General features: G+C 66.2%; 117 protein-coding genes (2 of these 117 cut by a window edge). 78 read left to right on the forward strand and 39 right to left on the reverse strand.

The genetic code is table 11. The annotated features are described in order from the left end of the window. On the forward strand, positions 1-106 hold the 3' portion of the coding sequence (locus tag LZ585_RS02250) for a ribonuclease HII (protein ID WP_234854838.1). It extends 527 nt beyond the left edge of the window; 106 of the gene's 633 nt are visible here — the last part of the coding sequence; its start codon lies off the left edge, out of view; its stop codon occupies positions 104-106. A gap of 115 nt (positions 107-221) precedes the next feature. Beyond that, positions 222-1,328, forward strand: a complete 1,107-nt coding sequence (locus LZ585_RS02255) for a site-specific DNA-methyltransferase (RefSeq protein ID WP_234854839.1) — start codon at positions 222-224, stop codon at positions 1,326-1,328. Positions 1,329-1,417: 89 nt separating this feature from the next. Here the strand turns inward: LZ585_RS02255 and leuD are convergent, their stop codons facing one another. Further along, positions 1,418-2,023: a 3-isopropylmalate dehydratase small subunit gene (gene leuD, locus LZ585_RS02260; protein WP_234854840.1), complete on the reverse strand. Its 606-nt coding sequence runs from the start codon at positions 2,021-2,023 to the stop codon at positions 1,418-1,420. 101 nt (positions 2,024-2,124) lie between these two features. On the opposite strand from leuD, the gene LZ585_RS02265 reads away from it, so the two are divergent. Next, positions 2,125-2,697, forward strand: a complete 573-nt coding sequence (locus LZ585_RS02265; RefSeq protein ID WP_234854841.1) for a hypothetical protein — start codon at positions 2,125-2,127, stop codon at positions 2,695-2,697. A 40-nt stretch (positions 2,698-2,737) separates the two neighbouring features. Here LZ585_RS02265 and leuC read toward each other — a convergent pair whose 3' ends face one another. Continuing rightward, the gene (leuC, locus tag LZ585_RS02270) at positions 2,738-4,174 is read right to left on the reverse strand and encodes a 3-isopropylmalate dehydratase large subunit (RefSeq protein WP_234854842.1); all 1,437 of its coding nucleotides are present in this window, start codon (positions 4,172-4,174) and stop codon (positions 2,738-2,740) included. 219 nt (positions 4,175-4,393) lie between these two features. Here leuC and LZ585_RS02275 point away from each other — a divergent pair, with 219 nt between their 5' ends. The 7 genes from LZ585_RS02275 (at position 4,394) to LZ585_RS02305 (ending at position 11,555) form a co-directional block, all read left to right on the forward strand. Then, positions 4,394-5,749 (forward strand): mechanosensitive ion channel family protein, encoded by a 1,356-nt coding sequence (locus tag LZ585_RS02275; protein ID WP_234854843.1) that lies wholly within the window; start codon positions 4,394-4,396, stop codon positions 5,747-5,749. Between the two features lie 134 nt (positions 5,750-5,883). Next, complete coding sequence (gene rsfS, locus LZ585_RS02280; protein ID WP_373568649.1) at positions 5,884-6,249, forward strand: ribosome silencing factor; 366 nt, start codon at positions 5,884-5,886, stop codon at positions 6,247-6,249. A gap of 15 nt (positions 6,250-6,264) precedes the next feature. Next, positions 6,265-6,732, forward strand: coding sequence for a 23S rRNA (pseudouridine(1915)-N(3))-methyltransferase RlmH (gene rlmH, locus LZ585_RS02285; RefSeq protein WP_234854844.1), 468 nt, complete (start codon positions 6,265-6,267; stop codon positions 6,730-6,732). A 198-nt stretch (positions 6,733-6,930) separates the two neighbouring features. Beyond that, positions 6,931-8,448, forward strand: a complete 1,518-nt coding sequence (gpmI, locus tag LZ585_RS02290) for a 2,3-bisphosphoglycerate-independent phosphoglycerate mutase (protein WP_234854845.1) — start codon at positions 6,931-6,933, stop codon at positions 8,446-8,448. Next, positions 8,445-9,623, forward strand: coding sequence for a murein hydrolase activator EnvC family protein (locus LZ585_RS02295; protein ID WP_234854846.1), 1,179 nt, complete (start codon positions 8,445-8,447; stop codon positions 9,621-9,623). The genes gpmI and LZ585_RS02295 overlap by 4 nt, the downstream gene beginning before the upstream one ends. A gap of 17 nt (positions 9,624-9,640) precedes the next feature. After that, positions 9,641-11,071: a S41 family peptidase gene (locus tag LZ585_RS02300; RefSeq protein ID WP_234854847.1), complete on the forward strand. Its 1,431-nt coding sequence runs from the start codon at positions 9,641-9,643 to the stop codon at positions 11,069-11,071. Then, complete coding sequence (locus LZ585_RS02305) at positions 11,064-11,555, forward strand: RNA pyrophosphohydrolase (RefSeq protein ID WP_234854848.1); 492 nt, start codon at positions 11,064-11,066, stop codon at positions 11,553-11,555. The genes LZ585_RS02300 and LZ585_RS02305 overlap by 8 nt, the downstream gene beginning before the upstream one ends. Before the next feature lie 165 nt (positions 11,556-11,720). Here LZ585_RS02305 and LZ585_RS02310 read toward each other — a convergent pair whose 3' ends face one another. From LZ585_RS02310 to LZ585_RS02320, 3 genes are all read right to left on the reverse strand, one after another. After that, positions 11,721-12,200, reverse strand: a complete 480-nt coding sequence (locus LZ585_RS02310) for a hypothetical protein (RefSeq protein ID WP_234854849.1) — start codon at positions 12,198-12,200, stop codon at positions 11,721-11,723. Positions 12,201-12,391: 191 nt separating this feature from the next. Beyond that, the gene (locus LZ585_RS02315; protein ID WP_234854850.1) at positions 12,392-13,648 is read right to left on the reverse strand and encodes a lytic murein transglycosylase; all 1,257 of its coding nucleotides are present in this window, start codon (positions 13,646-13,648) and stop codon (positions 12,392-12,394) included. A gap of 85 nt (positions 13,649-13,733) precedes the next feature. Next, positions 13,734-14,072, reverse strand: coding sequence for a hypothetical protein (locus tag LZ585_RS02320; RefSeq protein WP_234854851.1), 339 nt, complete (start codon positions 14,070-14,072; stop codon positions 13,734-13,736). A gap of 76 nt (positions 14,073-14,148) precedes the next feature. Between LZ585_RS02320 and LZ585_RS02325 the strand changes: the two genes are divergently transcribed. Next, a complete protein-coding gene (locus tag LZ585_RS02325) occupies positions 14,149-14,619 on the forward strand; it encodes a YbaK/EbsC family protein (protein WP_234854852.1) in 471 nt (156 codons plus the stop codon). Here the strand turns inward: LZ585_RS02325 and LZ585_RS02330 are convergent. Beyond that, positions 14,609-15,403: an alpha/beta hydrolase gene (locus LZ585_RS02330; RefSeq protein WP_234854853.1), complete on the reverse strand. Its 795-nt coding sequence runs from the start codon at positions 15,401-15,403 to the stop codon at positions 14,609-14,611. The genes LZ585_RS02325 and LZ585_RS02330 overlap by 11 nt on opposite strands. A 61-nt stretch (positions 15,404-15,464) precedes the next feature. Here LZ585_RS02330 and kynU point away from each other — a divergent pair, with 61 nt between their 5' ends. The 4 genes from kynU to LZ585_RS02350 all read left to right on the forward strand — a co-directional run bounded on the left by kynU (position 15,465) and on the right by LZ585_RS02350 (position 21,911). Beyond that, the gene (gene kynU / locus LZ585_RS02335; protein WP_234854854.1) at positions 15,465-16,652 is read left to right on the forward strand and encodes a kynureninase; all 1,188 of its coding nucleotides are present in this window, start codon (positions 15,465-15,467) and stop codon (positions 16,650-16,652) included. Positions 16,653-16,717: 65 nt separating this feature from the next. Beyond that, on the forward strand, positions 16,718-17,779 hold the full coding sequence (locus LZ585_RS02340) for an efflux RND transporter periplasmic adaptor subunit (RefSeq protein WP_234854855.1): 1,062 nt from the start codon (positions 16,718-16,720) through the stop codon (positions 17,777-17,779). Further along, a complete protein-coding gene (locus tag LZ585_RS02345) occupies positions 17,776-18,873 on the forward strand; it encodes an efflux RND transporter periplasmic adaptor subunit (protein WP_234854856.1) in 1,098 nt (365 codons plus the stop codon). The genes LZ585_RS02340 and LZ585_RS02345 overlap by 4 nt, the downstream gene beginning before the upstream one ends. Further along, entirely contained in the window at positions 18,870-21,911 is a 3,042-nt protein-coding gene (locus LZ585_RS02350; protein WP_234854857.1) for an efflux RND transporter permease subunit, read from the forward strand. Before LZ585_RS02345 ends, LZ585_RS02350 begins: the two co-directional genes overlap by 4 nt. Here the strand turns inward: LZ585_RS02350 and map are convergent, their stop codons facing one another. Beyond that, positions 21,912-22,709 carry a type I methionyl aminopeptidase gene (gene map, locus LZ585_RS02355; RefSeq protein ID WP_234854858.1) on the reverse strand — a complete coding sequence of 266 codons (798 nt, stop codon included), beginning with the start codon at positions 22,707-22,709 and terminating at the stop codon, positions 21,912-21,914. It abuts the gene before it with no gap. Positions 22,710-22,815: 106 nt separating this feature from the next. On the opposite strand from map, the gene LZ585_RS02360 reads away from it, so the two are divergent. Together LZ585_RS02360 and LZ585_RS02365 are read left to right on the forward strand one after the other, a co-directional pair. After that, on the forward strand, positions 22,816-23,556 hold the full coding sequence (locus tag LZ585_RS02360) for a competence/damage-inducible protein A (protein WP_234854859.1): 741 nt from the start codon (positions 22,816-22,818) through the stop codon (positions 23,554-23,556). Then, complete coding sequence (locus LZ585_RS02365; protein ID WP_234854860.1) at positions 23,556-24,269, forward strand: GNAT family N-acetyltransferase; 714 nt, start codon at positions 23,556-23,558, stop codon at positions 24,267-24,269. The genes LZ585_RS02360 and LZ585_RS02365 overlap by 1 nt, the downstream gene beginning before the upstream one ends. Here LZ585_RS02365 and LZ585_RS02370 read toward each other — a convergent pair. Together LZ585_RS02370 and LZ585_RS02375 are read right to left on the reverse strand one after the other, a co-directional pair. Beyond that, positions 24,264-24,944, reverse strand: a complete 681-nt coding sequence (locus LZ585_RS02370; RefSeq protein WP_234854861.1) for a sirohydrochlorin chelatase — start codon at positions 24,942-24,944, stop codon at positions 24,264-24,266. The two genes, LZ585_RS02365 and LZ585_RS02370, sit on opposite strands and share 6 nt — an antisense overlap. After that, the gene (locus tag LZ585_RS02375) at positions 24,941-25,504 is read right to left on the reverse strand and encodes a DUF4202 domain-containing protein (protein WP_234854862.1); all 564 of its coding nucleotides are present in this window, start codon (positions 25,502-25,504) and stop codon (positions 24,941-24,943) included. Before LZ585_RS02375 ends, LZ585_RS02370 begins: the two co-directional genes overlap by 4 nt. 67 nt (positions 25,505-25,571) lie before the next feature. Between LZ585_RS02375 and LZ585_RS02380 the strand changes: the two genes are divergently transcribed. Beyond that, positions 25,572-26,093: an NnrU family protein gene (locus LZ585_RS02380; RefSeq protein ID WP_234854863.1), complete on the forward strand. Its 522-nt coding sequence runs from the start codon at positions 25,572-25,574 to the stop codon at positions 26,091-26,093. 57 nt (positions 26,094-26,150) lie between these two features. On the opposite strand, the gene LZ585_RS02385 is transcribed toward LZ585_RS02380, so the two are convergent. Then, complete coding sequence (locus LZ585_RS02385; RefSeq protein WP_234854864.1) at positions 26,151-27,209, reverse strand: NAD(P)/FAD-dependent oxidoreductase; 1,059 nt, start codon at positions 27,207-27,209, stop codon at positions 26,151-26,153. Here LZ585_RS02385 and mnmD point away from each other — a divergent pair. After that, on the forward strand, positions 27,208-27,879 hold the full coding sequence (mnmD, locus tag LZ585_RS02390; RefSeq protein ID WP_234854865.1) for a tRNA (5-methylaminomethyl-2-thiouridine)(34)-methyltransferase MnmD: 672 nt from the start codon (positions 27,208-27,210) through the stop codon (positions 27,877-27,879). The genes LZ585_RS02385 and mnmD overlap by 2 nt on opposite strands. On the opposite strand, the gene LZ585_RS02395 is transcribed toward mnmD, so the two are convergent. Both LZ585_RS02395 and LZ585_RS02400 read right to left on the reverse strand, forming a co-directional pair. Further along, positions 27,876-28,601 (reverse strand): rhomboid family intramembrane serine protease, encoded by a 726-nt coding sequence (locus tag LZ585_RS02395; protein WP_234854866.1) that lies wholly within the window; start codon positions 28,599-28,601, stop codon positions 27,876-27,878. The genes mnmD and LZ585_RS02395 overlap by 4 nt on opposite strands. 4 nt (positions 28,602-28,605) lie before the next feature. Then, positions 28,606-29,028 carry an META domain-containing protein gene (locus tag LZ585_RS02400; protein ID WP_234854867.1) on the reverse strand — a complete coding sequence of 141 codons (423 nt, stop codon included), beginning with the start codon at positions 29,026-29,028 and terminating at the stop codon, positions 28,606-28,608. A gap of 121 nt (positions 29,029-29,149) precedes the next feature. On the opposite strand from LZ585_RS02400, the gene LZ585_RS02405 reads away from it, so the two are divergent. The 12 genes from LZ585_RS02405 to ettA all read left to right on the forward strand — a co-directional run bounded on the left by LZ585_RS02405 (position 29,150) and on the right by ettA (position 40,209). Further along, positions 29,150-30,442, forward strand: a complete 1,293-nt coding sequence (locus LZ585_RS02405; RefSeq protein WP_234854868.1) for a 4-aminobutyrate--2-oxoglutarate transaminase — start codon at positions 29,150-29,152, stop codon at positions 30,440-30,442. Continuing rightward, entirely contained in the window at positions 30,439-30,774 is a 336-nt protein-coding gene (locus LZ585_RS02410) for a hypothetical protein (RefSeq protein WP_234854869.1), read from the forward strand. Before LZ585_RS02405 ends, LZ585_RS02410 begins: the two co-directional genes overlap by 4 nt. Before the next feature lie 197 nt (positions 30,775-30,971). Beyond that, the gene (locus LZ585_RS02415) at positions 30,972-31,556 is read left to right on the forward strand and encodes an NADPH-dependent FMN reductase (RefSeq protein WP_234854870.1); all 585 of its coding nucleotides are present in this window, start codon (positions 30,972-30,974) and stop codon (positions 31,554-31,556) included. Further along, entirely contained in the window at positions 31,556-32,752 is a 1,197-nt protein-coding gene (locus tag LZ585_RS02420) for an MFS transporter (protein ID WP_234854871.1), read from the forward strand. Before LZ585_RS02415 ends, LZ585_RS02420 begins: the two co-directional genes overlap by 1 nt. After that, positions 32,749-33,690, forward strand: coding sequence for an ABC transporter ATP-binding protein (locus LZ585_RS02425; protein WP_234854872.1), 942 nt, complete (start codon positions 32,749-32,751; stop codon positions 33,688-33,690). Before LZ585_RS02420 ends, LZ585_RS02425 begins: the two co-directional genes overlap by 4 nt. Next, complete coding sequence (locus tag LZ585_RS02430; protein ID WP_234854873.1) at positions 33,687-34,457, forward strand: ABC transporter permease; 771 nt, start codon at positions 33,687-33,689, stop codon at positions 34,455-34,457. The genes LZ585_RS02425 and LZ585_RS02430 overlap by 4 nt, the downstream gene beginning before the upstream one ends. A gap of 273 nt (positions 34,458-34,730) precedes the next feature. Then, on the forward strand, positions 34,731-35,036 hold the full coding sequence (locus tag LZ585_RS02435) for a hypothetical protein (protein WP_234854874.1): 306 nt from the start codon (positions 34,731-34,733) through the stop codon (positions 35,034-35,036). Then, positions 35,027-36,403 (forward strand): 30S ribosomal protein S12 methylthiotransferase RimO, encoded by a 1,377-nt coding sequence (gene rimO / locus LZ585_RS02440; protein WP_234854875.1) that lies wholly within the window; start codon positions 35,027-35,029, stop codon positions 36,401-36,403. Before LZ585_RS02435 ends, rimO begins: the two co-directional genes overlap by 10 nt. Continuing rightward, positions 36,400-37,014, forward strand: a complete 615-nt coding sequence (locus tag LZ585_RS02445; RefSeq protein ID WP_234854876.1) for a BglII/BstYI family type II restriction endonuclease — start codon at positions 36,400-36,402, stop codon at positions 37,012-37,014. The genes rimO and LZ585_RS02445 overlap by 4 nt, the downstream gene beginning before the upstream one ends. Then, entirely contained in the window at positions 36,998-37,633 is a 636-nt protein-coding gene (locus LZ585_RS02450) for an MT-A70 family methyltransferase (protein WP_234854877.1), read from the forward strand. The genes LZ585_RS02445 and LZ585_RS02450 overlap by 17 nt, the downstream gene beginning before the upstream one ends. Next, on the forward strand, positions 37,630-38,496 hold the full coding sequence (locus tag LZ585_RS02455; protein WP_234854878.1) for a sulfotransferase family protein: 867 nt from the start codon (positions 37,630-37,632) through the stop codon (positions 38,494-38,496). Before LZ585_RS02450 ends, LZ585_RS02455 begins: the two co-directional genes overlap by 4 nt. Positions 38,497-38,553: 57 nt before the next feature. Next, complete coding sequence (ettA, locus tag LZ585_RS02460) at positions 38,554-40,209, forward strand: energy-dependent translational throttle protein EttA (RefSeq protein ID WP_234854879.1); 1,656 nt, start codon at positions 38,554-38,556, stop codon at positions 40,207-40,209. Between the two features lie 70 nt (positions 40,210-40,279). On the opposite strand, the gene LZ585_RS02465 is transcribed toward ettA, so the two are convergent. The 6 genes from LZ585_RS02465 to lysM all read right to left on the reverse strand — a co-directional run bounded on the left by LZ585_RS02465 (position 40,280) and on the right by lysM (position 45,378). Then, positions 40,280-40,432: a hypothetical protein gene (locus LZ585_RS02465; protein ID WP_234854880.1), complete on the reverse strand. Its 153-nt coding sequence runs from the start codon at positions 40,430-40,432 to the stop codon at positions 40,280-40,282. A 71-nt stretch (positions 40,433-40,503) separates the two neighbouring features. Next, entirely contained in the window at positions 40,504-40,779 is a 276-nt protein-coding gene (locus LZ585_RS02470) for an HNH endonuclease (protein ID WP_234854881.1), read from the reverse strand. Between the two features lie 11 nt (positions 40,780-40,790). Continuing rightward, complete coding sequence (locus tag LZ585_RS02475) at positions 40,791-41,639, reverse strand: glycosyltransferase (RefSeq protein ID WP_234854882.1); 849 nt, start codon at positions 41,637-41,639, stop codon at positions 40,791-40,793. A 25-nt stretch (positions 41,640-41,664) separates the two neighbouring features. After that, complete coding sequence (locus tag LZ585_RS02480; RefSeq protein ID WP_234854883.1) at positions 41,665-42,639, reverse strand: glycosyltransferase family 61 protein; 975 nt, start codon at positions 42,637-42,639, stop codon at positions 41,665-41,667. Positions 42,640-42,844: 205 nt separating this feature from the next. After that, positions 42,845-44,728: an acyl-CoA synthetase gene (locus tag LZ585_RS02485; RefSeq protein ID WP_256445639.1), complete on the reverse strand. Its 1,884-nt coding sequence runs from the start codon at positions 44,726-44,728 to the stop codon at positions 42,845-42,847. Between the two features lie 143 nt (positions 44,729-44,871). Then, positions 44,872-45,378, reverse strand: coding sequence for a peptidoglycan-binding protein LysM (gene lysM, locus LZ585_RS02490; RefSeq protein ID WP_234854884.1), 507 nt, complete (start codon positions 45,376-45,378; stop codon positions 44,872-44,874). A 166-nt stretch (positions 45,379-45,544) separates the two neighbouring features. On the opposite strand from lysM, the gene LZ585_RS02495 reads away from it, so the two are divergent. Then, positions 45,545-46,087 (forward strand): CAP domain-containing protein, encoded by a 543-nt coding sequence (locus LZ585_RS02495; protein ID WP_234854885.1) that lies wholly within the window; start codon positions 45,545-45,547, stop codon positions 46,085-46,087. 13 nt (positions 46,088-46,100) lie between these two features. On the opposite strand, the gene LZ585_RS02500 is transcribed toward LZ585_RS02495, so the two are convergent. Then, positions 46,101-47,897, reverse strand: a complete 1,797-nt coding sequence (locus LZ585_RS02500; RefSeq protein WP_234854886.1) for an ABC transporter transmembrane domain-containing protein — start codon at positions 47,895-47,897, stop codon at positions 46,101-46,103. Positions 47,898-47,947: 50 nt separating this feature from the next. After that, the gene (locus LZ585_RS02505) at positions 47,948-48,595 is read right to left on the reverse strand and encodes a 5'-methylthioadenosine/S-adenosylhomocysteine nucleosidase (RefSeq protein ID WP_234854887.1); all 648 of its coding nucleotides are present in this window, start codon (positions 48,593-48,595) and stop codon (positions 47,948-47,950) included. A gap of 100 nt (positions 48,596-48,695) precedes the next feature. Here LZ585_RS02505 and zapE point away from each other — a divergent pair, with 100 nt between their 5' ends. Further along, positions 48,696-49,796 (forward strand): cell division protein ZapE, encoded by a 1,101-nt coding sequence (gene zapE / locus LZ585_RS02510; RefSeq protein WP_234854888.1) that lies wholly within the window; start codon positions 48,696-48,698, stop codon positions 49,794-49,796. On the opposite strand, the gene LZ585_RS02515 is transcribed toward zapE, so the two are convergent. Further along, the gene (locus LZ585_RS02515; protein ID WP_234854889.1) at positions 49,797-51,068 is read right to left on the reverse strand and encodes a bifunctional folylpolyglutamate synthase/dihydrofolate synthase; all 1,272 of its coding nucleotides are present in this window, start codon (positions 51,066-51,068) and stop codon (positions 49,797-49,799) included. A gap of 59 nt (positions 51,069-51,127) precedes the next feature. Beyond that, the gene (accD, locus tag LZ585_RS02520) at positions 51,128-52,048 is read right to left on the reverse strand and encodes an acetyl-CoA carboxylase, carboxyltransferase subunit beta (protein ID WP_234854890.1); all 921 of its coding nucleotides are present in this window, start codon (positions 52,046-52,048) and stop codon (positions 51,128-51,130) included. A 79-nt stretch (positions 52,049-52,127) separates the two neighbouring features. Here accD and cls point away from each other — a divergent pair, with 79 nt between their 5' ends. The 8 genes from cls to LZ585_RS02560 all read left to right on the forward strand — a co-directional run bounded on the left by cls (position 52,128) and on the right by LZ585_RS02560 (position 61,113). Then, positions 52,128-53,567 (forward strand): cardiolipin synthase, encoded by a 1,440-nt coding sequence (gene cls, locus LZ585_RS02525; protein WP_234854891.1) that lies wholly within the window; start codon positions 52,128-52,130, stop codon positions 53,565-53,567. Between the two features lie 7 nt (positions 53,568-53,574). After that, a complete protein-coding gene (locus tag LZ585_RS02530) occupies positions 53,575-53,853 on the forward strand; it encodes a 4a-hydroxytetrahydrobiopterin dehydratase (protein ID WP_234854892.1) in 279 nt (92 codons plus the stop codon). 57 nt (positions 53,854-53,910) lie between these two features. After that, complete coding sequence (locus LZ585_RS02535) at positions 53,911-54,684, forward strand: DUF6478 family protein (RefSeq protein WP_234854893.1); 774 nt, start codon at positions 53,911-53,913, stop codon at positions 54,682-54,684. A gap of 11 nt (positions 54,685-54,695) precedes the next feature. Continuing rightward, entirely contained in the window at positions 54,696-55,061 is a 366-nt protein-coding gene (locus tag LZ585_RS02540) for a hypothetical protein (RefSeq protein ID WP_234854894.1), read from the forward strand. Positions 55,062-55,149: 88 nt separating this feature from the next. Continuing rightward, a complete protein-coding gene (gene nspC, locus LZ585_RS02545) occupies positions 55,150-56,250 on the forward strand; it encodes a carboxynorspermidine decarboxylase (RefSeq protein ID WP_234854895.1) in 1,101 nt (366 codons plus the stop codon). A gap of 34 nt (positions 56,251-56,284) precedes the next feature. After that, positions 56,285-57,511, forward strand: coding sequence for a saccharopine dehydrogenase family protein (locus LZ585_RS02550; RefSeq protein ID WP_234854896.1), 1,227 nt, complete (start codon positions 56,285-56,287; stop codon positions 57,509-57,511). A gap of 84 nt (positions 57,512-57,595) precedes the next feature. Beyond that, complete coding sequence (locus LZ585_RS02555) at positions 57,596-58,825, forward strand: AI-2E family transporter (protein WP_234854897.1); 1,230 nt, start codon at positions 57,596-57,598, stop codon at positions 58,823-58,825. A gap of 134 nt (positions 58,826-58,959) precedes the next feature. Beyond that, positions 58,960-61,113, forward strand: a complete 2,154-nt coding sequence (locus LZ585_RS02560) for a malate synthase G (protein ID WP_234855725.1) — start codon at positions 58,960-58,962, stop codon at positions 61,111-61,113. A gap of 9 nt (positions 61,114-61,122) precedes the next feature. On the opposite strand, the gene LZ585_RS02565 is transcribed toward LZ585_RS02560, so the two are convergent. Together LZ585_RS02565 and LZ585_RS02570 are read right to left on the reverse strand one after the other, a co-directional pair. Next, a complete protein-coding gene (locus LZ585_RS02565; protein WP_234854898.1) occupies positions 61,123-61,959 on the reverse strand; it encodes an alpha/beta fold hydrolase in 837 nt (278 codons plus the stop codon). Between the two features lie 94 nt (positions 61,960-62,053). After that, the gene (locus LZ585_RS02570) at positions 62,054-63,373 is read right to left on the reverse strand and encodes an MFS transporter (RefSeq protein ID WP_234854899.1); all 1,320 of its coding nucleotides are present in this window, start codon (positions 63,371-63,373) and stop codon (positions 62,054-62,056) included. Positions 63,374-63,599: 226 nt separating this feature from the next. Here LZ585_RS02570 and cyoA point away from each other — a divergent pair, with 226 nt between their 5' ends. From cyoA to LZ585_RS02685, 23 genes are all read left to right on the forward strand, one after another. Further along, positions 63,600-64,784 carry a ubiquinol oxidase subunit II gene (gene cyoA / locus LZ585_RS02575; RefSeq protein ID WP_234854900.1) on the forward strand — a complete coding sequence of 395 codons (1,185 nt, stop codon included), beginning with the start codon at positions 63,600-63,602 and terminating at the stop codon, positions 64,782-64,784. A 9-nt stretch (positions 64,785-64,793) separates the two neighbouring features. Then, positions 64,794-66,800 carry a cytochrome o ubiquinol oxidase subunit I gene (gene cyoB, locus LZ585_RS02580; protein WP_234854901.1) on the forward strand — a complete coding sequence of 669 codons (2,007 nt, stop codon included), beginning with the start codon at positions 64,794-64,796 and terminating at the stop codon, positions 66,798-66,800. A gap of 3 nt (positions 66,801-66,803) precedes the next feature. Next, positions 66,804-67,421 (forward strand): cytochrome o ubiquinol oxidase subunit III, encoded by a 618-nt coding sequence (gene cyoC / locus LZ585_RS02585; RefSeq protein WP_234854902.1) that lies wholly within the window; start codon positions 66,804-66,806, stop codon positions 67,419-67,421. Beyond that, the gene (locus LZ585_RS02590; RefSeq protein ID WP_234854903.1) at positions 67,421-67,837 is read left to right on the forward strand and encodes a cytochrome o ubiquinol oxidase subunit IV; all 417 of its coding nucleotides are present in this window, start codon (positions 67,421-67,423) and stop codon (positions 67,835-67,837) included. Before cyoC ends, LZ585_RS02590 begins: the two co-directional genes overlap by 1 nt. After that, positions 67,834-68,517: an SURF1 family protein gene (locus tag LZ585_RS02595; RefSeq protein WP_234854904.1), complete on the forward strand. Its 684-nt coding sequence runs from the start codon at positions 67,834-67,836 to the stop codon at positions 68,515-68,517. Before LZ585_RS02590 ends, LZ585_RS02595 begins: the two co-directional genes overlap by 4 nt. A gap of 102 nt (positions 68,518-68,619) precedes the next feature. Beyond that, positions 68,620-69,579 carry an AAA family ATPase gene (locus LZ585_RS02600; RefSeq protein ID WP_234854905.1) on the forward strand — a complete coding sequence of 320 codons (960 nt, stop codon included), beginning with the start codon at positions 68,620-68,622 and terminating at the stop codon, positions 69,577-69,579. 14 nt (positions 69,580-69,593) lie between these two features. Beyond that, positions 69,594-70,403 carry a DUF58 domain-containing protein gene (locus LZ585_RS02605; RefSeq protein ID WP_234854906.1) on the forward strand — a complete coding sequence of 270 codons (810 nt, stop codon included), beginning with the start codon at positions 69,594-69,596 and terminating at the stop codon, positions 70,401-70,403. Next, positions 70,400-70,738, forward strand: a complete 339-nt coding sequence (locus LZ585_RS02610) for a hypothetical protein (RefSeq protein WP_234854907.1) — start codon at positions 70,400-70,402, stop codon at positions 70,736-70,738. Before LZ585_RS02605 ends, LZ585_RS02610 begins: the two co-directional genes overlap by 4 nt. Further along, entirely contained in the window at positions 70,735-71,682 is a 948-nt protein-coding gene (locus LZ585_RS02615; RefSeq protein WP_234854908.1) for a VWA domain-containing protein, read from the forward strand. Before LZ585_RS02610 ends, LZ585_RS02615 begins: the two co-directional genes overlap by 4 nt. After that, positions 71,670-72,569: a vWA domain-containing protein gene (locus tag LZ585_RS02620; protein ID WP_234854909.1), complete on the forward strand. Its 900-nt coding sequence runs from the start codon at positions 71,670-71,672 to the stop codon at positions 72,567-72,569. Before LZ585_RS02615 ends, LZ585_RS02620 begins: the two co-directional genes overlap by 13 nt. Beyond that, positions 72,566-73,180 (forward strand): hypothetical protein, encoded by a 615-nt coding sequence (locus LZ585_RS02625; RefSeq protein ID WP_234854910.1) that lies wholly within the window; start codon positions 72,566-72,568, stop codon positions 73,178-73,180. The genes LZ585_RS02620 and LZ585_RS02625 overlap by 4 nt, the downstream gene beginning before the upstream one ends. Beyond that, a complete protein-coding gene (locus tag LZ585_RS02630) occupies positions 73,174-74,331 on the forward strand; it encodes a hypothetical protein (RefSeq protein WP_234854911.1) in 1,158 nt (385 codons plus the stop codon). The genes LZ585_RS02625 and LZ585_RS02630 overlap by 7 nt, the downstream gene beginning before the upstream one ends. 93 nt (positions 74,332-74,424) lie before the next feature. Further along, positions 74,425-76,023, forward strand: coding sequence for an ABC transporter substrate-binding protein (locus LZ585_RS02635; RefSeq protein ID WP_234854912.1), 1,599 nt, complete (start codon positions 74,425-74,427; stop codon positions 76,021-76,023). A 93-nt stretch (positions 76,024-76,116) separates the two neighbouring features. After that, entirely contained in the window at positions 76,117-77,109 is a 993-nt protein-coding gene (locus LZ585_RS02640) for an ABC transporter permease (RefSeq protein WP_256445660.1), read from the forward strand. Beyond that, positions 77,106-78,011 carry a nickel transporter permease gene (nikC, locus tag LZ585_RS02645; protein ID WP_234854913.1) on the forward strand — a complete coding sequence of 302 codons (906 nt, stop codon included), beginning with the start codon at positions 77,106-77,108 and terminating at the stop codon, positions 78,009-78,011. Before LZ585_RS02640 ends, nikC begins: the two co-directional genes overlap by 4 nt. Next, positions 78,008-78,886, forward strand: coding sequence for an ABC transporter ATP-binding protein (locus LZ585_RS02650; RefSeq protein WP_234854914.1), 879 nt, complete (start codon positions 78,008-78,010; stop codon positions 78,884-78,886). The genes nikC and LZ585_RS02650 overlap by 4 nt, the downstream gene beginning before the upstream one ends. 70 nt (positions 78,887-78,956) lie before the next feature. Next, the gene (locus LZ585_RS02655) at positions 78,957-79,709 is read left to right on the forward strand and encodes an ABC transporter ATP-binding protein (protein ID WP_234854915.1); all 753 of its coding nucleotides are present in this window, start codon (positions 78,957-78,959) and stop codon (positions 79,707-79,709) included. 61 nt (positions 79,710-79,770) lie between these two features. Then, positions 79,771-80,829 carry an aldo/keto reductase gene (locus LZ585_RS02660; protein WP_234854916.1) on the forward strand — a complete coding sequence of 353 codons (1,059 nt, stop codon included), beginning with the start codon at positions 79,771-79,773 and terminating at the stop codon, positions 80,827-80,829. A gap of 57 nt (positions 80,830-80,886) precedes the next feature. Next, positions 80,887-81,804 (forward strand): DnaJ C-terminal domain-containing protein, encoded by a 918-nt coding sequence (locus LZ585_RS02665; RefSeq protein WP_234854917.1) that lies wholly within the window; start codon positions 80,887-80,889, stop codon positions 81,802-81,804. Between the two features lies 1 nt (position 81,805). Next, positions 81,806-82,153 (forward strand): hypothetical protein, encoded by a 348-nt coding sequence (locus tag LZ585_RS02670; protein ID WP_234854918.1) that lies wholly within the window; start codon positions 81,806-81,808, stop codon positions 82,151-82,153. 80 nt (positions 82,154-82,233) lie between these two features. Next, complete coding sequence (locus LZ585_RS02675) at positions 82,234-83,604, forward strand: MATE family efflux transporter (protein ID WP_234855727.1); 1,371 nt, start codon at positions 82,234-82,236, stop codon at positions 83,602-83,604. Between the two features lie 27 nt (positions 83,605-83,631). Beyond that, positions 83,632-83,868 carry an Lrp/AsnC ligand binding domain-containing protein gene (locus LZ585_RS02680; RefSeq protein WP_234854919.1) on the forward strand — a complete coding sequence of 79 codons (237 nt, stop codon included), beginning with the start codon at positions 83,632-83,634 and terminating at the stop codon, positions 83,866-83,868. Next, positions 83,868-84,971: a pyridoxal phosphate-dependent aminotransferase gene (locus tag LZ585_RS02685; RefSeq protein WP_234854920.1), complete on the forward strand. Its 1,104-nt coding sequence runs from the start codon at positions 83,868-83,870 to the stop codon at positions 84,969-84,971. The genes LZ585_RS02680 and LZ585_RS02685 overlap by 1 nt, the downstream gene beginning before the upstream one ends. Here the strand turns inward: LZ585_RS02685 and LZ585_RS02690 are convergent. From LZ585_RS02690 to LZ585_RS02710, 5 genes are all read right to left on the reverse strand, one after another. Then, complete coding sequence (locus tag LZ585_RS02690) at positions 84,958-85,281, reverse strand: DnaJ family domain-containing protein (protein WP_234854921.1); 324 nt, start codon at positions 85,279-85,281, stop codon at positions 84,958-84,960. The genes LZ585_RS02685 and LZ585_RS02690 overlap by 14 nt on opposite strands. A 65-nt stretch (positions 85,282-85,346) precedes the next feature. Continuing rightward, positions 85,347-88,436, reverse strand: coding sequence for a valine--tRNA ligase (locus LZ585_RS02695; protein ID WP_234854922.1), 3,090 nt, complete (start codon positions 88,434-88,436; stop codon positions 85,347-85,349). A gap of 73 nt (positions 88,437-88,509) precedes the next feature. Beyond that, a complete protein-coding gene (locus tag LZ585_RS02700) occupies positions 88,510-89,151 on the reverse strand; it encodes a glutathione S-transferase family protein (RefSeq protein WP_234854923.1) in 642 nt (213 codons plus the stop codon). After that, complete coding sequence (locus LZ585_RS02705) at positions 89,148-89,936, reverse strand: VOC family protein (RefSeq protein ID WP_234854924.1); 789 nt, start codon at positions 89,934-89,936, stop codon at positions 89,148-89,150. The genes LZ585_RS02700 and LZ585_RS02705 overlap by 4 nt, the downstream gene beginning before the upstream one ends. Before the next feature lie 5 nt (positions 89,937-89,941). After that, positions 89,942-90,661 carry a DUF1428 domain-containing protein gene (locus LZ585_RS02710; protein ID WP_234854925.1) on the reverse strand — a complete coding sequence of 240 codons (720 nt, stop codon included), beginning with the start codon at positions 90,659-90,661 and terminating at the stop codon, positions 89,942-89,944. Positions 90,662-90,748: 87 nt separating this feature from the next. Here LZ585_RS02710 and LZ585_RS02715 point away from each other — a divergent pair, with 87 nt between their 5' ends. After that, entirely contained in the window at positions 90,749-91,378 is a 630-nt protein-coding gene (locus LZ585_RS02715; protein ID WP_234854926.1) for a winged helix-turn-helix transcriptional regulator, read from the forward strand. Here the strand turns inward: LZ585_RS02715 and LZ585_RS02720 are convergent. Then, positions 91,375-91,806: an Lrp/AsnC family transcriptional regulator gene (locus tag LZ585_RS02720; RefSeq protein WP_234855728.1), complete on the reverse strand. Its 432-nt coding sequence runs from the start codon at positions 91,804-91,806 to the stop codon at positions 91,375-91,377. The genes LZ585_RS02715 and LZ585_RS02720 overlap by 4 nt on opposite strands. Before the next feature lie 182 nt (positions 91,807-91,988). On the opposite strand from LZ585_RS02720, the gene LZ585_RS02725 reads away from it, so the two are divergent. After that, positions 91,989-93,143 (forward strand): type III PLP-dependent enzyme, encoded by a 1,155-nt coding sequence (locus tag LZ585_RS02725; RefSeq protein WP_234854927.1) that lies wholly within the window; start codon positions 91,989-91,991, stop codon positions 93,141-93,143. Positions 93,144-93,204: 61 nt separating this feature from the next. Here the strand turns inward: LZ585_RS02725 and metF are convergent, their stop codons facing one another. Then, positions 93,205-94,074, reverse strand: coding sequence for a methylenetetrahydrofolate reductase [NAD(P)H] (metF, locus tag LZ585_RS02730; RefSeq protein WP_234854928.1), 870 nt, complete (start codon positions 94,072-94,074; stop codon positions 93,205-93,207). 90 nt (positions 94,075-94,164) lie between these two features. Between metF and LZ585_RS02735 the strand changes: the two genes are divergently transcribed. From LZ585_RS02735 to LZ585_RS02745, 3 genes are all read left to right on the forward strand, one after another. Beyond that, positions 94,165-95,079, forward strand: a complete 915-nt coding sequence (locus tag LZ585_RS02735; protein ID WP_234854929.1) for a LysR family transcriptional regulator — start codon at positions 94,165-94,167, stop codon at positions 95,077-95,079. A 68-nt stretch (positions 95,080-95,147) separates the two neighbouring features. Next, a complete protein-coding gene (locus LZ585_RS02740; RefSeq protein ID WP_234854930.1) occupies positions 95,148-95,936 on the forward strand; it encodes an inositol monophosphatase family protein in 789 nt (262 codons plus the stop codon). A gap of 81 nt (positions 95,937-96,017) precedes the next feature. Further along, on the forward strand, positions 96,018-96,971 hold the full coding sequence (locus LZ585_RS02745) for a DMT family transporter (RefSeq protein WP_256445640.1): 954 nt from the start codon (positions 96,018-96,020) through the stop codon (positions 96,969-96,971). Positions 96,972-97,028: 57 nt separating this feature from the next. On the opposite strand, the gene LZ585_RS02750 is transcribed toward LZ585_RS02745, so the two are convergent. Further along, positions 97,029-99,077: a lytic transglycosylase domain-containing protein gene (locus LZ585_RS02750; RefSeq protein WP_234854931.1), complete on the reverse strand. Its 2,049-nt coding sequence runs from the start codon at positions 99,075-99,077 to the stop codon at positions 97,029-97,031. 126 nt (positions 99,078-99,203) lie between these two features. Here LZ585_RS02750 and dapA point away from each other — a divergent pair, with 126 nt between their 5' ends. Continuing rightward, entirely contained in the window at positions 99,204-100,079 is an 876-nt protein-coding gene (dapA, locus tag LZ585_RS02755) for a 4-hydroxy-tetrahydrodipicolinate synthase (protein WP_234854932.1), read from the forward strand. A 98-nt stretch (positions 100,080-100,177) separates the two neighbouring features. After that, positions 100,178-100,351 (forward strand): hypothetical protein, encoded by a 174-nt coding sequence (locus LZ585_RS02760; protein WP_234854933.1) that lies wholly within the window; start codon positions 100,178-100,180, stop codon positions 100,349-100,351. 4 nt (positions 100,352-100,355) lie between these two features. On the opposite strand, the gene LZ585_RS02765 is transcribed toward LZ585_RS02760, so the two are convergent. Further along, the gene (locus LZ585_RS02765; RefSeq protein WP_234854934.1) at positions 100,356-100,955 is read right to left on the reverse strand and encodes an HNH endonuclease; all 600 of its coding nucleotides are present in this window, start codon (positions 100,953-100,955) and stop codon (positions 100,356-100,358) included. 180 nt (positions 100,956-101,135) lie between these two features. Here LZ585_RS02765 and LZ585_RS02770 point away from each other — a divergent pair, with 180 nt between their 5' ends. Then, entirely contained in the window at positions 101,136-101,561 is a 426-nt protein-coding gene (locus tag LZ585_RS02770) for a VOC family protein (protein WP_390625089.1), read from the forward strand. Here LZ585_RS02770 and LZ585_RS02775 read toward each other — a convergent pair whose 3' ends face one another. The 3 genes from LZ585_RS02775 to LZ585_RS02785 are packed head-to-tail and all read right to left on the reverse strand — an operon-like array spanning position 101,562 to position 103,478. Then, positions 101,562-102,215 carry an alpha/beta hydrolase gene (locus LZ585_RS02775; RefSeq protein ID WP_234854935.1) on the reverse strand — a complete coding sequence of 218 codons (654 nt, stop codon included), beginning with the start codon at positions 102,213-102,215 and terminating at the stop codon, positions 101,562-101,564. Next, positions 102,212-102,796: a DNA-3-methyladenine glycosylase family protein gene (locus LZ585_RS02780; RefSeq protein ID WP_234855731.1), complete on the reverse strand. Its 585-nt coding sequence runs from the start codon at positions 102,794-102,796 to the stop codon at positions 102,212-102,214. Before LZ585_RS02780 ends, LZ585_RS02775 begins: the two co-directional genes overlap by 4 nt. 55 nt (positions 102,797-102,851) lie before the next feature. After that, positions 102,852-103,478, reverse strand: coding sequence for a GntR family transcriptional regulator (locus tag LZ585_RS02785; protein WP_234854936.1), 627 nt, complete (start codon positions 103,476-103,478; stop codon positions 102,852-102,854). 64 nt (positions 103,479-103,542) lie between these two features. Here LZ585_RS02785 and LZ585_RS02790 point away from each other — a divergent pair, with 64 nt between their 5' ends. The 6 genes from LZ585_RS02790 (at position 103,543) to ilvD (ending at position 108,570) form a co-directional block, all read left to right on the forward strand. Then, positions 103,543-104,235: a pyrimidine 5'-nucleotidase gene (locus tag LZ585_RS02790; RefSeq protein ID WP_234854937.1), complete on the forward strand. Its 693-nt coding sequence runs from the start codon at positions 103,543-103,545 to the stop codon at positions 104,233-104,235. Between the two features lie 44 nt (positions 104,236-104,279). Then, positions 104,280-104,465, forward strand: a complete 186-nt coding sequence (locus LZ585_RS02795) for a hypothetical protein (protein ID WP_234854938.1) — start codon at positions 104,280-104,282, stop codon at positions 104,463-104,465. 9 nt (positions 104,466-104,474) lie between these two features. After that, positions 104,475-105,674, forward strand: a complete 1,200-nt coding sequence (locus tag LZ585_RS02800; RefSeq protein ID WP_234854939.1) for a UbiH/UbiF family hydroxylase — start codon at positions 104,475-104,477, stop codon at positions 105,672-105,674. A gap of 59 nt (positions 105,675-105,733) precedes the next feature. Beyond that, positions 105,734-106,219: a pyridoxamine 5'-phosphate oxidase family protein gene (locus tag LZ585_RS02805; RefSeq protein ID WP_234854940.1), complete on the forward strand. Its 486-nt coding sequence runs from the start codon at positions 105,734-105,736 to the stop codon at positions 106,217-106,219. A gap of 104 nt (positions 106,220-106,323) precedes the next feature. After that, complete coding sequence (locus LZ585_RS02810; protein ID WP_234855732.1) at positions 106,324-106,638, forward strand: DMT family transporter; 315 nt, start codon at positions 106,324-106,326, stop codon at positions 106,636-106,638. A 93-nt stretch (positions 106,639-106,731) separates the two neighbouring features. Continuing rightward, positions 106,732-108,570: a dihydroxy-acid dehydratase gene (gene ilvD, locus LZ585_RS02815; RefSeq protein WP_234854941.1), complete on the forward strand. Its 1,839-nt coding sequence runs from the start codon at positions 106,732-106,734 to the stop codon at positions 108,568-108,570. 122 nt (positions 108,571-108,692) lie between these two features. Here the strand turns inward: ilvD and LZ585_RS02820 are convergent, their stop codons facing one another. The 3 genes in view from LZ585_RS02820 to LZ585_RS02830 are tightly spaced (at most 29 nt apart) and all read right to left on the reverse strand, a layout consistent with a single transcriptional unit that may run on beyond the window. Beyond that, positions 108,693-109,529: a BadF/BadG/BcrA/BcrD ATPase family protein gene (locus tag LZ585_RS02820; RefSeq protein WP_234854942.1), complete on the reverse strand. Its 837-nt coding sequence runs from the start codon at positions 109,527-109,529 to the stop codon at positions 108,693-108,695. A gap of 29 nt (positions 109,530-109,558) precedes the next feature. After that, positions 109,559-110,614: a YcjF family protein gene (locus tag LZ585_RS02825; protein WP_234854943.1), complete on the reverse strand. Its 1,056-nt coding sequence runs from the start codon at positions 110,612-110,614 to the stop codon at positions 109,559-109,561. Continuing rightward, positions 110,611-111,213 carry the 3' end of a YcjX family GTP-binding protein gene (locus tag LZ585_RS02830; protein ID WP_234854944.1) on the reverse strand. Its footprint extends 765 nt past the window's final position, so 603 of the gene's 1,368 nt are visible here — the last part of the coding sequence; the start codon falls outside the window, past its right edge; it ends in the stop codon at positions 110,611-110,613. Before LZ585_RS02830 ends, LZ585_RS02825 begins: the two co-directional genes overlap by 4 nt.

A 111,213-nucleotide genomic window follows, 5' to 3' on the forward strand; every position in this document is an offset into this window, starting at 1 on the left:
TGCGCACAAACGGGCCCTGCTAGATTTGGGCGTTACCCCTTATCATAGGCGTTCGTTCGAGCCCGTCCACAACATCTTGTGTAAAGCCCTGGTGGCAAACCCTTGATTCAAAAAAGAAATTGACGCCGATTCGCGTCTGAATCATGTTAACGGGACAGCAGACCGGCAAAAAGCCGGCAGCGACCCCCGAGGCAGAGATGATAAAGACCAAGGATCAGCGCATGGCAGCCGCGCGGCCACTTCCCCTGAACCAGATTCTGGCGGGCGATTGCATCGAGGTGATGAACGCGCTTCCCGAAGCCAGCGTGGACCTGATCTTTGCCGATCCGCCCTATAACCTGCAATTGCGCGGCGACCTGCACCGGCCTGACAATTCCAAGGTCGATGCGGTGGACGATCACTGGGACCAGTTTTCCAGCTTTGCCGTCTATGACGCCTTCACGCGCGACTGGCTGGCTGCCGCGCGCCGTGTGCTGAAGCCGAACGGCGCGATCTGGGTCATCGGCAGCTATCACAACATCTTCCGCGTGGGGGCGGAAATCCAGAACCAGGGCTTCTGGATCATGAACGACGTGATCTGGCGCAAGTCGAACCCGATGCCGAACTTTCGCGGCAAGCGGTTGACCAACGCCCATGAAACGCTGATCTGGGCCGCGAAATCCGAAGCCTCGAAATACACCTTCAACTACGAGGCGCTGAAGTCGCTGAACGAAGGCACGCAGATGCGGTCCGACTGGGTGCTGCCCATTTGCAACGGCGGTGAACGGTTGAAGGACGCGGCGGGCGACAAGGCCCATCCGACGCAAAAGCCGGAATCGCTGCTGCACCGCGTCATCATCGGCACGACCAATCCCGGCGACGTGGTTCTGGATCCCTTCTTCGGCACCGGCACGACCGGCGCTGTCGCCAAGATGCTGGGCCGCGATTTCATCGGGATCGAGCGCGAGGAAGCCTATCGCACCGTTGCGGAAAGGCGCATCTCGCGCATCCGCCGCCTGGATGCCGAGGCGCTTGCCACCACCCGCGCCAAGCGTGCCGAGCCGCGCGTTCCCTTTGGCCAGGTGATCGAACGCGGGATGCTGCGCCCGGGCGAGGAACTGTATTCCATGAACAGCCGTCACAAGGCCAAGGTCCGCGCCGACGGGTCGCTGATCGGCAATGACGTGAAGGGGTCGATCCACCAGGTCGGCGCCGCCCTTGAGGGCGCCCCTTCCTGCAACGGATGGACCTATTGGCATTATCGGCGCGAAGGCCGGATGATCCCCATCGACATCCTGCGCCAGCAGATCCGGGCCGAGATGGAAGGCGAGGTTTCCCGCCCCAACTGAGGCTTCACGGTTCGCCTGGTTCCCCCGGCTGCCGCCAAGGTGGAACCCCCTTGCCCCGCCATAACGCATGGCGGGGCTTTTTCATGCCGTCAGACCCAGGGCCGGGCTTGGGCCATCTGCGTTTCGTAGCTGTCGATGCGCGGAGCCTTTTCCATGGTCAGCCCGATGTCGTCCAATCCGTTCAGCAGGCAATGCTTGCGGAAGGGGTCGATCTCGAAGGCAAAGGAAACCCCATCGGATGTCGTGACGGTCTGGTTTTCCAGATCCACCGTGATGCGGGCGTTGGCGCCCTTGCGGGCATCCTCCATCAGCGTATCGACGGCGTCCTGGGGCAGCACCACGGGCAGGATGCCGTTCTTGAAGCAGTTGTTGAAGAAGATGTCGGCGAAGCTGGTCGAGATCACGCAACGGATGCCGAAATCCAGCAACGCCCAAGGCGCGTGTTCGCGCGACGATCCGCAACCGAAATTGTCGCCGGCCACCAGGATCTGCGTCTGGCGATAGGCGGGCTGGTTCAGGATGAAATTCGGCAGTTCGTTGCCTTCGCGATCATAGCGCATTTCGTCGAACAGGTTGATCCCCAGCCCCGACCGCTTGATGGTCTTCAGGAACTGCTTGGGGATGATCATGTCGGTGTCGATATTGACCAGTGGCATGGGCGCCGCGATTCCGGTCAGGGTGGTGAACTTGTCCATGGGTCCTCTTGGCTTCTGCTTTGCCCCGGGCCGGTCTAGTCTGGCCGCGATCGGGCGAGGGGTATGTTGACGTGACTGGAAGCGAGTTGCAGGCCTGCGTGATGCAACGGTGGTCGCCGCAGATCGGCGATCCGGGGGTGACGGGATGGCTGACGGTCCTGGCCTATGCATTGTGCGCGATGCTGGCCTTGGCCGTGTGGCGACGGCTGAAGGGTCAGCGGGGGCGCCTGTTCTGGGCGGTCCTGTCGCTGCTGCTGGTGGCGTTGGCCGTCAACAAGCAACTGGATCTGCAATCGGCTGTCACCGCCACCGGTAAATGCCTTGCCCGTGCGCAAGGGTGGTATGCGCAACGCCGCCTGATGCAGGCGCTGTTCATCGGCCTGATCGGAGGTTGCGCGCTTGCCTTGCTTTTGGGCCTGACGCTCAGCCTGTGGGGCAGGCTTCGCCAGAACCTGCTGGCCGCGACCGGACTGACCCTTGTGCTGTGTTACGTGGTGATCCGGGCCTTGAGCTTTCACCATTTCGACCGCCTGATCGGCACCCGGAACTTCGGTGTGACGAACAACTTCCTGTTCGAGAACGCCGGGCTGGTGCTGATCGCGGTCAATGCAGCCTGGCTGCTGTGGCGCAGGCGCAGACCGGCCCGGCGCAGCCAGGCCGCGTGGCCAGGCTGAGGGGGACGGCCGACACCGGGTTGCGCAGGGGCGGGCCATTTCAGGCCGGTTCCCGCGCAAGCTCCCGTATATCGACAAGATGCCCGGCCACGCCTGCCGCCGCCGCCATGGCGGGCGACATCAGGTGCGTGCGACCCTTGTATCCCTGGCGGCCCTCGAAGTTGCGGTTGCTGGTGGCCGCGCAGCGTTCGCCGGGGGCCAACTGGTCCGGGTTCATGCCCAGGCACATCGAACAGCCCGCAAGGCGCCATTCGAAGCCCGCCTCCTTGAAGATCACGTCCAGCCCTTCTTCCTCGGCCTGGGCGCGCACAAGGCCCGATCCGGGAACGACCATGCCGCGCACCCCGGCCGCCAGCCTGCAGCCGCGCAGAACCTCGGCCGCGGCGCGCAGATCTTCGATCCGGCCGTTGGTGCAGGAACCGATGAAAACCGCGTCGATGGCGATGTCGGTCAGCCGGGTGCCGGGGGTCAGGTCCATGTAATCCAGCGACCGGCGCGCGGCCTCGACCTTGCCGCCGGTGAAATCCGAAGGATCGGGAACGGTTGCGGTAATGGGCAGCGCGTCTTCGGGGGACGTGCCCCAGGTCACGGTGGGGGCGATATCCTCGCCGCGCAGGGTGACGACCTTGTCCCAATGCGCGTCGTCGTCGCTGTAAAGCGTCTTCCACCAGTTGACCGCAGCATCCCATTGCGCGCCCTTCGGCGCATGGGGGCGGCCCTTGACGTAATCGAAGGTCGTCTGGTCGGGCGCGATCAGGCCCGCGCGGGCGCCGCCTTCGATCGCCATGTTGCAGATGGTCATGCGGCCTTCCATGGACAGGCTGCGGATCGCCTCGCCACAGTATTCGATCACATGGCCGGTGCCGCCCGCCGTGCCGGTATGGCCGATGATCGCCAGAACCACGTCCTTGGCGGTAACGCCGGGTGCCAGGCGGCCCGTCACCTCGACCTTCATGTTCCGGGATTTCTTCTGGATCAGCGTCTGGGTGGCCAGGACGTGTTCCACCTCGGACGTGCCGATGCCGTGGGCCAGGGCGCCGAACGCCCCATGCGTGGCGGTATGGCTGTCGCCGCAGACGACCGTCATGCCGGGCAGGGTCCAGCCCTGTTCGGGTCCGACGATATGGACGATCCCTTGGCGGATGTCGTTGACCGGATAATAGACCACGCCGAATTCGCGGGCGTTGCGGTCAAGCGCATCGACCTGGATGCGCGACTCCTCGTTGTCGATGCCTTGTTCGCGGTCCCAGGTGGTCGGCACGTTGTGATCGGGCACGGCGATGGTGCGTTCGGGCGCGCGGACGGCGCGGCCGGTCATGCGCAGTCCTTCAAAGGCCTGCGGGCTGGTCACTTCGTGGACCAGATGCCGGTCGATATACAAAAGACAGGTGCCGTCATCCTGACGGTCGACGACATGGGCATCCCAGATCTTGTCGTAAAGCGTCCGCGGGGCGGCGGATTGGGGATCAAAGGTCATGGCTGCTTGGCTTTCGGCTGTGATGTGATCATGGCGGACAGGTCGGCTGCGGCAGGACCGCAGCCCGTCACAGTCGCGCCGTCACGCCGCGCGTTTCGCCGAAGAACCGCGAAGGCAGGCGCGCGCGGTCATGGATGTCGAAATAGATGAACCCGGACATGGCCGATCTTTTATGCGTCTTTCGGCGTTGACGCAATATTGTCGCAGGCGAGGGGGGCCATGGAGCCGGTCGGTCCAGACATCGTGGATGCCGCCCAAGGATTATGGTCGCGCATTTCCCTGTTCCTCGAGATCATGATCCTGCCCGCCCGCTTGTACCAGCTGGCCGCCATTGCCGGGCTGATCCTGCTGTCCTGGCTCCTGGGCCGGATCGCGCTGCGGTTCTGGAACGCCTGGCTGCATGATCGCAGCGACTGGCCGAAATGGCGGCTGCGGCTGGGCGTGCTGATCGGGCGACGGATGGGCCTGATGATCTTTGCGCTGCTGGCCTGGACCGTGGTCATCGTCATGCGAGAGATCACCTGGCCCTCGCGCAGCGCGCTGATCGCGCTTGCGGCATCCATCGCCTTGTCCTGGCTGGCGATCTTCTTCGTGGCACGGCTGATCGCCAACCGCTTCCTGCGCCGCATCGTCAGTTGGGCGGGCTGGATCTGGGTCACGCTGTTCCTGCTGGGCCTGACCGAGCCTGCGGGCGATTTCCTGGACAGCCTTGCCATCACCATTGGCGACTTGCGCCTGTCGGCCCTGACGGTCCTGAAGGCCCTTGTGGTGACCGGCCTGCTGATCGGCGGCGCGCGCGCCTTGTCGCGGCTGATCACCGGCAGGCTGGCGCGGAACGAAGACATTTCGCCCACGATGCGGGTGCTGACGGCCAAGCTGTTGCAGGTGGTTCTGTTCAGCCTGGCCGTCGTGGTCGGGCTGAAGGCCGTGGGCTTCGACCTGACCGGCCTTGCGGTCTTTTCCGGCGCGGTGGGCGTTGGCCTGGGCTTCGGGCTGCAGAAGGTCGTCTCGAACCTGGTGTCTGGGGTGATCATCCTGCTGGACAAGTCCATCAAGCCCGGCGACGTGATCAGCCTGGGCGACACCTTCGGCTGGATCGAGGAGCTTGGCGCCCGCTATGTCAGCGTGGTGACGCGCGACGGCAAGGAATACCTGATCCCGAACGAGGATCTGGTGACAGGCCAGGTCGTGAACTGGTCCCATACCAACAGCTTCGTGCGCCTGGATCTGCGATTCGGTGCATCCTATGGCGACGACCCGCACAGGGTCAGCGCCACGGCCATTGCCGCCGTCAAGACCGTGCCGCGCGTGCTGTCCGACCGGCAGGCGGTCTGCTGGGTCACGGGATTTGGCGACAATGCCGTGGATTATGTCCTGCGTTTCTGGATCGACGATGCCGCAAAAGGCCTGACCAACGTGCGCGGGCAGGTTTACCTGGCCTTGTGGGACGCGTTCAAGGAACAGGGCATCACGCTGCCCTTTCCGCAGCGCGAGGTACGGCTTGTCAATCCGTCCTTGCGGGTCCAGATGGACGATCCGCCGCCCGACAATACGGAATCGGGCCGGGAACATTGAGATGGCCTGAAAAGTTGCTATCTTTGATCCATCCCCTGCGCCGGGGGCGATCGGCGCGCTGACCGGAGGATTGAACCCTGTCACAAGACGTCTCGCCGGCCACGGGGCCGGCTGCGACCCCCGCGCCGCAGGATCTGACCAGCGACCAGATCCTTGCCCGCATCCTGTCCTCGCTTGACGACGACAAGGCCGAGGACATCGTGACGATCGACCTGCGCGGACGGTCGGCCATGGCGGATCACATGGTGATCGCATCGGGCCGCAGCGCGCGCCAGGTGGGCGCCATCGCCGAAAAGCTGGCCGACCGGATGAAGCAGGCGACCGGCCGCACCCCCCGGATCGAAGGCAAGGATACCGGCGACTGGGTGCTGATCGACACCGATGATGTCATTGTCCATGTCTTCCGCCCCGAAGTTCGGGAATTCTATCAACTTGAAAAGTTGTGGATGCCTTCGGACGCGCTTGTCCGGGTGCGTGATCAGGCCCGCCCCGCGCATTAGGCCGGGCAGGACGCCATGCGGATCGACATCGCCGCGGTTGGCCGGCTGCGCAAAGGCCCCGAAGCGGCGATGGTTGCGGACTACCTCGACCGTTTCGCCAGGACCGGCCGCAGCCTTGGCCTGCCGCCCATCGCCATCCACGAGGTGGAAGACAAGCGCGGCGGCGGGATGGTGACCGAGGCCGAGTTGCTGGCGCGCGTCATCCCGCAGGGCGCTGCCCTGGTGATGATGGATGAAAGGGGCGAGCAGGCGACATCGCCGGAATTTGCACGTCGTCTGGCGGACTGGCGCGACCAAGCCAAAGATCTCTGCTTCGTGATCGGCGGCGCGGATGGGCTGGATCCCCTGCTGCGCGCGCGCGCCGATTGGCAGATCAGCCTGGGCCGCATGGTCTGGCCGCATATGCTGGTGCGGGTGATGCTGGCCGAACAGTTGTACCGTGCCGCGACGATCCTGGCCGGATCGCCTTATCATCGCGAATGAAGGTGGCGACAGGTTGGGGGGCTGCCGCCCCCTCTTGGCCTGCGGCCAATTCACCCGGGCGGATATTTGGGCCAAGATGAATCCGCTTTGCTTCACTTTGGCGTAAATATCCCGGGGGTCCGGGGTCTGGCCCCCGGCCTTTCGGTTGCCGCAACCGCCGCGCCCGCGTAACAAGGCGCAAATCATCCGAGGGGCGATATGACGAAACCTGTGGTCCTGTGCATTCTTGACGGGTGGGGCATATCCGACCGGCCCGAACAAAGCGCGCCGGACCAGGCGGAGACGCCGAATTTCGACCGGCTGATGCGCACCTGCCCCCATGCGACACTGACGACCTTTGGTCCCGACGTGGGCCTGCCGCGCGGACAGATGGGCAATTCCGAGGTGGGCCACACCAATATCGGCGCGGGCCGGGTTGTTGCCATGGATCTGGGCCAGATCGACCTGGCGATCGAGAATGGCAGCTTTGTGGGCAACGACAGCCTGATCCGCTTTGTCGAACGGCTGCGCGCGACGGGCGGGACCGCGCATCTGATGGGCATCGTGTCCGACGGCGGCGTGCATGGCCATGTTGTTCATGTCCAGGCCGCCATTCGCGCAATTGCGGCGGCGGGCGTGCCCGTTGTGCTGCACGCCATCACGGATGGGCGTGACGTGCCGCCGCAATCGGCCATGGGTTTCATCACCGAATTGCAGGGCAGCCTGCCCGAAGGCGCTCGGATCGGCACCGTGATCGGGCGATATTACGCGATGGATCGCGACAATCGCTGGGAACGGATCGAGCGCGCCTATCGGGCAATCATCGCCGGGCAGGGAGAACCCGCGCTGTCCGCCGATCTGGCCGTCACTGTGGCTTACGGGCGCGGGGAAACCGATGAATTCATCCCTCCCTTCGTCATCGACGGGTACAACGGTGCGATGGATGGGGACGGGTTCTTCTGCCTCAACTTCCGGGCCGACCGGGCGCGGGAAATTCTGACGGCGCTTGCGGATCCGACGTTCACCGAATTCGACAACAATGACCGCCCCGCATGGGCCGCGCTGCTTGGCATGGTCGACTACAGCACCCGGCATGACGAGTACATGACCGCCGCCTATCCCAAGCGCCAGGTGGTCAACACGCTGGGCGCCTGGGTCGCAAGCCATGGCCTGCGCCAGTTCCGCCTGGCGGAAACCGAGAAATACCCCCATGTCACTTTTTTCCTGAACGGCGGCAAGGAATCGCCCGAACCGGGCGAGGATCGATTCATGCCCGCCAGCCCCAAGGTCGCGACCTATGACCTGGCCCCCGAAATGGCCGCGGAGGAGGTTGCCGATAAACTGGTCGAGGTGATCGGCGCGGGCTATGACCTGGTCGTGGTGAACTTCGCCAATCCCGACATGGTGGGCCATACCGGCAACCTGCCCGCCGCCATCCTGGCCTGCGAGGCCGTGGATCGCGGCCTGGGCCGGATGCTGGCGGCCTTGGACCGCGCAGGCGGCGCGGCGGTGATCTGTGCCGATCACGGCAATTGCGAAACCACCATCGACCCCGTGACAGGGGGGGCGCATACAGCCCATACCACCAACCCGGTGCCGGTGATCGTCTATGGCGGTCCCCCTGGCGCGCATCTGCGCAACGGCAGGCTGGCCGATCTGGCCCCCACGGTGTTGCAGCTGATGGGCCTGGACAAGCCCGCCGAGATGACCGGCACCAGCCTGATCGTGACCGCATGAAGATATTTCTGCCCTTGGCGCTTGCCGCCCTGATCGCCGCCGCGCCTCTGTCGGCGCAGGACGTGCAACCATCGGTCACCGCCGCCGTGGCCGAGGCGCAGGACGCCGCCGCCCAGCTGCGCGCCGCCGTGGCCAAGCTGGCCGACGCGGTGTCCGCCGATGACCAGGTCGTCGCCTTGACCGAGGTGATCCGGGGTTACGAACAGGGCCTGTCCGCCCTGCGCGACGGGTTGCGCCAGGCCAGTGCCCGCGAAGCCGAGCTGCGCGCCCGCTTCGAATCGCAGCGCGGCCGGCTGGCTTCGGTCCTGGGGGCCATGACGGCGCTGCAGCAGGCGCCGGAAACCACCATGCTGCTGCATCCGGCGGGCGCGCTTGCCACGGCGCGGTCGGGCATGGTCCTGGCCGATGTCACCCCAGGCCTGCGGGCCGAGGCGGAACGGCTGCAGGACGACCTGGAGGAAATCGCCACGGTGCGTGACTTGCAGGCGGGTGCCGCGCAGATGCTGGGTGCGGGGCTTGCCTCGGTCCAGGAAGCGCGCCGGTTGCTGGCAAGCGCCGTCACCGACAGGTCCAGCCTGCCCATCCGATACGCCGACGCGCCTGCGGAAATGCAAAAGCTGCGCGATGCGGCGCAGTCGCTGGACGAATTCGCCACGGGGGTCGCCAGTATCCAGATGGACGTCGGCCCCCCGCTACAGGATTTCGAGGGCGCGCGCGGCGCCCTGCCCCTGCCGGTGGTGGGCACCATCCTGCGTCTTTACGACCAGCCCGACGCGGCGGGCGTCGAACGGCCCGGCTGGGTGATCGCCACGCCCCCAGCGGCACTTGTCACCACGCCCTGGTCCGCCACCATCCGGTATCGCGGTCCGCTGCTGGATTACGGCAATGTGATGATCCTCGAGCCCGCGCGCGGTTATCTTCTGGTCTTCGCGGGGATGTCGCAGGTGTTCGGAGAAGTTGGCGACGTGCTGCAAGCGGGCGATCCGATCGGCCTGATGGGCGGGACCGAGGCGTCGGCGCAGGAATTCGGCGCGCAATTCGTTACCGATGCCGCCATCGGCGGCAATGGGGGACGGACCGAATCCCTGTATCTGGAAGTGCGCAAGGGACAGGAAACTCTGGACCCGGCGGAATGGTTCGTGCTGAATCCCGTCGTGGAGCCTGAACAGGATTGAAGGCAGGAAAGGCCGTCATGAAACATTATCTGATCGCAGGCGTGGGCGGTGTTCTGGCCGGTGCGCTTCTGACCACCCAGATCGCCGGGCCGCTGGTGGCGCAGGAAACCGGCAGCAATGCCTCGATCTATGAACAGCTTGAACTGTTCGGGAACGTCTTCGAACGCGTCCGCGCCGATTATGTCGAGGCGCCCGACGACAAGGAACTGATCGAGGCCGCGATCAACGGAATGCTGACCTCGCTCGATCCGCATTCCTCCTTTCTGTCGGCCAGCGATTACGAGGACATGCAGACCCAGACCCGCGGCAGCTTCGGCGGCCTGGGGATCGAGGTCAGTCAGGAAGAAGGCCTGGTCAAGGTCGTCTCCCCCATCGACGACACGCCCGCCGCGCAGGCGGGGGTCAAGACGGGCGATTTCATCACCCATGTGAACGGCGAATCGCTGATGGGGCTGACGCTGGATCAGGCGGTGGACATGATGCGCGGCCCCATCGGGTCCGAGATCACCGTCACGATCCTGCGAGAAGGCGAGACCGAGCCGTTCGATCTGACCATGACGCGCGACACGATCAAGCTGACCGTGGTGAAGACCCGGATCGAGGGGAAATCGGTCGTGCTGCGCGTGTCCACCTTCAACGACGAAACCTATGACACGCTGAAGTCCGAACTGGACAAGGCCGTGGCCGAGGCGGGCGGCATCGACAAGGTGACGGGCTTCGTGCTGGATTTGCGCAACAATCCCGGCGGGCTGCTGAACCAGGCGATCAGCGTGTCCGATGCCTTCCTGGACGCGGGCGAGATCGTGTCCACCCGTGGCCGCAACCCCGAGGAAAGCGAACGCTGGAACGCCGAGGACGGCGATCTGGCCCAGGGCAAGCCGATGGTCGTGCTGACGAATGGCGGTTCGGCCAGCGCGTCGGAAATCGTCGCGGGCGCCTTGCAGGATCACCGCCGCGCCATCGTGGTGGGTGAAAAGACCTTCGGCAAGGGATCAGTCCAGACTGTCATGCCGGTGACGGCCGAAAGCGCCATCCGTCTGACCACCGCGCGCTACTACACGCCGTCGGGCCGGTCGATCCAGTCGCTGGGCATCCAGCCCGACATCTTGGTGGCCCAGCCCACGCCCCCCGCCACGCCAGAGGACGAGGAGGAAGGCCCCCGCACGCAATCGAACTTCGGCCGGTCCGAAGCTGACCTGCGCGGCGCGCTGAACAACGATTCGGTCAGCGACGACGAAAAGAAACAGATTGAGGACGAGGCCGCCGAGGTCGAGGCCACCGCGAAGCTGCGCGAGGAGGATTACCAGCTGGCCTATGCCGTGGATATCCTCAAGGGTCTGGCTGCGGTCGATTTCCAGGCGGGCCAGGTGCCTGCCGCCGCCACCCCCGCCGTGACGGGCGAAGGGTCGGGGACCGAGGGGACCGGGGCCGCCAAGACGAATGGCTGATGCGGAACGGACGGGGCCGGGCGGGCTGCCTTACCGGCCCTGCGCGGGCGTGGTGCTGATCAACGCTGAAGGCTTGATCTTCGCAGGCCAGCGGATCGACACCCAGGGTGCCTGGCAGATGCCTCAGGGCGGCATAGACGAGGGCGAGGATCCCCGTCAGGCCGCCCTGCGCGAACTGGTCGAGGAAACCGGCGTTTCCCCGGACAAGGTGCAGGTCCTGGCCGAAACCCCCGGCTGGGTCTATTACGACCTGCCGCCCGAATTGCTGGGCAAGGTCTGGAAGGGCCGCTATGGCGGTCAGCGCCAGAAATGGGTGCTGATGCGGTTCCTGGGCCAGGACGCAGACATCCGCATCGACACGGATCACCCCGAATTCCGGGAATGGCGGTGGATGCCTGCGGCGGCGCTGCTGGAAAACATCGTGCCCTTCAAGCGCGGAGTCTATGAGGAGGTGCTTGGGGCGTTTCCGGAATGGCTGCGGTAGGCCTTGTGCAAGGCAAAAGCTGCCAAGCGGACTTTCCCATTCCGCTGGATCATTGCCACGATCTTTCCGAGCGGCCCCAGTGTCCAGACAGCTGCGCCTTGCCAATTGCTTCCACAGCGAAGAACCAGCGGGATTGGCGGTGACCTTGGTCTGGGACAGCCGTTTTCAGTTCCCTGGAACCTGCAGAGTGAAGCTGCCGTCAAAGAGAAGCGCATCCGTCCATGACGTGTTGATCCCGGTGAGTTCCCCGGTTCCCGTCGCGCCTTCGAAAGCGCCTGCACCGGACAGCAACGTATATTCGACCTGCGATCCCTCGGGGGACCAACTGCCGGAGAATTGCAGGTTGAGCGCGTCGCCGTTCTCGAACGTATAGGTGCTGAGGCCCATCCAGTTGCCGTCTTCCTTGCCGCGGATGGTAGCAAGAGCGAACCGCTTGAAGGCCACGCGCCCGTCCTCGAAAAACGCGACGCCGACCGCCTCTCTGGCCACAAGAGACTGGTCCGTGATGCTTGGAAGATCCATGGTCGCGTCACTTGTGGTGGTGATGACAAGCTTGAACCGGAGTGTCAGTTCTTCCGCCAATGCGGCGCCGGACGAAAGCAGGCCGACCGAGAGAACAGCAAGGGCCATTTTCGCGAGAGCCATTTCCATATCTCCTTTGAACAACAGCAGGGAAAGCCATGACGCCTCGACTCAAAGGCCTTCCGAGGCGACATGAAGATTATACGCTCGTCAAAGACCCCCTCAAAATCGAAAATCCCTGATGGACTGTCGCCGAGACGTCAGGCTTCGGCGCGCCAAGGCAAAAGGGGCGCCCTTTCGGACGCCCCCCTTGCCTACCGCCGCAACTGGCCCAGCAGGATCGAGGTCGGATAGCCGTCCGGCGTGACCCCGATGGACCGCTGATAGGCCGCGACCGATTCCATCGTGGCCGATCCGAACAGCCCGTCGATCTCGCCCTGGTAGAACCCCTTGGCGCGAAGGCGCTGCTGGATTTCCTGCCGCTCGCTGGTGGACAGCGCGCGGTCGTTGCGCGGCCAGGACCCCTGGATGCCTGCCCGTCCCGCGATGCGTTCGCCCAGGAAGGCCACGCCAAGCGCATAGTTGTCCGAGTTGTTATAGCGCAGGATCGACCGGAAGTTGTCGAGGATCAGGAAGGCCGGGCCGTTTGCCCCCGCCGGCATGATGATCGACCCGTTGCCGCCCGGCAGCGCGCCGCCGCCCATGGGGCGCACGCCTTGCGCGGCCCAGTCCGACCGGCGCGTGCCCTTGCCGACCAGCCCCATGTTGAAGCCTTGGGGCAGTTGCACCTCGGCCCCCCAGGCCTGGCCCGGCACCCAGCCGTTGCGGCGCAGGTAGTTCGCGGTGGATGCCAGCGAGTCGGTCGGATCGTCCGACCAGATGTCGCGGCGGCCGTCGCCGGTGAAATCGACGGCATAATCCAGATAGGACGTGGGCATGAACTGCGTGTGGCCCATGGCCCCGGCCCAACTGCCCAGCATATGTTCGGGATCGGTGTCGCCTGCCTGCAGGATGCGCAGCGCGGCGATCAGCTGGTTCTGGAACATCTCGCCGCGCCGTCCGTCATAGGCCAGCGTCGCCAGCGACGGGATGATCTGCATCTTGCCGCGATTGGCGCCGAAGTTCGATTCCATCCCCCAGACCGCCAGCACGATTTCGCGCGGCACGCCGTAGCGGGCCTCGATCTGGGACAGGGTGCCAGACAGTTGCGCGGCCTTCTGGCGGCCGGTGGTGATGCGCACGTCCGACACGGCACTGTCCAGATACAGCCAGACGGGGCGCGAAAACTCGGCCTGCTTGCGGTCAAGGCGGATCACTTCGGGGTTGTAGCGCGCGATCCGCATGGCGCGGTCATAGGTCGCGGGCGACACGCCCGAGGCGACCGCGCGCGACCGGAACGACTGGACGAAGTTCTGCAACCCCGCCTCGTCGCCTGCCGATGCCGCGGGGATCGGCGCGGGCGTGACCGGGCTGGCGCCGGTCATGCCGCCGGGCGCCCGGTTCATCGGCCCCGCGCAGGATGCCAGGGCACCCACCAGGGCGGTGGTCAGGAAGATGCGGGAAAATGTCATGGGATCGCCTGTCCGTAACTGCTGCTATTATTGTTAGGGGCAGTCTAGCGAAGACACTTTCGGTTGAATAGGGTTGGCGCGCCCGTCAGTGCAGCGTCTCGCCCTCGTCCGATGCGCCTTCGCCTTTGAAGAAGGGCTGCATCTGCGCAATGATGACGGAATTTTCATCCAGGGCGCGCTGCATCAAGGCGCGCTCATCGTCGTCGATCTCGTGGCCCTCGGCCAGGCGCTCGTCCAGGCTGCCATAGCCCGTCACGTCCAGCGGCGAAAGGTCTGCCTGCTTCAGGATCGCCACGGTCTCGCGCACCGCCTCGGCCTCGTCATGGCCGGCGGCATAGCAGATCAGCGCGGCCCCGGTCGATCCGTCGGGCAGGCCGTCGTTCGCGGTCCGGCCCACCTCGACCAGCAGGGTATAGACGTTCATGGCGGCCTCCGGTGATGATTGCCCGTGCAACAACACGACTGGCGCCAAAGCGCAAGGCGCATGGCAAGGGGGATGGATGAGCAAGAGCCTGGCACGGGTCCGCGCGGCCTTGGACGCAGCAGGGGTGGATGCCGAGATCCTGGAGATGCCCGGGACCACCCGCACCGCCCAGGACGCCGCCCAGGCGGCAGGCTGCCACCTGGACCAGATCGCCAAGTCGATCATCTTCCGGGGCGAGGCGACGGGCCATGCCGTCCTGTTCCTGACCGCAGGCGGCAACCGCGTCGATCCTGCAAGGGCGGCGGCGGTCGCGGGTCAACCCCTGGGTAAGGCCGACGCCGCGCTGATCCGCGACGAGACCGGCTTTGCGATCGGCGGCGTGGCCCCGGTCGGGCATTTGAAGCCGGTGACGGCCTTCCTCGATCCCCGTTTGCTGGATTTCGATGTTGTTTGGGCGGCGGCAGGAACGCCGCGCCATGTCTTCGCCATCAGCCCGACGGTGCTGCTGGCGGTCACGGGCGCGACGCTGGCGGATTTCACCGGCTGACCAGCAGCCTGTCCAGCAGGGGGCTGTCTGGCTGTTCCAGTCGCTCGATCACGTCGAAATGGTGCAGGCCGGGATCGATCACGCAGTCCGTCGCGGCCCCCAGCCCCGCCCAGATATTGGCCAGCAGGCGCGATTGGCGGATGAACTCGGGCCGTTCCATCCCGCCGACCCAGGTGGTGACGGGAATGCCCGCGCGCGGCGCCAGCAGGGCCGGGCTTTCCGCCGCAGCCTCGGCAGGGTCCAGCCGCAGGGTGGCGTTCATGTCCGTGCGCATCAACGGGCGCAGGTCGGTCAGCGCAGAGATCGGGACGCAGGCCGTCACCCGTGCGGCAACCGCATCGGGCAACGTGGCGTCGTCGCAGATCATCCGCGCCGCAAGGTGCCCGCCCGCCGAATGGCCTGTCAGTGCAATAGGGCCGTCCACCAGCCCCGCAGCCTCGGCCACCGCTGCCGCGACTTCGCGCGCCATCTGCGCGATCCGCGCCTGCGGGGCCAGCGTATAGCCGGGCAGGGCGACCGCCCAGCCACGCGCCAGGGCGCCCGCCGCCAGATGCGACCACAGGCCGGGATCGAAGCGCATCCAATAGCCGCCATGCATAAAAACCATCAATCCCTGTGCTGTTCCTGCCGGGCGGAACAGATGCCCCCGGCCCAGCGGCTGCGGGGGATGGGCCTGCCGGAAGGCTGCTGCGGCGTTCTGCCAGCGGGGCACGAACCCGTCGGCCTGCGGAATATGCGCGCCATTGGCGTAGGCGTCGTCCCAGTCGGTAACGTGATAGATCATCCTGCCCTCTCTTTCCGGCAGAAAAGGCTGCTGATAGCCTGTGGTCAAGATGGAGACTGCCATGACCGATTTCGCCGCCACCCGCCGCGCCTTTCACCTGCCCTCCGGGATCACCTACTTGGACGGCAACTCGCTGGGGCCTATGTCCCTTGCGGCCAAGGAAAGGGTGGGGCGGATGATGGCGGACGAGTGGTCGGAAATGCTGATCGCCGGCTGGAACAAGGCGGGCTGGTATGTCCAGCCGCGCAAGGTTGGCGACCGTATCGCCCGGCTGATCGGCGCGGGGCCGGGCGAGGTCGTGATGGGCGACACGCTGTCGATCAAGGTGTTCCAAGCCGTCAGCGCGGCCTTGGCCCTGCGCCCCGACCGGCGGGTGATCCTGTCCGACAGCGGCAACTTTCCGTCGGACCTGTATGTGGCGCAGGGGCTGGCCCGCGCGGTGGGCGCCGAATTGCGCGTCGTCTCCCCCGATGATGTGGACGCTGCGATCACCGATGACCTGGCCGTCCTGATGCTGACCGAGGTCGACTACCGCACCGGGCGGCGTCACGACATGGCCGCGCTGACTGCCCGCGCCCATGCGGCAGGCGCCCTGACGGTCTGGGATCTGGCGCATTCGGCAGGCGCGGTGGATGTGGATCTGGCCGGGGCGGATGCGGATTTCGCGGTGGGCTGCACCTATAAATACCTGAACGGCGGCCCTGGCGCGCCCGCTTTCATCTGGACCCATCCGCGCCATGCGGACGCCGCCCAGCCGATCCTGCAAGGCTGGATGGGCCACCACGCACCCTTCGCCTTTGACGCGGATTATCGCCCTGCGGCGGGGATCGAGCGGATGCGCGTCGGCACGCCCCCTGTGATCGCGCTGAGCGCCCTGGATGCGGCCCTGGACATTTGGGACGGCGTGGCCCTGTCGGACCTGCGCGCCCGGTCCATCAAACTGACCCAGGCCTTCATCGCGGGGGTCGAGGCCGCCTGCCCGGACGTGGCCCTGAATTCTCCCCGCGACCCGGCCCTGCGCGGGTCTCAGATCGGGTTCCGCCATCCCCATGCCTATGCGGTGATGCAAGCCTTGATCGCGGCGGGGGTGGTGGGCGATTTCCGCGCACCCGACGTGCTGCGCTTTGGTTTTGCACCGCTTTACAACGATCTGGACGATGTGGACCGGGCGGTCGGGACGCTGGCCCGGATTTTGCGGGACGGGACGTGGAATGATGAAAGGTTTCAGCAGAAGGCCGCCGTAACGTAAGGGCAGGGGGCTTTCCTTGTCCCGGATTGTGACGCAGATATGCGTCATTTCGACGGGACATCATCATGCGCATTCGGGGGCTGGCCTGGTTGTTCGTTGCGGGATTGCCGGGATTCCCGGCACTTGCGCAGGATGGCCTGCTGCGTGTCGAACTGGTCGCGGCCCAGGAACAACCGGTCGAGATCGACCTGCAACTGTCCGGCAGCATCGCCGCGACCGACAGCGTGCAGATGAGCTTTCGCCAGGCCGGGCGCGTAACAGGCGTGTCGGTGGACAAGGGCGACCACGTGACCCGCGGCCAGGAACTGGCGCGGCTGGATTCGGTCCAGCAAGACCAGGCCCTGCGCGTGGCCGAGGCCGGGATGAACGCCGCCCGCGCGGGCCTGTCTCAGGCCCGCCAGGCCAGTGAGCGCGCCGATGCGTTGCTGGCGCGGGGCGTCGGCACCAGGGCCGCGCGTGACGATGCCTTGCGTGCCCTGTCCGAATCGCAGGGGGCTGTCGAACGCGCCGAAAGCACGCTGGAACAGGCCCGCCGCGCGGTGAGCGACACGGTCCTGCGCGCGCCCCAGGATGCGGTCGTCACAGCCCGCGACATGGCGCCGGGCCAGATCGTCGGCGCCGCCCAGGCCGTGCTGACCCTGGCCACGCTGGAGGGGCTGGAGGCCGTGTTCAATGCCCCCGACCATCCCCGGCTGGACAGCGCCATGAACAGCCCTGTCCGGCTGGACACCATCGACATCGACCGGCCCCAGATGCAGGGCAGGGTGACCGAGATCTCTCCCTTGGTGGACCCGGCCACGGGCGCGGTGACGATGCGCGTCAAGATCAACGATGCAACGGCCGATACCGCCCTGCTGGGCGCGGCGGTGCGCGGGCGGGTGGATATCGCGGTCGATCGCGGCATCGCGGTGCCTTGGACGGCGCTGATGCGCGACGGCGACCATCCCGCCGTGTGGCGCGTGGGTGCCGACAACCGCGTCAGCCTTGTGCCCGTGACGATCGGGCAATTCACCAATGGCGTGGTTTACCTGTCCGGCGGAATCGCGGCGGGGGACGTGGTGGTGGGCGCAGGCTCGCAACTGCTTTATTCCGGAAGGCAGGTCCGGCAGGCCGAGGTCTTGCCGTGACGCGCCTGATCGCCGTGCTGGCCGCCCTGGCGATGGCCGCGCCCGTTCACGCGTTGAGCCTGCCAGGATGGATGGACTTCGGGTCCCCTGTCGAGGTTGCGGTTCCCATACGCCCCGTCGTGTCCGAGATCGTGGAGGACCGGGGCCACGACGCCCGCTGGATCCCCGGCGTCGTGGGTTCGCGCACGCAGGTGACGATGGCGTTCCAGACGCTTGGCCGGATGGTGTCGCGCCCCGTCGATCTGGGCGACCGGGTGGAACGGGGCGATGTCTTGGCGAATCTCGCGGCCGAGGATCTGGCCGCCACCACCCGCGCCGCCGAAGCCGCCCTGGCCGCGGCCGAGGTTCAGCGCGACACCGCTCGCCTGACCCTGGAACGGACCGAAGCCCTGGCGGCCCGCAACGTTGCCAGTGCCGCGCAACTGGAACAAGCCCAACGCGCCGCCGCCGCGGCCGAGGCTGGTGCCCAACAGGCCCGGTCCGCCCTTGTGCAGGCCCGCGATTCCCAGGGCTACGCCCGCATGACCGCGCCCTTTTCCGGGGTGGTCAGCGCAATCTACGAAGCCCCCGGCAGCGTGCTGGGTGCGGGGACGCCCGTCCTGCAGCTGTCTGCCGAAGATCAGCGCGAAGCGGTGATCGACCTGCCCGAGTCGGCGCTTGCCGGCCTGCCCCCTGATGCGGTCTTCACGCTGTGGCAGCGCACCGACCCGGATCGGCAGGTGCGGGCCGTGCTGGACCGGATCGACCCGATTGCCGATATGGCGACCCGCACACGCAGGCTTTACCTGACCTTGCCAACGGACGCGCCGTTTCGCCTGGGTTCCCTGGTCCGCGCCCGTCTGGGCACTGCCAGCGAACCCGCCCTGATGCTGTCCGGGACGGCGATCTTTCAGCGCGACGGCGTGCCTCATGTCTGGCGCGTGCTGCGCAAGGGCCAGGACGCGCAGGTCCAGGCGGTTCCTGTCGCCCCCAGCGGTGCCTTTCAGGGCCGCGTCCTGATCGGCAAGGGATTGGCCCCTGGGGACGAGGTCGTGATCCGGGGCGTCCATTCCCTGGCCGACGATCAGCCCGTGGGCGAAAGGGTCCAGCCTTGACGCGATTCAACCTGTCCGACTGGGCCCTGAACCACCGCAGCTTCGTGTGGTTCCTGTTGATCGTCTCGCTGCTGGCAGGGACCATCAGCTATAACAATCTGGGCCGAGAGGAAGATCCGAACTTCACCATCAAGATCATGGTGATCAGCGCAGCCCTGCCCGGCGCCACCGTGGACGAGACCTTGACCCAGGTCACGACCCGGATCGAGACAAAGCTGGAAGAACTGGACGAGCGGTATTTCACCCGGTCCGTCACCATGCCGGGTCAGGCGGTGGTCTATCTGGAACTGCTGCCAACCACGCGCGGACCCCAGGTGCCTGAAATCTGGAAGCGCGTGCGCCAGATGATGTCCGACATCCGGCCGGATTTTCCGCAGGAATTCGCGGGCTTCCAGTTCAACGACGATTTCGGGGATGTTTACGGCAATATCTATGCCTTCACCGCCGACGGATACAGCCCGCGCGAATTGCGCGACCGGGTTGAACGCATCCGCAAGCAGGTGGCGGCGCTTGACGCTGCAGGCAAGACCGAATTGCTGGGCGAGCAGGCCGAGCAGATTTATCTGGAGTTCTCGGCCGCACGGCTCGCAGCGCTTGGGCTGAACCAGCAGCAGGTCGTGGCGACCCTGGCACAGCAGAACGCCATTGCCCCGTCCGGCGTGGTCCAGGCCGGGCCGGAACAGGTGCTGGTCCGCGTGGGCGGACAATTCGACGACGCCGAGGCCATTGCCGCCGTCAACCTGCGGGTGGGTGAACGCTTCTTCAACCTGGGCGATGTGGCAACCGTGACGCGCGGCTATCAGGATCCGCCGCAATCGCTGTTCCGCTATAACGGCAAGCCCGCCATCGGCTTGCAGGTGGGGATGCGCGAAGGTGAAAACATCCTGGAATTCGGGCGTGACCTGGATGCGCTGATGACCCGCGTTGCAGCCGACCTGCCGGTCGGGATCGAGATGGCAAAGTTTGCCGATCAGCCCCATGTCGTGGACAAGGCCGTTGGCCATTTCGTCACCGCCCTGGCCGAGGCCGTGCTGATCGTGCTGGTCGTCAGCTTCATCAGCCTGGGCTTTCGCGCGGGCTTTGTCGTGACCCTGACCATTCCCCTGGTGCTGGCGATCACCTTTGTGATCCTGGATCTGTATGGGATCACCTTGCAACGCATCTCTCTGGGTGCGCTGATCATTGCGCTTGGGCTTCTGGTCGATGACGCGATGATCGCCATCGAGACAATGATCTCGCGCCTGGAGATAGGCGAGTCGCTGGAATCGGCTGCCAGTTACGCCTGGACCTCGATTGCCTTTCCGATGCTGACTGGCACGCTGGTCACGGTGGCGGGTTTCATTCCCATCGGGCTGAACAACTCGGCTGCGGGGGAGTTCACATTCTCGCTGTTCGTGGTGATCGCCGTGTCGCTGGTGGTGTCCTGGATCGTGGCGGTGCTGTTCGCGCCGCTGCTGGGCGTGACCTTCCTGCGCACCTATGCGGCCCATCACGAACCGAAACCCGGCTGGCTGCGCCGCCGGTTCCATGGCCTGCTGCTGTGGTCGATGCGATTCAAGTGGGTCGTGATTGCGGTCACGCTGGCGCTGTTCGCGGTTTCGGTCTGGGGGATGCGGTTCGTCGAACAGCAGTTCTTCCCCACATCCGACCGGACCGAGGTTCTGGTCGATATCGTCGAACGCCAGAACACCTCGATCGCCAGGACGCGTGCCGACATGGACCGGCTGGAAGCGGTTCTGGCGGACAATGACGACGTGCTGTTCTGGACATCCTATGTGGGCAGCGGGGCGCCGCGCTTCGTGCTGGCAATGGATGTCCCCACGCCCGGTCCCTATATGGGCCAGATCGTGATCCAGACCCCTGACTTGGCCGCGCGGGACCGTCTGAAGGCGCTGCTGATGGACAGGGCGGCGCGCGACTTTGCGGGCGTCGACATCTATGTGAAGAACCTGGAAATCGGCCCGCCGGTCGGCAAGCCCGTGCAATACCGCGTCAGCGCGCCCGATGCCGATGTCGCCCGCGACGCTGCGCGCAATCTGGCCGCCGTAGTGGCCCGGGAACCACGGCTGCGCGACATCTCGATGGACTGGAACGAACCCGCGCGCGTGGTGCGGGTGGAAATCGACCAGGATCAGGCCCGCCGGTTGGGTGTCACCAGTCAAGAGGTATCGGACACGCTGTCGGCGCTGTTTTCCGGCAAGGTCGTGACGCAACTGCGCGACGACATCTTCCTGATCGATGTCGTCGGGCGGGGCGAGGCTGGCGACCGCAGTTCCATCGACTCGATCCGCAATCTGCAACTGGTGCTGGCCACGGGCCAGAGCGTGCCCTTGTCCTCTATCGTGTCGCTGGAATATGCGACCGAACAGCCGCTGATCGCGCAGCGCAACGGATTGCCGACCGTGACCGTCAAGGCTGCCGTTTCCACCAAGGACCAGCCCGCCACCCTGGTAAACGCCCTCGCCCCGTCGGTGGCCGAGTTTCAGGCCAGCCTGCCGCCGGATGTGACCATCACCGTGGGCGGCACGGTCGAGACCTCGGGCGACAGCCAGGAACCCATCGCCGCCGTTGTGCCGGTCATGCTGCTGATCATGGCGCTGCTGGTCATGGCGCAGATGCAAAGCTTCCGGCTGTCGCTGATCGTCTTCGCCGCCGCGCCCTTGGGCCTGATCGGCGTGGTCGCGGTGCTGGTGCCCTTTGGCGTGCCGATGGGCTTTGTCGCGATCCTGGGCATCCTGGCGCTGATCGGCATCCTGATCCGCAACTCGGTCATCCTAGTCCACGAGATCCAAGAACTGCTGCACAAGGGCCGCAGCCCCTGGCAGGCCGTGTTCGAGGCATCCGACAGCCGTGCCCGCCCGATCCTGCTGACGGCGGCTGCGGCATCGCTGGCGCTGATCCCGATATCGCGCCAGGTGTTCTGGGGACCGATGGCATTTTCAATGATGGGGGGAATCATCGCCGGCACGCTGATCACGCTGGTCTTCGTGCCCGCGCTGTATTGCGCGGTGATGCGAGTCAGGCCGGATCCGGCCTGATCAGTCCAGGCTGGGGAAGAACTTGTCCGACCCGGTGAAAATCTCGCAGCCGTGTGCTGTCACGCCGATGGCGTGCTCGAACTGCGCCGACAGCGACTTGTCGCGGGTCACGGCGGTCCAGTCGTCGGCTAGGACCTTGGTTTCGGGGCGGCCCAGGTTGATCATCGGCTCGATGGTGAAGAACATCCCTTCTTCCAGCATCGGGCCTTTGCCCGACCGGCCGAAATGCAGCACATTGGGCGGCGCATGGAACACCCGGCCCAGCCCGTGGCCGCAGAAATCGCGCACGACCGACATTCCATGCCCTTCGGCATAGGTCTGGATCGCTGCGCCGATATCGCCAAAGGTGGCGCCGGGGCGCACCGCCTCGATCCCCTTCATCAGCGCGTCATGGGTGACCTGGATCAGCCGGCGCGCCTTGATCGGGGCGCGGCCTGCCACATACATCCGGCTTGTATCGCCATACCAGCCATCGACGATCACCGTCACGTCGATGTTCAGGATGTCGCCATTGGCCAGAACCTTGTCGCCCGGGATGCCGTGGCAGACCACATGGTTCACGCTGATGCAGCTTGCGTGTTCATAACCGCGATAGCCGATGGTGGCCGATGTCACGCCCAGTTCCTGCACCCGGCGGGTAATGAAATCGTCAAGCGCGCCGGTGGTGACGCCCGGCTGGACCAGCGGCCCGACCTCGTCCAGGATCTGCGACGCCACGGCCCCGGCCTTGTGCATGCCCGCAAAGTCCTCGCGCGCGTGGATGCGGATGCCTTCCTTGGTGATGTGGCTTTGATCCATGGGTGATCCTTTCGTCTGGCCGCATAGATAGACCCGGATGGTCCCTTGTTCCAGCCCCGCGCGTGCGCATAGATGCGGGACAGCACAGGTTTCAGGGGGCGGAACGATGCAATCCGACAATCCGACGGCGGCGATCCTGGTGATCGGGGACGAGATCCTGTCAGGCCGCACGCGCGAAGGGAACGCGCATCACCTGGCGCAGGTGCTGTCCGCGACGGGCTTCGATCTGCGCGAAATCCGCGTGGTGGCCGACGATCACGACCGGATCGTGGCAGCCATCCGCGCTCTGGACGGCAGCCTGGGCGGCGATTACGACCTGCTGTTCACCAGCGGCGGCATCGGGCCGACCCATGACGACATCACCGCCGATGCCGTGGCCGACGCCCATGGCACCACGGTCGAGATCGATCTCCGGGCGCGCGCCTTGCTGCAGGCCCGCTGCGACCGGATGGGATACGAGCTGACGGAAAACCGCCTGCGCATGGCCCGGATCCCAGTGGGTGCAACCCTGATCGACAACGCCGTATCGGCCGCGCCGGGGTTTTCCATCGGCAACACCCATGTCATGGCCGGTGTCCCCGAGGTGTTCCGCGGCATGGTCGATTGGTTGATCCCCCGCCTGTCCGCGGGCCGCCCCGTCCAGTCGCAAAGCGTCGAGGTTCGGCGCGGCGAAAGCGAGGTGGCCGAGGGGCTGCGCGCGGTGGCGGGCGAATATCCCGACCTGTCGCTGGGATCCTATCCCTTCCAGGATGGGACCGGCTGGGGCACGAACCTGGTGGTACGCGGCCTTGATGCCGGGCGCGTGGCCCAGGCGATGGCGGCGCTGAAAGAACGGCTGTCGCTGTGATGGATGCCCTTCTGGCCCGGGCGTTCGAAGAGACCTGGCCCGCCGCCGAATACGCGGATGCAGGCGGTTTCCGCGTCGGGCGCGGGTTTGGCGCGGGCGGGCGGGTCAGTTCGGCACGGGCGGCGGGGGCATGGGTGCCGGACGATATTCCGGCGGCCGAGGCGGTTCACCGCGCCTGGAACCAGCAGCCGATGTTTCGCGTGCTCGACACGGATCGCGCCCTGATCGACGCCCTGACTGCTGCCGGATACCGGGCGGAAACGCCCACCGCGATCATGCAGGCGCAGGTCGCCGCACTGACAGACCAGGCGATCCCGTACCTGACGACCTTCGCGGTCTGGCCGCCCTTGGCGATTCAGCGTGACCTTTGGTCGGCAGGCAACATCGTTCCGTCGCGGCAGGCCGTCATGGACCGCGTGACCGGGCCAAAGACCGCCATCCTGGGCCGCATCGACGACCGTGCGGCGGGTGCCGCCTTTGCCGCGATCCATGCGGATGTGGCGATGGTTCACGCGGTCGAGGTGCTGCCCCCCTTCCGCCGCCGTGGCCTTGCAGGCTGGATGATGCGGCAGGCGGCGTTCTGGGCCGGGGACGGGGGCGCCACGCGGGTCGGGCTGGCCGTCAGCCGTGCCAATGCGGGTGCGCGGGCAACCTGGGACCGGCTGGGCTTTTCCGAGGTCGCGGGCTATGCCTATTACGCCAAGCCGTCATAGGGCGGCGCGGATGCTGGCGGCGATCAGCGCGGGCACCTCGGGCGCAAGGCCGATGGGATCCAGGCGCGGTCCGGTAAAGCCCGCCTGATCCAGGGCCGTTGGCAGGTCGTCCAGGACGTGTTCCGCCCGCAGCGCGAAAAAGGGCAGGCTGACCGCGCGGTCCAGCCCCCTTGCAGCATCGGCAAGGAAGGGTTCCTGTTCGACAAAGCCCGTGACCACGCGCGCGAAATGCGGGGCGATGCTTTCGGCCAGTGCGGTGGTGATGGCGAAGGACGCCTGCGACCGCTGGGAACCATGCGCGGCCAGCAGCAAGGTCGTATCCTGCGGCGTCCAGCCTTGCGCCGATGCGGCGGCATGGGCTTGGGCCACGATAAGGCCGGGCAGGGCGGGGTCGGTGCCGAAGGGGCGCAGCACCCGCGCCCCGTCTGCACCCGCCTGGGCCAGCCGCCGGGGCAGTTCCGTCCGAGTGAACCAGCCTTCGGCCATGAACATCGGATAGATCAGGTTGTCACCCTGGGCCACCGCCGCAAGCGCGCCGGGCATGGCAAGCGTGGCCCCCGCGACGGGGCAGCCTGGACCGCAGGCGGCGACGCGGGCCGCCAGATCCTCGATGGCCTGCTGCTGCGGACCAGGATCGCCGGGCTGGCCATGGGATACGATGACGGCGCGCATCATGGGCGGAAATGCCGGGCAAGGGCCTCGGGCATCGGAAACTCCTCCAAGGCCCGGACCCGGTTTTCCGCAGACATCTTGGCGGCCGTCTTTTCGATGATGCGCGGCAGCTTTTCGTCGGACTGCTCGGCCATGAAATCGCCCAGATACCAGCGGATGAAGGTAAAGCAGATCACGTCCTCCAGGGCCTGAACCTCGGTGTCGCGCTTGAGGCCCTGCTTGGTCAGCATCTTGCGGGCCTGCTCGATGTCGTTTTCTTCGTAGCCCGCATCGGCCATGATGCCTGCGATGCGGTCCGCATGGCGGCGGCCCTGTTCCTGGCGCCATTGCAGATAGCCCGCCCGGTCCATCGGATAGGCGCTGCGCGGCAAAAGCCAGCGTTCGATATGCTGGCCCCGGCAAGCGATGCGCAGCGCGTCCGATGCCTGGGGGAACAGGTGCTGCTGCTGTTCCGTCATCCGCTGGCCGTAAAGCAGGTTGGCGGGCTTGCCCTCGTCCAGGTTCGGATCCCGGGCATTGGCGGCATCGATGGCCTGGAAGGCATGGTCAAGGCGAGTGGTCATGGGGCGCGTCCTTTTGGTCGCAGTTTCACCCGCTGGCGCTGCCCTCTGCAAGCGGCTAGATGGAGGCATGACCGGATGGATCGAATACGGGGCCGCCTGGGCCTGTTTCCTGGGCGCGCACATGATCCCGGCGCTGCCCGGGCCGCGCGGCTGGCTGATCGCAACACTGGGGCGGCGGGGATACCTGGCGGCCTTCAGCCTGCTGTCGATCGGGCTGCTGTACTGGCTGATCGTGGCGGCGGGACGGGCGCCCTATGTCCATCTGTGGGACCAGCCGGGCTGGAGCCGCTGGCTGGTCAACATCGCCATGCCGGTGGCAATCCTGATCGGGACGCTGTCGGTCGGCATGTCGGGGCTGGTGGTGGCCTTTGCCCTGTGGGCAGGCGCGCATCTGGTCGCCAATGGCGATGTGGCCCATGCGATCTTCTTTGGCGGGATGGGCATCTTTGCGCTGTCCGGCATTGCGCGGTCGGGGCTGCCTGACGCGTTCCGGATGACTTGGAGGCGGCTGGCGCTTGCGGTGCTGATCTGGGCCGCGCTGCTGCACCTGCATCCGCTGGTGATCGGGGTGTCGCCCTTGCCTGCCTGACGGCAGGCGAAGGCCGGAGCGCTGCCCCGGACCCCGGGATATTTGGACCAAGGCAAATCAGGTGAGGCGGAAGCCGTCGGGGATGGCGTCATGGCCGTCCAGGATCAGGTCTGCCATCACCTGCGCCACCTTGGGCGCCATGCCGAAGCCGATCTTGAAACCGCCATTGGCCACAAAATGGCCCGGGCGACCGGGCCATGGTCCCAGGATCGGCGCACGGGTCCGGGCGCGGGGGCGGGCACCGGCCCAGCGGTCAATCACCGGCGCGTCTTGAAGATTGGGGCAAATGGCGCGCGCCTTGGCGATCAGGGCGTCGATCTGATCGTCAGTGTCCAGATGGCCGTAGTCGTTTTCCGAGGTCGAGCCGACCGCAACCGTTCCGTCCGCATGGGGAACGATATGCAGACCGTCGGCAAAGACCTGCGGGGCGTCGGGGGCGGCATATCGCAGCAGCGCCGACTGACCCTTGACGCCCTTGCCGATGGGACGGCCCAGGTCGCGGGACAGGTCCGTCAGCCCCGCCGTGCCAGTCGCCCAGAGAACCGGGCCGGACAAGGGGCCGGGCTGCTGGCCCTCGACGATTTCTCCGCCCCGGTTGTGGATGGCGGCGGCAAGCGCCACGCCCGCCGCGCGGGGAGACAGGCGGGCAGTCAGGCCGTCGAACAGCCAGTGGCCGGACGGGCTGCGGGGCATCAGATCGCACTGGTGCCGGTCGGTCAGGTGCATGGCGCAGCCTTCCGGCCAGCGGTTCTCCGCAGCAGCGATGCGGTCGCCGAGGCGTTCGGCGGCGGCTGTGTCGGCCAGGGGTTGAAGCCGTCCGGTGCGGGCATATCCGCTGGGCAGGCCCGACGCATTCTCGACCCCCGCCCAGAAGCCGGGGGCCATCAGCAGGCTGTCCAGTTGAAAGGCCTTCTTGGGGTTCCAGTTGTCCGGCGCATGGGGGGCAAGCGCGCCGACATGGCCGCCGGACGATCCGGCACCGATCCGTTCGGCCTCGATCACGCGGACGCGGGCGCCGCGCTGGACCAATTCCCAGGCGCAGGCAAGCCCGAAGATTCCGCCGCCGATGATCGTCACGCTTGTCAAGACCTGGCTCTTTCCCCTAGCTGCCCCCATGAATGCGTTACCCGATGCCGATCCCGCCCGCCACCCGCAGCTTGACTGGCAGGAGGGCGGCGTGCCGGTGTCCACCCGCTTCGACGATCCCTATTTCAGCCTTGCGGGGGGGCTGGCGGAAACCCGGCACGTCTTTCTAGCGGGCAACGGCCTGCCCGCGCGGCTGCGACGGGGGTTTCATGTGGCGGAACTGGGCTTTGGCACCGGCTTGAATTGCCTGGCCCTGGCGCAGGTTGCCACCGACCCGGTGGTGATGACCAGTTTCGAGGCCTGGCCGATGAGCCTGGCACAGCTTGAACAGGCCCATGCCGCCTTCCCGGACCTGGCAGGGCTGGCGGCGCAGCTTCGGGCAGGCTGGGGGAACGACAGGATCCGCCTGGGCCAGGTCACGCTGCATCTGGTGATCGGCGATGTGGCGCAGACGCTGCCTGTCTGGGACGGCCGGGCGGATGCCTGGTTCCTGGACGGCTTTTCCCCCGCCAAGAACCCGCAGATGTGGGGGGACGACATCATGGCCCATGTCGGGCGCTGCACGGCGCCGGGCGGAACCTTTGCCACCTATACCGCCGCGGGCGCGGTGCGGCGCGCGTTGGCGCAGGCGGGCTTTCACGTCGAACGCCGCCCCGGCTTTGGCCGCAAGCGGCACATGAGCGTCGGGGTCAGGCCCTAGCGACCGACGCGCGGGATGCGGGTCGCGGCATAGACCACCTCGGGATGCGGGGGATGGCCGTGGGTGCGCGCCCAGAAGGCCCGCCCGCCCAGCCACAGGAACCGCGGCAAGGCCAGCACGACGCCCGCCAGGAACCCGCCCGCGTGCGCCCAGTATGCAACCCCGCCCCCGTCGCCGGGCGTGGTGTAGCCGCCGAAGATCTGGATCGCCAGCCAGACGCCCAGCACGATCCAGGCAGGCAGGGTGAATATCTTGAAGAAGATGATGAAGATTGCGACGATATCGACCCGCGCGCGCGGAAACAGCAGAAGATATCCGCCCATGACGCCCGCGATGGCGCCGGATGCGCCCACCATGGGAATGGGCGAAAGCGGATCCGCCGCAATCTGGGCCGCCGCCGCCGCCAGTCCGGCGGCCAGGTAAAAGGCCAAGAATCCCAGCCGGCCCATCTGTTCTTCCAGGTTATCGCCAAAAACATACAGGAACAGCAGGTTGCCCGCGATATGCATGATCCCGCCATGCAGGAACATATGGGTCAGCAGGCCCCACAGCAGTTCCCCCTGGATCACCGCCAGCGGATACAGCGCCAGCCGCACCCACAGCCATTCCCCGCCCTGCACCACAGGCAGGGTCAGCAGATACATCGCGATATTGGCGGCGATCAGGCCATAGGTGACCCAGGGACGCTGGTCGGACGGGTTATGGTCCCGGATCGGGAACACCGGCCTATTGCCCGGCTGCGGAAATCAGGCCGATGCGTTCGCGCCCCTCGGGGTCGACTAGGGCGATGCCCCCCAATGCCCGCCGCGCGGCGGTGACGGAACCCAAGGCCATTCCGAACCGCGTTTCGGCCATCATGCGATCAGGCTCGGCGCAGGCCATGCGGGTCATCACTGTCCCGCCGAGGGTCATGGCGCCGCCGCTTTCGGTCAACTGCGCGCTGTAGCGGTTGCAGGGCGCCCGGCCCGTGACGCGCCCGCCCTCGCCCACATCCAGCGTGACGCCGGCCGGTGCGGGGGCGCCGTCGATGCGGGCCACGGTGAAGCTGTTGCCGGGCTTCAGCATGGCCACGGACCTTTCGCCTGTATCCTGGCAAGCCGCCAGGGCGGCAACGGTTGCAAGCGCGGCAAGGGTGCGGATGATGGTCATGCGATCCTCGGGGGTGTTCGCGGCCAAGCATCGCTCGGCAGGCCGGGCTGTGCAAGGGCGGGCCTGTTCGGCGGGGATGGGCTGCGCTAGCATCCGCCAAATCCGCAAGGGAGCGATTCCGATGACGACCATGACCGACCGCAAGGACGCCGCCATTTCCCGTGGCGTGGGCATGACCACGCAGATCTATGCCGAACGGGCCGAGAATGCCGAAATCTGGGACCGCGACGGCAACCGCTATATCGACTTTGCGGCGGGCATCGCGGTCGTGAACACCGGCCACCGCCATCCGAAGGTCGTCGAGGCCGTGAAGGCGCAACTGGACCGCTTCACCCATACCTGCCACCAGGTCGTGCCGTATGAAAACTACGTCTCGCTGGCCGAGCGTTTGAACGCTTTGGTTCCCGGCGATTTCGACAAGAAGACGATCTTCGCCACGACGGGGGCCGAGGCGGTGGAAAACGCCATCAAGATCGCCCGCCATTATACCGGGCGGCCCGGCATTGTCAGTTTCGCAGGCGGTTTTCACGGGCGGACCTTCATGGGCATGGCATTGACCGGCAAGGTCCAGCCCTACAAGGCGGGCTTCGGACCGATGATGCCCGATGTCTGGCACCTGCCGTTCCCCAATCCCCTGCACGGCGTCAGCAAGGAAGACGCGCTGAAATCCCTGCAGCAGCTGTTCAAGGCCGATCTGGAACCGGCCCGCGTGGCGGCCATCATCGTGGAACCTGTTCAGGGCGAGGGTGGGTTCTACGAGGTGCCGCCCGGCTTCATGGCCGAACTGCGCGCGCTGTGTGACCATCACGGGATGCTGCTGATCGCGGACGAGGTGCAGACCGGATTCGCCCGCACCGGCAAGCTGTTCGCGATGGAACATCACGGGGTCGCGGCCGACCTGACCGCCATGGCCAAGGGGCTTGGCGGCGGCTTGCCGATCAGTGCCGTCACCGGCCGGGCCGAGGTGATGGACAGCCCCAATCCCGGTGGCCTGGGCGGCACCTATGCGGGCAATCCGCTGGGCGTGGCCGCAGCCCATGCCGTTCTGGACGTGATCGAGGAAGAAGGGCTTTGCGACCGCGCCACCCGCCTGGGCCAGCGGTTGAAGCAGCGGCTGGCTGCGGCGCGCGACCAGATCCCGCAGATCGCCGACATCCGCGGCCCCGGCTTCATGAACGCGGTCGAATTCAACCTGCCCGGCAGCGACAGCCCCAGCCCCGATTTCACCAACAAGGTCCGGGAAGAAGCGTTGAAGCGCGGCCTGATCCTGTTGACCTGCGGCGTATACGGCAACGTGGTCCGTTTCCTTGCACCGCTGACGATCCCGGACGCGGTGTTCGAGGAGGCCTTGGATATCCTGGACGACAGCCTGCTGGCGGCAAGGAACGGTTCTCATTCGGGATCGGGTGCATGACGGATGTCGCCCTGGGCCAGCTTGCGACGTCAGAGTTGATGTTCGTCGTTGTCCTGGGGCTGGGCCTGGCGATCTTCAATGGCGGGATGGCGGCGGTGCTGCCTGCCCGATCCCGGGGTGCCTGGCTGTTGATCATGGCCGCCGTGCAACTGGCCTTTGGCGGTCTTTTGATCGTTCTGGCGCGATCGACCCTGTCACAGCAGGGCGGGGACATCCGCTATTCGATCGGCGTGCTGTTCGCCGCGCCCGTCGTCATCGGCGGGGTGATCGCCGTGGCCATGTGGGTCGTGGATCGAAGGTTCTTGCGCACCGCCCGTCGCCGGGAACCCTAGGCAGGGCTGCCACGGGACGGCACGGAGGCGGCTTTCCGGATCGCGGAGAATGCGGGCCTCTTGTCCGGGGGCGGGGCAGGACGGTGGCGGGGCTTCGGGGGATCATTGGAACGGGGACCGGCACTTTCGCCTTGTCCTTGGCCGGGGACGATTGTCTTAAGACCCGAAGGCCCTGACACAGCGCGCAAGGAGCGGGAATGACGGAACGCAAATGCATCGGGGTGATCCTGGGGTCGATCCGCGAAGGCCGGATCAACGACCGCGTGGCATTCTGGGTGATCCGCCAGCTGGAAGGGCACGGCTTTGCCACGCGGACCATCGACCCGGCCGACCCCGACCTGCTGCCCGTGCAACTGGGCGACGAAGCCGCAATTCAGCGGCTGCGCGGCCAGATGGCGAACCTTGACGGCTTTGTCATCGTCACCCCCGAATACAACCATGCCGAACCGGGGCATCTGAAAACGCTGATCGACAGCGTCACCGCCGAATGGTGGGCGCGCCCCGTGGGGCTGATCGGCTATGGCGGCCTGTCGGGCGGATTACGCGCGTTGGAGGCACTGCGCATCATCCTGGCGGAACTGCATACGGTGACGCTGCGCGACACGGTCAGCTTTGCCTCGCCTTGGCGGCGGTTCGACGAACTGGGCCACATGACCGACCCCGATGCCGCAGCCGCGGCCGAGGCCGCGATGGCCGTCTTTGCCCATCGGCTGGATTGGTGGGTCGAGGCCCTGGCCCATGCGCGCCATGCCCGCCCCTATGACCCCCGGGATGACGGCTGATGGATCGACTGCTGGTCGACCCGCGAAGCTGGGGGCTGATGCTGGCTGCGACGCTGACGGTGATGTCGAACGCCACGATCACCCCCTCCCTGCCGGGGCTGGAAGCCGCCTTTGCCGACGATCCGCTGGCCCCCACCATCACCCGGCTGCTGATCACCGCGCCGTCGCTGCTGGTCGCGGTCGTGGCGCCCTTGGCGGGGGTGCTGACCGACCGGCTGGGACGCCGCCGCCCGCTGCTGTGGGGGCTGGTCATCTATGCCATTGCCGGCACCGCTGGGCTTTATCTGCCCACGCTGGAGACGATCCTGGCCAGCCGCCTGGCGCTTGGCCTGGGGGTCGCGCTAATCATGACAGCGCAGGCCGCGTTGATCGGTGATTACTTCGACGGCCCGGCGCGCGGGCGGCTGGTGGGATACCAGATGGCCGCGACCAATCTGGGCGGCCTGATCTTTGTCACGACCGCTGGCGCCCTGGCCGCCATCGACGCGCGGCTGCCCTTTGCGATCTATGGGCTGGCGGTGCCGCTGTTCCCGCTGTTGTGGCGGATTCTGCCTGAACCGCCCCGTGCTGCCGGAGGTCGCGGTCCTGTGGCCCGTCACGAATTGCCCGCCGATCCCGGCTGGCGGATGGTGGCCACCGTCATGTCGGGGGCGGCGGGGCTGACCTTTGTCATCTTCTATGCGGTGCCCACGCAACTGCCCTATCACCTGCAAGGGATCGGGCTAACGGATCCGCGCCACGCGGGCGTGGTGATGGGGGCGATGATGGCCTCGGCCGCCGTCATGTCGGTTGTCTCGGGCCTGGTCCGGCTGGGGCGGATCGCCACGCCTGTCGCAGGCTATCTGGGATTGGCCGGGGGCTTTGCGGCGATTGCCCTGGCGCAGGGGCTGGGGATGGCGATGGCGGGGGCGGCGCTGATCGGGGCGGGACTGGGGTTCTGTATGCCGACCTTTATTACAACGGCGTTGAACGCCGCACCCGCGCGGTATCGGGGGCTGGTGTCGGGGCTGATCACCTCGGCCATTTTCCTGGGGCAGTTCCTGTCGCCCCTGGCGTCGACGCCGCTGGTCGCCCATCTGGGTTATCCGGGGGCCTTCCTGACGGGTGCCACAGGTTTTGTCGTGCTGGCGGTGGCGCTGATCGCAATGCTGCGGCGCCAGGCTCCGGCGGTGCAGGTGAAAAGGATTTCCGAATGACCGCGATCATCCAGATCGACCATTTGTCCAAGCAATACGGCAGCGGCACCAAGGCGCTGAGCGATGTCACCCTGGACATCCACGAGGGCGAGATCATCGCCCTTCTGGGTCCGAACGGGGCGGGCAAGACCACGCTGATTTCCATCATCTGCGGGCTGGTGGTGCCCACGGGCGGCACGGTTCGCGTGGGTGGCCACGACATCCGCACGGACTGGCGCGGCGCGCGCAAGCTGATCGGCCTTGTTCCCCAGGAAATCGCCCTTGAACCCTTCGAGACGGTCCTGAACGCGGTCCGCTTCACGCGCGGCCTTTATGGCGAAGGCCCGGACGACGCCTATATCGAACAGGTGCTGCGCAGCCTGGCCCTGTGGGACAAGCGCGATGCCAAGACCCGCGAGCTGTCGGGCGGCATGAAGCGGCGGGTGCTGATCGCCAAGGCCTTGTCGCACCGGCCCAAGGTGCTGTTCCTGGACGAACCCACGGCGGGGGTGGACGTGACCCTGCGCCGCGAGATGTGGGAGGTCGTGGACCAGTTGCGGCGCGATGGCGTGACGATCATCCTGACCACGCATTACCTGGAGGAAGCCGAGGAAATGGCCGACCGCATCGGCGTCATCAACCGCGGCCAGCTGCTGCTGCTCAAGCCTACGGCGGATCTGATGGGCGAGTTCGGCAAGAAGACCCTGACGGTCGAGTTGATAGAACCCCTGGCCGCCATCCCCGATACGCTGGCGGACCGGGGATTGCGCCTGTCTGCGGACGGGCGGTCGCTGGCCTATGAATACGACACCCGGGCCGAACGCACCGGCATCGCGCATCTGCTGGGCGATCTGGCGGGACAGGGGATCATGGTGCGCGACGTATCCACCCGGCAATCCAGCCTTGAAGAAGTGTTCATGACGCTGGTCAGCGAACCGCGTCAGGAGGTAACGGCATGAGCGGCGTCAACTGGCCCGGCGTCTGGGCGATCTTCCATCACGAGATGACGCGCTTTTTCCGCACCGTCATGCAGTCGATGCTGTCGCCGGTCGTGTCCACGGTGCTGTATTTCGTGGTCTTCGGCGCGGCCATCGGCGGGCGCATCCAGTCGGTCGAGGGCGTGGAATACGGCGCCTTCATCGTGCCCGGCCTGATGATGCTGACGATCCTGCAGCAATCGGTCAGCAATGCCAGCTTCGGCATCTATTTCCCGAAGTTCAGCGGCACGATCTATGAATACCTGGTGTCCCCGGTGGGCTGGATCGAGGTGACGCTGGGCTTTGTGGGGGCGGCCGCCACCAAGGCCGTGCTGATCGCCCTTGTGATCCTGGTGACCAGCTTCTTCTTCGTGGGCGTCCATATCCTGCACCCGTTCTGGATGCTGGCCTTCCTGATCCTGACCGCCACCGGATTCAGCCTGCTGGGCTTCATCATCGGCCTATGGGCGAAGAACTTCGAGCAGTTGCAGATCGTGCCGATGATGGTGATCACGCCCTTGGTTTTTCTGGGCGGCGCGTTCTATTCGTCGGATATGCTGCCGCCATTCTGGGAAGGCGTGGCCAAGCTGAATCCGGTCCTGTACCTTGTGTCGGGCTTTCGCTGGTCGTTTTTCGGCCTTGCCGACGTGCCGGTCGGCGTGTCTCTGGTCGCGGTCACCGTGATGATCGTGGCCTGCTGCGCGGCGATCCGCTGGATCTTCGCGACCGGCTGGCGGCTGCGCGAGTGAGCTGCGCTGCTCCATGTTGCAGATGCGGGACTGGGGATCGAGCCTGACATAGTCGCGTGCCGTGATGACCTGCATCTCCATCGTGCGGTTCCAGCCGCCGAACCAGCGGTCGCGGATGCCATTGCGATAAAAGTTGCCCATGATCTGGTCCACATAGGGCGGGATGATCTGGGTGTTCGGGATGCGCGGCGCGTGAAAGCCGATGCGCGACTTCGGCCCCAGGCAGGCATTGGGCAGCGTCGTCAGGATCGTGCAGGCCGACCGGCAGTATCCTTGGATCCGCACCGTCTTGCCCGACCGGGCCAGCCGTTCGCGCAACTGCACCATTTGCAGCACATTGCCGCCGCGATGGTTTTCCACGTCGATAAAGCGCCCCCGATCGACGATATCGGCGTTGGTTGCGGCGGGAACCACGCCCGTCAGGGCGGCGGCAAGGGTCAGGATCAGGCGAAATCGGGTCATGCGGTGTATCTTGCCGATTGGCGGAGTTTCGGGAAATCACGTTCCGGCGACGTCAAGCGTGCCGCATCCCCCTTTTCCGGCGCGCCCGAATCACCTATCTGCGGCGGATGCACATGAACCCGCCCGACCTGCGCCCCGACCTGGCCCGCGCCCGCATTCCCGATGACAGCCTTGGGGTGCGCCGCGAAGGCCAGCCGACCATCGGCATGGTCAGCCTTGGCTGTCCCAAGGCGCTTGTGGACAGCGAACGCATCCTGACCCGCCTGCGGGCCGAGGGCTATGCGATCAGCCCCGACTACAAGGGTGCGGATGCGGTGATCGTGAACACCTGCGGCTTCTTGGACAGCGCCAAGGCGGAATCGCTGGATGCGATTGGCGAGGCGCTGCGCGAGAATGGCAAGGTTCTGGTCACGGGCTGTCTGGGGGCGGAACCCGAATACATCACGGGCGCCCATCCCAAAGTTCTGGCCGTCACCGGCCCGCACCAGTACGAGGCCGTGCTGGATGCGGTCCACGCCGCCGTGCCACCGCAGCCCGATCCCTTTATCGACCTGCTGCCTGCATCGGGCGTCAGCCTGACCCCGCGCCATTACAGCTATCTGAAGATTTCCGAGGGCTGCAATCACCGCTGCAAGTTCTGCATCATTCCCGATATGCGCGGACGCCTGGTCAGCCGCCCCGCCCATGCCATCGTCCGCGAGGCCGAGAAGCTGGTCGAGGCCGGGGTCAGGGAATTGCTGGTCATCAGCCAGGACACTTCGGCCTATGGCCTGGACCGCAAGTTTGAAACCGAACGCGGCCACCGCGCCCATATCACCGACCTGGCCCGCGACTTGGGCAGCCTGGGGGCCTGGCTGCGGCTGCATTACGTTTACCCCTATCCCCATGTGCGCGACCTGATCCCGCTGATGGCGGAAGGGCTGGTGCTGCCCTATCTGGACATCCCCTTCCAGCACGCCCATCCCGAGGTGCTGCGCCGCATGGCCCGTCCCGCCGCCGCCGCGCGGACCCTTGACGAAATTGCCGCCTGGCGCGCGGTCTGCCCGGACATCACCCTGCGATCCACCTTCATCGTGGGCTATCCCGGCGAAACCGAGGCCGAGTTCCAGACCCTGCTGGACTGGCTGGACGAGGCGCAACTGGATCGCGTGGGCGCCTTCCAGTACGAGAACGTCAAGGGCGCGCGGGCCAATGACCTGCCCGATCATGTCGCGCCCGAGGTCAAGCAGGACCGCTTCGAGCGTTTCATGGAAAAGGCCCAGGCGATTTCCGAAGCCAAGCTGGCGGCCAAGGTCGGCAGCCGGATCGAGGTGATCGTGGACAGCGTGGACGATCAGGGGGCCACCTGCCGCACCAAGGCGGACGCCCCGGAAATCGACGGCAACCTGTTCATCGACGAAAGGTTCCAGGCCCTGGCCCCCGGCGATATCGTGACCGTGACCGTGGACGAGGCGGGCGAATACGATCTTTGGGGCCGTTTGTGACGCTGCGAAACCGGCTGCCTGCCTTTATCGCCGACCATTACGAGGTTCACGAATGGCGCCATGCAAGCGCCATCCTGGCGCATGACTTTCCCGATGAATGGCGCGACATCATCGACGTGCTGACATCCTTCCGCCTGAAACGCGAATGGATCGAGGTGGGGGGCGGCAACAAGTCGCGCGTGTCGGCCTTTATCGACGGGTTTCTGGCAACGCGGGGCTGGCGTGAACGGCAGTTCCGCACCGGCATCGTGGTCGATGACCTGATGAAGGAAAGCCCCACCCACAAGGTCGATTGCTTCAAGCGCGGCATCGGGCTGGAGATCGAGTGGAACAACAAGGATCCGTTTTATGATCGCGATCTCAACAACTTCCGCCTGCTGTTCGACCTGCGCGCGTTAAGCGTGGGTGTGATCGTCACCCGGGCGGATGAACTCCAGCAGATCTTCCGCCAGCTTGGGCGGGGGTCGTCCTATGGCGAATCCACCACGCATATGTCGAAGCTGTTGCCCCGAATTGAAGGTGGCGGCGGGGCGGGCTGTCCGCTATTGGTGTTCGGTATCACCAAAGCCCTTTACCTGGACACCGGAGGCCACGTTGAGCAGCGCGTCTGACGATCTTCTGGCCACCGCAGGCGCCGTCAAGTTCGGCACCATCCTGGCCGATCCCCCCTGGCAGTTCCAGAACCGCACGGGCAAGATGGCCCCCGAACACAAGCGCCTGTCGCGTTACCCGACCATGACGCTGGACGCGATCTGCGACCTGCCCGTCGAGGCGGTGGCCGACGCCCGGGCGCATCTTTACCTGTGGGTGCCGAACGCCCTTTTGCCCGAGGGGCTGAAGGTGATGGAACACTGGGGCTTCAAGTACAAATCCAACCTGATCTGGTACAAGGTCCGCAAGGATGGCGGCCCCGACCGGCGCGGCGTGGGGTTTTATTTCCGCAACGTGACGGAAATCCTGCTGTTCGGCGTGCGCGGCAAGGATGTGCGCACGCTGGATGCGGGCCGCAGCCAAGAAAACATCATCGCCACCCAGAAACGCGAACACTCGCGCAAGCCAGACGAGCAGTACGACCTGATCGAGGCTTGCAGCTGGGGCCCTCGGCTGGAGATGTTCGCGCGGGGTCCGCGCAAGAACTGGACCGTCTGGGGCAACCAGGCCGATGATTACCAGCCGGACTGGCCCACCTATTCCAACCATTCCCAAAGCAATGTGGTCAAGCTGCGTTGAGCAGCCTTGGCACGGTACTGGATCCGGCGGGCCAGCCGCGAAAGCCCGGCGCGCTGTGCATCGGCGCGCAAAAGGCCGGGACAAGCTGGCTGGCGCAGATGCTGGGCCAGCATCCCCAGATCTGGATTCCTCCGTTCAAGGAGGTGCAGTATTTCAACCACCTGTTCCTGCCGGGCCACCGGAAATGGATCGACTGGCATTACCGCCAGAAGCCCCAGGAAGTACGCGACCGCCATGCCAGGCGCGGCATCCCCGTGCCCCCGGATCTGGACGCCTATCTGAACGGTGTCACGCGCGGCAAGATGTTCCACAACCAGTGGTACAAGCGCGTCTTCGCCCCCGCACCGCCGGTCGCCATTCCGATGGACTTCACGCCGGAATATTCGACCCTGCCCGACGAAGGCGTGGATTACGTGGCAAGGTTCCTGCCCCGCGCCAAGGTCATCTACCTGATCCGCCACCCCGTTGACCGCGCCGTGTCGCAACTGCGCATGAACCTGCAACGCGAAGGGCGCCGTCCCCAGACGCTTGCCGAATGGATGGCGGAAATCGACAACCCCGTGCTGCACGACCGGGGGGACTACGCCAGCTATCTGCCCCGCTGGCAGGCGCAATATCCTGAAATGCTGGTTCTGCCCTTCGGCCGCATTGCCCGCGATCCCCATGGCCTGATGGAGGCGGTCGAGGCGCATCTGGGCATCGGTCCCTGGCTTTATTCCAACATCGCGGAAAAGGTCTTTGCCAGTCGCAACCCCCTCCAGCCGCCGCCCGAGGCGATTGCCGCCCTCGAGGATCGCATTGCCCCGCAACTGGCCTTCTTGGCGGATCACCTGGGCGCGGATTTCGTTGCCCAGACGCGCTGACCTTTCGCTTGGCCCCGCTTTCGCCTAAATAGCACCCAAAGTTTGCAGGAGATTCCGATGGCGTCCTATCAGTTCGTCTACCACATGGACGGCGTGTCCAAGACCTATCCCGGCGGCAAGAAGGTGTTCGAGAACATCCACCTCAACTTCCTGCCGGGCGTCAAGATCGGCGTCGTGGGCGTGAACGGCGCGGGGAAATCGACCCTTCTCAAGGTCATGGCCGGCATTGACAAGGATTTCCAGGGCGAGGCCTGGGCCGCCAAGGGCGCCAAGGTCGGCTATCTGTCCCAGGAACCCTGGCTGGATCCGCAACTGAACGTGCGCGGCAACGTCATGGAAGGCGTGAAGGCCAAGCAGGCCAAGCTGGACCGCTATAACGAACTGGCGATGAACTATTCCGACGAGACCGCCGACGAGATGGCGCGGTTGCAAGACGAGATCGACGCAGAGAACCTGTGGGATCTGGACAGCCAGGTGGACATCGCGATGGAGGCGCTGCGCTGCCCGCCCGACGACGCGGATGTGGAAACCCTGTCAGGGGGCGAACGCCGCCGCGTGGCGCTGTGCAAGCTGCTGCTGGAAGCACCCGATATGCTGCTGCTGGACGAGCCGACCAACCACCTGGACGCGGAAACCATCGCCTGGCTGCAAAAGCACCTGATCGAATACAAGGGCACGATCCTGACCGTGACCCACGACCGCTACTTCCTGGACGATATCACAAGCTGGATCCTGGAACTGGAGCGCGGCCGCGGATTGCCGCACGAGGGCAACTATTCGTCGTGGCTGGAGGCCAAGGCCAAGCGCGTGGCGCAGGAAGCGCGCGAGGACAAGTCCAAGCAGAAGGCCATGGAAAAGGAACTGGAATGGATCCGGGCAGGCGCCAAGGCCCGCCAGGCGAAATCCAAGGCCCGGATTTCCGCCTATAACAAGATGGCCGACGAATCGGTCAAGGAATTGGTGGGCAAGGCCCAGATCGTCATCCCCCATGGCCCGCGCCTTGGCGGCAAGGTGATCGAGGTCGAGGGCCTGAAAAAGCACATGGGCGACAAGCTTCTGATCGAGGATTTGTCCTTCAGCCTGCCGCCCGGCGGCATCATCGGCGTGATCGGTCCGAACGGCGCCGGCAAATCCACCCTGTTCAAGATGATCACCAGCCAGGAACAGCCCGACGAGGGCACCATCACCATCGGCGAGACGGTGAAGATGTCCTATGTCGATCAGTCCCGCGACAGCCTGGATCCCGACAAGACCGTGTGGGAGGAAATCTCGGGCGGGGCCGAGGTGATCGAACTTGGCGATGCGCAGGTCAACAGCCGCAACTATGTGGGTTCCTTCAACTTCAAGGGCGGCGACCAGCAGAAAAAGGTGGGCCTGCTGTCGGGCGGCGAACGCAACCGCGTCCACATGGCCAAGCTGCTGAAATCGGGCGGCAACGTGCTGCTGCTGGACGAGCCGACCAACGACCTGGACGTGGAAACCCTGCAAGCCCTGGAAGCCGCGATCGAGAACTTCGCGGGCTGCGCGATCATCATCTCGCACGATCGGTTCTTCCTTGACCGGCTTTGCACGCATATCCTGGCCTTCGAGGGCGATGCCCATGTGGAGTTCTTCGAGGGGAACTTCGAGGATTACGAGAAGGACAAGGTGCGGCGTCTGGGGCCGGACAGCATCGAGCCCAAGCGGGTGAAGTACAAGAAGTTCACGCGGTGAAAGCCAAAGGCGGGGCTAGGCCCCGCCGACACTGGCATGGTACGCAACGCCCGCGGGCGTTGCGCTTTCTCTAGGCATTGACCGGCGGCTTGCCGGGGCACTGCGCCACGATCAGCGTGGGCGTCGGGCCTGCTGCCTGATCAGTCGCGACCGGGCCTTGAGAGGCGAGGACCGGGGCGGCAAGCAGGCAGGCGGTGAGGGTAGCAAGGGAAAGTCGCGTCATGAAGGCTCCTGTCTCTTGTTGCAATGGTTCAGCCTGACCCGAATCGGGCCGGGGACAAACACACAGGCGCGTTACCGGACCTTGCCTGTCCAGCCGGGCGGACGTTTGCCCACCCAGTCGAAGAACCGCCGCAGGTCGGGATGACCGCGCAGTGCCTCGGTGGTGGCAAAGTTGCGCGCGAGGTCCGTCTCGCTCAGGGTCTTGTGGATGGTCTTGTGGCAGACATGGTGCAGCAGCACCGTCTCGCCTCCCTTGCCGCCGCGCAGCTTTGGGATCAAGTGATGGCGGCTTTGGGGAACGCCCGGGGGGATCGGGCGCAGGCATAGGGGGCAGATGGGGTCGTCCACCACCGGGACCGTCAGGCGTCCGCCAGCATCCGGTCAAAGCTGCACATCGCCATCCCCGCATCCGTCATGTAACCGAAATGGCGTTCCACGGCGCGTTCCACATCGGACCGGCTGGCCTTGGACATGCCGCGCTTGCGCAGGATCTCGGGTGCGTGGCGGGGCGTGTCGTTGTCGCCCCGATGGGTGACGATGTTGGGGAAATGCGGATCGGTGACAGCGACCAGCCGGGTCGGGATCGCGTAATGGCCATAATCGAAGATCGTGCGCGAGGAATGGCGGATCGCGGCGCCCGCGCTGAAAAACGGGCTGTACCAGTTATAGATGCCTTCGGTCGGGCCATCGGTGATGCAATAGAAGATCGATGGAAAGCTGACCGCGAAATGGGCATTGCGCCACATGCTGGCGGCATGACGACGCAGGCGGCGGATGTAGTCCCTGGAGACGCAATCATCGTCGTCCAACCTGAACTGGACCGTGTCGGCCAGATCCAGACCGACTTCCGCAGAAACCGTCCCGATTGCCTCCGAGATATGGGTCGGGGGAAGAAAACGCAGGATCACCTGGTCCACGTTTCGGCAGATATCCTCCAGCCGCGCGCGATACGGATCGGGCATCCGGTCCGAGGATACGACCAGGAACCGGAAATCAGCATCGCTTTGATGGGTCAGCGACCGCAGGGTCAGATGCTCGAACGTGGCCAGCCGGGACTCGAGGCGTTCCGGCATGAACAGTTCCCGCGACTGGGTCGCATAGATCGCCTCGAGGGCTTCGTCCGGCTGATTGCGGAAAGCCTTCCAGTCCCCCCGGCCCAGCATCGAAAATCGGCAAACACCAAGGATTTTGACATCGCGGTCGTTCATTCGCTGTTTCCCTTTGGCTTGGCCGTCAACGTTCAAGCGGTATGCGGACAAGATCGTCCGCGTGTTTCGACCGGACCCATGTCAGGCTTTCGGTCCTGTCCTGGTCGGATGGCGCCTTCCATCGATCCTTGTCGTCGATAAAGCCGTGATCCTGCAAACCCCGGGCCAGGCTTGCATGGTCAAGCTCTCCCCAACTGAGGTGGTTCGAGGAGGTTGCGCCCTTTTCCACCCAATTCGCCGCAAGCGCGTCGATGATGACCGGGTCGCGCCCAATCATGCCGCTGATCTGGGCAGCAATGGATTCATGGGCCTTGTTGTCGCGGCGCAGGATGAAGGCGATCTTCTTTGACGGTTCGGCCACCATGCCCGCAATGTGAAAGGCAGAACTGTCGACGCCCACGATATGGGTCGCCGACTTGTAGAAGCGCAACTGCTCCTGAAGGTCCATCTTTTCAGGATGCATGATCGTGTAGCCCTGATCCATCATATTGCGTTCGATGGTCTTTTCATACAAGACGCCGCCGCGGCCGTTGAACCTCGTGCGTGAAACATAAATCTTGCGCGGCGGGTCCGAGGGCAGTGCCTGTGCCATGCGCGTCATGGTCGCGCGGAACTCTGGTGTTCCTTCGGCGATCCTGCCCAAGCCGAAGCCTTGGCCCGGGACCAGCAATTCCTCGACCATGATGGGTTTTTGAACGATCCTCTCCTTTGCCGTCAGGCCAAGAAGGCTCCAGAACTTTGCCTGATAGCTTTGGAAGGCCGACAGCTTGTCATGCTTCGGAACGAAAAGAACGCTGTCGATGCCCGGGTGATCGAAGGCCCAGCACCGCGCCATGGTTTCCGTCATGAAGTGACCGAAATGCCCATAATAAAGCCCGCCCCACAGGTGTCGCCCCGGCAAAAAGTCTGCAGGCTCCCTGGCTGCGTCCACGGGACGCGTCATGCGGATGCCGCCTCGCCAGGTCGAGGCGTGCAACACATCCTGGCCAGCGGCGGTCACAACCCCGCAGGGTGGGCGACCTGTACTTTCTTGCGGGGGAAAAACCCAGGCATTTCTTACGGTGACGATTTCTCGTGACCAGCCAGAGCCGGGAAGGGGTTCGCTCATCGCTTGTCCTTACTTGCAGGGCAGATGCCACCCTTCGCCTTAAAGGTGTATTAACCCCTTACCCTGGCCGATTAAAGCAGGAACCTTGCAAGGACCGTCACACCCACTCCCACGGGCGCGTAAATTCCCCTAGCCTTGCCTTGACCGCCCCTTCGTCCGTCCCGGCCTCGCGGGTCAGCCGTGCCACCAGCCCGCGCTTCTTGTCCTCGACCACCTCGGCCACATGGGCACCGGTGCCGGACAAGGCCGCGTCATAGACGCGCTTGATGGCAAGGCGGCGCAGGTCGGGCTTGAAGATCTTGCCGACGGCCGTTTTCGGCAGTTCGGGCAGGATCTCGACGTGCTTGGGGATGGCGGCGCGTTCGTGGATATGGGTCTTGGCGTGGTCCCGTAGCTCGGCCTCGGTGACGGAAGCGCCTGCGACCAGTTCCACATAAACGCAGGGCAGCTCGCCCGCAAAGCTGTCCGGCTGGCCGATGGCGCCGGCGAAGGCCACGGCGGGGTGGGACAGCATCGCCTCCTCGATCTCGGCGGGGTCGATGTTGTGGCCGCCGCGAATGATGAGATCCTTGGCCCGGCCGGTGATCCACAGATAGCCATCCGCGTCCAGCCGACCCAGGTCGCCGGTCCGCAGATAGATGTCGTCGGCGAACAGGTCGTGGTTCTTGTCGGCCTCGGTATAGGTCGAACCGGGGAAGACGCCGGGATTGGCGACGCAGATTTCCCCCACCACGTCGGTCGGGCATTCATGGACCCGGCCCCCGTCGTCGTGATTGAGGATGCGGACCTGGGTATAGGGCAGGGGGATGCCCACGGAACCCACCTTTTTCATGCCGTCTACCGGATTGCAGCTGACCAGGCAGGTGGCCTCGGTCAGGCCATAGCCTTCGGCGATCTCGACCCCGGTGGCGGATTTGAAGCGGTTGTAAAGCTCGATCGGAAGGGGGGCCGATCCCGAAATGGCGGTCTTCAGCGAGGACACATCGGCATTGACCGGGCGCTGCATCAGCGCGGAAATCGCGGTCGGCACAGTGATCAGGAAGGTCGCCTGCCAGCGTTCGATCAGTTTCCAGAAATTGTCGAACACGCCTTCGCCCCGGTATCCGGCAGGGGTGGGCATCACCACATGGGCACCGGAGGCGATGCAGGACATCAGCACCGGATAGGCGGCAAAGACATGGAACATCGGCAGCGGACACATCAGCACGTCGGTTTCGTCGAACAGCAGCGACCCGCCCAGCCAGCCGTTATAGATCATGCCGGAATATTTGTGCTGGGCCACCTTGGGCGTGCCGGTGGTGCCGCCGGTGTGGAAATAGGCCGCGACCCGGTCCCGCTGCATGTCGTCGAAGTCCAGGCGCGTGTGCCTTTCGGCGCTTGTCGCGGCCTCGAAGTTCAGAACCTTGGCCTTGTGGCGGCGCTTCACGCGCGGACGGATCAGCGGCACGATGTAACGCTTGATACCGCGCAGATGGCGGTTCAGGTCCACCTCGATCACATGGGTGACGCTTGGGGCATTGGCCACGGCCTCGGCCGCCTTTTGCGCAACGTCGGTTTTCGGGAAGGCGCGCAGAGTCACCAGCACCTTGGCCCGGGTTTCGCGCAGGATGCCCGCGATCTGCTGGGCGTCCAGCAGGGGATTGATCGGGTTGACGATCCCCGCCGTGGCGCCCGCCAGCAGGACCACCGGGGTTTCGATGCTGTTGGGGAGCAGATAGGCCACGGTGTCGGACGGGCCGATGCCCAGCTTGCGCAGCAGGTTGGCGGTTTCCGTCACGCGTTCCAGCAGTTCCCGCCAGGTCAGGGTCGTCGCATGGTCCGCAGCCCCGGACAGAAGCTGAAAGCTGATCGCGGGCCGGTCGGGAAAGCGTTCGGCGGTGCGGGTCAGAAAGCCATGGATCGTGACCGGCAATCCCCGCGCCTGATACGGCATTTCCACCTGCAAGGCGTTGCGGTCGTCATAGTTGCGAAAACGCGTCATCCGTCCCTCTCCCCTTCGGGATCACCCTCCTGATCCCGCCTTTTGTCCTAGAATGGGCCATTGGCGGGAAAAGGGGCAAGGGTCTTGACGGCCATGCGGCGCGGGACGCGGCGTCAGACGTATCCGACACCGCGTCAGGGGCCTCAGCCCTGCGGGATGCGCAGGGTCTGGCCAGGATAAATCTTGTCGGGATCGGAAAGCATCGGGCGGTTCGCCTCGAAGATGGCGTTGTATTTGCCGGCACTGCCCAGATAGGCCTTGGCAATGGCCGACAGGGTTTCGCCCTTCTTGACGGTATGAAAGACCGGGGCTTGCCCGGCTTCCGGCCCCGCCTCGGGCAGGTCCGCCTCGACCTTGGCGATGCCTTCGATGTTGCCGACGGCAAGCACCAGCTTTTCCAAGGTTTCGCGGTCAGCGCCCTTGCTGTCGATCTTGACGGTGTCGCCGCGCAGCGTCAGATGCACGTCGTCCTTGTCCAGGTTCAACGCCTTCAACTCTGCCTTGAGCGCCGCGACCTTGCGGGCCGTGTCGGGATCAGGGGCAGGCTTTGCGGCGGTGGCGCCAGGCTGCGGGGTCGATTTGGGTTCGGCCGCTTCAGCCTTGCCGAAGACGGATTTTCCAGCGTCCTTGACGAAATCCCAGATGGCCATGCAAGCGTCCTTTCATTGGGTCCAAGCGCGATCTGGTGGAAAACGTCCGTTTGCCGGAACCGTTCCCTCTGGTCATTTTCCACCGTCCGCCCATATTTCAACCGTGCATTGTTAAATTATTAATTTTTTCACCCTCAGGATGCTATTGCCTCAAAAGGTGAGAACGATGACTCATTCCCTTCAAATTGCAGTCGCGATGCTGTCTTGCGTTATCGTGGCGGGCTGCGCCCAGCCAGTGCGCGATATCAGCAACGGCGGCGACGATCCCCATGCCATGCAACTGATGCCTGCGGGCAAGGCGACCTGCCTGGCCACCAGTTCGGGCCAGAACAGCCATGGCGCGGCCGTCACCAGTGCGGTGCGGCGCAATGCCGGCCTGCCGCCCGTGCAGCCCAGTTCGGTGCTGGCGCAGGTCGCCGCCCGGCACGCCTGCGACATGGCGCAGCGCGGCCGCATGACCCATATCGGCAGCAAGACCAGCGGTCCCGGTCCGCGCGTCAAGGCCGCAGGCTATGCGCCTATGGTCACGGCCGAAAACATCGCCGCCGGACCATTCTCGCAGGAACGCGTGCTGGCAGAGTGGAACGCCTCGGGCGGGCACATGGCGAATATGCTGATCCCGCAGGTGCGCGATTACGGCATCGGCCAGGCCATCGGGCCGGATGGAAAGACCCGGTTCTGGGCTGCGGTCTATGCCGCGCCCCGGTGATCCTGTCGGCTGATCAGGCGGGTTCCGGCAGGACGGCCATGTCGGTGAACTGCATCCGCGCCAGCCGGGCGTAAAGCCCGCCTTCGGCTACCAGGGCATCATGCGTGCCCTGGGCGACGATGCGGCCACCGTCAAAGACGACAATGCGGTCGGCCTTCTTCACCGTGGCCAGGCGGTGCGCCACTACGACCGTGGTGCGGCCCTGGGACAGTCGGTGGACGGCAGCTTGGACCAGGGATTCGGATTCCGCATCCAGCGCGCTTGTGGCTTCGTCCAGCAGCAGCAATGGCGCGTCGCGCAGGATGGCGCGGGCAAGGGCGATCCGCTGGCGCTGACCGCCCGACAGCATCACGCCGCGCTCGCCCAAGGGGGTGTCGTAACCCTGGGGCAGGGTGCTGATGAAGTCGTGGGCATGGGCCGCGCGGGCGGCATCCTCGACTTCGGCGGGTGAGGCGCCGGGGCGGCCCAGGCGGATGTTTTCCAGGGCGGTCGCCGCAAAGATCACCGGATCCTGCGGGACCAGGGCCATGGCCTGCCGGAAATCCCCCCGGGCCATGTCGCGCAGGTCGATGCCGTCCAGCGTGACGCGCCCCCCTGCCGGATCCCAGAACCGCTGGATCAACTGGATCACCGTGGTCTTGCCTGCGCCCGACGGCCCGACAAGGGCCACGGTTTCGCCCGGGCGGATGGTCAGGCTGACCCCTTCCAGGGCCGAGACATCGGGCCGGGTGGGGTAATGGAAGCTGACATCCTCCAGCACGATATGGCCGCGCACCGGGCGGGGCAGGGGCACGGGGTGGGCGGGATCGGTCAGCGCATCCTCGGCGGCCAGCAATTCGCCCAGGCGTTCGGTGGCGCCCGCCGCCCGTTGCATTTCGCCCCAGATTTCTGACAAGGCGCCCGTCGATCCCGCGACCAGGATCGCATAGATCACGAACTGCACCAGTTGGCCCGCCGTCATCACGCCCGTCTGCACGTCGCGCGCGCCGACCCACAGCACGCCGATCACACCCGCGAAGATCAGGAAGATCACGATGGCCGTCATCACCGCCCGCGTGCGGATCCGCGTCAGCGCCACGTCGAAGGACCGTTCCGTCACATCGTCAAAGCGCGCGATGCTGCGGTCCTCATGCGTATAGGCCTGCACCGTTTGCGCGGCCAGCAGCGTTTCGGACGCCGCCCCAGAGGATGCGGCGATCCAGTCCTGGCCCACGCGCGACAATCCACGCAGGCGGCGGCCCAGCACGATGATCGGCACCAGGATCACCGGAATGATCAGCAGCACCAGCCCCATCAGCTTCAACGAGGTGAAGGCCAGCATCGCCAGCCCCCCCGCCAGGATGATCATGTTGCGCAGCGCGATGGACAGGGACGACCCGATCACCGACTGGATCAGCGTGGTGTCGGTGGTGATGCGCGACAGGATCTCGCCCGTCATCACGCGTTCGAAGAATGCCGGCGACAGGGTGATCACGCGCGCAAAGACCGCCTTGCGGATATCGGCCACCACACGTTCGCCCAGGCGTGTCACGAAGTAATAGCGGGTCGCCGTGCCAAGGGCGAGCGCCGCCACGATCAGCAGCGCGGCGCCGAAATATTCGTCCAGCAGCCCCGCGCCGTCGTCGAAATTGTCCACCACCCGGCGCGCGGCCAGGGGCAGGATCAGGCTGATGGCCGATGTCGCGGCAAGCGCGATCAACGCCAGCACCACCTGCACGCGGTAAGGGCGCAGGAACGGCCCCAATGCGCGCAGGGCGCCCACGCGCTTGCTGGTGGGCCGGTCGGAAGTGATCGTCGTGCGGCGTGCCATGTCTGCCTTGTCCGGTCGATGTGCCCCAGGGGTTTAGGGGTTGGCAGCCCTCAGGACAAGCGCGGGGCGCCGGGGATAAGACTTCCGTCCCCAAGCTGGTCGGCGATCCGGTCCACGGCATGGGCCAGTTTTTCGTCGATGATGTGCAGGTATTGCGTCCAGTCCGACAGATGCTGCAATTCGGCCACGCCGTCCGAAATGCCCCGCAATCCGATCAGCGGAACCCCGAAATGCTGGGCTGCGCGCAGATGTGCAAAGGTTTCCATGTCCACCATGTCCTCGGCGATATCGTCATAAGCCGGGCCGCTGACGACATTGGCGCCGGTGGACAGGGTGGCGCGCGCGATCCCCTGGACCCGGTGGGGCAAATCGACACGGATCGGCAGATCCAGTAGCGGCGTGCGCCCCTTTTCGAAACCCAGGGCCGATGCGTCCATGTCGCGATAGGCGACGGCGGTGGCCTGGTACACCTCGGCCTGTTCCAGCCGCGCCGAACCCGCCGATCCCAGCGAGACGATCAGCCGGGGCAGGGGCGTCATCCCCGCCAGGGCGGCGGTCAGTTGGACCGCGCCCTCGACGGGGCCGATGCCGGTGATCAGCGGGTCGATCCGGGCGCGCAGGGCAGGACCGTATTCGGCCTCGGCCGCCATGACGAACAGGACGGGGATGCCCGCGATGGGGGTGGGGGTCTTCGGCATGGAACCTCTCGTGCAGTCATGGCAGGGGTGGCACGCGGGGCGCTGGATGGTCAAGCATTGGGCCTTGCGGGGCGGCAGGCAACCATGGCAAGGGCGCGCCATGGGCAAGGTCAGCGATCTTTATCACCGGCGCGTTGCGGAGGGGCGGATTACGCCTGATGTCGCGCAGCAATCGGTGCTGCCGCATCTGGACCGGGTTCTGGACGACATCGCGGCCCTGCCCGCGCCGGAAAAGCGGTCGGCCTGGCGCGCCTTTCTGGGCGTGGGCAGCCCGCCACCGACCCCTGCGCCCCGGGGCCTTTACCTGTGGGGCGGGGTCGGGCGCGGCAAGTCGATGCTGATGGACCTGATGGCCGAGGCGGCGACCGTCCCGGTGCGGCGGGTGCATTTCCACGAATTCATGCAGGAAATCCAGGCCGGGCTGAACCGTGCCCGCCAGAGGGGCGACCAGGACACCGTGCGTCCTGTGGCCCTGGACGTTGCGGCCACCGTCCGCCTTTTGTGCTTTGACGAGATGCAGATCACCGACATCGCGGATGCGATGATCGTGGGGCGGCTGTTCCAGGTGCTGCTGGAACAGGGGGTGGTGATTGTCACCACATCGAACCGGGTGCCCGAGGATCTGTACAAGCACGGGCTGAACCGGCAGCTTTTCCTGCCTTTCATCGACCTGATCCGCCAGCGGATGGAGGTCGTATGCCTGGACAGCGCCGTGGACCACCGGCAGGGGCGGGTGGCGGGCAGCCCCGTGTGGTTCTGTCCGGCGGATGCGGCGGCAAAAGCCGCGATGGACGCGATCTGGGACGATCTGACCGGGGGTGCTGCGGGCCAGCCGCTTCGGATCGAGGTCGGCGGACGCAGCTTTGTCCTGCCCTTGTTTGCAGGTGGTGCTGGCCGGTCGGGCTTCTGGGATCTGTGCGGCAAGCCGCTGGGTCCAGCGGACTATCTGGCCCTGTCGCGCAAGGTGTCCGTGCTGATGATCGACGGCATTCCCCGCCTGTCGGCCTCCAACTACAACGAGGCCAAGCGGTTCGTGACACTGATCGACGCATTGTACGAGGCCAAGGTGCGGCTGATGGCCAGCGGCGCCGACCAGCCCGAGCAATTGTACAACGAAGGCGAGGGCAGCTTCGAATTCGAGCGCACCGCCAGCCGGTTGCGGGAAATGCAGGATGCGGCTTGGGGACGGGACGCAGGCTGATCAGCCGTTTTCGCGCAGAACCCGCCCTGCCAGATACAACGACCCGCAGATCAGGATCCGTGCCTTGGGATCGCGGCTGACAACGCGCGCGATGGCGTCGGCAGCATCCGCAGCGGTTGTTGCGATCATGCCGACATCATGCGCCACCCCGGCAGTCGTGGCGGCGGGCAGGGTGTTCGGTTCGCCGGGAATGTCGATGGCGACCAGGGAACGGGCATGGGCGGCCAGAGGCCGAAGATAGCCCGCGATGTCCTTGGTGTTCAGCATCCCGCAGACCAGATGGGTCGGGCGGGGCGGCATGGCGGCCAGGGTCGCGGCCACGGCCTCGCCCCCCGCCGGGTTGTGGCCACCGTCCAGCCACAGTTCGGCCTGCGGGCCTGCCAGGTCGACCAGCGGGCCATGGCGAAGGCGCTGCATCCGGGCGGGCCATTCGGCCTGCGTGACCGCCGCGCGGGCATGGGCCTCGGTCGCGCCCAGGTGGCGCAGGGCGGCAAGGGCGGTCCCGGCGTTCTGGATCTGGTGCGGGCCGATCAGGTTCGGCAGAGGCAGATCCCACAGCCCGTGATCGTCCTGATAGACCATGCCGTCGCGGTCGCGCGCGATCATCCAGTGCTGGCCATGGGCAAAGACCGGTGCGGTCAGGCCCGAGGCCTTGGCCTCGATCACGCGCAGGGCATCCTCATCCTGGGGGCCGACGATCACGGGGACGCCGCGCTTGATGATCCCCGCCTTTTCACCTGCGATCAGCGGCAGCGTGTCGCCCAGATATTGCGTGTGGTCGATGCTGACGGGGGTAATGACGCTCAGGCGGGGGCTGTCGATCACGTTGGTCGCGTCCAGCCTGCCGCCAAGGCCGACCTCGAGCAGGGTGTAGTCGGCGGGCGTGCGGGAAAAGGCCAGGAAAGCGGAGGCCGTGGTGATCTCGAAGAAGGTGATCGGCTGGCCGTCGTTCGCGGCCTCGCATTCTTCCAGTGTGGCGGCAAGGTCGGATTCCGCAATCAGATCGCCCGCCAGCCGGATGCGTTCATGGAAGCGCGCCAGATGCGGCGAGGTATAGGCATGGACCCGCGCGCCCCCGGCCTGAAGCCCCGCGCGGATCATGGCCTGGGTGCTGCCCTTGCCATTGGTGCCCGCGATGTGGATCACCGGCGGGATGCGGCGTTCGGGGTTGCCCAGGGCCCCCAGCAGCCGGTGCATCCGGTCCAGCGACAGGTCGATGACCTTGGGGTGGAGCGACATCAGGCGGTCAAGGATGGCGTCGGAATGGCTCATGGCGGCACAAGCCGGGGGCCAGCCCCCGGACCCCCGGGATATTTGGGTGAAGAAGAAGCCTATTCGGCAGGCGCGGGTTCGGGCTGGGCCGGCTCGACGGCAGGCGAAGGCAGGTCGGCGCGGGTCGGTGCGGACAGCCCGCCCACCATGCGCAGGATCGAGACCAGTTCGTCGCGCAACTGCTTGCGATGCGTCACCCGGTCCAGCATTCCGTGTTCCAGCAGGTATTCGGCGCGTTGGAAACCTTCGGGCAGTTTCTCCCGGATGGTTTGTTCAATGACGCGAGGACCGGCGAAGCAGATCAGGGCGTTCGGTTCGGCGATCTGGATGTCGCCCAGCATCGCATAGCTGGCGGTAACGCCGCCGGTGGTCGGGTGGGTCAGCACGACGATGTAGGGCAGGCCAGCCTCGCGCAGCATTTCAACGGCGACGGTGGTGCGGGGCATCTGCATCAGGGACAGGATGCCTTCCTGCATCCGCGCGCCGCCCGCGGCGGAAAACAGCACCAGCGGCCGCTTGGTCCTGACCGCGCGTTCGGCGGCGGCGATGATAGCGTTGCCGACATACATGCCCATGGACCCGCCCATGAAGCTGAAATCCTGAGCGGCGGCGATGATGGGGGTACGGCCGATTTCCCCTTCGGCGACCAGCATCGCCTCTTTTTCGCCGGTGGACTTCTGCGCCGCCTTCATGCGGTCGGGATATTTCTTCTGGTCGCGGAACTGCAGCGGGTCGGCGATGGGTTCAGGGACCTTCACTTCCAGGAAGGCGCCGCCGTCGAACAGAGCGGTGAAGCGATCGCGCGGGCTGATCGCCAGGTGGTGGTCGCAGTTCGTGCAGACGTTCAGGTTGTCCGACAATTCGCGGTGGAACAGCATCGTTCCGCATTCGGGGCATTTCGTCCACAGGTTCTCGGGCACCTCGCGGCGCGAGAACAGCGAATTGATGCGCGGACGGACATAGTTGGTGATCCAGTTCATTCGCGGGCGGCCCCTGCTGTTTTCAAGCCCCCGAGATAGGCCGCGACGGGGGGAATTGCAATTGCCGTGGCGGGCGGGAATGATGCGCCCTATGTGGGCCTCGTTCCTTGTCATGCTGCATACGACGGTCACGCTGGCCCTGATCGCGCGCGTCCTGATCCGCCCGCGGCTGGATCCGTCGGTGCGGCTGGCCTGGATCATGGTGATCGAGGCGCTGCCGGTGGTCGGCATCCTGTCCTATATCCTGTTCGGCGAGGTTCGCATGAACCAGGCCGAGGTCCAGCGCATGGCCGATGTGCGCGACCGGCTGACGAACCTGCGCATCCCGAACCCCGCCGTGATCGCGGAACCCCCCCATTTTGCCCAGCCCGTGGTCGCGGCCAATGCCGCGGTAGGGGGGATGTCGGCCTTGAACGGCAACCGCATCCACCTGCTGGAAGAAAGCGACGATGCCATCGACCTGTTGGTCGACGCGATCGAGCGGGCCACCGATCATGTCCATATCCTGTTCTATATCTGGCTGCCCGACCATTCGGGGCAAAAGATGGCCCATGCCGTGGCCCGTGCCGCGCAGCGTGGCGTCGAATGCCGGGTGATCGTCGATGCCTTGGGGTCGCGGCTGCTGGTCAGGTCCGCGCTGTGGACCCAGATGCAGGAAGCCGGGGCCGAATGCGTCACCGCCTTTCCCTGGGGGCTGCCCTTTATCAGCGTGCTGTTTCGCAGGCTGGATCTGCGCAACCACCGCAAGATCCTGGTGGTGGACAACCGCATGGCCTTTTCGGGCAGCCGCAACTGTGCGGACATGGCATTCGCCATCAAGCCGCGCTTTGCCCCTTGGGTCGATATCGTGATGTCGGTCGAAGGCCCCGTGGTGCGGCAGTTCCAGTCGGTCTTCCTGGGCGACTGGATGAGCTATACCGGCAAGGATCTGGGCGATATGCTGCAGCCCGTGGAACCCGTCGCCGATCCGGGCGAGATCGCGCAGGTCATTCCCACCGGGCCCGACCGGCGCCAGGGGTCGATTTCCGATTGCCTGACGGGGATGCTGCACACCGCGCGCGACCGGGTGACGATCACCACACCCTATTACGTGCCCGACGTGGCCCTGGATGCCGCGATCCGCGCTGCCGCCCGGCGCGGGGTCGAGGTCACGATGATCCTGCCCGCCCGCAACGATTCCCTTGTCGTGGGCGCGACCAGCCAGGGGTTCTACTATGGCCTGTTGTCGGCAGGGGCGCGGATCCTGCTGTTCCAGGACGGGTTGCTGCATTCCAAGATCCTGACCGTGGACGGCCGCATGGGCATGGTCGGCAGCGCCAACCTGGACCGCCGCAGCTTCGAGCTGAACTACGAGGTGAACATGGCCGTCTTCGACCATGAATTCGTCGAGGAACTGGACGCGCGGCAAGTCAGCTATGCCGAACGGTCGCGCGAGATCACGCTGGAGGAGGTGCGCAACTGGTCCGTCTTCCGCCGTTTGCGCAACAACCTGCTGGCCCTGGCATCGCCGTTATTGTGAGGATGGGATGGAGAAAGACGACATAACGGCCCGACTGGAATCCCTGAAAGGCTGGTCCTTGTCAGACGACGGTCGCGCGATCACCCGTCGGTTCGATTTCAAGGGCTTCGCCAAGGCGGTGGAGATGGCGAACCTGGCGGCCTGGCTGGGCAACAGGCACAACCATCATCCCGACGTGGCCTTTGGCTGGGGCTATTGCCAGGTGTCCTTCACCACCCATGACGCGGGCGGACTGACGGATGCCGATTTCGCCTGCGCCGCCCATCTGGACGCGCTGTTGTCCTGAGGGTTGTTCGCGCCAAGGTTGCAGTTTATCCATGCGGGGCAAGGATAAGGTGCCCTTATGGTCATGCGTCTGCTGGATATCTTTGGCCTGGACCGGCGGCGCCCCGACTGGGCGCGGCTGGCCGACCGCCTGGACCGCAGGCCGCGCCCTGTTGATCCCGAACTGCGCGAGGAAGCGCAGCTTCTGCATCGGCGGTTGTCGCGGTTCCTGCAAGCCTCCGATCCCTGGATGCTGCGCAAGACCGGGTTGGGGGACGAGGATCTGCCCCCCGGCACGGACTGGCATTGGCGGCCCCGGCTTCTGTGCGGGCAGATCAGTCCGCAGGCCGTGGTGTCCCCCGACAACGGCCACCGCCTGGGAGAGGATGCGGCCTTGTGGCACGATTGCCCGAACCGCGCCCTGATCCTGCGGCAATCGCCACGCCCGCGTCCGGGCCAGGCCGCCTGCTATGCCATGGGGATCGAGATGATGGGAAATTCCTGCGGTTTCCTGTCGCTGGCGCTGGATCTGCCCGATGACGCCCTGCCCGGCCTGGGGGCGGACCGGGTGCTGCAACTGGACACGGTCATGGACGCCGAACGTCCCATCACCATCTATGCCCGCATCAACCTGGTCCAGGGACCGAATACCGAAACGATGCTGCGCCAGCTTGGCCACCCGGCCGAGGGGGTGGGCGCGCGGCGGCGCGCCGAATTCGACGTGGCCTATGCCGACCTGGCCAACCGTCCCATCGAACGCGCCTGGCTGGATCTGATCTTCGAGCAGCCGCATCTGAACGCGGTCGGCATCAATGACGTGCTGGTGTCGCATCACCCGCGCGCGCAGGCCTGAAGGGGGATGGGATGAGGTTCGAAGACCATGGTGTTTCGGGCGGCTGCTGGACCGGGGCCTTGCAGGCGGACAGCCAGCCTGCCGGGCTGTGCGTTGTCCAGCGCGGCAAGGTGGTGGCCCAGGCCCGGCTGCGCGATGCAGGCCCGGGCCTGTGGTCGGTCACGGCCGATCTGCCGGGCGCGGTGATCGACCGGGACGCGCATGGCCTGCTGCTGGTTGCGGGCGATCCCGATCAGCCCGGATCGGTGGTGCTGGCCCAACTGACCCTGGTCGCCGGAGCCGTCGCGGGCGACGAGCTGCTGGCCGAGGTGGCGCAACTGCGCGCCGAACTGGATCTGCTGAAACGCGAATTCAGGCGGCTTGCGGCCGGGGTCTAGGCCTTTGTCACAAGCCTGTCGCGCTTTCTTGCGAAACCCGGGGGGGGTGGCTATATCGGCCCTTTCGCCCTGAACCCAAAGGTTTCGCATGGCCGGGATGCAGACGCCCTTCTATCTGATCGACAAATCCGCGTTGCGCCGCAACATGGAACAGGTCGCACGCCTGCGCGAGGCGTCGGGGGCCAAGGCGCTGCTGGCGCTGAAATGCTTTGCCACCTGGTCGGTCTTCGATTTCATGCGCGACTACATGGACGGGACCACCTCGTCGTCGCTGTTCGAACTGCGCCTGGGGCATGAGGAATTCGGCAAGGAAACTCATGCCTATTCCGTCGCCTGGGCCGATCACGAGATCGACGAGGCGGTGTCATATTCCGACAAGATCATCTTCAACAGCCTGTCGCAGCTTGACCGCTTTGCCGACCGCGCGAAGGGCGTGACCACCGGCTTGCGGCTGAACCCGCGCTTTTCCACCAGCGGCTTCGACCTGGCCGACCCGGCGCGGCCCTTCAGCCGCCTGGGCGAATGGGACATGGCGCGGCTGGAATCCGCCCTGGACCGGATCAGCGGCGTGATGATCCACTATAACTGCGAAAACCGCGACTTCGACCTGTTCGATGGGCAGTTGACCCGGATCGAGTCCGAGTTCGGCGAGATCCTGAAGCGCCTGGACTGGGTCAGCCTGGGCGGCGGCATCCATTTCACGGGCGAAGGCTATCCGATCGACCGGCTGGCCGACCGGCTAAAGGGGTTCCAGGACCGTTTCGGTGTCCAGGCCTATCTGGAACCGGGCGAGGCCAGTATCACCGGCACCACCACGCTGGAGGTCAGCGTCCTGGACATCATCGACAACGGCAAAAAGGTCGCCATCGTGGACAGCAGCATCGAGGCGCATATGCTGGATCTGCTGATCTATCGCGAAACCGCCAAGCTGCCGCAGTCGGGCGGCCACGAATACCAGGTCGCGGGCAAGACCTGCCTTGCGGGCGACATTTTCGGCGACGCGCGCTTCGACCGGCCCCTGGCCGTGGGCGACCGCATCAGCATCGCGGATGCGGCGGGCTATACGATGGTCAAGAAGAACTGGTTCAACGGCGTCGCCATGCCCGCCATAGCCATCCGCGAGGATGACGGCAGCGTCCGCACCGTGCGCAGCTTTCCTTACGAAGAATACAAATCCAGCCTGTCCTAAGGCACCTCTCTGCAACCCCGGAAAGGATCCGTAATTGCCCAAGAAGAACGTCCTCATCATCGGCGCGGGTGGCGTCGCGCAAGTCGTGGCGCACAAGGTGGCGCAACAGGCTGCGGAATTCGGCGATTTGCACATCGCCAACCGCACGCAATCCAAGGCTGACGCGATCATCGGCAGCTTGCGCGACAAGGGCCACCAGATGCCCTTTGCCAGCCACGCGCTGGACGCGATGGATGCGGGCGCGGTCGAGGCGCTGATCCGCCGGATCGACGCGGGGATCGTCATCAACGTGGGCACGGCCTTTATCAACATGACCGTTCTGGAAGGCTGCATCCGCGCCGGCGCCGCCTATATCGACACGGCCATCCACGAGGATCCGGCGAAGATCTGTGAAACCCCGCCCTGGTACGGCAACTATGAATGGACGCGGCGAGAGGACGTGGCGCAGGCTGGCATCACCGCCATCCTGGGCGCGGGCTTCGATCCGGGCGTGGTCAACGCCTATGCCCGCCTGGCCGAGGACGAGTATTTCGACAAGATCGACAGCATCGACATCGTGGACATCAATGCAGGCTCGCATGGCCGCTGGTTCGCCACGAACTTCGACCCCGAGATCAACTTCCGCGAATTCACCGGCACCGTCTATTCCTGGCAGGGCGGCGAATGGCGTTCGAACAAGATGTTCGAGGTGGGCCGCGAATGGGATCTGCCCGTCGTCGGCAAGCAGAAGGCCTATCTGTCCGGCCATGACGAGGTTCACAGCCTGTCCGCCCGCTACAAACACGCCGACGTGCGCTTCTGGATGGGCTTTGGCGACCACTATATTAACGTCTTCACCGTGCTGCAGAACCTGGGCCTTTTGTCCGAACAGCCCGTCAAGACCGCCGAAGGGCTGGATGTCGTGCCGCTGAAGGTCGTCAAGGCCGTGCTGCCCGATCCCGCCAGCCTTGCCCCCGATTACCAGGGCAAGACCTGCATCGGCGATCTGGTCAAGGGCAGCCTGAACGGCAAGCCAGGCGAGGTCTTCATCTACAACGTCGCCGACCACAAGGACGCCTTCAACGAGGTCGGTAGCCAGGGCATCAGCTATACCGCGGGCGTGCCCCCTGTCGCGGCGGCGGTCCTGGTCGCTCGCGGTATCTGGGACGTGAAGGCCATGGTCAATGTCGAGGATCTGCCCGCGCGGCCCTTCCTGGAACTGCTGGGGGAGATGGGCTTGCCGACCCGAGTGATCGACGCGACGGGCGACCACCCGATCTGACGGGCGGGCATCGCCTTGGCGGGCGGCCCGGAACGACCGGGTTGCCCCTCGCGTTTGGCCCTGCCGGCAATGCAGGGGGAGGCCTTGGCCCAGAAGTTCAGCTTTCCGCGGTTCCGCCCGGACGGCACCGGCGCCAGCGGGCGCGCGGCCAACTGGGCCGTCATCGGCATCTTCATGATCATGGCATTCGCGGCCATTGCCGCCGGGCGCGATTTCCTGATGCCGGTGACGCTGGCGGTGCTGCTGTTCTTTGTGTTCACCCCGCTGCGCCGCCTGGCCCGCCGACGCGGGGTGCCCGATGCGCTGACCGCCACGATCGTGACCTTGGGCCTTGTCATTGCCGTGGCCCTGATTGGCCTGGGCGCAAGCGGCCCGGTCAGTCAGGCGGCCCAGAACCTGCCCACGATCAAGACCCGCCTGGAACAGAAATTCAGTGAACTGCGCGAATCCTTCGAGGAAATTCAGCAGGCCGCCCAGGAAATCGAACAGGTCCAAGCCCCCGACGACGAGGGCCAGCCAGCCCCCATCAAGGTCGAGGAGGTCAGCGACAGCACCCTGACCTCGCTGATGAAGTTCACCCCCGCCATTGCCGGTCAGGTGGTCTTTACGCTGTTCTTGCTGTTCTTCATGCTGGCATCGGGCGATCTGCTGTATCTCAAGATCGTGCAAAGCTTCGATTCCATGGCCGAAAAGCGAGGCGCCTATCTGGCCCTGCGCCAGATCGAGGACTCACTGGGCAATTACCTGGGTGCCATCACCATCATCAATGCAGGACTGGGACTGGCGGTCGGTCTTGCCATGTTCGCCTGGGGAATGCCCGGCGCGATCCTGTTCGGCATCAGCGCCTTTATCCTGAACTTCATCCCCTATCTGGGCGCAATCGTCGGCGTCATCACCTCGGGCCTGGTGGCCCTGGTGGTCATGCCGGGGGTCTTCTGGCCGATGATGGTCGCGGGAACCTATATGTTCCTGACCTCGCTCGAGGGCCAGGTGATCACCCCCTACTTCGTGTCGCGCCGGTTGCAGATGAACACCGTTGTCGTGTTCCTGGCTGTTGCGCTATGGGCGTGGCTGTGGTCGGTGATCGGCATGATCATCGCCGTGCCGGTGCTGGTCGTGCTGCGCGTGCTGGCCGAATATGTTCCCGGCTGGGAGAAGTTCGGCAACTTCCTGGCAGGCGAGGAACCCCCTGCCATCGAGGACGAGGACGAGGAAGAAGCCCGCGACATCGTCGAGGCCGGTGCCGGGGCCGAGGATGAAAGTGCCGCCCGCCACGTCACGGCCGAGGTGGTCGAGGATGCCGGCAAGCCCTGACAAGCGCGCTTTTTCCAGACAACAGAAAAACTTTTCAGGCCGCTTGGAAAAAATTCTGCGGTGTCGTATGGGATTGCTGAATGTGTGCGACGGCATACCGGCACAGACCTCGCGATAAGGAAAACCAGATGAGCATGACGCGTTACACCCAAAGGCATGGCCTGGACGTGGCCGACATCCTGGCGGATTTTGTGGAAAGCAGCGTTCTTCCCGGCACGGGCGTTGACCCGGATCGCTTTTGGTCGGGATATGCGGAACTGCTGGCCGATCTTGCACCGGAAAACCGCACGCTGCTAGATCGCCGCGCCGAATTGCAGGGCCGGATCGACGCCTGGCACAAGGCGCGCGGCAACCAGCCCTGGGATACCGCCGCCTATCGCGCCTTTCTGACGGAGATCGGCTATCTGGTCCCCGAACCCGCGCCCTTTGCCATCGACAATGGCCGGATCGACCCCGAGATCGCCCTTGTCGCAGGCCCGCAACTGGTGGTGCCGGTCAGCAATGCCCGCTTCGCGCTGAACGCTGCCAATGCCCGCTGGGGATCGCTGTATGACGCGCTTTACGGATCCGACGTGCTGGGTCCGCCCCCTGCAGCCGGCGACATCGACCCCCCGCGCCGCGATGCGGTCGTGGCCCGCGCCGCACGGTTTCTGGACGACACCTTCCCCCTGACCAGCGGCAGCCATGCCGAGGTGTCGGGCTATCTGGCCGATGCAGATGGTCTGAAAGCCACGATCGAATGGTCGGAGGTCGCCTTGCGCGACCCCTCGGCATTCGTGGGCCGCCGGGTCGAAGGCCCGGATACCGGGCTGGTTCTGCGCCACAACGGGCTGCACGTCGAACTGGTCATCAACCCCGGCCACCCGATCGGTGCGGCATCCCCGTCGGGCCTGCGCGACGTGATCGTGGAAGCCGCGCTGACCGCCATCCAGGATTGCGAGGACAGCGTGGCGGCCGTGGATGCCGCCGACAAGGTGGGCGTTTACGCCAACTGGCTGGGGCTGATGAAGGGCGACCTGACTGACACCTTCGACAAAGGCGGCAAGCAGTTGACCCGCCGCCTGGCGGGCGACCGCACCGTCACGCGCCCGGACGGCACCACCGTTGCCCTGCCGGGCCGTGCGCTTTTGCTGGTGCGCAACGTGGGCCATCTGATGACCACCGATGCCGTGCGCATGAACGGCCAGGACACGCCCGAAGGGCTGCTGGACGCGATGGTGACGACGGCCTGCGCGATCCACGACCTGAACAAGACCGATGGTCCCCGCAACAGCCGCGTTGGTTCGATCTATGTGGTGAAGCCCAAGATGCACGGCCCGGACGAGGCCGCCTTTGCCGACCGCATCTTTACCCGGGTCGAACGGATCCTAGGCCTGCCCGCCGACACCGTCAAGCTGGGCCTGATGGACGAGGAACGCCGCACAAGCGCGAACCTTGCCGCCACCATTCATGCGATCCGCAACCGGGTGTTCTTTATCAACACCGGTTTCCTGGACCGCACGGGGGACGAGATCCACACCTCCATGCAGGCGGGCGCATTCGCCGGGCGCGAGGCGACGCGCCGGTCGGGCTGGCTGAAGGCATACGAGGACCGCAACGTGCTGATCGGCCTTGCTTGCGGATTGCGGGGCCGGGCGCAGATCGGCAAGGGCATGTGGGCGAAACCCGACGCCCTGGCCGAAATGCTGCAAGCCAAGATCGCCCATCCGCAATCGGGCGCCAACACCGCCTGGGTGCCCAGCCCCACGGCCGCGACCCTGCACGCGTTGCATTACCACATGGTCGATGTGGCCGCGCGGCAAGATCAGCTGGAAGGCCAGCCGGTCCCCGGCCTGGACGACCTGCTGACCCCGGCCATGGTGGGCGACACGCCCTTGCCGCAAGATCAGATCCTGCGGGAGCTGGACAACAGCGCGCAGGGAATCCTGGGCTATGTGGTGCGCTGGGTGGATCAGGGGGTTGGCTGTTCCAAGGTGCCCGATATCGACGACGTGCCGATGATGGAGGACCGCGCCACCTGCCGCATCAGCGCGCAACTGTTGGCGAACTGGCTGGAACAAGGGCTGGTCAGCCGCGAGCAGGTCGAGGATGCGATGCGCCGCATGGCGCTGAAGGTGGATGCCCAGAACGCGGGCGATCCGAACTATGTCCCCATGGCCCCCGGCTTTGACGGCCCCGCCTTCGAGGCCGCGCGCGATCTGGTGCTGACCGGGACGACGCAGCCCTCGGGCTATACCGAACCCGCGCTGCACGCGCGGCGCAGGCAGGCCAAGGCATTGCGCGGGTAGGGGCGGCGATCAGCCCCTGTCCAGGTGCCGTGCCGCGGCAGCCAGAACCTCGGCCGGGCGTTCCTCGGCCAGGAAATGGCCTGCGTCGATGGCATGGCTCCGTGCCGCGGGAAACCATGCCCGCCAGGCGGCCAGCGGGTCCATGTGATGGGCTACGACGCCCCTGCTGCCCCACAGCACAAGGCAGGGAATGTCGCTGATCCGCCCCAGATCGGCGCGGTCGTGGTCCAGGTCCGTCGTGGCGGCGGCCCGGTAATCGCCGCACCATGCCGCAATGACGTCGGGATTCCGGGCGGCGCGTTCGTATTCCGCCATTGCTGCGGGATCGAAGATATCCGACCCCGCCAGCCCGATCAGGGCGGAATGCAGGAAGAACACCGGATCGGAACTGATCAGCCGGCGCGGCATATCGCCCGGCTGAGCCAGGAACATCCAATGGTAATACCGCTGCGCCAGCCAGCCATCCATGGTGCCCCACACGTCCAGCGTCGGCAGGATGTCCAGCAAGGCGACGGACCGCACCGCGGCGGGGTGATCCAGAACCATCCGGTGGGCCGTCCGCGCCCCGCGATCATGGGCAAGGACATGGAATCGGGAATGGCCCAGGTGGTTCATCAGCGCGACTTGATCCCGCGCCATCGCGCGAAAGGTGAAGTCGCCGTCATGCGCAACCGAATCTCCATAACCGCGCAGGTCCGCCAGGATCACGCGATGGGTGCGGGCCAGTTCGCCTGCGATCCCGTGCCACATCGCATGGGTCTGCGGATAGCCGTGCAGCAGCAGGACCGGATCGCCTTGCCCGCCCATCCGGGCATGGATCGTCGCGCCGCCAACGGGGACGTCCACAGTGTCAAAGCCGGGAAACAACGCATTCTCCGATCGGGGCCAAGCCCGGCCATCCTGCAGGATTGTTGCCCCCGGTCAAGGAATTGCGCTTGGCCTAGCCCTGCTTCTGAAACTCGAACTGCCGCACGAACCACAGCGCGGCCATTGTCGCCACGGCCCCCGACAGCAGATACAGCCCCGCCGCGAACAGCCCCAGCGTGGTGGACAGGAACAGCGCGGTCAGCGGCGCCAGCCCCGCGCCGAACAGCCAGGCCAGGGCCGAGGTAAAGGCGGAATCGGTATAGCGGTTGCGGCTGTTGAACATAGAGGCCACCGCGCCCGACGACTGGCCGAAGCTGATGCCCAGGATCAGGAAACCCACGATCATATAGGTGGACACGCCGGTCTTGCCGCCTTGCAGCAGCAAGGGTGCCAGCAGGCTGAAGGCGCCGATGGCAAGCGACCCCCACAGCAGCACGCGCCGCCGCCCGAACCAGTCCGACAGCCAGCCCGACAGCAGCACCGATCCCAGGCCCGCCGCCGCGCTGACCGCCGTCAGGTTCAGAAAGAAGGTCAGCGTCTCGTCGGTGTAAAGATACACCCAGGACAACGGAAAGACCGTGACCATGTGGAACATCGCGAAACTGGCCAGCGGCACGAAAGAAGACAGCCAGATCGCGCGCCAGTCGCTGCGGAACGCCTGGCGGATGCGGGTGGGCTGCAGTTCGCGGGTCTCGAACGCTTCCTGGAACTCGGGCGAGGCGATGATGCGCAGGCGCGCGAACAAGGCCACCACGTTGATGGAAAAGGCCACAAAGAACGGATAGCGCCAGCCCCAGTCCAGAAAGTCCTGTTCCGACAGGTTCGTCACCAGATAGGAAAACAGCAGCGCCGCGACGATCAGCCCGATGGGTGCGCCAAGCTGCGGGATCATCGCGTAAAAGCCGCGCTTGCGCCTTGGTGCGCTGAGCGCCAGCAGGGATGCAAGGCCGTCCCAACTGCCGCCGATGGCAAGGCCCTGGCCGATGCGCAGGATCGCCATGACCACGATCGCCCATTCGCCCATCACCGCATAGGAGGGCACAAGGCCCATGGCCACGGTCGAGGTGCCCAGCAGAAGCAAGGCCAGCGTCAGCTTGGCCACGCGCCCCTGCTTGCGGTCAATATACATGAAGATCGCGGTGCCGACGGGCCGCGCGACAAAGGCCAGCAACACCAGCACAAAGGACAGCAGCGTGCCGGTCAGCGGATCGGCAAAGGGAAACAGCCGCGCCGGGAACACGATCACGGCGGCGATGGCGAAGACGAAGAAATCAAAGAACTCGGACGCGCGCCCGATCACAACGCCCACCGCGATGTCGGACGGCGACACGTGGATGTCGTCGGCATCCTTGCCGGGGCTTTGGCGGTCAGGGGTTTCGGCAGATGTTACCATTGCGTGAACCAATCCGGATTGGGCCAGAAGGCATGAAGGGCAAGACAGGCGACATCCCTGGGGATTCGCGCGGTTCCGGCAGCAATGCTACAGAATGGCGGCAATGAATACGCGACAAATTGTCTTATGTTTGACTTTGGTCAAGGCAACTATCTGAACTGCAATCTCAGGGCGTCGTCGTCTGAACAGCCGCGCGATTCGCGCGGTCAGCGGGGTCATTATCGACATGACACATCTTTTCAAACGTGTTTCCTGGCTGGCGCCGCTTTTGCTGCTTGCGGCCTGCGAGGCTGTCGTGCTGCGCCCCTCGGGCGACATCGCGGCGCGCCAGGCGGAATTGCTGGTGCAATCCACGGCCTTGATGCTGGTCATCATCATCCCCGTGATGGCGCTGACCGTGTGGTTCGCCTGGCGGTATCGTGCGTCCAACAAGCAGGCCAGCTATGATCCCTACTGGGACCATTCGACCAAGCTGGAACTGGTGATCTGGGCCATTCCGCTGCTGATCATCGTCTGCCTGGGCGCGCTGACCTGGGTGGGCACGCATCTGCTGGACCCGTACCGGCCGCTGGACCGCATCGACGCCGAAACCCCGGTCAGCAACCAGCAGCCCTTGCAGGTGCAGGTCGTGGCAATGGACTGGAAATGGCTGTTCATCTATCCCGAACAGGGGGTGGCGTCCGTCAACGAGCTGGCCGTGCCGGTGGACCGTCCGGTCCAGTTCACGCTGACCTCGACCTCGGTGATGAACGCCTTCTATATCCCGGCCATGGCGGGGATGATCTATGCCATGCCGGGAATGCAGACCACTCTGCATGGGGTCTTCAACGAGGCGGGGGAATACCAAGGCCTGGCCTCGCATTATTCGGGCCATGGCTTTTCCGGGATGCGGTTCAAAGCCCGGGCGCTGGACGATGCCGGTTTTGACATTTGGGTCGCCCAAGCCGCCGACAGCGCCGAGGCGCTGGACCGCGCGCGCTATCTTGAACTGGAAAAGCCCAGCGAGAACGTGCCCCCCATGGCATTTGCCCCGGTGGACCCGCAACTGTTCAGCCGCGTCGTGAACTTGTGCGTCGAGGAAGGCCGGATGTGCATGGCCGAGATGATGGCCCTGGACGCCCAGGGCGGGCTGGGCCTGCCGGGCATCGCCAATGTCGCGCTGACCGATCCCGGCCTCGGCACCCCCCGGCCCGTGCTGGGCCTGCCGCCCTTCCAGGTGACGGGCATCTGCACGGTCGAGGAACTGGACCGGATGCTGGCAAGCGCCCCACCCGTGGACAGCGCGCCCCGCGACCTGACGCCCCTGCGCGGGCGGGGGCTGGATGCGCCCCGGGGCATCCTGGGCTGGAACCTGATCCCCAACAAGCTGACCCAATCCGTGCCGCCGGACGGCGCCGACCAGAACCTGTAGAGGCCGAAGATGGCGATACCATCGGACATCGAAACCACCTTCCTGCTGGGACGGCTGGACTGGAACGCGATCCCCCAGGATCCGATCGTCTGGGCCACCGGCGCGGTCGTCGCCATCGGCGGCGCCGGACTGCTGTGGATGCTGCACAAGCATCAGCTGTGGTCATACCTGTGGCACGAATGGTTCACGACGGTCGATCACAAGAAGATCGGCATCATGTATGTCGTGCTGGCCCTGGTCATGTTCGTGCGCGGTTTCGCCGATGCGATCATGATGCGCCTGCAACAGGCCATCGCCTTTGGCGGATCCGAGGGCTATTTGAACGCCCACCACTATGATCAGGTGTTTTCGGCCCACGGCGTCATCATGATCTTCTTCGTGGCGATGCCCTTCGTCACGGGCTTGATGAACTTCGTCGTGCCCTTGCAGATCGGCGCGCGCGACGTGTCGTTCCCGTTCCTCAACAATTTCAGCTTCTGGATGACGGTCGGCGGCGCGGTTCTGACCATGATGTCGCTGTTCGTGGGCGAATTCGCGCAGACCGGCTGGCTGGCCTTCCCGCCGCTGTCGGGCTTGGGGTCCAGCCCCTATGTCGGCGTGGACTATTACATCTGGGGCCTTCAGGTCGCGGGGGTGGGGACCACGCTGTCGGGGATCAACCTGCTGGTGACGATCATCAAGATGCGCGCGCCGGGCATGACCATGATGCGGATGCCGATCTTCACCTGGACGGCGCTTTGCACGAACATCCTGATCGTGGCGTCCTTCCCGGTGCTGACGGCCACGCTGGTCCTGCTGACGCTGGACCGTTACATCGGCACCAACTTCTTCACCAACGACCTTGGCGGCAACGCCATGATGTATGTGAACCTGATCTGGATCTGGGGCCACCCCGAGGTCTATATCCTGATCCTGCCCCTGTTCGGCGTCTATTCCGAGGTCGTGGCGACCTTCACCGGCAAGCGGCTGTTCGGATACACCTCGATGGTCTATGCGACCGTCTGCATCACCATCCTGTCCTATCTAGTCTGGCTGCACCACTTCTTCACGATGGGGTCGGGGGCGTCCGTGAACTCGTTCTTCGGGATTACCACCATGATCATCTCGGTTCCCACAGGGGCCAAGATCTTCAACTGGCTGTTCACCATGTACCGCAGCCGCATCCGGTTCGAACTGCCGATGATGTGGACCATCGCCTTCATGCTGACCTTCGTGATCGGCGGCATGACGGGCGTGCTGCTGGCCGTGCCGCCCGCCGACTTCGTGTTGCACAACTCGCTGTTCCTGGTGGCGCATTTCCATAACGTGATCATCGGCGGGGTGCTGTTCGGGCTGTTCGCGGCGGTCTATTACTGGTGGCCCAAGGCCTTTGGCTTCCGGCTGGAGCCGTTCTGGGGCAAGGTCAGCTTCTGGTTCTGGGTCGTGGGCTTCTGGACCGCCTTTGCGCCGCTGTATATCCTGGGGCTGATGGGCGTGACGCGGCGGGTGCGGGTCTTCGACGATCCCAGCCTGCAGATCTGGTTCGTCATCGCGGCTTTCGGCGCCGTCCTGATCGCCATCGGCATCGCGACGATGTTCATCCAGTTCGGCGTGTCCATCGCGCGGCGCGACCAGTTGCGGGATGAAACGGGCGATCCCTGGGACGGGCGCACCCTGGAATGGGCGACATCCTCGCCGCCCCCGGCCTATAACTTCGCCTTCACGCCGGTCAGCCACGGGCTGGACACTTGGTGGGACATGAAGCGTTACGGCCAGACCCGGCCTCGCGCGACCTATGTGCCCATTCATATGCCCCGGAACACCGGGGCAGGGGTCATCATTGCCGGTTTTGCGACGGTTTGCGGCTTTGCCCTGGTCTGGTACATCTGGTGGCTGGCCGCCCTGTCCTTTGCGGGCATCGTGGCGGCGTCGGTTCTCCATACCTTCAACTATGCCCGCGACTACCACATCCCGGCCGAGGAGGTGCGCGCGACGGAAGCCGCGCGCGACCGCCAGCTGGCAAGCGCAGGGGTCTGATCCATGAGCACCGTCACCCAAGCAGCGCCCGGCGACTTCTGGGAAGTCGAGCCGCACCACCACCACGAGGGCGCCTCGACCTCCATCGGGTTCTGGGTCTATCTGATGAGCGACTGCCTGATGTTCGCGGTCCTGTTTGCGGTCTTCGGCGTCCTGGGCGGCAGCTATGCGGCCGGTCCGGGGCCAAAGGATCTGTTCGACCTGGAACTGGTGGCGCTGAACACGGCCTTCCTGCTGCTGTCCTCGATCACCTATGGCTTTGCCATGCTGGCGATGGTCAGGGAAAACACGCGCGGCACGCTGATGTGGCTGGGGATCACGCTGGTCTTCGGCCTGCTGTTCCTGGCCGTCGAGATCTACGAATTTCAGCACCTGATCCACCTGGGCGCGGGGCCGCAGCGTTCGGCATTCCTGTCGGCCTTCTTCGCGCTTGTGGGCACCCACGGGCTGCACGTGGCCTTTGGCTGCTTGTGGCTGGTCACGCTGATGATCCAGGTCCGCCAGCGCGGGCTGAACCCCGCGAACCGCCGCCGCCTGGCCTGCCTGTCGATGTTCTGGCACTTCCTGGATGTGATCTGGATCGGCGTCTTTACCTTCGTCTATCTGCTGGGGATGATCTGATGACCTCGATTGAAGCCCAGGGCGACAAGCACCGCACGGAACGCCATGCCGAGGCGCATGGCGACCACCATGACGACGGCCATGACCACGGCAGCGTCCGGTCCTATCTGACAGGCTTCATCCTGTCGGTGATCCTGACCGCGATCCCCTTTGCCATCGTCATGGCCGGGGGCTTCGAAAGCCGGTTCCTGACCGCCGCCGTGGTGGTGGGCATGGCGATCGTGCAGATCCTGGTCCACATGGTCTATTTCCTGCACATGAACACGCGCAGCGACGAAGGCTGGACCATGATGGCGCTGATCTTCACCGTCGTGATCCTGGTCATCGTGCTGGCCGGGTCGCTGTGGGTCATGTTCAACATGAACACGAACATGATGCCCCAGATGATCCACGAGGCCTTGGGCCTGGGATCGTGACCGCCACCCGCCGCCCGGTCGCCTTGCTGGTCGCGGCAGGGATCGTCTTCCTGGTGCTGATGGGCCTGGGCGTCTGGCAGGTGCAGCGGCTGGGCTGGAAAACCGACCTGATCGCCCGCGTGGACGCGCGGGTGGCGGCGGACCCGGTTCCAACGCCGCCGCCCGCCGAATGGGCGGGGCTGACGGCCGAGGATGCCGAATACCGCCGCGTCAGCGTGCAGGGCGAGTACCGGCTCGACAGCGACGTGCTGGTCCAGGCGGTGACGGAGCTTGGGGCGGGCTTCTGGGTGATGACCCCGCTTGTCATCGATGACGGCGGGACGATGCTGGTCAACCGCGGCTTTGTCGCCGCCGACCGGCGCGACGACCGACCCCTGCCACAGGGTCCGCAAGGTGTAACAGGGCTGTTGCGCCTGTCGCAGCCCGACGGCGCCTTTCTGCGCGCCAACGATCCGCAGGCGGGCCGCTGGTATTCGCGCGACACCCAGGCCATCGCCGCCAGCCTTGGCCTGTCCGATGTCGCGCCCTATTTCATCGACGCGGACCGTGCAGGCGATGCGCAACCCATCGGCGGGCTGACCGTGATCGCCTTTCGCAATCCCCACCTGACCTATGCGCTGACCTGGTTCGCCATGGCCGGCGGGCTGCTGATTCTGGTGATCTACGCCCTGCGGCGCTAGGCGTTTTCCGACCAAAGTGGCAGGGGAAATTCCGCATTAGCACTGGATCGCGATCCCACGCAGTTGCACAATAGGCAAGTTCAACGCGAGGGGGAGAAAGCGATGAACGACCTGACCGAACAGGCTCATGCCGTCCGCCAATTGGGATCCGAGATCGGCGCCACGCTGATCGGCCATGCCGTTCTGGTGGAACGCCTGCTGATCGCGCTGCTGGCCGGGGGCCATGTACTGATCGAAGGCCCGCCGGGCATTGCCAAGACCCGCGCCGTCAAGGCGCTTGCGGCCCATCTGCCGGGCAGCCATGCCCGCATCCAGTGCACGCCCGACCTTCTGCCGTCCGATCTGACCGGCACGCAGGTCTTCCGCCCCGAAACCGGCGGCTTCGACTTCATCCCCGGCCCGATCTTCCACAGCCTTGTGCTGGTGGATGAAATCAACCGCGCGCCGCCCAAGGTGCAGTCGGCCCTGCTGGAGGCCATGGCCGAAGGGCAGGTGACCTCGGGCGGGGTGACGCGGCCCTTGCCCGATCCATTTATGGTGGTGGCGACCCAGAACCCGATCGAACACGAAGGCACCTTCCCCTTGCCCGAAGCGCAGTTGGACCGCTTCCTTCTGCACATGCGGCTGGACCTGCCCGGCGCCGAGGCCGAGCGCGCCATCCTGGACCTGGTCGAGGCCGAGGCGGTCGCCCCGCGCATCCAGGCAGGCACGATGATCCGCGCCGCCGACCTGGCCCAGGCGCGGGCCGAGGTGGCGCGGATCCACCTTGCGCCCGCGCTCAAGGATTTCATCGTGCGGCTGGTCATGGCGACGCGGCCGGGTGGGGCGGTGGCGGAATGGGTGGAACATCCCGTATCCCCGCGCGGCACGCTGGCGCTTGCCGCAGGGGTGCGGGCGCGCGCCTGGCTGCACGGCCGTGACCACGGCCTGCCCGAGGATGCCGAGGCGCTGGCCGCCGATGCCCTGTCCCACCGCATGATCCCTGCCTGGTCGGCCAGCGGCGAAGGCCGCACCAGCCGCAGCCTGGTTGCCGACATCCTGCGCCAGGTGCGCCCGTGGTAGCCTTGCCTGCCGGCTTGCCTGACGCGCCGGGGATCCGCCTGACCGTGGCCGAACTGCTGGCCCTGCGCGACCAGGCCCCCGGCCGGGGAAAGCACCGACCCCTGACCCGCCGGGCAGGCGCCGTTCCCGCGCGGATGCCGGGCGCGGGCATGGATCTGCGCGAAATCCGCGCCTATGTCCCGGGCGACGATCCCCGGCGGCTAGACCCGGCGGCGACGGCACGCACCGGCCATCCCCATATCCGCAGCCTGCACGAGGATCGCGACGACACGATCCTGCTGCTGGCCGATTTCCGCGCGCCGATGCTGTGGGGCACGGGCGCGGCCCTGCGGTCTGTGCGCGCGGCACGGCATCTGGCGCAGGCCGGCTGGACGGTCGCGGGGCGCGGCGGATCGGTGGCGGCGCTGATGGCGGGCGGGCGGCTGGCCGAACTGCGCGGATCGGGCGGCGACGGGCATATGGCGGCTGTCTGCCAGGCCCTTGCGCGCCAGCATGACCAAGCCCTGTCGGCCCCAGGCCACGCGCCCTTGTCCGAAGCCCTGGCCCGCGGCATGCGCTTGTCGCCTTCGGGCGGGCGGGTGCTGGTCGCCACCTGCCTGGACGGCCTCGCGGGCGCGGAACCTGCCCTGGCGGAACTGGCCCGGCGCCGGTCGGTCACCCTGGCCCTGATGCTGGACGATGCCGAGACGCTGCCCCCCCAGGGGCCGCTGGCGGTCAGCGACGGTCGGCACAGCCGCATTGTCCGATTAGCGGTTCCCGACATGACAGCGGATTTGGCACGCCTGCGCGCCCTTGGCCTTGCTGTGGCCGAGGTTGCGCCATGACGCACGAGGATCTTCTGGCCCACCTGTCCCCGCCGCGCCTGCCCCTGGACATGGCGGCGCTTGGCTGGTCGGAAATGCTGGCCTTGGCCGGGTTGGGCCTGATGGCCGGTCTGATCGCGGCCCTGCTGTTGCGCCCGGTCCTGGGCCGCAAGCCGTCGCGGCGCGGCCTGATCCAGGCCACGCGCGGATTGCCGCCGCAGGATCGCATCCTGGCCATCGCCCGCATCCTTGGCCGTCTGCCCGACCCCCTGCGCGCCGCTGCCTATGGCGCCGCGCCTGCCCCGGACGATGCCGCCATCGAACGGGCGGCCCTGCGCCGGACCCGCCGGGGATGAGCCTCGCCTGGCCCTGGCTGCTTTTGCTGTTACCCCTGCCGTTGCTGGTCCGGCGCCTGATGCCGCCCCTGGCCGTGCCCCGGCCCGCGCTGACCTTGCCCGCGCATCTTCTGCACGGCGCCCGCCCGGCAGGGGTTGCGCGACTGCGGGGACCGTGGCTGGCCGGGCTGGCCTGGGTTGCCCTGGTCATCGCCCTGGCGGGTCCGCGCATCGAGGTTGCCAGCGACGTGATCCCCGCATCGGGACGCGACATCGTGCTGGTCATGGATTTGTCGGGCAGCATGCTGAAAGAGGATTTCTTCCTGGACGACCAGCCCGTCACCCGCCTGGAGGCGGTCAAGCGCACCGCATCGGCCTTTGTCGCGGCGCGGCGGGGCGACCGGGTCGGGCTGGTGATCTTTGGCGAACGCGCCTATTTCGCCGCCCCCCTGACCTTTGACGTAGAGGCCGTCGCCCGCGCGATAGACGAGGCGCAGATCGGCATATCGGGTCGCGGCACGGCCATTTCCGACGGGCTGGGCCTTGCCGCCAAGCGCCTGTCGCGCAGCGATGCGCCCACGCGGGTGATCGTGCTGATGTCGGATGGGGTGGACACCTCGGGCACGGTTCCTGCGGTCGAGGCCGCGCGCCTGGCCCACGGCCATGGCATCCGCGTGCATTCCATCGCCCTTGGCCCCGAGGATCTGGAAAACCAGCCGGACTCGCGCGACGCGGTGGATGTCGCGACCCTGCGGGCCGTGGCCCAGGTCGCCCAGGGCGAAAGCTTCCGCGTCCGCGATACCGCCGATTTGCAGGCGGTGGCGCAAAGCCTGGACCGGTTGGAACCGAACCCTTCGGCCCGCCCGCCGATGCGGTTGTGGCAGCCCTTGTGGATCTGGCCCGCCATCGTCGCCGCGCTGTGCCTGGCCCTGATTGCAGGGGGGCGGCGCGGATGGACGGGCTGATCCTGCTGCGCCCCTTGTGGCTGCTGGCGCTGTTGCCGCTGGCGGGGCTTGCCCTGCTGCGGGTGGCGCGCAGCCCCGATGCGGGGGGGTGGGAACGGGTCATGGGCCACGATATGCTGCGGGCGATGCAGGTTTTGGGGGCCTTGGGCGGACGGCAGCCGTTGTGGATGCGGCTGCTGGCGCCACTGGCCCTGGCGGCCCTGATCCTGGGCCTTGCGGGACCGGCCTTGCCGCGCACCGACGCGCCCGTGCTGGCGCAGGCCGATGCGGTGGTGCTGGCAATGGACTTGTCGCCCTCTGTCGCGCAGGGGCCGGGGCTGGATCAGGCCAAGCTGGCGGCGGCGGGCCTGGCCCAAGGCCTGTCGGGCCGCCCCGTAGGCCTTGTGCTGTTTTCGGGCGAGGCGTTCACGGCCACCGCGCCCACGCTGGACGTGGGCAGCCTGCAAACCCAGATCGGCGTTCTGGACGGGGACACCATGCCTGCGGCAGGCAGCCGCCCGGCGGCGGCGATGGGGATGGCGGGCCAGATGCTGGCCGGTCTGCCCCGTGCCGATCTGGTGCTGATTTCCGACGGCGGCGGCGTCGATGCCCAGGCCATGGCCGAGGCCGACCGGCTGGCGGGGCAAGGCGTCCGCCTGTGGGCGCTGCGCCTGACGGATCTGGCCCCGGACGCGCCCGCGCCGCCCGCCGATGCCCTGGGCCGGCTTGTGCGGGGGGGCGAAGTCATGGACTGGGACCGGATGGACCGCCTGGCCGGACAACTGGTGCGCAGCGGCGGATCGGTCCGCGATCCCGTCCTGCAGGCCCTGCAATACCGCGATCTTGGGCCATGGCTGGCGCTGCTGGTCCTGCCCTCCCTGCTGGTCATGCTGAGGAGGCTGGAATGAGGCCCCTGCTGATCGCCCTGGCCGGTCTTGCCGCCCTGGCCGTCGCCGGGCCGGGGGCGCTTGGGCGGCTGGCGCTGCACGCAGGGCTGGACCGCCCGGCTGCGTGGCTGTTGCCGGACCCGGCGGCGCGGGGGGTGGCGTTGTATCGGCTGGGCGAATTTCCCGCAGCGGATGCGGCCTTTGCCAAGGCGGGCCGGTCGCAGACCTATAACCGGGGGCTGTCCCTGGCGGCGGTGGGGGATTACGCGCTGTCGGTCGCCTATTTCGACGCGATGCTGTTTGCCAATCCCGCCGACGAACAGGCGCGGCAGAACCGCGATCTGGTGGCCGCGATGTATCCGCCGCACCAGGGCGATTCCGTCGTGCCGGGCCGGATCAAGGGGGCAGGGGGCCTGCCCCCCGGCGAGGTGCCGATCTCGGAACTGCTGGCCAATGGATCGGGGCCCGAATGGGAAAAGCGTCTGGACGCCAAGGGCCTTGCCGCGACCGATCAATGGCTGGACGCGATCACCGACGATCCGGGCGAATTCCTCAAGCTGCGCATCCACGCCGAATTCGACCGCCGCGCGCAACTGGGCTTGATCCGCCCGAAAGAAGGCGACCCATGGTGATCCGCATTCTCCTAGCTTGGGCGATGCTGGCGGGCGCGGCCCTGGCGCAGGGCGACACCCGCCTGATGATCCTGCACGACCACGGCGCCCCGGTCGTGTCGGAAATGGTCGAACTGACCATTCGCGGCGAATACGACCTGACCGTATCCCTGGAGGACATGGAGTTCCCGAACTCGCCCGACTACGACTGGATCCAGGTCGCGCGGGACGATTGGCACAAGGAACGGGTGAACGGGCGGCTGCTGCAAATCTTTGAACGCAAGGTGGCGCTGTTTCCCCGCCGCGACGGCCCCTTGGCGGTGGGTCCGGTCAGCCACAAGCTGACCTATGTCCTGGACAACGGCCAACGGGCGGAAACCACCGTCACGGCCCCGCCGATCAGCCTTGCGGTCAGGCCCTTCCCAGCGGATGCCCCGCCCCTGTCCGCGCGGCAACTGACCCTGACGGACGAATTGTCCGCCGAACCCGGGCGGTTGAAAAAGGACGAAATCCTGACCCGCCGCGTCACGGTCGAGGCTTTGGGCACCTTGTCCCATCACCTGCCTGCGCGCCCCGACCTGTCGGAACCCTGGCTGATCCTGTTCAGCCAGCCAGAGATCCGCGAAACCGTCCTGACCGAGGCCGGTCCGGTCGCGCGCGTCGTCTGGGAATGGCAGTTGCGCCCCCGGACCGGCGAACCCGCCATCCTTCATGCCGAGGCGACTTCTTGGTTCGACACCGACAGCCGCCAGGTCGAGGTCGCGCCGCTGAAGCCCATCCCCTTTGGCTTCGTGGGCTTCGGATCGAATTTCGGCGCGTCCGACCAGGTGGCTTGGCGCAACTGGCCCCTTGCCGCCGCGGCCCTGGGCGGGGGCATGGCCGCATCCCTTGCCCTGATGCTGCAAGGACGGGGCCTGATGCCCCTTGCGGGGATCCGCAGGCGCATCCGCCGCCGGCTGCCCGGTCCCCATGCGCGGGCCATGCACCGCGCGGCGGTCGCGGGGGATCTGCCCGCCCTGCGCGCTGCGGCGGACCGGCACCTGCGCTGGCGGGGCCAGCCCGCGCCCCCGATCATGGCCGATCTGGACCGACAGCTTTTCGCAAGCGCGCCCCCGGGCTTTGACGCCCGCCGCTGGCTGGCCGGGTTTCGCCGGATGTTGCGGCAGGCCTGATCATCAAAGACTTGCCAGCCGCCCGGGCTTGGGCCACCTTTCACGTCATGCAACCCGCACCCAAGGCGGGGCCGACAAGAACAGGGAACCACCATGAAACACCTTCTGACCCCGCGCGCCATCCTGCTGGCCTCGGCCCTGGCGATCGCGCCTGCGGCCTGGGCGGAAACCCCCGCCGACACGCTGGTCGTGGCCGCCGCCATCGACGACATCATCAGCCTGGATCCGGCCCAGAGCTTTGAATTTTCCGGCAACGACGTGAACCAGAACACCTATGACCGGCTTGTCGATTTCGACCCGCTGGACATGGAGGCGGGCTTCAAGCCGTCGCTTGCCGAAAGCTGGGAAGTCAGCGAAGACGGCCTGTCCATCACCTTCAAGATGCGCGAAGGCGTCACCTTCCATTCCGGCAACCCGGTGCGCGCCGAGGATGCCGCATGGTCGCTGCACCGCGCGGTCAAGCTGGACAAGACCCCGGCCTTCATCCTGACCCAGTTCGGCTTCACGGCCGACAATGTGGAAGAAAAGATCACCTTCGACGACACGACCCTGACGCTGCACATGGACAAGCCCTATGCGCCGACCTTCGTGCTGAACTGCCTGACTGCCAACATCGCCAGCGTGGTGGACAAGGAAACCGTCATGGCCAATGCCGAGGGCGAGGATCTGGGCAACACCTGGCTGAACACCAACGAGGCGGGTTCCGGCCCCTTTGTCCTGGCCGGCTGGCGCCCGAACGAGGCCGTGCAGTTCACCGCCTATGAAGATTACTATCAGGGCGCGCCCGCGATGAAGCGCGTGGTGGTCCGCAACGTCGCCGAATCCAGCGCGCAGCGCCTGCTGCTGGAACAGGGCGACATTGACGCCGCCCGCAACCTGTCGCCGACCGACGTGGAATCCATCGGCGCTGTCGAGGGCGTGAAGATCCAGGACGAGCCGCGCGGCCGGATCCTGTACATGGGCCTCAACCAGAAGGATCCGGTCCTGTCGAACCCCCAGGTCATCGAGGCGATGAAGCATCTGGTCGATTACGACGGCATCGCCAACAGCTTCCTGAAAGGCACCTTCGTGCCGCACCAGTCGATCCTGCCCAAGGGATATCTGGGCGCCCTGGAGGATCTGCCCTGGACCTATGACGTCGCCAAGGCCAAGGCCCTGATCGACGAGGCGGGAATGTCCGGCAAGACCATCACCACCAAGGTCCGCGACCTGCGCGAATATGTGGATGTGGCCCAAGCCCTGCAAGCCTCCATGGCCGAGGCCGGGCTGACCCTGGAAATCCAGCAGATGACCGGCGCGCAGGTCCTGGACGCCTATCGCGCCCGCGACGTGCCGATCTTCCTGGGCGAATGGGGACCGGACTATTCCGACCCCAACACCAATGCCGCGACCTTCGCCTATAACCCCGACAACAGCGACGAGGCGCAGGCGACCGGCCTTCTGGCTTGGCGCAACGCCTATGCCGTGCCCGAGGCAATGAACGAGGCCACGGTGGCCGCCACCCTGGAACAGGACGGCGACAAGCGCGCCCAGATGTATCTGGACATCCAGAAGCAGTACCAGGCCGAGGCCCCGATCGTGCCCTTGTTCCAGCGGGTCGAGAATACCGGGCTGCGCGAGAATGTGCAGAACTGGAATTCCGGCGGGTCCGTGACTTCGGTCATGTATCGGCAGGTGACGAAGGGCGAATAGGCCTTGGCCCTGACCGATACCGTTGGCCGGGGGGCGGGCTTGCCCCCCGCGCCCAACCACCGCGCCGCCGCACGCCGCCGCCGCGCGCGCAGCATCGGCGGCACGCTTCTGTCCCTGGTCCTGACCATGCTCGGCCTGTTGCTGATCACCTTCATCATCGGGCGGGTCATGCCCATCGACCCTGTCCTGAAGGTTGTGGGCGACCGCGCATCCCAGGCGCAATACGACGCGGCCTATCAGGCCATGGGGCTGGACCGTCCGCTGTATGTGCAGTTCGCGCGCTATCTGGGCGATGTGCTGACGGGGGATTTCGGGCGGTCGATCTCCACTGGGCAACTGGTCGTTGACGACATCAAGCGCGTCTTCCCCGCCACGTTCGAGCTGGCAACCCTGGGCACCCTGATCGGCGTGCTGATCGGCGTGCCGCTGGGCGTGATCGCCGCCGCGCGCCGGGGCGGGATCATCGACCAGGTGGCGCGGGTGGTGGCGCTTGTCGGGTACTCCATGCCGATCTTCTGGCTGGGCCTGATGGGGCTGCTGGTCTTCTATGGCATCCTCGGCTGGGTCGGGGGGCCGGGGCGGCAGGGCATTATCTATGACGGGATGGTGCCCACCGTGACGGGGCTGATCCTGGTCGATTCGCTGATTGCGGGCGATTGGGGCGCGTTCCAGGACGCGTTTTCGCACATCATCCTGCCCGCCAGCCTGCTGGGCTATTTCAGCCTGGCCTATATCAGCCGCATGACCCGCAGCTTCATGCTGGAACAGCTGTCCGCCGAATACATCACCACCGCCCGCGTCAAGGGCCTGTCCGAACGCGCGGTGATCTGGCGGCACGCCTTCCGCAACATCCGCATCCCCCTGATCACGGTGATTGCGCTGTCCTTCGGGTCGCTGCTGGAAGGATCCGTCCTGACCGAGATCATCTTCAGCTGGCCCGGCCTTGGCCAATACATCACCAAGGCCCTGCTGTCCGGGGACATGAACGCGGTCCTTGGCGGCACTGTGGTGGTGGGCACCTGCTTCGTGGCCCTGAACCTTTTCAGCGACATCCTGTATCGCGTGCTGGACCCGAGGTCGAAATGAACCAGTCCAGACGCGAATGGCTTTTGTCCGACGCGCCCCAGACCCGACGCCAGGCGCGGATGGGTGCCTTCTATCAGGGCTGGCTGACTTTCGGGGGTAACAAGCTGGCGATGCTAGGGCTGATCGTGCTGGTGCTTCTGATCGGCATGGCCGTGTTCGCCCCGTGGCTGGCCCCGCAAAGCCCCTTCGCGCAGGATCTGGCCGGGCGGCTGCAACCCCCGTCCGCGGAACACTGGCTGGGCACCGACGCGCTTGGCCGCGACATCTTGTCGCGGCTGATCCATGGGTCGCGGATCACGCTGTTCATCGTCGGCACCGTGGCATTGATCGCGCCGATCATCGGGCTGTTCATCGGCACGGTCGCGGGCTTCGCCGGCGGCTGGGTGGACCAGGTGCTGATGCGGATCACCGACATCTTCCTGGCCTTCCCCAAGCTGATCCTGGCCCTGGCCTTTGTCGCGGCCCTGGGCGCCAGCATCACCAATGCGGTGCTGGCCCTGGCCCTGACCGCATGGCCCCCCTATGCCCGCCTTGCGCGGGCGGAAACGCTAACCATCCGCCATGCCGATTTCATCGCAGCCGCGCGCCTGCAAGGGGCGGGTCCGCTGAGGCTGCTCATCAAGCATATCTGGCCGCTCTGTGTGTCGTCGCTGATCGTGCGCGTGGCGCTGGACATGGCGGGGATCATCCTGTCAGCGGCGGGGCTTGGCTTCCTGGGCCTTGGCGCGCAGCCGCCGATGCCGGAATGGGGGGCGATGATTTCCGACGGCCGGACCTATATCCTGGATTTCTGGTGGGTGGCCGCCATGCCGGGGATCGCGATCTTCATCGTCTCGATGGCCTTCAACCTTCTGGGTGACGGATTGCGCGACGTGCTGGACCCAAAGGAGGCCAAGGAATGACGCTTTTGTCCGTCCGGAACCTGCGCGTGACTTTCCCCACCCGCCAGGGCACCTTCGAGGCCGTGCGCGGCGTCAGCTTCGACCTGGGCCGCGAACGGCTGGGGGTCGTCGGCGAATCCGGGTCGGGAAAGTCCATGACCGGCCGCGCGATCCTAGGCTTGGTCCGCCCGCCCGGCCGTGTCACAGCCGACCGGATGGAGCTTGAGGGCCAGTCGATCCTGAACCAACCGGAACGCCGGATGCGCAAGATCCGGGGCAGGCGGATCAGCATGGTCATGCAGGATCCCAAGTTCAGCCTGAACCCGGTGATGACCATCGGCGACCAGATCGTCGAGGCTTACCGCCTGCACGCGGGCGGCAACCGCGCGGCAGCCCGCCAGAAGGCGCTGGACATGCTGGCCGCCGTCCAGATCCGCGATCCCGAACGGGTCATGGGCGCCTATCCGCACGAGGTGTCGGGCGGCATGGGCCAGCGGATCATGATCGCCATGATGCTGGCCCCCGACCCCGAGATCCTGATCGCCGACGAACCGACCAGCGCCTTGGACGTATCCGTCCGCACCGAGGTTCTGAACATCATGGACTTGCTGGTCCGCGACCGGGGCATGGGCCTGATCTTCATCAGCCACGACCTGAATCTTGTGGCGCAGTTCTGCGACCGGGTGCTGATCATGTATGCGGGCCGGATCGTGGAAACCTTGGCCGCTCGCGACCTGCACCAGGCCCGCCACCCCTATACCCGGGGCCTGCTGAACAGCCTCCCGCGCCTGGACGCCCCCCAGGAACGCCTGCCCGTGCTGCAACGCCAGGACAGCTGGCGCGACGGCGACATGATCACCGAAAGCTTGGAAACCGAATTTCCGGGGGGTCTGTGATGCTTCTTCTTCACGCAAATATCCCACGGGGGCGCGGGGGTGTGAAACCCCCGCTGCAACGGTGCCGCCCATGCTGAGGGTCGAAAACCTGAACGTTTGGTTCGGCTTCGAACCCGACCGCGTCGATGCGGTCCGGGACGTCGGCTTCACTGTCGCGCAGGGCGAAAGCTTCGGGCTTGTCGGCGAATCCGGCAGCGGCAAATCCACCATCCTGCGCGCCATTGCCGGGCTGATCGACACCTGGTCGGGAACCATTGCGGTCGCAGGCCAGCCGCTGGCCGCGCGCAAGCGCGACCGGGCCTTCTACAAGACCGTGCAGATGGTCTTCCAGGATCCCTATGCCAGCCTGCATCCGCGCCATTCGGTCGATGCGGTGCTGTCGGAAACCCTGCGCCTGCAAGGCATGGACGATATCGACCGCCGGATCGCCCGCCTTCTGGACGACGTGGGCCTGGGACGCGGCTTCCGCTTTCGCTATCCGCACCAGCTTTCGGGCGGGCAGCGCCAGCGGGTCGCCATCGCCCGCGCCTTGGCCGCCGAACCGCGCCTGCTGCTGCTGGACGAGCCGACCAGTGCGCTGGATGTCAGCGTCCAGGCGGAAATCCTGAACCTGCTGTCCGACCTGCGCGCCGAACACGGTCTGACCTATGTCATGGTCAGCCACGACCTGGCCGTGGTGGGCCATATGTGCGACCGGCTGGCCGTCATGCAGGGCGGCCGCATTGTCGAGGTGATGGGCGTCGATGCCCTGCGCCAGGGCACCGCGCAGCAGGATTATACCCGCCAGTTGATCGCCGCGTCCCAGGGCTATGCCCGCGCCTGAACCGGCTTGCGCCCGGAAACGCCATAGCTAACGTGCGCGCGAACGGACGAAAGGAACCACCATGAAGCGCGTGACACTGGGCGGCAGCGATGTCGAGGTCAGCGGGATCTGCCTCGGCACCATGACCTTTGGCAACCAGACCCCCGAGGCCGGGGGCCATGCCCAGATGGACCGCGCCCTGGACACGGGCATCACCTTTTTCGACACGGCGGAAATGTATCCCGTCAATCCCGTGCGGCGCGAAACCATCGGCTTGACCGAAACCATTGTCGGCAACTGGCTGGCGCGGACCGGCAATCGCGACCGCGTGGAACTTGCCACCAAGATCACCGGGCCCAGCCAGATGGTCCGCGACGGCGCCCCTTATGACGGGGCCATCGTGGCCGCGGCCATCGACGGATCCCTGAGGCGGCTGCAGACAGACCGCATCGACTTGTATCAACTGCACTGGCCCGTCCGGGGCAGCTATGCCTTTCGCCAGAACTGGACCTACGATCCCTCGAAACAGTGGAAACAGCAGACGCTGGACCACATGGCCAGTGTTCTGGGCGCATTGTCCGATGCGCAAACGGCAGGCAAGATCCGCGCCGTGGGCCTGTCGAACGAATCCGCCTGGGGCCTGACCCGCTGGTGCGACGTGGCAGACCGCCTAGACGCCCCGCGCATGGCCGCGATCCAGAACGAATACTCGCTGCTGTATCGCCTTTTCGACACCGACGGGGCCGAGGTTGCAGTGAACGAGGATGTGACGCTGCTGTCCTATTCGCCGCTGGCCGCGGGCCTGCTGTCGGGCAAGTATTCGAACGGCGCGGTGCCGGAAGGCAGCCGGGCGGCGGCGGACAAGGCCAGCGGCGGCCTGGGGAACCTGGGCGGGCGCAAGACGCCGCAGGGGATTGCCGCGACCGAGGCGTATCACAAGCTGGCTGCCGATCATGGCTGGGACGCCATCCACATGGCGATCGCCTGGCAACTGACGCGGCCCTTCAGGGTGATCCCGATCATCGGGGCCACGCGGATGGACCAGCTTGACCATCTGGTCGCGGGCCTGGGCAAACCCTTGCCCGACGATCTGAAAAAAGCCATCGACCGGCTGCACAAGCTGCATCCGCTGCCCTATTGATGAAACGCGCAGGGCGCCTATCTTGTTGATCGCAGGCGATGAAATGGGGGACGGGACATGGCGGGCGATCCGTACGAGGCCTTGGGACTGACAAAATCGGCGACGGATGCCGAGATCAAGAAGGCTTATCGCAGGATTGCCAAGTCGGACCATCCCGACCTGAACCCTGATCCCGCCGCCATGGCCCGGTTCAAGGCCGCGTCCGCCGCCTATGACCTGCTGAAGGATCCCGAACAGCGCCGCCAGTTCGACGCAGGCAAGATCGACGCCCAGGGCCAGGAACGCGCGCAGCGCCGCCCCTGGCGCGACCATGCCGAGGCTGCGGGCAACCCTTATGCCCGCAGCTATGGCTTCGAATCCGATCCCGACCTGTCGGATGTGTTTGCGGACCTGTTCGGGCGGCGCGGCCGTCAGCGCGGCCCCGAGGATCCGCGCGATTTCCATGTCAGGGGGCAGGATTACCGCTTTTCGCTTTCCGTCGATTTCCTGACAGCCGTCAAGGGCGGCAAGACCCGCATCACCCTGCCAGAAGGCGGCGATCTTGAGGTGACGATCCCCAAGGGCACCCGCGACGGCCAGACCATCCGGTTGAAGGGCAAGGGGGGCCATGGGCTGGGCCAGGGCGGGCCGGGCGACGCTTACCTGACGATCAGCGTGGCCCCGCATCCCGATTTCCGGCGCGAAGGCGACGACATCCTGCTGACCCTGCCCATCGGCCTGGACGAGGCGGTCCTGGGTGGCAAGGTCGCGGTTCCCACCATCGACGGGCCGGTCAACCTGACGGTCCCCCGGGGCGCCACCACGGGGCAAAAGCTGCGGCTGCGCGGACGCGGCATCAATGGCGGCGATCAGCAGGTGGAACTGAAGATCGTCATGCCGCCACGGGTGGACGACGACTTGGCCCGGTTCTTCGAAGGCTGGCGCAGGGACCATGCCTATGACCCGCGAGCCGGGATGAAGGCAGGGGAAAAATGACATGACCCGCCATTTTTCGGAAACCGAAGCGATTGCGATCCTGGACGGGCTCGATCCCCGGCGCCTGCAAGGCTTTGTCGCGGCCCATGTCGTGAACCCGGTCGTCACCGCCCAGGGCGCCGCCTTCACCGAGGCCGATCTGGCGCGCCTGCAACTGCTTTGCGACCTGAGCGATGTTTATGACCTGCCCGACGACGTGCTGGGCATGGTGATGTCGCTGATCGACCAGTTGAACACGGCGCGCGGCGATATGCGCGCGCTGATCCAGGCGGTCGCGACCGAACCCGACGAGGTGCGCGGCCGCATCATGGCCCATGTCCGCAGCGTCAGGGTCATCGGCAAGGGCTGACGGCAGTTTCAACAAGGCCAGGGAACTGCCTGCACGACTTGCAGATTGTGCAGCGGTGCCTGTCGCGCTATGGCGAAATCATGTCCCGCTTCGTTCCCCATATCGCCGCGACCCTGTCGCTGGGCCTGCCGCTGATCGGCAGCCATCTGGCACGCATGGGCATCCATGTCAGCGATACGGTGATGCTGGGCTGGTACGGGGTCGATGCGCTGGCGGCCCTGGTGATCGCAACCTCGATGATCCACATCCTGTTCTTTCTGGGCATGGGCTATGGCACCGGCGTGATGGGCCTGATCGCCACCGCCATCGCGCGCGGCGATGAAACCGAGGTTCGCCGCGCCGCCCGCATGGCGCTGTGGCTGTCGGCGATCCATGCGGTCCTGTGCCTGCCCTTGTTCTGGTTTTCCGGGCCGATCCTTCTGGCGCTTGGCCAGACGGAAACGGTTGCCGCCTTGGCGCAGGATTTCCTGCGCATCGCGGGCTGGGGCCTGCTGCCGATGCTGGGTGCCCTGGCGCTCAATTCCTATCTGGCGGCGCTGGAACGGGCGCAGGTGGTGATGTGGGTGACGCTGGCCGGGCTGCCGGTAAATATCGCGCTGATCTGGCTGCTGACATTCGGCAACGCGGGCTTTCCCGAGCTGGGCGTGCGCGGCGCGGCCATCGCCAGCGTGACCGTCCAGACCCTGCAACTTGTCGTGCTGGTGATCTATGCCCGCTGGCTGCCTGCCACGCGCAAATACCACCTGTTCCAGCGGTTCTGGAAGCCGGACGGCCAGGCCATGCGCCAGGTGTTCCGCCTGGGCTGGCCCATCGGCCTGACCATGGTGGCCGAGGGGGGGCTGTTCGTCGGATCGAACCTGATGATGGGCTGGATCGGCACGCAGGAACTGGCAGCCCACGGGATCGCGCTGCAAATCTGCTCGATCACCTTCATGGTGCATCTGGGCCTGTCGAATGCCGCCACGGTGCGCGTGGGACAGGCCAAGGGCCGCGGCGATGCCGCCTGGATGCGGGACGCGGCGCTGACCGTCACGGCCCTGTCGCTGGTCTTTGCCGCGCTTGCGATCACCATCTACCTGCTGTTTGGCGAAGGATTGGTGCGGCTTTACCTTGACCCCGCCGATCCGCGCGGGCCTGCCATCGTGGCGCTTGGCGCGGCGCTGCTGGTCTATGCGGCGCTGTTCCAGCTGACCGATGCCTTCCAGGTCATCGCGCTTGGATTCCTGCGCGGGGTGCATGACACGCGCGTGCCGATGTGGATCGCGGGCTTCAGCTATTGGGTGATAGGGATGCCGGTCGCCTGGGGCTTGGCCTTCCCCCTGGGCTTCGGCCCTGCCGGGCTGTGGCTGGGCCTATGCATTGGGCTGACAGTGGCCGCCGTGCTGCTGATGGCGCGCTTTTGGCGGGGACACGCGCACGGGGTCTGGACCGGTCCGGCACTCGCGGTCTAACCTGCGCCCGATTGTAGAGGAGAGCCCATGCGACCCGTCTTTGTTCAGTTCCGCTGCGAGCCTGGCAAGACCTATCAGGTCGCCGAGGCCATCTACGACCGCGAGGTCGTGTCCGAGCTTTATTCCACCTCGGGCGATTACGACCTGATCGCCAAGGTCTATATCCCGGAAGACGAGGATGTCGGCCGCTTCCTGTCGGACAAGCTGTTCGACATTCCCCATATCAGCCGCACCCTGACGACCATGACCTTTCGCGCCTTCTGATGGTTCGCCTTGCCCCGATCGCCGCAAACCTGCCCGCGACCGTGCCGTTTGTCGGCCCCGAAACGCTGGAACGGCAGGCTGGCCGCCCCTTTGCCGCGCGACTGGGGGCCAACGAGAATGGCTTCGGTCCCAGCCCGCGCGCCGTGGCGGCAATGCAGGCGGCGGCCGGTGAGGTCTGGAAATACGCTGACCCGACCAGCCATGACCTGACCCACGCCCTTGCCGCGCATCATGGCGTCCAGGCCTGCAACATCATCGTGGGCGAGGGGATCGACGCACTGTTGGGCCTGCTGGTGCGGCTGACCGTCGCGCCAGGGGATGTCGTGGTCACGTCGGACGGGGCTTATCCCACGTTCAATTTCCACGTCGCGGGTTTTGGCGGCGTCCTGGACAAGGTGCCTTATCGCAACGACGCCGAGGATCCCCAAGCCCTGCTGGCCCGCGCCCGGCAGACCGGGGCCAAGCTGGTCTATCTGGCCAATCCCGACAACCCGATGGGAAGCTGGCATGACGGCACGGCGATAACCGCGATGCTGGACGGGCTTGCACCCGATGCGCTGCTGGTGCTGGACGAGGCCTATGCCGAATTCGCCCCCGCCTCCGCCATTCCGAAGATCGCGGCCGACGATCCCCGCGTGATCCGGATGCGCACCTTTTCCAAGGCCTATGGCATGGCGGGTGCCCGGGTGGGCTGCGCCATCGGCCACCCGGATCTGATCGCCGCCTTTGACCGGGTGCGCAACCATTTCGGGATGAACCGCACCAGCCAGATCGGCGCGCTTGCCGCCCTGGCGGATCAGGACTGGCTGGCGCAGGCGGTTGCAGAAGTGGACCGGGCGCGCGGCCGGATCGCAGCCATTGCCGCCGACAACGGCATGACCGCCCTGCCATCCGCGACCAATTTCGTCGCCGTGGATACCGGCCGCGACGGCGCCTTTGCCCGCCGCTTGGTCGATGCGCTTGCAACGGAAGGGGTCTTCATCCGAATGCCCGGCACGGCGCCCCTGAACCGCTGCATCCGCATCAGCTGTGCGCCAGATCCCGAATTGGATATCCTGGCCACGGCGCTGCCCCAAGCGATCCAGTCGATCACTCGCGCATAAAGCGGCGGCGCGCTTCTTCGGCGATGGCTTGGCGCATCTGAAGCCGCGCAATCTCGGCCAGCAGGGCCGCGCGTTCCGGACCTTCGGGCAGGGTGGCCAGCCGCTGTTGCGCGGCGATGACCTGCTTTTTCAGAACGATCTCCTCGGGCAGGACGCCCGCCTGTGCCATGATGCGAAAGCCTACTGCCGTGCCGTCCTCGCCCGCCGGGCGATAGGGCAAAGGCTTGCCTTCGCCTTCAAGGCCCGAGAGTTTCCCCTCGGCCCTGGCCTTCAGCATCATCCTCTCGGCGATCCGTTCAAGCCAGCCCATCGCCCCACCCCCGGCCTCCGGTCGAAAACCCCGCCGATCCCCAAGGGCCACCGGCAGGGGCGGGTTCACATTGCGGCAAGCTGCGCAAGCGCCGCCCTCAGCCGCGACAGGTCGTCGTCGAGCGCTACCAGCTTGTCGCGGGTTTCCTCGATCACCTCGGCTTCGGCATTCTCAACGAATTTCGGATTGCCCAACCGCTTGCGCAACCCGTCTGCATCCTTTTCGGATTTCGCCAGCGACTTTTGCAGCCGCGAGGTTTCCGCAGCCACGTCGATCACCTCGCCGATTGGCAGCGCAAAGCTGGCCCCTTGGGCCGCGACCGCGATCATGCCGCGTCCCGCCGCGCCATCAGCCGGCGCATTCACGCGGGCCAGGCGTTCTATCAAGGGCGCATTGGCGGCAAGCGCCGCACGGGCCGGGGCATCGGCCTCGGTCACGATTAGATCCAGCTTGGCGCCCGCCGGGACGCCCATCTGGGCACGGGCCGACCGGACTGCTTCGATCAGGGCGATGATCCAGTTCATCTGGCGGTCGGCATCGGCGTCGATCAATTCGGCGCCATAGGCGGGCCATTCGCCATGGACCAGCATCTTCGACCGGTCTCCGGTCAGCGCCCACAGCTCCTCGGTCACGAAGGGCATGATCGGATGCAGCAGCAGATAGCACTGGTCCAGAACCCAGCCCATCGTGGCGCGGGTCTCGTCAGCGTGGTCGCCGTCGAACAGGGGCTTGGCGAATTCGACATACCAGTCGCAGACCTTGCCCCAGACAAAGGCATAAAGCCCGTTCGCCGCATCGTTGAAGCGATAGGTCGCAAGCGCGTCATCGGTGGCGATGCGGATCCGCGCCACCTCGCCGATGATCCAGCGGTTCACAGTGTGCCGGGGCTGCGGCAGCGTGCCGCCGCCGCGAACGCCGTTCATCTCGGCAAAGCGGGTGGCGTTCCAGATCTTGGTGACGAAGTTGCGCGCCCCTTCGACGTGCTTCGGTCCCAGCTTGGGGTCGCGGCCCATCGCGGCCATGCCGGTCAGCGTCATGCGCAAGGCGTCGGCGCCATATTCGTCGATCAGCGACAGCGGGTCGATGACGTTGCCTTTCGACTTCGACATCTTGGCGCCCTTTTCGTCGCGCACAAGGCCGTGGACATAGACCGTCCGGAAGGGCACGTCGCCCGCCACCTCAAGCTGCATCATCATCATCCGGGCGACCCAGAAGAAGATGATGTCAAAGCCCGTGACCAGCACGTCTGTCGGGAAATACCGGCGCAGTTCCGGCGTGTCCTCGGGCCAGCCCAGCGTGCCCAAAGGCCAAAGGCCCGACGAAAACCAGGTGTCCAGCACGTCCGGGTCGCGCCAGACGGGATAGACCAGCCGGGTCGGATCCTGGGTCAGGTTGTAATCGGCCAACCCCTTGGTGAAGGCGTCGATGGCGGCCTCGCGGTCGGTGCATTCGACGATGCAGGCGATTTCCAGGGGCTGGGGCAGTCCTGCGATCGCGTCGCGGAACTGTTCGGCCACATCGGGGAAACTGGCGGCGGCGTGGTGGATTTCGCCGCGATGAACCAGGCCTTCCTCCAGCAGCGCGAAGATTTCCACGTTGTCCAATGCGCCGTCGCGGTCGTCATCCACCTGGCCTTCGGGCGACAGATCCAGGCCATACCAGACCGGGATCTGATGCCCCCACCAAAGCTGGCGGGAAATCGTCCAAGGCTCGATATTCTCAAGCCAGTTGAAATACACCTTCTTGTGCTGTTCCGGCAGGATCTCGGTCCGGCCCGTGCGCACGGCATCAAGCGCAGGACCCACGATGCGGGCGGTGTCCACGAACCATTGGTCGGTCAGCATCGGCTCGATCACCACGCCGGACCGGTCGCCAAAGGGCTGCATGATCGGCTTGGCATCGACCAGGGGGCGGCGTTCCAGATGTTCGGCGCCCGTATCCTTGTCGATTTCCTTGTGCAGCCAGGTGACGGACAGCCGTTCTGCATTGATCTGGTCAACCACCCGCCGCCGCGCCTCGAGCCGGTCAAGGCCGCGCAGATCCTCGGGCACCAGGTTCACGTCGGACACGTCCCCCACATCCTCGCCCCGCGCGGCGCGGGTCGCGATGGCGGCGCTGTCGGCATAGGACAGCCCGTCCGCGCGCATCGCGCCCTTGCTGTCCATCAGCGCGTACAGCGGGATGTTGTTGCGCATCGCCACGCCATAGTCGTTGAAGTCATGCGCGCCGGTGATCTTGACCGCGCCCGACCCGAAATTCGGATCGGGATATTCGTCCGTGATGATCGGGATCAGGCGGCGGTGTTCCTTTGGCCCCACCGGAATCTCGCACAGCTTGCCGACGATGGGGGCATAGCGGGCATCGTCGGGATGGACCGCCACCGCGCCGTCGCCCAGCATCGTCTCGGGCCGGGTCGTCGCAATGGAGATATAGTCGCGCACCTCGCGCAGCGTGACGTTCCCGTCGGCGTCCCGTTCGACATATTCATAGGTTTCGCCGCCCGCCAGCGGATACTTGAAATGCCACATATGGCCGGGAACCTCGCGGTTCTCGACTTCCAGGTCGCTGATCGCGGTTTCGAAATGGGGATCCCAGTTCACCAGCCGCTTGCCGCGATAAATGATGCCCTTGTTGTAAAGATCCACAAAGACCCGTATCACCGCGTCGTGGAAATTGCCTTCCTCGCCCGCAGGCGCGCCGGGGGCGCCCGACATGGTGAAGGCATTGCGCGACCAGTCGCAGGATGCGCCAAGCCGCTTCAACTGGTTGATGATCGTGTCGCCGGATTCCCCCTTCCACCGCCAGATCTCGTCGGTGAAGTCCTTGCGGTCCCAGTCGCGGCGGGGCGGCTTGCCCTCGGATGCCAGCTTGCGTTCCACGACCATTTGGGTCGCGATGCCCGCATGGTCCTGGCCCGGCTGCCACAGCGTGTCAAAGCCGCGCATCCGGTGCCAGCGAACCAGGATATCCTGCAGCGTGTTGTTGAAGGCATGGCCGATATGCAGGCTGCCGGTGACGTTCGGGGGCGGGATCATCACGGTGAATGTTTCCGCGCGCCGGGCATTGGCACCCGCCGCAAATGCGTTCCGACGTTCCCATTCCGCGCCGATCCGCGCCTCGGCGGCGGTGGCGTCAAAGCTTTTGTCCATGCTCATCTTGGCAGATCCCCTTCGCTTGGAAACGGGATTAGCGAAAGCAGGGGCAAAGGCCAAGGGTTACGGCATGGACCTATGCCGGGGATCGTTTCTCGTCCGCGGCGCGCCAATGGGCCAGATGGTCGGCAAGCGCCTTGCGAAAGGCCGGGCGGTCGGTGGCACGTTCCGCATAGGCCGCAAGGCCGTGCAGGTCGTCCAGCAGCCCGTTCTGCGCCGGGATGCGCAGGATGTCGGCCATCAGCAGGTCGGCCACGGTAAAGCCGTCCCCCATCAACCAGTCCTTCCCGCCCAGGGCCGCCTGCAACTGGCCCAGCCGCTGGCGCAGCAAGGGTTCGCGCCGGGCGGCGCCAGCCTCGTCCTTGTCAAAGAACTTGGGAATGATCCAGGCCATGGCAAAGGGTTCGACGCTGTTCAGCGCGGCGATCAGCCATTGCTGCACCTGCGGGCGCTGCGCATCCGGCATCAGAACCGTGCCTTCGGACAGATGCAGCAGGATCGCGCCCGATTCGAACAGGGTCAGGTCGCCTTCGCGGATGAACGGCACCTGCGCAAAGGGCTGCCGTGCGATGTGATCGGGCGATTTTTCCCGCAGCGGCACGGTTTCGACCTGATAGGGCCGCCCCAATTCCTCGAGCAGCCAGCGGACGCGGATGTCGCGCACAAAGCCGCGCGGGAAATCCGGCACCCAGTCATAGGTGGTCAGGACCAGGGTCATTCCGTTGTCTCCAACGGGCCGACCACGGCGAACCAGGCGCCCTGCGGATCCGTGGCCACCGCAATATGGGCGCCGCCCGGAACCGGGGTCGGCCCGTTCTGGACAGTGCCCCCTGCGTGGCGAATGCGCCCCACCGCGTCATTGACGCCGTTGACCCCGAAATAGGCCAGCCAGCAAGGCCGGGGCGCGTTGCCCAGGCCCATCATGCCGCCGATGTCCCCGCCGTCATGGCGGAACAGCTGGTATGTGCCCATCGCGCCCATGTCCATGGCCTCGCCCGCCGTCCAGCCGAAAACCCCGGCATAAAAGGCAAGGCCCGCCGCCGGGTCGCTGGACATCAACTCGGTCCAGTTGGCGTGCCCGGCCTTTTGCTGGTCGAAGGCCTGCGTTGCACGGCCATCGTCCATCGGCAGGGGCGCGAGGATGCCGAAAGCCGCGCCCTGGGGGTCCGCGGCCACGGCAAAGCGCCCGGTGCCGGGGATGTCGGCGGGTTCGCGGAATATCCGCCCGCCCGCCGCGCGGATATCGGCGGCCGCCCGGTCCGCGTCATCGACCCCGAAATACAGCGTCCATGCCGGCGGCATCCCGGAAACATCGTCCGGCATCTCCATCAGCCCCGCCACCATGCCGCCATCGGTGCTAGCAAGGCGATAGGTGAACCCCGCCATCCCGCTGTCGGCGACCCGCCAGCCCAGCACCGAGGCATAGAACTCGCCCGCCGCCGCCAGTTGCCCGTGCGCGGTCGCAAGTTCGAACCACACGGGATGGCCATGTATCCTTGCCATGGTCCTTACCCCCTGCTGTCGAAGACCGGCGTGAAACCGCCCCAGAACATCCGCATCCCGTCAAAGGGCATATCCGGCATATCCTGGCCCTCCATCTCGGATTCCATCTTGCGGGCCGCCTCGTCGCAGGTCGCGCGGTCGGGCCATTCGATCCAGGCAAAAACGGGCACCTCGCCCTCTCTTGCATCGGCGGCACGATAAAAGTCGGTCTGCTTGCCACGGGGCACATCGGCGCCCCAGCATTCGGCCTGATAAAGGGCGCCCATCCGCTGGAACATGGCGCTCGCGCTGTTGGCCATGTCGATATAGGCCTGCTTGCTGGTCTCGGGCGCGGCGAGGACAAAGCCCTGGACATAGCTGCCGGGCCTGCTTTCGCCCACCTGAACGACCGGGTCGAAGCCGCCCCAGAACATGCGCTTTCCGTCGAACGGCATTTCTGGCATCTCGGGCAGGTCGCTGCCGTCCTCCATGCTGGCCCAGGCCGCGTCGCAGGTTTCCCTGTCAGGCCATTCGACCCAGGAAAACAGCGGCACCTCGTCCTTCCGGGCCTGGGTCGCGCGATAGAAATCGGTCTGCTTGCCGTGCCGCACATCCGTGCCCCAGCATTCCACCATGCGCAGCGCGCCGCGTTCTTGAAACCAAGGCCAGCCTGCCTTGGCATGGGCGATGAACGCGTCTTTGTTGGCGGCAGGGACGGCTGCAACGAAACCGGAAACATAGGTCATGGGAACTCCTCCGCTCTGGGCATCGCGGCCCCGAATGCGACTCAGCGTCGCAGTTGCAGTATTAAAAAGCAACTGATAGTCTCGGGCATGTCCAAAGACCGCAAAAAACCGCGCATCCGCTATGACGAGGGATGCCTTGCCGCCCACGCGCTGAACATCATGGGCGACCGCTGGGCGCTGCTGGTCGTGCGCGAACTGATGCTGGCGCCCAAGCGGTTCCAGGCGATTCGCCACGGGCTGCCCGGCGTCACCGCGGCGGTCCTGACGCAGCGGCTGGGGCAGTTGGCAGAGGCGGGCGTCATCACGCATGGCGACGGGCTGTATGCCCTGACCGATTCGGGACGCGGGCTGATGCCAGTCTTGCAGGCCATGTGCCGCTGGGGTGCCGCGCATCCGGGACATGATCCGCGCCGTTTCATCAGCCCGACGGCCTTGGTGATTTCCATGACGGCGATGATCCGCCCGACGGACAGGCAGGTGACGGCGGCCCTGACGATGGGGTCCGAGGCGTTCACGCTGTGTCTGACGGGCGGCATCCTGCACCCCAGGGCAGGGGCGGATGCGTCGGATTTCACGCTGTCGGGAACGGGCAATGCCCTTGCGCGGGCGGTCTATGGCCCGGTGCTGCTGGCCGATCTGGCGCGGGACGGGTCCATCGGGCTGGCGGGCGATGCGGGGGCGGCCCAGGGTTTCGTGGACCTGTTCCGGTTGCGTTAAACCGTCCGGTCAAGTTTCGTGGTCAGATGGATCAGGCTTTCCTGCGACCGGATGCCGTCGATGGCACCGATGCGGTCCAAGACCTCGTCCAGTTCGGCGGTCGAACCGCTGACGATCTGCACCAGCAGGTCGATCCGCCCGCTGGTCGTGTGGATGCGTTCGACCTGTGGCATCGACTTCAGCCGCGACAGGATGGCGGGCTGGCTGCGCGGCTCGATCGCCAGCATGACGGTGGCGCGGATGCGGCCCCCCTTCGCGACATCGCCCAGGCGCAGGGTGTATCCGGCGATGGCACCCGATGTTTCCAGCCGTTCCAGCCGCGCCTGCAGGGTGGACCGCGCCACCTTCAGCCGCCGCGCCAGCACGGCGATGGAGGTGCGGGCATCCTGCGACAGCAGCGCCACGATGTTGCGATCCAGATCATCCACCGGCTTGGTCCATGCTTTCGTCAAAACGTCATAAGTTTCGTCATAGTAACCGGCAGAAGATGCAGTTCTAGGCTTTTCATCGGTGAAACTGGAACCCAAAAGCGCCATTCTGGGATCCGGACATTCCATCTGTCGCCCGACCATCTTGCTGCCACATCGAACGCGCGAAAGGATCCCACAGAATGGGAACTCAGAAGACCGTCTGGAACAATCCGGCCGAGATCATCCGCCATCTTCAGCCGGACCATCCGGTGATGGCTTTCGCGCCCACCGTGCTGCAGGACCGGGCGCGGCAGTTCCTGAAGGGCTTTCCGGGCCTGGTGACCTATGCCGTGAAATCCAACCCGGACGAGGCGGTGATCCAGAACCTGGTGACCGCGGGTATCCAGGGCTTCGACGTGGCCTCGCCGTTCGAGATCGACCTGATCGGCCGCCTGGCCCCCCGCGCCGCGCGCCATTACCACAACCCCGTCCGTTCGCAGCGAGAGATCGCCCATGCCGTGCACGAAGGCATCCTCGCCTGGTCGGTGGACAGCCGCAGCGAGCTGGACAAGCTGTTCGAACAGGTGCCGACCCATGTGGACGGGCAGGGGGTCGAGATCTCGCCCCGCTTCAAGCTGCCTGTGCTGGGCGCGGCTTATGACTTCGGATCAAAATTCGGCGCGACGCCGGACCTGGCAGTCGAGTTGCTGCGGCTGGTGGCGGAACGGGGCTATGTTGCCTCGCTGACCTTTCATCCGGGCACGCAATGCACCGACCCGATTGCCTGGGAAAGCTATATCCGCGTCGCACGCGAGATTTGCGATGCGGCGGGCGTCCAGGCACAGCGGCTGAACGTGGGCGGCGGCTTTCCGTCGCACCGGGTGGTGGGGGTGGAACCCGACCTGGAATCGATCTTCACGGAAATCGGCGACACGGTGACGGAATGCTTCGGCGACAACGCCCCCGCACTTGTCTGCGAGCCGGGCCGGGGCCTTTGCGCCGACGCCTATGCGCTGATCACCCGCGTCAAGGGCGTACGCGACGGCACCAACGTGTTTCTGAACGACGGCGTTTATGGCAGCTTGGCGGAATTGCCGATCATCGGCAATATCGACCGGATCGAGGTGCTTACCCCGCAAGGCAAGCCCCGCACAGGCGAGCGCAACGGCCGCGTCATCTTTGGCCCGACCTGCGATTCGGTGGACCGCCTGCCGGGCGAACTGACCCTGCCCGACGACATCGCCGAGGATGATTACGTCATCTTCCACGGCGCGGGCGCCTATTCGGTGGTGACCAACACCCGCTTCAACGGCTTTGGCGCCATGACCCGCGCGACCGTGATGGGCTTCGAATAAAGGCTTTTACCTTGGCCTGAATATCCCACAGGGGGCTCGGGGGACGTGAAGTCCCCCGGCCTCAGGCAACCGCACCCAGATCCAGCGGTTCCACATCAAGCGCCAAACACACCGCCAGGGTCAGGTCGGGCCGGTTCAGCGTATAGAAATGCAGCCGGTCCGCGCCTCCGTCCAGCAGGGCGCGGCACAGGTCGACGCAGACCCGTTCCGACACCGCCCGTTCTGCCGCCGGTCCCTCGGCTGCGGCTTTCGAAAACGCTTCCTCCGCCCAGCCCGGCACGCTGGTTCCGCAAGTCGCAGCGAACCGCTTGGCGCCCGCCCATCCCTGGATCGGCAGGATGCCGGGAATGACCGGCGCCTCGATCCCCGCTGCCGCGCATCGGTCGCGGAACCGGAAGAACGTGTCTGCGTCAAAGAAGAACTGCGTGATCGCACTGGTGGCGCCCGCGTCGATCTTGCGCTTCAGCCAGAAGACATCGGCGTCCCCGCCGCTGCTGTCGGGATGGGGTTCGGGATATGCCCCCACCCGGATCGTCATGTCGCCCCGCGCGGCGATCGCGCCGATCAGTTCGACGGAATCGGCAAAGCCGTCGGGATGCGGGGTAAAGCGGTCCTGTCCCTTCGGCGCATCGCCGCGCAGGGCCACGATTTCCCGGATCCCGGCGTCGGCATAGGCCTGCACGATTTCCATCGTCTCGGTCCGGGTGGCTTCGACGCAGGTCAGGTGGGCGGCGACCGGGATGCCGTAATGGCGGTGGATGGTCGTGACCGCCTCATGCGTCAGCTTGCGGGTGGTGCCGCCCGCGCCATAGGTGACGGACACGAAATCGGGGGCCAGCGGCGCCAAGGCCCGCGCGGTTTCCCACAGCCGGAAGGACGCGTCCAGCGTCTTCGGCGGAAAGAACTCGAAACTGATCTTGGGGCGGGACATGGTGATTCCTCTGGCTTTCGCCGCTTGTGCCACGCGTGCCTCCGTGAGACAAATTCATAATCCTCAAGATCAACATGAGCCTGTCTCACAATGCATCTGGAACTGCGCCACCTGCGCACCGTTCGCGCAATCCACGAACAAGGCGGCCTTGCCCGCGCGGCCGAGGTTCTGAACATCACGCAATCTGCCTTGTCCCATCAGGTCAAGGCACTGGAGGAACAGGCGGGCGTCGATCTGTTCGTCCGCCGCGCCAAGCCCATGCGCTTGTCGCCTGCAGGGATGCGCCTGCTGCGCCTGGCCGAACAGGTGCTGCCGATGGTCCAGGCCACCGAGGCCGAATTCAAGGGCGTCGAGGCGGGCCGCATCGGGCGGCTGCATATCGCCATGGAATGCCACGCCTGCTTCGACTGGCTTTTGCCGGTCCTGGACATCTTTCGCCGCGCCTGGCCCGAGGTTGACCTGGACATCCGCCAGCGGCTGGCCTTTGGCGCGCTGCCCGCCCTGGCCCGGCAAGAGGTCGACCTGGTGATCTCCTCGGACCCCGAGGAGATGGCGGGGGTGACCTATCAGCCGTTGTTCGATTATTCGCCGACGCTGGTGGTGCCCGCCGATCACCCGCTGGTCGAAAAGGGTTTTGCCGACCCGCCCGACCTAGCCGGGGAAACGCTGATCACCTATCCCATGGACCGTGCGCGACTGGATGTCTTCAGCCAGTTCCTGACGCCTGCCGGGGTGGAGCCCGCGCGGCAACGGACCGTGGAACTGACCGCCGTGTCGCTGATGCTGGTGGCATCCGGGCGGGGCGTGGCGGTGATGCCCGACTGGGTTCTGCGCCGCGAATCCGCCAATGCGGAAATCGCCATGCTGCCCCTGACCCGCGGCGGGATCATCCGGCGGCTTTACGCGGCGGTGCGATCCGAGGATCTGGCACAGCCCTATATGGCCCATGTCCTGCGCCTGTCGCGCACCGAGCCGCTGCGAATGCTGCGCGGCGCCGCCGCCTGAAGCCCTTGCGCTTCACATTCCCCCCGCTTGCCCCTATGACGCGCCCCAACCCCTTTCCGGAGCATCCCATGGCAAGCGCCAATCTGAACGTCATGATCAAGGCCGCCCGCAAGGCCGGGCGCAGCCTGGTCAAGGATTTCCGCGAGGTCGAGAACCTTCAGGTCAGCGTCAAGGGCGCGGGCGATTTCGTCAGCAAGGCCGACCAGGAGGCCGAGCGGATCATCAAGGAGGAACTGCGCGGCGCGCGTCCGAACTATGGCTGGCTGGGCGAGGAAACCGGCGAGGATGCGGGCGAGGATCCGACACGCCGCTGGATCGTCGATCCGCTGGACGGGACCACCAATTTCCTGCACGGGCTGCCGCATTGGGCGATCAGCATTGCCCTGGAACACAAAAAGGAAATCGTCGCCTCCGTGATCTTCGACGCGGCCAAGGATGAACTGTTCGTGGCCGAAAAGGGGGGCGGAGCCTTCATGAACGACCAGCGGCTGCGCGTGTCGGGGCGCAGGCGCCTGGACGAATCGCTGTTCGCCACGGGCATCCCCTTTGCCGGGCGCGGCCCGCTGCCCGCCGCCTTGCAGGATCTGGCGCGACTGATGCCGTTGACGGCAGGGGTGCGGCGGATGGGGTCTGCGGCCCTCGACCTGGCCTATGTCGCGGCCGGGCGTTACGACGGATACTGGGAACGCGGCAACAAGCCCTGGGACGTTGCGGCGGGGATCCTGCTGGTGCGCGAGGCGGGCGGCTTTGTCGAAGGCATCCGCGACGGCGATGACCCGCTGGAATCGGGCCGCCTGATCGCCGCGAATACGCAGGTCTTCGAACCCTTGGCCAAGATCATCCGCGCGCGCGACTGAGTTGCAGGCTGTGCAAGGCCGGCTTGCCTTGACCTTGTGACACCGGGGGCGCATGGCGGGGATCGACCCCGGGAATGCGCCATGCCAAACGACCACGATGACCTGCCCTATGTCGCCTCGGCGGTTGTCGCCAAGACGCCGCCGCCGATACCGGCGGGCCTTGGCGGCAGGCAGGACCGCACAGGGCTGGCGATCATCCTGATGTGCGCGACCAGCCTGATCTTTGCAGGCCAGGACGCGTTTTCCCGCATCCTCGGGTCCGAATATCCGCCCCTGTTGATCGTGATGATCCGCTATTGGGTCTTTGCGGTCTTTGTGATCGCAATGGTCTCGCGCCAGCCGGGCGGCCTGCGCCGGGCGATCCGCACCCGGCGGCCCAGGACGCAAATCCTGCGCGGCGCGATCCTGGTGATCGAGACCACCATCATGATCGAGGCCTTCGTTCGCCTTGGCCTGGTCGGCACCCATGCGATCTTCACCGTCTATCCGCTGCTGGTCGCGGCGCTGTCAGGCCCGATCCTGGGGGAAAAGGTCGGCTGGCAGCGCTGGACGGCCATCGGCGTGGGCTTCGTGGGCATCCTGATCATCCTGCAGCCGGGCAGCACGGCCCTTGACCCGGGCGCGCTGCTGGCCTTCGCGTCGGCGCTGATGTTCGCGGTCTATGGGCTGCTGACAAGGCACGTGTCGCGCGACGATCCCGCGCAGGTCAGCTTTTTCTGGACGGGCATTGCCGGGGCTGTCACGGCCACGATCCTGGGGATTTGGCATTGGGAATGGCTGGCGCCGACCGACTGGATCTGGCTGGGACTTCTTTGCGTGCTTGGCACCCTGTCGCATTACCTGCTGATCCGCGCCTATGAACTGGCCGAGGCTTCGGCCCTGCAACCCTTCGCCTATACGCAACTGGTCTGGGTCAGCGTCATCGGCGTGCTCGTCTTTGGCGAGGTGCTGCACATGAACGTGGTGATCGGCGCAGTCATCGTGGTCGCGGCCGGGTTGTTCACCTTGTGGCGGACAAGGATCAGGGCAGCGTAGGATGCGTGCTTGCACGCACCATGGCCCCTGCGGATCGGTGCGTGACATCCACGCACCCTACCGGGCCGAGGCTTCCACCGCGACCGGTTGCCATCCCTCGGGCAGCCTTGGGCCGATAAAGGGCTTTTCCACGGGGCGCGCGGACAGTGCCAGGGTCAGCCGGGCCACGGGGGGCGGCATCAGTCCGCCGCCCGTCAGATCCCAGGTGGGGACAATGGGGGCGGGACGACCCAGGATGCGCGCGCGATAAACGGGCATCGCCTCGGTCACGCGCATGACATAGTTGCGGGTTTCGTCAAAGGGGATCAACTCGACCCATTCCACCGGATCGGCGTCGCGGCGCAGGTCGCCGAAGTCGCGCAGCCAGCGGGCCGGACGCCCCGGCCCGGCGTTATAGCCCGATGCCGTCAGCGCCGTCGATGCCCCGAAGCGGTCGCGCAGCCCCGCCAGATAGGCCGCGCCCAGACGCGCGTTATAAGCCCCGTCGGTGGTCAGGCGCGCTGCGGAATAGGGTTCGCGGATCCGGCGGGCCATCTGTTCGGCGGTGGCGGGCATCACCTGCATCAGCCCGCGCGCGCCCACCGGGCTGCGGGCTGCGGGATTGAATTCGGATTCCTGGCGCGCGATAGACAGCACCAGTTCCGGCGGCACCTCAAGGCCGGCATCCTGCAAGCCGGTCAGCGGGAAATGCGCGGCAGGGTGGATCAGCCCCTTGTCGGCGGCGCGTTTCGACAGGCGCAGCCCGTGCCAGGGCATTCCGGCCTCATACATCAGCCGGGCCATGCGCAGCGTGTCCTGCGGATCGGCGGTTTCCGACAGGTGCAGGAAGAACCGCTGCGCCTCGTCCGCCCGACCCGTCGCCAGCAGCCACAGCCCCGCCCGGAAGACGCCGTTGCCGCCCAAGGGGCTGGCGCGCCAGTCGGGCAGGGGACCGGGCGTGGCATAGTCGGCGGGCAGGGTCGCGCCGGTCCGCTCGGCTGCAAGCTGGCCGTAATAGGTGCCGGGCAGTTCCGCCGCCTTGGCAAAGGCCTTGTCCGCCGCCCCATCGCCTAGGGCTTCATGCGCGCGGCCCTGCCAATAGAAGGCGCGCGACCGGCTGATCTGGCTGCCGACCACGGTTTCCAGATGCCGGAAATTCGCAAGCGCGCGGTCCGCAGCCCCCGTCTTCAGCGCGGCAAAGCCCGCCAGCCATTCCAGATCCGCGTAATGGCGGTTGTCGGGCGGCAGGAAATGCGGGCGGGCCAGGGCCTCGGCCCGCGACCAGTCGCCGTTGCGCATGGCCAGGCGTGCATAATCCACCCGCATCGGCGCCCACACCGCCGGATCGCGCAAAGCATGGGCACTGGTGGATGCCTCCAGCATCAGCGCCTGCGCGCCTTCGTGCTGCTTGGCGCCGACCCGCCACAAGTAACGGTCCATGGTCAAGCCGGGATCGGTGCGCACATCGGCGGGCAGGGCCAGGATCAGGTCGTCCACGCCCGCGCGGCCCGCCTGCAAGGCGATGCGCGCCGCCAGCAGGGGCCCGTCGGGTTCGGACAGGCGCGGCACTAGGCGTTCGGCCTGCGCCCATTCCCGCCGGTCCAGCATCGCCACGGCCCGCGCGGTCATCAGAGGGGTCAGTTCAGGGCCGTGGGCGGCCAGGAACGCCGCCTCCTCGGTCGCGGTCAGGGGGACGGCGGTCCAGAAGCGGGCGCGTTCGGTCTTGGCGGCGTGCGGATCCAATGTGGCGAGATAGGCGTTTTCCGCCGCCAGCGTTTCGGGCAGGCGGTCCCCGAACCAGTCGCGGATGTCCTGCGGCGGCAGATCGGGACGCAGCTTGGCATCGCCTTGTTCCCGCAGCAGGGCAAGACCCGGCCAGTCGCCATTGGCCCGCACGAAGTCGATGTAATCGCCCGGCGTCCCATAGCCCGCGCGCAGGGCTTGCCAGCCGACAAGGGCTTCGGCCATCGGCCCGGACCTGCGGGCGGCATCGCGGGCCGTCACCCAGTCACGCGCATCCGCGGCAGACAGGGCAAGCGCCATTGCGCCCGCATCCTCGGCCCGCGCAGGGGCAAGGGTTGCAAGCATCAACAGCCCGGCGGCCACCATGTCGCGCATAAGTCGCATCACTGCCCTGTGTCGCCGTCCCATGCGTCCGACGCAATTCACAACCTTGGCAAGTTCCGATTGCCCCGTTAATCAGGCGCGCAATCCATACCCACCTGCCCATACCCACCTGCAAGGAAGCGTGTCATGTTCAAGGGATCCCTGCCCGCACTGGTCACGCCGTTCACCCCGGACGGCGAGCTGGACCTGGACACGCTGAAAAAGCTCGTCGAATGGCATATCGAACAGGGCAGCCATGGCCTTGTCCCGGTGGGCACCACCGGCGAAAGCCCCACCCTGACCCATGACGAACACCGTCTGGTGATCGAGGAGGTCGTGCGCGCCGTGGATGGCCGCATCCCCGTCATCGCCGGTGCCGGTTCCAACAGCACCCGCGAAGGCATCGGCCTGGTGCGCCACGCGGCCGAGGTGGGCGCCGACGCCGCCCTGGTCGTCACGCCTTATTACAACAAGCCCACGCAGGCGGGCCTGATCGCGCATTACACCGCCCTGGCCGAGGCATCCGACCTGCCCATCATCATCTATAACATTCCCGGCCGGTCCGTCGTGGACATGACGCCCGAAACCATGGGCGAGCTGGCCAAGCTGCCCACGATCATCGGCGTCAAGGACGCCACCGGCAAGCTGGAGCGGGTCAGCCAGCAGCGCATGACCTGCGGGACAGGTTTCGTGCAGCTGTCGGGCGAGGACGGCACTGCCCTGGGCTTCAACGCCCATGGCGGCGTGGGCTGCATCAGCGTCACGGCCAATGTCGCCCCCAGGCTTTGCGCGGAATTCCAGGAAGCCACGCTGGCAGGCGATTACGCCAAGGCGCTGGAGTATCAGGACCGGCTGATGCCCCTGCACGTCGCGATCTTTGTCGAACCGGGGCTGGTCGGCGCAAAATACGCGATGTCGCGGCTGGGGCTGTGCGACGAACGGGTGCGCCTGCCGCTGGTGGCGCTGACCGATCCGACGCGCCGCCTGATCGACGCGGCCCTGGAACACGCGGGCCTGATCTGAGGGCAGGCGGGCCTGGGCGGAAAACTGCGACAGATTTTCACGGTCGTCTTTTCAAGTGTCTCTTTGCGCCCCATATTGGGGGCAAGGAGACAAACGCCATGCCCTTGCCGCATTTCCTGTTCCTGATCGCCGCAGTCATCCTTGTGGCCGCCGTGACGCTGTGGGCGTCCTTCGCGGCGGGTGTTCCGGTGGTGGCGCTGGCGCTGATCGTCCTTTCGGCTGCGGCGCTGCTGCACCTGTCCCAGGGCAACCGGCACGATCACGACGCCTGACTGGTCAGCTTTCCAGTTCGGCGTCCCAGTACAGGAAATCCATCCAGCTGTCATGCAGGTGATTCGGCGGAAAACGCCTGCCCGCCGCGTGCATTTCCTCGGGTGAGGGCTGGCGGGGCTTGCGGCGCAGGCTCATCCCCGAATGGCGCAGGCTGCGGTTGGCCTTGCGCAGGTTGCAGGGGGAACAGGCGGCAACCACGTTGTCCCAGCTTGTGACGCCGCCGCGCGACCGGGGCACGACATGGTCGAATGTCAGGTCGCCCTTGTGCCCGCAATACTGGCAGCAGAATTCGTCGCGCAGGAAAAGATTGAAGCGCGTAAATGCTACGCGCTTCTGGGGTTTGACGTAATCTTTCAAGACCACCACCGAGGGCAGGCGGAATGCCTGGCGCTGACTTCGCACCACCTCCTCGTATTCGGCGATGATGTCCACGCGGTCCAGGAAAGCGGCCTTGATCGCCTCTTGCCAGGGCCACAAGGACAACGGGTAATAGGATAGTGGCCGGTAATCCGCGTTCAGCACCAATGCGGGATAGTGGCGCAGGCTTGCAGGCTCGCGCACGAAATGGGTTCGGAAATCCGTCTGATGTCGCTGATCCAGCATATTGCCTTCCCGCCTGCCCCCATGGGTGGCCGGGGGCGCCCCGTCAGATCCTTCAGCCCGACTATATATCGCGTCAGGCATCTGGCAAGCCCCCGGATCTATTCTGCCCGATGGATAGTCCGCATGGGTGACAGGTCCGTGACAGTTGCCGCCCGCCTTTGTCCATGGCAGGCTGCAGGCATGATCAAAATGACGCCGCCGGTGCTGGGCACGCTTGAGTCTGCGCTTTATGCGGGTGACCTGGATGCGGCCACGGTCTTCTGGCGCGACGTGATGGGGTTGCAGCCGTTCCAGGCCGTGCCGGGACGCCATGTGTTTTTCCGCGTCGGGCAGTCGCAGGTGTTGCTGGTGTTCGATCCCGCCGCCACCGAACAGCCGCCAAGGCCGGAAGCAAGGCTGCCCGTCCCTCCACACGGCGCGCGGGGGCCGGGCCATTTCTGCCTGGCTGTCGCGCCCGACCGACTGGACGCCTGGCGCGACCACCTGACCGCGCAAGGCATCGCCATCGAGGCCGATTTCCATTGGCCCAACGGCGCCCGGTCGATCTATATCCGCGATCCGGCGGGCAATTCTATCGAACTGGCCGATCCGGCCATCTGGGCCTGACTACTTGCCCAGCCGGTCCCTGAGGAAACTCAGCGCCACCGACAGCCCGTCGGGCGAAATCCCGTGCCCGGTGCCCTTCATCACATGGCCATAAACGGCAAAGCCCGCCTGTTCCAGCGCGTCGCCGGCAAGCGTCATGTCCTGGAACGGCACCATCGGATCCTGGTCGCCATGCAGCAGCAGGACCGGCGGCTTGACCGTCGCCTCGGCCGCCAGCAATTCGGGGACCAGCAGCCGTCCCGAAAATCCGATGATCCCGGCAACCGCTTCATCCCGGCGCGGCAGAACGTGCAGCGCCATCATCGTGCCCTGGGAAAAGCCCACCACGACCATCCGGTCCGCCGTCAACCCCTCGTCCGCCAGAACCTTGTCCAGCCAGGCGTTCAGCAGGGCTATGGACCGGCCCATCGCCTCCTTGGCCTGGGCTTCGGTCGATCCGTCCAGCCAGGGGATGGGAAACCACTGGAAACCGAAAGGGTTGTTGATGCTGCGTTCGGGGGCGTCGGGCGCATGAAAGGCCACGCCCGGCAGATGCGGCGACAGGGGATCGGCCAGGCCCAGCAGGTCGGCCCCGTCGGCGCCATAGCCATGCAGGAAGACCACGACCGCATCGGCCTTGGACGGACCCTTGCGGGCGGATTTCAGAACGGTCATCGGATTCCCTCGCGGCCTTTGGCACGCAGGTAATAGGCCCAGAGGCCACGGGCCGCAACCGCGCGCCAGGGCCGCCAGGGTTCGGCCATCCGCCGCAGGCCGGCCGCCGTGGGGCGGGCATCCAGGCCATACATCATCCGCGCGGCCTCTTGCAGGGCAAGATCGCCCGCCGCAAAGACATCGGCCCGGCCAAGCGCCATCTTCAGATAGATCTCGGCCGTCCATGCCCCGATGCCGGGCAGCGCGGTCAGGGTGGCGATGGCCTGATCGTCAGACATCGCGCGCAGGCCGTGCCAGTCCAGCCCGGCACCGGCGATCCCCTTCAGATAGCGGACCTTGGGGCGCGACAGGCCCGCCGCACGCAAGGCTTCCTCGGGCGCGGCAAGGATCGCCTCGGGCGTCATCAGCCCCGCCGCCGTCAACCGCGCCGAGATCGCGGCAGCGGCCGAGGTCGAGATCAGTTGCCCCACCACCGCATCCGCCAGGGCTTCGAAACCATCCGCGCGCCGCAGCAGCGGCAGCGGGCCTAGATCCGGCGCGACCCGCGCCCAGACGGGGCAGACCGCGACCAGATGAGCCATGCCCTGGGCCAGGTCGTCCTCGGACTGGATCAGGCGCGGCCCGCAACGGGGGGCGTCAGTCACGATCCGCCGCGGCCTCCAGCTTCAGCCGCGTTTCCCATGCCATCGAGATATGCTGGCGCAGCGCCTTGTCCGCCGCCGCCCCGTCGCCTGCCGCGATGGCATCGACGATGCGCTTGTGTTCGGCAAGGGCGGTTTCGCTGCGCCCTTCGGCGGCCAGCGAGGTGCGCGCCATGAGCGCCATGGACCGATGCACCAGGTCAAGCTGCTGGACCAGATAGCGGTTGTGGGACGCCAGGTGGATCTGGTGGTGGAACCGCTTGTTGGCGCGGGCCAACGCCTCGGGATTGCCGACGGCCTTCTGGTCGTCGGCGACCATCTGGGCCAGGACGCGCACCTCCTCGGGGGTGGCGTGGCGGGCGGCGAGGCGGGCGGCCAGGGCCTCGAGTTCGGCACGGACGGTATAAAGTTCGGCCAACTGGTTGTGATCCAGGGATGCGACGATCAGGCTGCGACCGTCACGGACCAGCATTTGTTGCGTTTCCAGCCGCTGCAAGGCCTCTCGGACAGGGGTGCGGCTGACGCCGAAGCGTTCGGCCAGTTCCGATTCCACCAGCCGGTCGCCGGGGCGATAGGTGCCGGATTCGATTGCCGTCAGGATCAGGGAATATGCGTCTTTCATGGCCGCACGATTGGCCGCGCGCGGGCCGATTGCAAGCGCGCCGTTGCCGGGCTAGGCAGCAGGCATGGATTTCACCCTTGTCGATACCTGGATCTTCGATCTGGACAACACGCTTTATCCGCCGGACATGGCGCTGTTCCCGCAGATCGAACAGCGGATGACCGATTATGTCGTGCGCACCCTGGCGGTCGAACGCGACGCCGCCGACCAGATGCGGCGCGACTGGTGGATGCGGCACGGTACGACGCTGGCCGGGCTGATGGCGGAACACGCCATCGATCCCATCGCCTATCTGGACGATGTCCACGACATCGACTTCGCGCCCCTGCTGCCCGCGCCCGATCTGGCCGCCGCCATTGCCGCGCTGCCGGGGCGCAAGCTGATCCATACCAATGCCGACGCTGCCTATGCGGTAAAGGTGCTGCGGGCGCGGGGCCTGGGACTGGTGGACGACCCCGTGCCCGCGCCCCTGTTCGAGGCGATCTATGGAATCGCGGAAACGCATTTCCATCCAAAGCCCATGCGCGAAGCCTTCGAGGCCGTCATCGGCTATGCCGGGATCGACCCCACCCGCGCGGCCTTCTTCGAGGATGACCCCCGCAACCTGGCTGTCCCGCATGAACTGGGGATGCGCACGATCCTGGTCGGGCCGGGTCGGCACGGGCCGGATCCGATGGCGGGCGAGGTTCCCGCCCATGTGGATCATCACATCCACGACCTGACGGCCTTCCTGCGCCAGATTGCCCTTGGCCGCTGATTGGGTCACAATGGGAACCGGACGCGCAATCCGATAGGCTTCCTATGACCCATACTGCCGACAAAAGCGGAAATCGCCTGACTTTCCGCATCCTTGCCCTTCTTCTGGTCGTTGTCGCGATTGCCGTTCTGGCCGTCGTCCTGTTCGGCCTGCCGGTCCTCGGCCTGCTGGGACTGGTCCTGACCGTGGTCGTTTTCACCGTCATGCTGATGTTCACGGCCGGAAACTAGGCGCGGCATATGATCGCAGGCGACCTTGAACGGATCGACATTCTTGTGTCGGGCGGCGGCATCGCCGGGTTGATCACGGCTGCCGCATTCGGCGCGCAGGGGTTTTCGACGCTTTGCGTCGATCCCGCCCCGCCCGTCACGGAGGAAGGGTCCGAGGGCGCCGACCTGCGCACCACGGCATTCCTGGCCCCGTCGGTCGCCTTGCTGCGCCGGATCGGCCTGTGGGACCGCCTGTTGCCCCATGCCACGCCCTTGCAGGTCATGCGCATCGTCGATGCGGGTGGGGCACAGCCTGTCGCCCGGTTGACCCGCGATTTCAACGCGTCCGAGATCGGCGACCAGCCCTTTGGCTGGAACCTGCCCAACTGGCTTTTGCGGCGGGAAATTTCCGCCCCGCTGGCCGAGATGGCGAATGTCCGCTTTCAGCCCGGCACCGGCACGGCGGGTGTCCTGGCCCGCGACGAAGGCGCGATCGTCACCCTGACCGACGGGCGCCGCGTCCGGTCACGGCTGCTGGTGGGCGCCGACGGGCGCGATTCCCCGGTCCGCCAGGCGCTTGGCATTGGGGTGCGGACCTTTCGATATGGCCAGAAGGCCTTGGCCTTTGCCGTCACGCATGAACAGCCGCACAAGAACATCTCGACCGAGGTTCACCGATCCGGGGGGCCGTTCACGCTGGTCCCGCTGCCCGATCGCGACGGCAAGCCCTGTTCGGCCATCGTCTGGATGGAAAATGGCCGACAGGTGGCGCGCCTTGCCGCCCTGCCGCCCGACGCCTTCGAGGTGGAACTGAACGCCCGGTCCGCAGGCGTATTGGGGCACCTGACCCTGGCCACCCGCCTGACGCAATGGCCGATCATCAGCCAGATCGCCGACCGTTTCACCGGCCCCCGCACGGCCCTAATCGCCGAGGCTGCCCACGTCGTCCCCCCCATCGGCGCGCAAGGGCTGAACATGAGCCTGGCCGACCTGTCCGCCCTGCTGGACCTGTCAGGCGACGAACCCGGCGATCCCGCCGGCCTGGCTGCCTATGACCGCGCCCGCCGCCCCGAGGCCTATGCCCGCCTGCTGGGCATCGACGCGCTGAACCGCGCCAGCCAGGCCAGCATCCGTCCCTTGCGCGACCTGCGCGCGGCGGCGCTTGGCGGGCTGTATGGCATCGCGCCGGTGCGCCGGCTGATGATGCGCGCGGGCCTGGGGATGCGCTGAGCGGCGGAACAACGCAGCCCCCCTGGCGTTTGCCGTCTTTGCAGACCCCGGAGGAAACCATGACCGATCCCGACGTGACCGATCGCATCTGGGCCATGGCCGACAAGCTGGACCCGTGCATGTTCGTGACCCGCGACGGCGACGGCCAGCGGGTCCGCCCGGTCTATGCCCGCGTGCGCCGGGACGAGGGCGCGATCTATATCCTGTCCGACATCCAAGGCTGCAAGCTGGACCAGATTCAGGCGAACCCCAATGTCTCGCTGGCCTTTTCGGACGAACGGGCCAACGATTACGTCGTGATCAACGGCACGGCCGAGGTGCGCCACGATCCCGAAAAGGCGCGCGATGTCTGGCGTTTCAGTGACGAGACCTTTTTCAAGTCCCCTGACAACCCCGACCTGCGCGTCATCGCCGTCACGCCTGTCGCGGCGGAATTGTGGGACGGCAGCAACCTGCTGATCACCGGGGCGAAGATGCTGGCCGACCGGCTGGTCGGGACCAAGTCGGAACTGGTCCAGAACGCCAAGGTGGACCGGCTGGACTGACGAGCCTTGACCCCGGGGCCGGCGGTCCTATCTTTCCAGGCAGAGGACGACCTCCCCGCGATGGGCCGGAACGCCGGGACGACCCGGCCAGCATGAGGTTCGTCATGGCTTGGGTCTATCTTGTTCTTGCCGGTTTTCTGGAAATCGTCTGGGCAACGGCGATGAAGCAATCGGCCGGTTTTACCCGCATCTTTCCTACCGCGGTCATGCTGGTCAGCATGATCGCGTCCTTCTGGCTGCTGGCGGTCGCGATGCGGACGCTGCCGCTGGGCACATCCTATACCGTCTGGGTCGGGATCGGGGCCGTGGGCGCGTTTCTTTTCGGGATCGTGCTGTTCGGAGAGCCGGTGACCACAGCGCGCCTGATTGCCGCTGGATTGATCGTCGCCGGCATCGTCACGATGAAACTGGCATCCTGACATGCGGAAACGAACCGAAAACGCAGGCATTCGGCAATTTCCTTCCGTCCTCAACGGTGCTAGAACGCCTGCCAGCCAAAGGAGACTCAAGCCATGCCCGCCTATCGTTCCCGCACCACCACCCACGGCCGCAACATGGCGGGCGCGCGCGGCCTGTGGCGGGCGACCGGGGTAAAGGACAGCGACTTCGGCAAGCCGATCATCGCCATCGTCAACAGCTTTACCCAGTTCGTGCCGGGCCATGTCCACCTCAAGGATCTGGGCCAGCTTGTCGCCCGAGAGGTCGAGGCCGCGGGCGGCATCGCCAAGGAATTCAACACCATCGCGGTCGATGACGGCATCGCCATGGGCCATGACGGGATGCTGTATTCGCTGCCCTCGCGCGAGATCATTGCGGATTCCGTCGAATACATGGTCAACGCCCATTGCGCCGACGCGATGGTCTGCATCAGCAATTGCGACAAGATCACGCCGGGGATGCTGATGGCCGCGCTGCGCCTGAACATCCCCGTGGTTTTCGTTTCGGGCGGCCCGATGGAGGCCGGCAAGGTCGTCCTGGAAGACGGCCGCGTCAAGGCGCTTGATCTGGTCGATGCCATGGTGGCCGCCGCCGACGACACGGTGTCGGACGCCGATGTGGAAACCATCGAACGGTCTGCCTGCCCGACCTGCGGATCCTGTTCCGGTATGTTCACCGCCAATTCGATGAACTGCCTGACCGAGGCGCTTGGCCTCGCGCTGCCCGGCAACGGATCGACGCTGGCGACCCATGCCGAGCGCAAGCGCCTGTTCGTCGAGGCCGGGCACCTGATCGTCGATCTGGCCCGGCGTTACTACGAAGGGGACGATGCCAGCGTGCTGCCGCGCGCCATTGCCTCGTTCGAGGCGTTCGAGAACGCGATGACCCTGGACATCGCGATGGGCGGGTCCACCAACACCGTGCTGCACCTGCTGGCCGCGGCGCATGAAGGCGGCATCGACTTCACCATGTCCGACATTGACCGCCTGTCGCGCCGCGTGCCGGTCCTGTGCAAGGTCGCCCCCGCCAAGGACGACGTGCATATGGAGGATGTCCACCGCGCGGGCGGCATCATGGGCATCCTGGGCGAACTGGACCGCGCCGGCCTGCTGCACAGGCAGGCGGGCAGCGTCCATGCAGGTTCTCTGGCCGAGGCATTGGACCGCTGGGACGTGATGCGCACCGATGCGGCATCCGTCCACGACTTCTACCGCGCCGCGCCGGGCGGGGTGCCCACGCAGGTCGCGTTCTCGCAGGACCGCCGTTACGATTCCGTCGATACCGACCGCAAGGGGGGCGTGATCCGCACGGCGGACCATGCGTTCAGTCAGGATGGCGGGCTGGCCGTGCTGTATGGCAACCTGGCCGAGGATGGCTGCATCGTGAAAACGGCGGGCGTGGACGAATCCATCCTGAAGTTCGAGGGGCCGGCCCATATCTTCGAAAGCCAGGACGACAGCGTCAGCGCCATCCTGACCGGCAAGGTGAAGCCGGGCGAGGTCGTGCTGATCCGCTATGAAGGTCCGCGCGGCGGGCCGGGGATGCAGGAAATGCTGTATCCGACCAGCTATCTGAAGTCCAAGGGCCTGGGCAAGGCCTGCGCGCTTGTCACCGACGGGCGCTTTTCGGGCGGATCGTCCGGCCTGTCGATCGGCCATGTCTCGCCCGAGGCGGCCGAGGGCGGCACCATCGGCCTGGTCGAACAGGGCGACATGATCCGCATCGACATTCCGAACCGGGTAATCCACTTGGATGTGGACGATGCGACCCTGGCCGCACGCCGGGCCAAGCGTGATGCGGAAGGCTGGAAGCCCGCCAAGCCGCGCCAGCGCCAGGTTTCCACCGCGTTGCGCGCCTATGCCGCCTTGACCACCAGCGCGTCGCGCGGCGCGGTGCGGGTCATTCCCGAATAAGCCGCCCCTACTAAGCCGCTGGCCCTGCGATCAGACAGACCGCAGGGCCGGATCCTCACGTCCGCCTGCCTATAACCGCTTGGCCGGTCAGAAGCCGTCGATTGCGGTCGAGGCAGGACCGGTCATGCCGCCCCGGCCATCTGCCGCGCCATCAGCAGCGCGCCATCGACGCCCGATCCAAGCGCGGGCCGTTGCGGCCAGTCCGTCAACCGCGCCGCATAGGCCGGGCCAAGCCCGCCGACGAACACCACCGGAAGCGGCGCATCCCCTTGCAGCACGCTCAGGATGTGGCGCACATCCCCCAGGGCGGCGTCAAAGACCTGCCGCGCCGCCGGGTCGTCCGACCCGACGATGCGTGGGGCCAGTTCGGCAAAGTCCACAGGGCGCGCGCCATTGCCGAAGCGGATGATCCCCTCGATCCCGCCGAACTCCTCAAGGATGTGTTGCAGCAGGGGGGTCATGTCGGCGAACCCGTCCTCGGCCCGCATCGCCATGGACAAAAGCGCCCGGCCCAGCACGGCCCCGGACCCTTCGTCCCCCATCACGAAGCCACGTCCGCCGACCTGACGCAGGTCGCCGCCGCGCTGCGCGGCAAAGACCGATCCGGTGCCCATCGCAGCCAGGATGCCGTCCTGCGCCCCCAGGGCGCCGCGCGCGGCAGTCACTGCGTCGTTGACGATCTGTATCCGGGCAAAGGGCAACAACAGCACCAGCCGGTCGATGGCGGCGGTTATCGTGCCCCCGGCGAGGCCCAGCGTGGCAATCAGGTCGCGGGGGTCAGCGCCGGTGCCCTCCAAGGCCTGGGCCGTGGCGGCCAGGATATTGACCGCAGCACCTTCGACATCGGTGTTGATATTGGCAGGCCCGCCCTGACCCTGACCAATGATCAGGCCGTCCGCATCCGCCAAGGCCGCGCGGCATCCCGTGCCGCCGCCGTCGATTCCCAGAAAGAACGTCATCCGCTTGCCCCCCTTGCCCTGGGGATGTTCTAGCCCCGTTCGTCCGACCCGAACAAGCCGCGCAAGCCGCGCGTGACCAGGTTTCCGACCTTGGGTCGGGGCTGGGCGATGAAGGGCAGGGGGCGGCAAACCTCCATCGCGGCGATGCCCACGCGGGCGGTCAGCGCGCCGTTCACCACGCCTTCGCCAAAGCGGCGCGACACCTTGGAGAGGATCCCGCCCCCGGCCACCGTCTCGATCAGGTCGTCGCCTGCGGCGACGGCGCCGGTTGCGACCAGATGCGTGATGACCGTGCGGGCCAGACGCCAGCCGCCCACGGCGCCCGCGCGGCCGCCATAGATCTCGGCCATGCGCCGGATCATCCGCAGGTTCGCGGCCAGGGCTGCGGCCACATCGGCCAGCGCCAGCGGGATCAGCGCGGTGGCGGTGGCCACGGTGCGGGCGGCAGCCTCGATTTCCCGGCGGGCGTCCTGGTCCAGCCCGGCCAGCAATTCGGTTTCAGCCATCGTCAGCAGGGTGCGCGCGTCAAAGGCGTCGCCCCGGTTGTCCCCCAGCCGCTTGCGGTTCCATTCCAGTTCCGGGCGGTCGCGATACAGCGCCAGCAGGCCATCCGCGACCGCGCGGGCCTTGTCCATGCTGTCATCGGCCAAGGCCGCGCCCGCCTGACGCTGGATCGCGTCGATGCGTGCGAACCGCGCCCAGGCCCGGTATTCGCGCCAAGCCATGCCAAGGGCCGCCAGCGTGAACAGCGCAAACAGCGCCACCCCGATCCAGCCCAGCACCGGATAGCGGGTCAGGAGGTCGTTGATGAAATTCAACGCAGCGATGGACAGAAGAAAGGTGAACAGCGCCACGCCGGAATTGATGAAGAACCGCGTAAGGCGCGACGGGGGACGGCCCACCAGCCGCGTCACCATCTCCATCGTGCGGGGCCGGGGCAGCAGGGGATCCGCCGCGTCGATGGGCGGTGCGTCGGCGGGGTTCAGCGTGTCGTCCCGCGCCTCGGACGCGGGGGCGGTGCGGGCTTCGGGGACAGGCGCGTCCAGTTCGATCAGCACGGGGCCACGGCGGGGGGTATCGCTCACAACCTGTCTCCGATCAGGAAGTCCGCGGCGCGATCCAGCCGGATATGCGGCGGGCCGTCGCCGGGACGCGCGGTCATGGGGGCGGGGGCAAAGTTCATGATGGCGTAATCGCCGTCCAGCCAGCGGTCCGCCCCGTCGCGGGCGGGATGCAGCAGCGCCGCCGGATCGGCGGGCAACTCGCCCGGATAGAACGCCGCCTGCCGCCCATCCATCAGCCGGCCCCGAACGGCGGGCAGTTCCTGTCCGTCCTGCCGGATCACATCCTCGGTCGTGGCGCGCAGGGCGGCGATGGACATGGCTTCCGTCCTTGCGCCGGAAAAATCGGCGCGGTCGCGGGCTTCGCGCAGCATGGCCGACAGGATCGCGGTCAGGCGGTTGTGCTGGACATGGTGCAGGTGGTCGGCCTTGGTGGCGGCGAACAGGATGCGTTCGACGCGCCGGGTGCCCAGAAGCTGCGCCAGCCAGCCCGCGCGCCCGGGCCGGAAGGCCGTCAGGATGTCGGCCATGGCGCGGCGCATATCCTCGACGGCCCTTGGCCCCTGGTGGATGGCGCCCAGCACGTCCACCAGCACCACCTGCCGGTCGATGCGGGCGAAATG

The sequence above is a fragment of the Paracoccus everestensis genome, from assembly GCF_021491915.1.
Taxonomy (GTDB): Bacteria; Pseudomonadota; Alphaproteobacteria; order Rhodobacterales; family Rhodobacteraceae; genus Paracoccus; species Paracoccus everestensis.

Coding starts and splice junctions, on each gene's coding strand:
- LZ585_RS02255 (WP_234854839.1), top strand. CDS start 222: ATGGCAGCCGCGCGGCCACTTCCCCTGAACCAGATTCTGGCGGGCGAT.
- leuD (WP_234854840.1), bottom strand. CDS start 2,023: ATGGACAAGTTCACCACCCTGACCGGAATCGCGGCGCCCATGCCACTG.
- LZ585_RS02265 (WP_234854841.1), top strand. CDS start 2,125: ATGCAACGGTGGTCGCCGCAGATCGGCGATCCGGGGGTGACGGGATGG.
- leuC (WP_234854842.1), bottom strand. CDS start 4,174: ATGACCTTTGATCCCCAATCCGCCGCCCCGCGGACGCTTTACGACAAG.
- LZ585_RS02275 (WP_234854843.1), top strand. CDS start 4,394: ATGGAGCCGGTCGGTCCAGACATCGTGGATGCCGCCCAAGGATTATGG.
- rlmH (WP_234854844.1), top strand. CDS start 6,265: ATGCGGATCGACATCGCCGCGGTTGGCCGGCTGCGCAAAGGCCCCGAA.
- gpmI (WP_234854845.1), top strand. CDS start 6,931: ATGACGAAACCTGTGGTCCTGTGCATTCTTGACGGGTGGGGCATATCC.
- LZ585_RS02295 (WP_234854846.1), top strand. CDS start 8,445: ATGAAGATATTTCTGCCCTTGGCGCTTGCCGCCCTGATCGCCGCCGCG.
- LZ585_RS02300 (WP_234854847.1), top strand. CDS start 9,641: ATGAAACATTATCTGATCGCAGGCGTGGGCGGTGTTCTGGCCGGTGCG.
- LZ585_RS02305 (WP_234854848.1), top strand. CDS start 11,064: ATGGCTGATGCGGAACGGACGGGGCCGGGCGGGCTGCCTTACCGGCCC.
- LZ585_RS02310 (WP_234854849.1), bottom strand. CDS start 12,200: ATGGCTCTCGCGAAAATGGCCCTTGCTGTTCTCTCGGTCGGCCTGCTT.
- LZ585_RS02315 (WP_234854850.1), bottom strand. CDS start 13,648: ATGACATTTTCCCGCATCTTCCTGACCACCGCCCTGGTGGGTGCCCTG.
- LZ585_RS02320 (WP_234854851.1), bottom strand. CDS start 14,072: ATGAACGTCTATACCCTGCTGGTCGAGGTGGGCCGGACCGCGAACGAC.
- LZ585_RS02325 (WP_234854852.1), top strand. CDS start 14,149: ATGAGCAAGAGCCTGGCACGGGTCCGCGCGGCCTTGGACGCAGCAGGG.
- LZ585_RS02330 (WP_234854853.1), bottom strand. CDS start 15,403: ATGATCTATCACGTTACCGACTGGGACGACGCCTACGCCAATGGCGCG.
- kynU (WP_234854854.1), top strand. CDS start 15,465: ATGACCGATTTCGCCGCCACCCGCCGCGCCTTTCACCTGCCCTCCGGG.
- LZ585_RS02340 (WP_234854855.1), top strand. CDS start 16,718: ATGCGCATTCGGGGGCTGGCCTGGTTGTTCGTTGCGGGATTGCCGGGA.
- map (WP_234854858.1), bottom strand. CDS start 22,709: ATGGATCAAAGCCACATCACCAAGGAAGGCATCCGCATCCACGCGCGC.
- LZ585_RS02360 (WP_234854859.1), top strand. CDS start 22,816: ATGCAATCCGACAATCCGACGGCGGCGATCCTGGTGATCGGGGACGAG.
- LZ585_RS02365 (WP_234854860.1), top strand. CDS start 23,556: ATGGATGCCCTTCTGGCCCGGGCGTTCGAAGAGACCTGGCCCGCCGCC.
- LZ585_RS02370 (WP_234854861.1), bottom strand. CDS start 24,944: ATGATGCGCGCCGTCATCGTATCCCATGGCCAGCCCGGCGATCCTGGT.
- LZ585_RS02375 (WP_234854862.1), bottom strand. CDS start 25,504: ATGACCACTCGCCTTGACCATGCCTTCCAGGCCATCGATGCCGCCAAT.
- LZ585_RS02380 (WP_234854863.1), top strand. CDS start 25,572: ATGACCGGATGGATCGAATACGGGGCCGCCTGGGCCTGTTTCCTGGGC.
- mnmD (WP_234854865.1), top strand. CDS start 27,208: ATGAATGCGTTACCCGATGCCGATCCCGCCCGCCACCCGCAGCTTGAC.
- LZ585_RS02385 (WP_234854864.1), bottom strand. CDS start 27,209: ATGGGGGCAGCTAGGGGAAAGAGCCAGGTCTTGACAAGCGTGACGATC.
- LZ585_RS02400 (WP_234854867.1), bottom strand. CDS start 29,028: ATGACCATCATCCGCACCCTTGCCGCGCTTGCAACCGTTGCCGCCCTG.
- LZ585_RS02405 (WP_234854868.1), top strand. CDS start 29,150: ATGACGACCATGACCGACCGCAAGGACGCCGCCATTTCCCGTGGCGTG.
- LZ585_RS02410 (WP_234854869.1), top strand. CDS start 30,439: ATGACGGATGTCGCCCTGGGCCAGCTTGCGACGTCAGAGTTGATGTTC.
- LZ585_RS02415 (WP_234854870.1), top strand. CDS start 30,972: ATGACGGAACGCAAATGCATCGGGGTGATCCTGGGGTCGATCCGCGAA.
- LZ585_RS02420 (WP_234854871.1), top strand. CDS start 31,556: ATGGATCGACTGCTGGTCGACCCGCGAAGCTGGGGGCTGATGCTGGCT.
- LZ585_RS02425 (WP_234854872.1), top strand. CDS start 32,749: ATGACCGCGATCATCCAGATCGACCATTTGTCCAAGCAATACGGCAGC.
- LZ585_RS02430 (WP_234854873.1), top strand. CDS start 33,687: ATGAGCGGCGTCAACTGGCCCGGCGTCTGGGCGATCTTCCATCACGAG.
- rimO (WP_234854875.1), top strand. CDS start 35,027: ATGCACATGAACCCGCCCGACCTGCGCCCCGACCTGGCCCGCGCCCGC.
- ettA (WP_234854879.1), top strand. CDS start 38,554: ATGGCGTCCTATCAGTTCGTCTACCACATGGACGGCGTGTCCAAGACC.
- LZ585_RS02465 (WP_234854880.1), bottom strand. CDS start 40,432: ATGACGCGACTTTCCCTTGCTACCCTCACCGCCTGCCTGCTTGCCGCC.
- LZ585_RS02475 (WP_234854882.1), bottom strand. CDS start 41,639: ATGAACGACCGCGATGTCAAAATCCTTGGTGTTTGCCGATTTTCGATG.
- LZ585_RS02485 (WP_256445639.1), bottom strand. CDS start 44,728: ATGACGCGTTTTCGCAACTATGACGACCGCAACGCCTTGCAGGTGGAA.
- lysM (WP_234854884.1), bottom strand. CDS start 45,378: ATGGCCATCTGGGATTTCGTCAAGGACGCTGGAAAATCCGTCTTCGGC.
- LZ585_RS02495 (WP_234854885.1), top strand. CDS start 45,545: ATGACTCATTCCCTTCAAATTGCAGTCGCGATGCTGTCTTGCGTTATC.
- LZ585_RS02500 (WP_234854886.1), bottom strand. CDS start 47,897: ATGGCACGCCGCACGACGATCACTTCCGACCGGCCCACCAGCAAGCGC.
- LZ585_RS02505 (WP_234854887.1), bottom strand. CDS start 48,595: ATGCCGAAGACCCCCACCCCCATCGCGGGCATCCCCGTCCTGTTCGTC.
- zapE (WP_234854888.1), top strand. CDS start 48,696: ATGGGCAAGGTCAGCGATCTTTATCACCGGCGCGTTGCGGAGGGGCGG.
- LZ585_RS02515 (WP_234854889.1), bottom strand. CDS start 51,068: ATGAGCCATTCCGACGCCATCCTTGACCGCCTGATGTCGCTCCACCCC.
- accD (WP_234854890.1), bottom strand. CDS start 52,048: ATGAACTGGATCACCAACTATGTCCGTCCGCGCATCAATTCGCTGTTC.
- cls (WP_234854891.1), top strand. CDS start 52,128: ATGATGCGCCCTATGTGGGCCTCGTTCCTTGTCATGCTGCATACGACG.
- LZ585_RS02530 (WP_234854892.1), top strand. CDS start 53,575: ATGGAGAAAGACGACATAACGGCCCGACTGGAATCCCTGAAAGGCTGG.
- LZ585_RS02535 (WP_234854893.1), top strand. CDS start 53,911: ATGGTCATGCGTCTGCTGGATATCTTTGGCCTGGACCGGCGGCGCCCC.
- LZ585_RS02540 (WP_234854894.1), top strand. CDS start 54,696: ATGAGGTTCGAAGACCATGGTGTTTCGGGCGGCTGCTGGACCGGGGCC.
- nspC (WP_234854895.1), top strand. CDS start 55,150: ATGGCCGGGATGCAGACGCCCTTCTATCTGATCGACAAATCCGCGTTG.
- LZ585_RS02560 (WP_234855725.1), top strand. CDS start 58,960: ATGACGCGTTACACCCAAAGGCATGGCCTGGACGTGGCCGACATCCTG.
- LZ585_RS02570 (WP_234854899.1), bottom strand. CDS start 63,373: ATGGTAACATCTGCCGAAACCCCTGACCGCCAAAGCCCCGGCAAGGAT.
- cyoA (WP_234854900.1), top strand. CDS start 63,600: ATGACACATCTTTTCAAACGTGTTTCCTGGCTGGCGCCGCTTTTGCTG.
- cyoB (WP_234854901.1), top strand. CDS start 64,794: ATGGCGATACCATCGGACATCGAAACCACCTTCCTGCTGGGACGGCTG.
- cyoC (WP_234854902.1), top strand. CDS start 66,804: ATGAGCACCGTCACCCAAGCAGCGCCCGGCGACTTCTGGGAAGTCGAG.
- LZ585_RS02590 (WP_234854903.1), top strand. CDS start 67,421: ATGACCTCGATTGAAGCCCAGGGCGACAAGCACCGCACGGAACGCCAT.
- LZ585_RS02600 (WP_234854905.1), top strand. CDS start 68,620: ATGAACGACCTGACCGAACAGGCTCATGCCGTCCGCCAATTGGGATCC.
- LZ585_RS02610 (WP_234854907.1), top strand. CDS start 70,400: ATGACGCACGAGGATCTTCTGGCCCACCTGTCCCCGCCGCGCCTGCCC.
- LZ585_RS02615 (WP_234854908.1), top strand. CDS start 70,735: ATGAGCCTCGCCTGGCCCTGGCTGCTTTTGCTGTTACCCCTGCCGTTG.
- LZ585_RS02620 (WP_234854909.1), top strand. CDS start 71,670: ATGGACGGGCTGATCCTGCTGCGCCCCTTGTGGCTGCTGGCGCTGTTG.
- LZ585_RS02625 (WP_234854910.1), top strand. CDS start 72,566: ATGAGGCCCCTGCTGATCGCCCTGGCCGGTCTTGCCGCCCTGGCCGTC.
- LZ585_RS02630 (WP_234854911.1), top strand. CDS start 73,174: ATGGTGATCCGCATTCTCCTAGCTTGGGCGATGCTGGCGGGCGCGGCC.
- LZ585_RS02635 (WP_234854912.1), top strand. CDS start 74,425: ATGAAACACCTTCTGACCCCGCGCGCCATCCTGCTGGCCTCGGCCCTG.
- nikC (WP_234854913.1), top strand. CDS start 77,106: ATGAACCAGTCCAGACGCGAATGGCTTTTGTCCGACGCGCCCCAGACC.
- LZ585_RS02650 (WP_234854914.1), top strand. CDS start 78,008: ATGACGCTTTTGTCCGTCCGGAACCTGCGCGTGACTTTCCCCACCCGC.
- LZ585_RS02655 (WP_234854915.1), top strand. CDS start 78,957: ATGCTGAGGGTCGAAAACCTGAACGTTTGGTTCGGCTTCGAACCCGAC.
- LZ585_RS02660 (WP_234854916.1), top strand. CDS start 79,771: ATGAAGCGCGTGACACTGGGCGGCAGCGATGTCGAGGTCAGCGGGATC.
- LZ585_RS02665 (WP_234854917.1), top strand. CDS start 80,887: ATGGCGGGCGATCCGTACGAGGCCTTGGGACTGACAAAATCGGCGACG.
- LZ585_RS02670 (WP_234854918.1), top strand. CDS start 81,806: ATGACCCGCCATTTTTCGGAAACCGAAGCGATTGCGATCCTGGACGGG.
- LZ585_RS02675 (WP_234855727.1), top strand. CDS start 82,234: ATGTCCCGCTTCGTTCCCCATATCGCCGCGACCCTGTCGCTGGGCCTG.
- LZ585_RS02680 (WP_234854919.1), top strand. CDS start 83,632: ATGCGACCCGTCTTTGTTCAGTTCCGCTGCGAGCCTGGCAAGACCTAT.
- LZ585_RS02685 (WP_234854920.1), top strand. CDS start 83,868: ATGGTTCGCCTTGCCCCGATCGCCGCAAACCTGCCCGCGACCGTGCCG.
- LZ585_RS02690 (WP_234854921.1), bottom strand. CDS start 85,281: ATGGGCTGGCTTGAACGGATCGCCGAGAGGATGATGCTGAAGGCCAGG.
- LZ585_RS02695 (WP_234854922.1), bottom strand. CDS start 88,436: ATGAGCATGGACAAAAGCTTTGACGCCACCGCCGCCGAGGCGCGGATC.
- LZ585_RS02700 (WP_234854923.1), bottom strand. CDS start 89,151: ATGACCCTGGTCCTGACCACCTATGACTGGGTGCCGGATTTCCCGCGC.
- LZ585_RS02705 (WP_234854924.1), bottom strand. CDS start 89,936: ATGGCAAGGATACATGGCCATCCCGTGTGGTTCGAACTTGCGACCGCG.
- LZ585_RS02710 (WP_234854925.1), bottom strand. CDS start 90,661: ATGACCTATGTTTCCGGTTTCGTTGCAGCCGTCCCTGCCGCCAACAAA.
- LZ585_RS02715 (WP_234854926.1), top strand. CDS start 90,749: ATGTCCAAAGACCGCAAAAAACCGCGCATCCGCTATGACGAGGGATGC.
- LZ585_RS02725 (WP_234854927.1), top strand. CDS start 91,989: ATGGGAACTCAGAAGACCGTCTGGAACAATCCGGCCGAGATCATCCGC.
- metF (WP_234854928.1), bottom strand. CDS start 94,074: ATGTCCCGCCCCAAGATCAGTTTCGAGTTCTTTCCGCCGAAGACGCTG.
- LZ585_RS02735 (WP_234854929.1), top strand. CDS start 94,165: ATGCATCTGGAACTGCGCCACCTGCGCACCGTTCGCGCAATCCACGAA.
- LZ585_RS02740 (WP_234854930.1), top strand. CDS start 95,148: ATGGCAAGCGCCAATCTGAACGTCATGATCAAGGCCGCCCGCAAGGCC.
- LZ585_RS02745 (WP_256445640.1), top strand. CDS start 96,018: ATGCCAAACGACCACGATGACCTGCCCTATGTCGCCTCGGCGGTTGTC.
- LZ585_RS02750 (WP_234854931.1), bottom strand. CDS start 99,077: ATGCGACTTATGCGCGACATGGTGGCCGCCGGGCTGTTGATGCTTGCA.
- dapA (WP_234854932.1), top strand. CDS start 99,204: ATGTTCAAGGGATCCCTGCCCGCACTGGTCACGCCGTTCACCCCGGAC.
- LZ585_RS02760 (WP_234854933.1), top strand. CDS start 100,178: ATGCCCTTGCCGCATTTCCTGTTCCTGATCGCCGCAGTCATCCTTGTG.
- LZ585_RS02765 (WP_234854934.1), bottom strand. CDS start 100,955: ATGCTGGATCAGCGACATCAGACGGATTTCCGAACCCATTTCGTGCGC.
- LZ585_RS02770 (WP_390625089.1), top strand. CDS start 101,136: ATGATCAAAATGACGCCGCCGGTGCTGGGCACGCTTGAGTCTGCGCTT.
- LZ585_RS02775 (WP_234854935.1), bottom strand. CDS start 102,215: ATGACCGTTCTGAAATCCGCCCGCAAGGGTCCGTCCAAGGCCGATGCG.
- LZ585_RS02780 (WP_234855731.1), bottom strand. CDS start 102,796: ATGGCTCATCTGGTCGCGGTCTGCCCCGTCTGGGCGCGGGTCGCGCCG.
- LZ585_RS02785 (WP_234854936.1), bottom strand. CDS start 103,478: ATGAAAGACGCATATTCCCTGATCCTGACGGCAATCGAATCCGGCACC.
- LZ585_RS02790 (WP_234854937.1), top strand. CDS start 103,543: ATGGATTTCACCCTTGTCGATACCTGGATCTTCGATCTGGACAACACG.
- LZ585_RS02795 (WP_234854938.1), top strand. CDS start 104,280: ATGACCCATACTGCCGACAAAAGCGGAAATCGCCTGACTTTCCGCATC.
- LZ585_RS02800 (WP_234854939.1), top strand. CDS start 104,475: ATGATCGCAGGCGACCTTGAACGGATCGACATTCTTGTGTCGGGCGGC.
- LZ585_RS02805 (WP_234854940.1), top strand. CDS start 105,734: ATGACCGATCCCGACGTGACCGATCGCATCTGGGCCATGGCCGACAAG.
- LZ585_RS02810 (WP_234855732.1), top strand. CDS start 106,324: ATGGCTTGGGTCTATCTTGTTCTTGCCGGTTTTCTGGAAATCGTCTGG.
- ilvD (WP_234854941.1), top strand. CDS start 106,732: ATGCCCGCCTATCGTTCCCGCACCACCACCCACGGCCGCAACATGGCG.
- LZ585_RS02820 (WP_234854942.1), bottom strand. CDS start 109,529: ATGACGTTCTTTCTGGGAATCGACGGCGGCGGCACGGGATGCCGCGCG.